The sequence below is a fragment of the Streptomyces sp. NPDC090499 genome, from assembly GCF_044769305.1.
In the GTDB taxonomy this organism is placed as follows: Bacteria; Actinomycetota; Actinomycetes; order Streptomycetales; family Streptomycetaceae; genus Streptomyces.
Genome location: NZ_JBIVXP010000028.1, coordinates 1 through 94,719, shown reverse-complemented (window position 1 = coordinate 94,719; position 94,719 = coordinate 1). Strand labels below are relative to the sequence as shown.

Below are 94,719 nucleotides of genomic sequence, written 5' to 3'. Positions count from 1 at the left end.
CTGAAGTTGGGAACAGATGTCCTCCGGAACCGCCATACCCAGACAACGAGCCCGCACCTGTAAAGCAGCACCTTGATTCTTTACGGCTTCACAAGGCCCGCAACGTCTCGAACGCCCTCCCGAAGTCCGCTCAGCCTGGCGCGACGAAGGCGATGCAGGAGATCTACAACGCCGAGGACCGGGCCCACGCCGAGAAAGCGATCGAGGCGTTCGTTCGCACCTACGGCGCCAAGTGGCCCAAGGCCGTCGCGAAGATCACTGACGACACAGAGGAACTGCTGGCGTTCTACGGCTTCCCCGCCGAACATTGGATCCACCTGCGGACCACGAATCCGATCGAGTCGACGTTCTCCACGGTCAAGCTCCGCACCAAGGTCACCCGCGGCGCCGGCAGCCCGGCCGCGGCCCTCGCGATGGTATTCAAGCTCGTCGAGTCCGCCCAGGCCCGCTGGCGCGCGATCACGGGCGCCCACCTCGTTCCACTGGTCCGTGCGGGTGCCCGGTTCAAGAACGGCGTCCTGGTCGACCGAGAGGGGGCAGCCGCGTGAGTGAGATCCCGAGCCCCGGCAGCTGTCGTGGCAGCGTCGAACTGCAGATCGTCCGGGTCATCGTCGCGTCCCTCGAACAGGCCACCGTCAATGTGCGCTGCCTGCGGGGACCGGTCCGCCGCGGTGCCCGCTTCAACCGCCTCAGCGATTCAGCACAAGCACTCGACCTGACACTGACGCAGGCCGTCGTCTACGGGCATCGAGTGGCACAGCTGGACACTGGCCTCACCGCCTTCGTGACGCTCCGAGGAGAAGGCGTCCAGCACCTCATGTCGGGCAGCCTGACCTCCGGATGGCAGGTCGTCCAAGGCGACAACCCTTTGCCTTAACCCAGCGGTCCACAAGAATTGACTATTGCTCGGGTCTGGCGCTTGGTGCTCGGGCTGCTGTCGGATCTGCCGCGCAAGAACTGCTGGACCATCGCCGAGTGGGCCGGGGAGATCACCCCGGACGGCATGCAGCACCTGCTGGGGCGGGCCAAGTGGGACGCCGAACGTACGGGTACCTCGCCCGCATGCTTGCGGACGTGCCCGGCTCCCGGCCACTCCTTTGGCTAAGGCTTGTCCGGCGGATCATGGGGTGAACTTCGGTATCCGTATGATCACTGCATGATTGAAGGCAAGCTCGTGCGACTGCGCGCGCCGCGTGCCGCGGACCTTGACGCCCATGTCCGCTGGCGCAATGACCCCGAGGTTACGCATTGGGCTACCGGGGGCGACCCGCATTTCGGGCCCATTACGCGGGAGACCATGGAGCGCTTCCACGAGTCAACTCTGCGTCAGGACCCCCGCATCGAGGCCACGTTCACTGTGGACGATCTGTCCGATGGCCGCACGATAGGTACTGCTGATTACCGCGACATGGACCCGTTCGCGGGGCGAGTGACCGTCGGCATCGTGATTGGTGAGCGCGACCGGTGGGGCGGCGGCTACGGCTCAGAAGCTCTACGGCTGCTGCTGGGACATTTGTTCGGCGCCTGCAGGGTGCGACGGGTCGAGCTGGATACGTGGAGCGGCAACGAACGAGCCATCCGCGCCTTTCACAGGATTGGCTTCGTCGAAGAAGGGCGTCGCCGTGCCAGCGTGAGGGTTGGTGAAGAGTGGTACGACAGAGTGATGTTCGGGCTGCTTCGCGAGGAGTGGGCGGAGCGTGGCGGCACACAGCAGCAGCCGGTTGGCGGAGCCATGCTTTAGGTCCTGTCTGAGACGTTATGCGCGAAGCCATAGCCGGATGGCAGCGAGGGTGACGGTGCCGTGGAAAACGTAGGCCCGTTTGTCGAAGCGGGTGGCTACCGCTCGGAAGGTCTTCAGCCGGTTGATGGTCCGCTCGACCTCGTTGCGGCGCTTGTACTTCTCCTTGTCGAACTTGGTGGGCCTGCCGCCGCGGCTGCCACGGCGTTGGCGGTTGGTCCGCTGGCCCCTGGGCTCGGGGATGGTGTGTTTGATAGAGCGCCTGCGCAGGTGGCAACGGTTCTTGCGGGATGAGTACGCTTTGTCCGCGCTCACATGCTCCGGCCTGGTCCGCGGGCGTCCCCCGCCCTGGTGGGCGACGCGAATGCGTGTGAGGACAGGGATCATCTGGGGTGCGTCGCCCCGCTGCCTCGGGGTGATGAGCAGGGCGAGGGGTCTGCATCCACCTTCGCAGGCGAGGTGGATCTTACTCGTCAGGCCGCCCCTGGACCTGCCGAGTCCCTCGTCGGGGCGGTGTCGCCGAGGCGTGGATCTCTTCTTCGGGACGCGCGGCGCTGCCTTTCGCGCACCGGCCGCGTGCTGGTGGGCGCGGCAGGACGTCGAGTCGACGCCCACCATGCTCCAGTCGATTTGGCCCACGCCGTCGGCATCCGCCTGGACGGCCTGCAGGATCCTGTCCCATGTACCGTCCGCGCTCCAGGTCTGTGCCGTTCGTAGACCGTTTTCCAGCAGCCGAACCGCTCCGGCAGGTCTCACCACGGGACCTCCGTCCGCTGCCGGAAGAGGATCCCGTCGATCACCCGCCGGTGACCGGCCCACCGCCCGCCACGCAGACCGCTCACTGGCGGATGCGGCTCCAACCGCCGCCACTCCTCGTTCATCAGATCACCACGACTTACATCCACTTCACGTCCCAGCGGACCCAAAACACTCGTGATCCGCCGGACACGCCTTAGACAGGGAACCGGTCTGCCGCCCGGACACCGCACTGCACATCGACTCAGCAGGCTCTGCGCGCATACCGGCGTGGACGGCCGTGCAGACGGCGGCTGTGCGTCGGCCCGCCCGAGGGGCCGGTTGCGATGTCGCGGTCACCGGTCGTGCGCTACGCGCACCGGGGGAGCGGGTGACGTCGTGCGTGGTCGCGGTCGGCCGGAGCGCCTCCCGCTGTACTGCCGGCGTCGTGACCGCGTTCGCGTCAGGCCGCGGCGAGTACGGCCGGCGGCGATGTGAGGCTCGCTTTCGGGGGCGGGGTCGTGGCCGGGGTTCGGCTGCGGTGGCCGGTGGCGAATATGTACAGGCGCAGGAAGAGGAAGCGGCCGAGGCCGGCGAGGGCGGAGGCGGCGAGATAGACGATCTGCTCTGTGAGCGTGCCGGGGGAGGTCTGGAAGAGGTGGAGCAGGAACATGGCGGCGCAGGTCACGGCGTAGGCGACGGCGGCGGAGCCGGCGGACTGCCAGTGCTCGTGCCAGCCGGCCCGCTTGCCGGTACCGAAGGTGAAGCGGGCGTGCAGTTCGGTGCAGAGGACGGTGGAGGCGATGGTGATCACGGCGTTGGCCAGCGTCCAGGGCATGGCCCCGGCCAGCAGGGTCACGGTGCTGCTGGAGAGGAGACCGGCCCCGCCGCCGAACAGTACGAACCGGGCGAAGGAGGCCAGCGGGCCGGGGGCGGCCGGGGTGGTGGCCCGGTGCTGTTTCTGGTTCTGCATGGTGAGGTGGCGGCTCAGGGCCGTTCCGTGCCCCTGGCCGGAGCGAAGAGCAGGGCCATGGCCTCCCAGAGGGGCATGACGTGGGCGGTCGTGGCCGGGCGGGCCGGGGCGGAGGTGCCCGGGGTGGCGCGGGCGGTGCGGGGCTTGCGGACCGTGGCGGTGTTGGTCTGCGGCATCGTGACGTCCTGTCCGTGCGGAGGGGTTGGCCTTGCGGGATCAACCCTCCCGCGGCCGGTGCGCCGCCAGGAGGGCCCGGCCACCCGGATCGGTGGTGGAGTTTGCTCCACCACCGGGGTGTCGTAGGCGTCGGGAGAAGAGCAGGCGCCAGGTCAGCGGGCCGGGGGCGCCGTCGGCGTCGCCGCGGAGCTTCTTGCGGGATTTGTGGAAGTCGCGGACGTTCAGCCGGTCGGAGTCGCCCCAGGTCCTGCCCGGCCGACCTTGTAGTGGTCGCCGAAGCCTTGCTTGACCGGGGGCTTGCCGAGCTGGAGGACGCAGTCGGCGGAGGTGCCGGGCACGCCGCTTCGAAGGCGGCCGGCTCGTCGAGCGCCCCCCGCACTGGGGACATGACCGGCTTCAGCCAAGCACCCAGAGAGGCATCTGCCATGTCCGACCTCGACAGCCAGGTTCCCTACTGGGACGCTGCCGCGGCCAGCAAGACATTCACCCACCCCCTCCATCTGCCCTGGCTCGACGGGATCAGCAGGCAAGCCGCGATCCTGGACCACGGATGCGGCTACGGCCGCGTCATGAAGGAGCTCGAACAGCACGGCTTCGGCGACCTCACGGGCGTCGACGCCTCACCGGCAATGATCAGCCGGGCACGCCGCCTGCACCCCACCATGCGCTTTGCCACCCTGGACGCACCACCGGCCTCACCCTGCCCGGACACAGGCTTCGACGCCGTGCTGCTCTTCGCCGTGCTGACCTGCATTCCCGGCGATCAAGCCCAGCACCGGCTGATCACCGAGCTGAACCGCGTCCTCAAGCCCGGCGGGACCCTCTACATCAGCGACCTTCTCCTGCAGGACGACGAACGCAACCGCAGCCGTTACAGCCGCCACGCCGATCACTACGGCAGCTACGGCGTCTTCGAAACCGGCGACGGTGCGGTCTGCCGCCACCACCCCCGCGAGCGGTTCTCCACCCTGCTCGCCGACTTCCAGACCATCGACACCCGGACCATCACGGTGCCCACCATGAACGGGCACCAGTCAACGGGGATCCAGATCCTCGCCCACAAGCCCACCTCGACATGAACGCCGCTCAGATCCACGTGCATTGACAATTACTCCTGGCGCCCCAACAGCGTCCTTCTCCTCCTCAGCGCCCTGGCCGGTCTCGGCGCCACTCGGGGGCAGCCATGGCAGCATGGCCGTCTTGATCACAGCCTCGTCGACGACGGGACGGACGCACGAGGCCGCGTTGGTGGGGGTGCCGGCACATCTCGCGTCCCGCCTGGCGGAACGGGACGATGCTGGCGGAACGGCCACCCTAGACTCGGCCCCGCCTGCGGCCCGAGACCAAGCGGGTGTCGCCATCAGGAAGGAACCAGTACGTTGAGCACAACGGCGCACAGTGACGCCCCGATCTACGAACGGCTCATACGCGAACGTGGCGATGTGGCCGCGGATGCGCGCAGGACGGCAGAATCGACCTGGCGAGAGGTCGGCCGGGCCATGGATTTCCGTCTCCCGCACACGATCGCGAGGCATGACGCCGGCCCCCGTTGACCGTCGTGCGATCCCGACGATCACCGGACTGCCCGCGACCGCTCCGGGTCCACGAGCCGCCGATGGTGGTGCTTGAGGAGCGGAAACTGCAGCCGAGTCAGCTGCAAGCCCTGTTTCAAGGGCGTCCCGGTATCTTCCACTCGCGTGCACCGGCTTGCCGCATCAGCGCCTCTGTGGCCTTGTCGGCCAGCAAGGGATGTACGAGCCGGACGTATCCGGCTTGCCCGAACAGGGATTTCCTGAGCTGGGTGAGGTTGCGGGCGCTGTAGGAGATTCGCCCGCGGGCCTCGATGGCCCCGGTGGCGAGCGCCAGTTGCTCGATCGGCAGGGAGAAGGCGACCGAATCCGCTTCGGTGCCGACGGTGCAGTCCACGGTGCCTTCTCTGACGTCGAGCTCGATGCTGTACTCGACGCCGCCGCCTGTGTACGTCGACACCGGTATGACGTTCTCGGTCTCGACCGGACCGGCCAGATACAGAGAGTCTGCCGTCGCTGCGTAAACCCTACGTACCTCCTCGAAGAAGATCTTCGGAGACGGAACCATGTGGTCCTCCTTTGCTTCTGTAGCCTTCCGCTGGTCCAGAGGCCCGCGCGCCGGCAGGGGCAGGTCGCCGTCGTATGTGTGCAGACCTGACCGAACGACGCGGAGGGGCAGGACGACGAGGCCGTGCACCGGCCCGGTGAGGTTCTTCAGGCTGTCGGGAAGCTTCGCCCTCGAGATCCAACATGATGACGTGCAGGAAGACCTCGTGGTGATCGCCCTCGGTAACGCCTCTACCGTCTGAGGGGCTACCGGCCGTGAGATCCGCCATCTCCGCACAAGGTCCTCACCTACAGGTTCGACCCCTTCGCCCGGTTCGGCGGCATGACTTCCTCCGGGGGTTCGTACCGCCTACGCCAGCAGCGGATCCAGACGGTTGTCCGCCAGATCGGCCGCACACCCGACAGCGCCGCCGCGCCCCCCGGCCGCACGAAAGTCCTCATGACCGGCCACCCCGAGTCCGCTCCACCGGCCGGCGTGTGCCTGCCTCCGAGGTCCGCCCTGACTCTCGTCCCGGGCCCTGATCCGGTCGTGCCTGTAACGGCCCATCCACTGCCTTGACTTTCCCGGAAAGCAGGTTCTCGCGTGTGGAGTTGCCGGCTGGTTACGTGACGTTGACGCCGTGGGCCCGGGCGAGTGCGTCGAGGCCGTCGGTCCAGCCTTGGCCGTTGGCGCGGAGTTTCCAGACCTGTTGGCCGTTGACGGTGTGTCGGTAGAGCTCGGCGATGGCCATGGCGCGGATGTCGGGGCCGGTGGGTGGCTGGAAGGTCCAGGCGGCTCCGGTGCCGCAGTCCATGTACAGACGTGCGTGAGTGAGGGCGCCGCAGCTCAGGCCGGCTTCGACGTCCATGTTGATGGCGACTGTGACGCGCTGGATTTGGGTGGGCAGGGCAGCAAGGTGAAGGGCTGCACGTTCTACGGTGTGCGGACCGTCGGGCTGTCTGCCCAGCAGCCGGGCAGCGCCGTGGGAGGCAGAGGGCTGGTTGTAGAAGACGAAGTCCTCATCGCAGGTGACCTGGCCGTTGGTGCCGGTCAGGAAGAGGGTCAGGTCGGCGTCGGCGCCGGCGAAGCTGAAGGCGATGAGAAGCCCTTGCCAGGCTTCCTCGGGCAGTGCCAGGTTCTGTCCCGGCGTGAGCACGGTCGCGGGGGCGCGGCCCGGTTGTGCAGGGGTGTGGGGCTGCCCGGCAGGAGCGGGCGGCGTCAGGGGAGAGCTCTGGGCTTTCCACTCGGCGAAGGGACGGATCCGGTATCGATCGGGCAGGGGAGCCGTGTGCGCGGCCGGGACGTTGGCCCGCAGGTCTCCATCGAGGTCGGCCAGGGTCGCCTCGTCGGATCCGGCGTCGTCCTGGGCGTGGTCGAGAAGGCCTTGCAGGCCGGGGAGCCGACTGGTGTCCAGGGGTTTGACGGCGCTGGACACGTTCCCGGAAGCGGTAGTGGTGACCGAGCAGGCGACGTCCTGGCCGATGTCGAGGAACCGCAGCGCATCGGTCGTCTCCAGCCACGGGCCCGCCTCGATGGCCTGGCGCGTCCAGTGGCCGTAGGCCACGAACCCCAGACGCTGAGTGTTCGGCAGGCGCGTCAGCACAGCCAGGTCAACGGCGGCGATCCCCGGCGCGACAGCAAACGCCTCTTTGAGTGTGGCAACGATGTTCGACCCCATCGAGGTGAGCCACCACAGAGTGCGGTCCCGCTTGCTCAGGTTCTTGAGGGTGGGGCGTCCGCTGGGGGTGACTCCTGGCACCTGATCGGGCAGCGAGTCGATGTCCTGCTGCCGCATCACCACGGACAGGACATCTCCGTCGACTCCCACCGCGCAACCCGCGGCAGCGTTGTCGGAGAAGGCGTAGTTGACCGCCTCGCACACGGTGTCCTCGTCGTTGGAGAGCAAGGCCTGCCACCACTGACCGGCCTCGGCGGTCAACTCGCCGTGGACGGCCTGCAGGCGCGCTTCCTCGGCGGCCAGATAAGCAGGGGCGTCTTCGGCGGCCCTGCGCCTGGCCGCGGCCCGCTCGGCGCGGGCGAAGAGGCCCAGACCCGCCAGGTGATGAGTCTGGGCCTGCGCCAAGGCCCAGGCCAGGCTCAACTGCTGAGGGCCGGGCACCACCGGCGGCCGGGTGGGCGGGAAGGACTGCAGATGGACACTGGTCGTCTGCCGCCGCAACTCCTCCAGCTGGGCAATCGCCGCATCCCGCTCCGCCTCCTGCTGGGCCCGCTCGGCCTGTCGGCGAGCACGCTCCAGTTGCGCTGCCGACGGGGCCACAGCCCGCGAGCGGGTCGTACCGGTGCGGCGACGCCCTCCGCCCAGGGAACTGGAGGCAGAGAACGGGCCCAGCCCCGAAGAGATCCGCGTGCCGCCGCTGCCCATGCTGATGCGCGCCGCGCGGGGCCCCACGGACGTGCGTACACCCCGCGTGGAGATCCGCACGCTCATCCCCGGCACACCCACACGAAAGCCGAAAGCCATGGTTCCTCTCCGTTCCTGCCTTCGTCACGCAAGGCGCGTTGCTCTCGCCGTGACCACTCCGACCGCCGGGCAGGACCAGGCTGCGCGGCGGTCGGCACCACCCATGAGGCCTGGCGGGTTGACGGGGCCGCCTCGCCCGACCGCAGCTGCGGCACGGCGGCTCAGCCGCCGCGCCGCGGTGCCTGCTACCTGTAGAAGACGGCGACACCGCCGTGATGGGAGCACGCTCCCTGGTGATGAGCGGCGTAGCTGTAGGTGCCGTCATTGCACAAGGCGGTAGCCCCTGACGAATCAGTCGTGCCGCCGGAACTCGACGAGCCACCCGATGTCGAACCACCGCTGCCGGTGCTCGAGGACCCGGAACTTGACTTGTGTGTGGCCACCGACGCCGGCTTGGCCGTCCTGGTCACGGTGACCGTAGGGGCCGGCGACGCTGACTTCGTCACGGTGACTGCCGGGGCAGGCGCTGCCGTCTTCAGGGTGGTGGCCGTGACGGTGACCGTCGGGCGCGGCGTGGGACTGGCCGCGCTGGAACTGCCACCACCGAACGCGGCCCCGACCGAGAGCAGCACGAAGCCACCGACCCACACCCGCTTGCGCTTGTGCAGCGGGCGAATATCAGGCATGCGGACGGGCTCAGGCGGACGAACGGCCCACGGCCCGGGCTGATTCTGGCTCACGCGACGATCCCCCCATGACGGACACCCGGACACACGCCACGGGGCAGTCGCATACTTTACAAAACATCCCCAGAAATTACGCAAGCCCTACATGCATCCTGAATGCTGGGCGACGACCGCGGTGATGCCGCACCGGCTGACCAAAGCCACCTCTGCGGCCTGGCGCAGCACCTGACCGGCCGGGGAGTCGACCTCGGGTCGGTGCTGGAATGACTGGTGGCGCGGAGACCGGAGATCACCGCGCAGGCCGGGACGACGAGGGAGCGGATCGCGCGGGGGGACGAACGCGGCCGTACCGCCGACTGGACACCCGCAGCGCGTTGCTCGGGCCGCCAGGCAGCAGCTGCCCACACCGCCGACACCCGAGCTGCCGGATCGCGGTGCTGCAGGCGCCGGCCCTCGCCGTAGTTGCTCCCGCGAGCCCGCCATGCTCCCTCTATCCGCTAACATAGAATTATTAGGTAGATAAATAAGCTACTGGTGGCGAGGGGTGGCCGTGGACTTCGGGCTGACTGACGAGCAGGACCTGTTGCGCGCGACGGCACGGCAGTTCGTCGCCGATGTGTGTCCCGCCGAGAAGGCCAAGCAGTGGGACGAGGAGGGCGTGGTACCGGCCGAGCTGTTCCGCGGCATGGCTGATCTGGGGTGGTTCTCCCTGCCGTTCAGCGAGGAGGAGGGCGGTGACGGCGGCGGGCCGCTCGAACTCATCCTGATCGCCGAAGAGCTGGGGCGGGCCAGTTTCGACGTCGCCATGTGCTACATCGGCGTGCTCATTCCGGGTATCACGGTGTTCCGGTGGGGCAGCGAGGCGCAGCGCGACTTCATCCGCGAGCAGATCATGACGGGACGCCACCGGCTCGCGGTCGGCCTCAGCGAGCCGGACAGCGGTTCGGACGCCGCCGCCCTGCGCACCACCGCAGAGGATCACGGCGACTGCTTTCTGGTCCGCGGGCAGAAGGCATGGTGCACCGGCGCCGGGCTCCCCGACACCACCATCGCGACCTATGTACGCACGGGGCCCCGCGAGCCCAAGCACGGCGGGATCAGCCTGCTGCTCGTCGACCCGGCGACGCAAGGTGTCGAGGTACGCCGGACCCCGACGCTCGCCCGGCACATCCTGGGGACCAACGAGGTCTTCTTCAACGACGTCCCCGTTCCCAAGGTGAACCTCGTCGGCCCGCGCGACGAGGGCTGGAAGGTCATGCTCTCCAACATCGAACTGGAGAAGGTGATCATCAGCGGCGGCTATCTGGGGGCGGCCCAGGCCACCCTGGACGAGATGCTGGAGTACGCCCGCACCCGGCAGGCCTTCGGCCGCCCGATCGGCAACTTCCAGGCGCTCGCCCATGCCATGGCCGACCTGCAGACCGAGATCGACTCCGCCCGGCTGCTCGCGTACCGGGCCGCCTGGCTGCTCGCCCAGGGCAGGCCGTGCACCCGCGAGGGCTCGATGGCGAAGCTGAAGGGGTCGGAGACCTATGTGGCGGCCGCCCGGCTTGGGATGCAGGTCTGCGCGGGCCACGGCTTCTCGACGGAGAGCGTGATGAGCTTCCGCTACCGGGAGTCGATCGTGGCCACCATCTCAGGGGGCACCAGTCAGATCCAGCGCAACGGGATAGCCCGCAGCATGGGACTGCGGTCCTACTGATCCCCGACGTCGCCGTTCTGCTCGGCCAGCCAGCGCTCGTGGCGTGCGAAGTGGCCCCGGTCCCGGGTCACCCAGATCCCGGAGGCCCGGGCCAGCACGGCTCGGGCCGGCAGCAGCACCATCTCGCCCGCGATGTACCAGCGCGAGCCCTCCCGGCGCTCCACCCAGGCGCGGACCTGGAGCGGGCGCTGCACCGGTACCGGCTTGACGAAGCTCACGGTCAGTTCCGCTGTCACACTCAACACCCGGTGCAGCAAAGGGAGATGGCCGAGGCAGTCGTCCAGCACGGCAGCCGTCCAGCCGCCGTGCGCCACATCTGGCCCGCCCTCCTGGTCCCGGGGGCAGGAGAGTTCGAACCACGCCACGCCGTTCGCGTCGAGCCGCTCACGCTCCACGCCGAGCCGGCAGGAACCGGCACCGCGGCACGCGCCGCACAACGCTACGCCGCCGGGTGTGCGGGGCGGTTCCTGGAAGTCCGCCCCCGCCCGGTCCGCCCCCGCCTGGTCCGCCCCCACCCCGTCCGTCCTCGCCGAGGACGCTCTCGCCGAGCCCGCCCCCGCGCGGTGCGCGGCCGCTGTCGCGTCCCCCGTGTCACCGGGGACGGAACCCGCTCGCGTGGACATACCGCAACTCCTCGCATCCGACGGCACTCCGGGTCAGGCGCCGGCAAGCAGCGGCTGCAGCTTGCCGGCGATGAGCTGGACCTGGCGGGCCACCAGCTCCTCGGGCATCCCGGCCAGCGAGGCCCACAGGAACACCCCCTCCACCGGCATCCCCGCCACGTACGCCTTGACGGCCGCGGCGATCTCCTGCGGGGTGCCGTAGAGGAACTGGCCGACGCCGGTCGCGCGCAACCCCGTCTCCCGCCACTTCTCGGGGTCGATGGGACGCGGGGCCGGCTGGTCAGTTCCCTCCACCATGTACCGGCGATAGCTGTCCCACTGGTACGCCAGATGCCTGCGCACCACCGGCCAGTCTCCCTCGGGGTCCTCGGTGACGAACGTGGTGAACGAGCCCTGCATCCGGGCCGCCGACACGTCGTGGCCGCTCTCGGCGAGCCCGTCCCGGTACGGCGTCAGCAGCGCCGGGTTGAGCGACAGCAACCCCGTGCCGAGGCGGCCGGCCCGGCGGGCGCCCTGCGGGCCCTGGTAGCCGAGCCAGATCGGCAGCGGATCCTGGACGGGGCCCGGAGTGACCAGGGACTCGGCCCACAGGCCCCGGATCTCCCGGACCCGTTGGTCGGTCGTGGTGTAGCGCTTCGCGAGGTCGGCACCGAACAGCCGGTACTCGGGCACCCGGTAGCCGGTGCCGAGGCCGAGGTCCAGGCGGCCGTTGCTGATGATGTCGACGATCGCCGCCTGTTCGGCCAGTTCGGGGGCGGCGTGCAACGGCGCGGGGATGACCGCGGTGCCCAGCCGCACCCGTCGCGTGCGGGCCGCGGCCGCGGCCGCCATGGTGAGCGGCTGGGGAAGGTACCCGTCCTCGAAGCCGTGGTGTTCGGAGAACCAGACCGAATCGACACCCAACCGGTCCGCCTCCTCGCACATCTCCAGGGCGAAGCCGTACACCCGCGACCAACTCTGCTGCCAGGGCGGCGGGTTGCGCAGGTCGAAGTAGATGCCCACCTTCATGCCGGAACGTCTCCTGTCGTGTCACCCGCGAGCCGGATCGTCGCGTGTGCGACGGCGACTCCTTCCCCGGGCGGCAGCAGCCGCACCGGGCGCAGTTCCAGCGCCTCGATCTCCGGGAAGTCCTCGACCATCGCCGAGATCCGCAGGACCGTCTCCTCGAGGGCCGCCAGATCGACACCCCGGCCACCCGCCCGGCCGTCCAGCAACGGGGCCGCGCGCAACGAGCGGACCATCTCGCGGGCGTCGCGGTCGCTGAGCGGGGTGACTCGGTGCGCGACGTCCGCCATGAGGTCGGCGTAGTCCCCGGTGAGGCCGAAGGAGACCACCGGGCCGAAGACCGGGTCCGCGCCGACGCAGAGGAACGCGTCCGGACCGGGGGCGGGTTCGGTGTCCCGTACGGCGATTCCGTACGTGTCCAGCAAGGCGACGGCGACCGCGGCCGGGACCGGGCCGGCGGCGCAGGCCGTGATCAGCGACCGGGCGCGCTCGGCGTCGACTCCGGCGAGATCCGGTACGACGCCCGCGGGGGTGCTGCGCCAGAGCTGGTAGGCCGCCGCGTGTCCGAGCGAGGTGGCCGCCGCTTCGGGGAACGTGTAGGTGGGGACGACGAGTTCGTCCCGGTGGAGCAGGTCGGCGACGCCCGCTCCGCCCAGGAAGCTCGTCACCACCGGCTTGTCGGGCCGGCGCGCGGCCGCGTCGAGGATCGCCGACGCCACCTCGTCCGGCTTGTCCGCCAGCGGCGGCATGAAGAGGACGACTGCCGCGTCGATGCCGTCGTCTGCCAGGACCGCGTCCAGAGCCGCCCGATAGTGCGCGGCGGTGGCCATGGGGGTCAGGTCGACCGGGTTGGAGACGTCCGCATGGGGCGCGAGGGCCGAGCGGAGCCCGAGCCTCGCGCGCTCACCGAGCGCGGGCACGAGCAGACCGTTCGCCGTGCACGCCCCGGCCGTCAGCGCCGCCGGGCCGCCCGCGTTGGTGATCACGGCGACCCGGTTGCCGGGCGGGGGCGGCTGGTGGGCCAGCAGCAGGGCGACGTCGAACAGTTCCTGAAGACTGCGGGTGCGGATCACGCCGGACTGGGCGAAGAGCGAAGCGACCGCCGAGTCCGCGGGACCCGGGTGGACCGCGACGATCGGCTTGCGCGGCGCGATCCGCCGGGCGATGCGGGCGAACCGGCGCGGATTGCCGAAGGTCTCGACGTGCAGCAGGATCACCGAGGTCGCCGGGTCCTCCTCCCACCACTGGAGGAGGTCGTTGGTGGACACGTCCACGGCATGGCCCACCGACACGAAGCCGGAGAAGCCGAGGCGCAGCCGCTTGGCGAAGTCGAGCACTGCGAGCCCCAGCGGCCCGGACTGGCTGGACATCGCCACCCGGCCCGGCGTCGGCAGGGAGGGCGAGAACGTCGCCGCCAGCCGGGCCGCGGGGGTCGTGTTGACCACGCCCATGCAGTTCGGGCCCACCAGCCGCATTCCGGAGGCGCGGGCGAAACGGGCCAGCTCCAGCTCGGCCGACCGGCCTTCGCCGCCGGTCTCTCCGAAGCCCGTCGAGACGACGACCACCGCCCTGGCCCCGGCCTCGGCGCACTCCCGTACGACCTCGGGCACCGCCTCGGCACGCACGGCGACCAGCGTAAGGTCCGGCGGCTCGGGAAGGTCACGGACGTGGGGATACGCCCGTACGCCGGCGATCTGGTCCGCCCGCGGGTTGACCGGGAAGACGCTGCCGCCGAAGCCGGCCCGCAGCAGGTTCGCCACGATCTCGTGGCCGATGGTCAGGGGACTGCGGTTGGCGCCGATCACGGCGACCGACCGCGGTTCGAGCAGGGGCCTGAGGGACCGCCGTACCGCCGTGTGCTCGCGGCGCTCCGCCCGGGCCAGGGCCTGGGCCTGTGGGTCGACGGCGATCTCGAAGTGGATGATCTGGCCGGGCGGCCCGGCCTCCACCCGGTAGCCGGAGCCGAGGAACACGTTGATCATCCGGGTGTTGTCGGCGAGGACGTCGGCCTCCAGCACCCTGATGCCACGGGTACGGGCGGCCGCCGCGATGTGCTCCAGGAGCAGTCTGCCGAACCCCTCGCTCTGGTGGTCGTCCCGGATGGTGAACGTGACCTCGGCGTGGTCCGGGTCTGCGGTGTCGCGGACGTAGCGGACGAGGCCCGCGATCTCGTCGCCGGCCAGTGCGACGAGGGCCAGCTCATCGAGGTAGTCCACGTGCGCACCGCGCCGGATGACGTCGTCGCGGACGCGGACCACCGGGCCGAGGGACCGGTAGGCGAGGGTGGCCCGGGAGAGGCTGCCGACGAAGGCGACCAGGCGGTCGCCGTCCTCGGGCCGGACCGGCCGGACGAAGGTCGACCGTCCGGTCCGGACCAGTCCGGGCCGCTCCAGGTCCTCGGGGTACGGGGGAGTGGTCACGGTGGTGGGCCGCCGCTCAGACGGCCGTCTCCTGCGGAGTCTGCTCGGGCAGGTCGAACAGTTCGTTGAAGGTGCCGCGCGTGACGCGTTCGCGGATGTCGACCGGCACGCCGTCGAAGAGGTCGTGGAGCGTGGCCTGGGTGTGGCCGTAGGTGCCTTCCAGGTGGGGGTAGTCGTCGCCCCACATCACGTTGCGGTAGCCCGTCGACTCGACGATCTCCACCGAGCTCTTGTCGTGCTGGAAGGATGCGTACACCTGCTGCCGGATGATCTCGCTGGGCAGCCGGCTCAGCTTGGGACGGACGAACATGCCGTGCTGGCGGTAGGCCTCGTCCATCCGGTCGCCGATGGCGGGCACCCAGCCCGCGCCGCCCTCCGCGATCAGGATCTTCAGGTCCGGGTGGCGGTCGAGGGCGCCGCCCGCGACCATGTGGGACACCACCCGCATGCCCGGATAGGTCGTCTCCATGTAGTTGACGACCGCGCCGCCCGGTCCACGGAAGACGACGTTCTGGGCGCCGGTGCCGATGTGGAAGCCGAGCACCATGCCCGCACGCTCGGCCGCGGTCCACAGCGGTTCCCAGCGGTCGAGGGCGTACTCCTCGCCCTGCCGTGTCGAGCACGGCAGGAAGATCGCCTTGAAGCCGAGCCCGGCCGCCCGCTCCAGTTCGGCCACCGCGTCGCCGATGTCGGCCGTCGATACGCAGGCAGTGGTGATCACGCGCTTGTTCCTGCTGAGGATCTCCTCGTGCGCCCAGTCGTTCCAGGCCCGTACGGTCTCCCGGGCGAGCTCCCGGTCGGTGATCGACACCAGCCAGAACCCCATGGAGGGGAAGGCCAGTTGGGACCACACGCCCTCCTGGTCGAGGTCCTTCAGGCGGACCTTCAGGTCCCAGGCCCCCGGGGGGCGCATGGCGTCCATGAAGTCGCCGAGCTGGCGGTCGATGCGCTCGCCGTCGATGTAGAGCATCTCGTACTTCTCACCACGCTCGCTGCGCGGAGCCCGGGCGCCGAGCCGTGCCGGCAGCCTCTCGGTCCACACGTCGGCGGGTTCCATCACGTGGGAGTCCCCCGAGTTGACCCAGATCTTCGACATGACGCTCCTTCGGGTCAATGGATGTAATCAGTTAGCGATTTTAGGTGCACGGTCACGGGAAGGGAAGAGCGTGGTGTAATTCGTCTAATTGGTTGACTGATTGCGCTGATAGCTGGAAGATCTGGGCACTGAGCCGCAAGGAGGCGCCATGGCCGGTGACAGGGACACCGCTGACAGGTACTTCGAGCCCCAGGTGGAGACCATGCCCCGCGAGGAACTGCGGGCACGGCAGGAGGAACAGGTCCTGGAGCTCGTCGAGTACGCCTACGCCAACTCGGCCTTCTACCGTGAGCTCTGGGACGAGCACGGAGTACATCCCCGTCACATCCGGTCCCTGGCGGACTTCCGCGCACGCGTGCCGTTCATCACCAAGGACATGGTGCGCGCCCGCCGCGCCCGCACGGGTGACCCCTTCGGCGGCCTGCTCTGTGTGCCGACCGAGGAGCTGACCTCCGTGTCGTCGAGCTCCGGCACCACCGGCGACCCGGAGTTCTTCGCCGAGATCTGGCAGGACGCCCCGCCCCTGGTCACCGCGCAGGTGCGCGACCTGTGGGAACTGGGCCTGCGGCCCGGCGACCGGGTGCTCAGTCCTCCCGGCACCTTCCGCAACCTCATGGACGGCGGCTACCAGGCGCTGGGCGCCGTGGTGATCGAGGTCGACACCTGGATCGGGAAGATGGACCAGGTGGTCGAGGCGCTGCGCACCTACCGGCCGGCCTACCTGCAGATGATGTATCCGCAGATGGTCGAGCTGGAGCACCTCGCGGAGAAGACGGACCTGAGGGAGGCGTTCTCCTCGCTCAAGGGAGCCTCGTGCGCCGGGCAGCCCCTCAGCCGGAAGATGCGCGAGCGGATCCGCGAGGACTGGGGAATCGACGTCTACGAGTACACCAGTGCCGCCGACACCGGCACGGCCTGGGAGTGCCGCGAGCACGACGGCTTCCACCTGTGGGAGGACACCGTCTTCGCGGAGTGCGTGGAGGTCGAGGGGGACGGCTGGCGTGACGTCTCCGAGGGCGACCTCGGCGAACTGGTCGCCACCGACCTGGACAACCGGGCGGCGCCACTGATCCGCTACCGCAGCGAGGACCTCGTCCGGCTGTCCGGCGACACCTGCGGCTGCGGCCGTACCCATGCCCGCATGTGGGTGGCGGGACGGCGCGGCGACGAGACGCTGGTGCAGGGGCGCTCCGTGGTGCTGCGGGATGTCTGGCAGGCCGTGGAGGAGCAGCCGGAGACGGTCGCCGGAGTCTTCCAGATCGTCCGGGACCGCCGCGAGGTGGACGAACTGCGGCTGCGCGTCGGCTACGACCCCGCTCTCACCGGAGACGTCGACGCCCTGGCCGGCCGGCTGGGCGAGGCCGTGCGCGAACGCACCGGGGTCAGGCCGGTGCTGGACATGCGCACCGAGGAGGACCTGTTGAAGACCATGACCAGCGTCGCCAAGTTCCCCCGGGTGGTGAAGAGCTGATGGCCCGCGCCGACACCCTGGCCCGGGCCGGTGAACTCGACCGCCCCGAACTTGCCTACCTCGTGCCCTTCCGCACCGCCGACGGCATGCGGGAGACCGGACTGACCTGGGCCGAACTCACCCGGGACACCGACTGGGTCACCGCACGGCTGCGGGAGCACGGCCTTGCCGCGGGGCAGCGGGCCCTGCTGACCGCCTCCGGCTTCGAGGGCTTCTGGGGACATGCGGTGATCCGGGCGCTGAAGGACCTGAGGGTGACGTACGGGATCGCCGAGGCGATGGGCTGGGACCACCGCCGCACCTCGGTCTTCCACCGTGAACTGCGGCCGCACGCGGTGATCGGACTGTCCGCCGAGACCCTGGAGGGACTGTCCGGGGCCGCCGACATCGGGGAGATGTTCCGGCCGACGCAGGTGGTCCTGGCCCGGCCCGCCGCAGTACCGATACTGCGTGCGGTGGGCGTGTCCGCCTGCCTGTTCTCCGCCCTCGGCCCGGCGCTTGCCCTGGAGTGTCCCGAGCGCGGCGGGGCGCACGTCAACGCCGCCGAATGGCGGGTCGGCGACCGCGGCGGGGAGCTGTCCATAGCGGCGGGCGAGCAGCGCACGTCACCCCTGCCCGAGAGCCCGCTCGGTATCCCCGGCCGGGTCGTCACCGGCCGGTGCGGCTGCGGCAGCGAGGATCCGCGCGTGCTGTTCGCCGATGCCGACCAAGCACTGTGATCGAGGAGTTGAGGATGTCCGAAGGAGTGGTCGACGGCCGGGTCGTGGTCGTCACCGGAGCAGGCAACGGCATCGGCCGGGCACACGCCCTGGCCTTCGCCGCGCACGGAGCGAAGGTCGTGGTCAACGACCTCGGCGGCGCGCGTGACGGTGGGGGCGCCTCGGCCGGGCCCGCCCAGGCCGTGGTGGACGAGATCGTCGCGGCCGGCGGCGAGGCCGTCGCCAACACCGACGACATCTCCGGCTGGGACGGCGCCGGCCGGCTCGTCCGGCAGGCCGTGGACACCTACGGCGGCCTGGACGTGCTGGTCAACAACGCCGGCATCCTGCGCGACCGGATGATCGTGTCGATGACCGAGCAGGACTGGGACAGCGTGCTCGCCGTCCACCTCAAGGGCAGCTTCGCCACCCTGCACCACGCGGCCGCGTACTGGCGGGAGCGCGCCAAGGCCGGTCACGCCAACGACGCCCGGGTGATCAACACGACCTCCCCGTCCGGCATCTTCGGAAACCCGGGCCAGTGCAACTACGGGTCGGCCAAGGCCGGCATCGCGAGCCTCACGGTCATCGCCGCCGCCGAACTCGCCCGCTACGGCGTGACGGTGAACGCCATCGCCCCCACCGCACTCACCCGGCTGACCGAGGACATCGAGATGATGAGGCAGGCCGCGCAGAGCCAGGACCTCACCCCGGAGGCCATCTCGCCGCTCGTGGTGTGGCTGGGCTCGGCGGCCTCGCGCGAGGTCACCGGGCGGGTCTTCGGCGTCGTCGGCAACCGGATCACCGTCCTGGAGGGCTGGGTCAACGGCCCCGGTGCCGGCGCCGAGACCCGGTGGACTCCTCAGGAGCTGTCCTCCGTCGTCCCGAACCTGGTCGCCAAGGCGGCACCGAACGCCGACGTCCTCGGCAACCGGAACGGGGCGTGACATGACGACGGCACAACGCCCGGTCGCCGACGGCCTGTTCACCTGGCCGTCCGGCGCCGAGAACCCGCTGCGCCTCATCGGCTCCGAGTGCGCCGCCTGCGGCCTGGTGAGCTTCCCGGCCGCCCCCGACTGCGTCCGGTGCGCGAGCACGGAGTCGAAGGAACGGCTGCTCGCCGACCGCGGGACGCTGTGGACGTACACCACCCAGGACTTCCGCCCGCCGTCCCCGCCGTACGACGGACCCGAGGCCTTCGAACCCTACGCGGTCGGCTACGTCGAGCTCCCCGGCGAACTGCTGGTCGAGGGCCGCCTCACCGAACCCGACCCGCGCAACCTGCGCATCGGCCAGACCATGCGGCTGACGCTCGTTCCGTACACCGTGCAGGACGACGGCACCGAAGTCCTCACGTTCGCTTTCACCCCGGACGAGGAGGCGACACCGTGACCGAGGCCGTCGTCATCGGCGTGGGGCTCCACCCCTTCGGGCGGTTCCCCGGGAAGCCGGCGCTGGACATGGGTGCGGACGCGGTGCGGCTCGCGCTCGCCGACGCGGGCGTGAGCTGGCCGCAGATCCAGGGCGGCTACATCGGCAGTTACGAGGTCGCCAACCCCGACGCCATCGTGGGACGGCTCGGCCTGACCGGAGTCCCCCTGCGCGGGGTGTTCAACGGCTGCGCCACGGCCGGCACGGCGATCGCGCTGGCCGCGCGTGCCATCGAGACCGGCGAGCACGACCTCACCATCGCGATCGGCCTGGACAAGCACCCGCGCGGAGCCTTCGCGGCCGATCCGTCCGTGGCCGGCATCCCCTCCTGGTACGGGCAGACCGGGCTCTTCCTCACCACGCACTTCTTCGGCATGAAGATCAACCGCTATATGCACGAGCACGGCATCTCCCACGAGACGCTCGCCCGGGTCGCGGCGAAGAACTTCTCCAACGCGGCCGGCAACGACAAGGCCTGGCGCCGCACCCCGCTCTCGGTGGCGGAGATCCTCGCCTCCCCGGTCCTCAACTACCCGCTGCGCCAGTACATGTACTGCGGCCCCGACGAGGGCGCGGCGGCGATCGTGCTGTGCCGTGCCGACCAGGCCCACAAGTACACCGGAAAGCCCGTACGAGTCCGCTCGACCGCCCTGCGCAGCCGCAGGCTCGGCGCCTTCGAGGTGCAGAGCCCGTCGTTCCCGGTCGGCGAGCCGGTCGCGAGCCCGACCGTGGACGCCTCACGCGCGGCGTACGAACTCGCGGGCATCGGCCCACAGGATGTCGACGTCGCACAGCTCCAGGACACCGACGCCGGGTCGGAGATCATCCACATGGCGGAGAACGGCCTCTGCAAGGACGGCGAACAGGAACGTCTCATCGCCGAGGGCGCCACCGAGATCGGCGGCCGGCTCCCGGTCAACACCGACGGCGGCCTGCTCGGCAACGGGGAACCCATCGGCGCGTCCGGACTCCGCCAGATCCACGAGATCGTCCTCCAACTGCGGGGGACCGCGGGGACCCGGCAGATCCCCGGCACCCCCCGCGTCGGCTACACCCACCTGTACGGCGCGCCGGGCGCGTCGGCGGTGACGATCCTCTCGACCTGAAAGCACAGGGGACTTCGCGATGGGCTCGCTGCACGAAACGCAGGACATGCAGGACTTCGCCGCCGAGGTGCGCCGCTTCCTCGACACGCACGCGGAGAAGGCCCCCGACCGTGCCGCCGTCCGCTGGGGCGAGGGCGACGACTCGATGGCGTACTTCAGCAGCCGACCGCCCGAAGAGGAGGCGGAGCAGGTACGGCGGGCGCGCGCCTGGCAGCGGATCCGCCACGAGAACGGCTTCGGCTGGATCACCGGCCCGCCCGAGTACGGGGGCCGGGCACTCACCGCCGTCCACGACCTGCTCTACGACGGCATCGAGGCCGAGTACGACGTCCCGGACACCGGCGTGCTCGGCGTGATCGGCCTCGGCATGATCGGGCCGACGATCCTCGCCCACGCCCAACCCCGCATCAGGGAACGCTGGTTGCCCGCGATGTACCGCGGGGACGCCATCGCCTGCCAGCTGTTCAGCGAACCCGGCGCCGGATCCGACCTGGCGAGTGTGGCGACCCGGGCCGTCCGCGAGGGTGCGGACTGGGTGCTGAACGGGCAGAAGGTGTGGACCTCCGTCGCCCAGCACAGCGAGATCGGCCTCGCGCTGACCCGGACCAACCCCGACGCGCCCAAACACCGCGGCATCACGGCCTTCCTCGTCCCCATGGACACCCCCGGCGTCGAGGTCCGCCCGCTGCGGCAGATGACCGGCGGCGCCGACTTCAACGAGGTCTTCCTCACCGACGTCCGCATCCCCGACTCCCACCGCCTCGGCGAGGTCGACGGCGGCTGGACGGTCGCCCTGACCACCCTGATGAACGAGCGCGACACCGTCGGCAGCGAGGGCGCCGGCCCGGTGGCCGCCGCCCTGTCCCCGGACCACCTCTCGGCGCTCATGCGCGCCACCTGGACCTGGGACGACCGCGCCCTGCGCGGACGCCTCGCCGAGATCCTCGTGGACGCGATGGCCACCGGCTGTCTCAACGACCGCGCGCAGCGCACCCTGCGGGCAGGGATCGCCCCCGGCCCCGAGAGGTCCGTCGCCAAGCTGATGTACGGTCAGAACCTCACCCGTGCCGCCCACTTCGTGTCCGAGTGCCTCGGCCCCCGCATCATCGCCGACACCGGCCGGTGGGGCACCTACTCCTGGTCCGAACTCCTGCTGGCCACACCGGCGTTGCGCATCCTCGGCGGCACCGAGGAGATCATGAAGAACATCCTCGCGGAACGCGTCCTCGGCCTGCCCAGGGAACCCGCGACCACCACGGCCAAGGAGGTGCGGTCGTGACCGCCGACGAGCGCGAACTGAAGGAACTCCGGACCTCCGTGCGGGAGTTCATGGAGGCCAAGTCACCCGAGGAAGCCGTGCGCAAGCTCATGGAGGGCGAACCGCACTTCGACCCCGAGGTCTGGGCACAGGCGGCCGACCAGCTGCGGCTGCCGGGTCTTGCCATCCCCGAGGAGTACGGCGGCGACGGCTTCGGTCTCGTCGAACTCGGCGTGGTCCTGGAGGAGATGGGCCGCGCCCTGTTCTGCGGGCCCTTCTTCGCCACCGTCCTGCTGGCCGCCCAGGCCCTGCTGGCCTCGGGCGACAAGGAGGCCTGCGCCCGCCACCTGCCCGGCATCGCCGCCGGACGGACCACGGCCACCCTCGCCGTCGCCGAGGACGACGGCTCCTGGGACCCCGCGCTGATCACCGTGCGCGCGGTGCCGGACGGCGAGGGCGGCTGGCGGCTGACCGGCCGCAAGTGCTTCGTCATCGACGGCGCGACGGCGGATCTGGTCCTGGTCGTCGCCCGTACCGTCGCCGGTCCGTCGCTGTTCGCCGTCGACCGGCCGGCGACCGGACTGTCGGCCGACCCGCTCGAAACCCTGGACGCCACGCGGGCCATGGCCCGGCTGGTGTTCGACTCCGTGCCCGCGACCCTCGTCGGCACGGACGGCGCGGGCGGCCGCATCATGGCCCGGGTCCTGGACGTGGCCTCGGTCGGACTGGCCGCCGAGCAGACCGGCGGGGCCCGCCGGTGCCTGGAGGCGAGCGCGGAGTACGCCCGCACCCGGCACCAGTTCGGCCGGCCGATCGGCAGCTTCCAGGCGGTCAAGCACAAGTGCGCCGACATGCTCGTCCAGGTCGAACTCGCCGAGGCCGCGTCACGGGAGGCGGCGCTGCTGGCTGCCGAGGACGCCACGGACTTCCCGGTCGCGGCAGCTGTGGCACACGCGTGCTGCTCACGGGCGTACATGTTCGCGGCCATGGAGAACATCCAGGTCCACGGCGGCATCGGATTCACCTGGGAGCACCCGGCCCATCTGTACTTCCGGCGCGCCAAGGCCTCGCAACTGCTGTTCGGCGGACCGGCCGTGTACCACGAGCGGTTGCTGGACCGGCTGGGCATCTGACGCCGGCTGCGACCGGACCGGCGTCAGGACCAGGCCCAGACGTGGTTTCTGCTGCCCGCGCACCCGAACCCCTGCACCCGCCGGCCGTCCCGGCCGGAGGCGGCCGTCTCCGCGTCCAGGCAGAAGCCGTCCGGGCCCGAGGCGCCGAGCGTCCACCGCTGTGCGGGCAGCCCGTCACAGCTCCGGCCGCGGATGTCCTGGCCGTTCTGGCCGGTGACGGCGCTGTCGGCGTCCAGGCAGAGATGGCTGCCCTGGTTGACGACGGTGTACTGGGCGCACTGCCCCGGCAACGGCTTGAGATCGCGGTGGACGATCCCCTGCCGCCACACCGCCTCGACCGGCCGGGCCAGATCCGCGACCAGCCGCCAGGCGGCGTCCGTGTCCAGCGGCCCGCGCTCGTCGACGGCCTCGGCGAGAGTGGGCCCGGGGATGTACTCCGCGGCCACCCACAGCAGCTCCCCGTCGCTGCCACTGCCCAGCAGCCGCGCGGTGTGTGCCCCCTGGGCCCGGCCCAGCGCGCCGACCTCCCGCTCGAAACGCTTACGGAAGAGGGGGTCCTCGGCGTACTCGGGCCGGACCACCTTGACGGCGGCCTGCGTTGCCCCGCCACCGGTGTTCCGGCCCGGATAGCCCCGGCCCATGCCGCCGCTGCCCAGTACCGACATCAGTACGTACGGGCCGACGCGGGCGGGGGCGTTGCTCCGCAACGGGACCGGAGGGGGTGGCTCCATCCCGGCCGCCGCGTAGGCCATCACCTCGGACCTGCTGGGTCCTGGTGAGGCATGGGAATCCCGGTGTCTCGCGTGCCGCATGAGGTCGCGAGAGTAGCGCAACAACCGTTCGGTAAAGGCGAGTTGCCCCCGTTACTGCCCTCATGGGCGGGCCCGGGGCCGCGGGGTTCTGCCCCGGCTCGGACCGCTCGGCTCAGGCTCAGCCGCGCGCGGCCCCGCCGAGCAGCGCCTTCGCGATGATGACCTGCTGGATCTGGCTGGTGCCCTCGTAGATGCGGAACAGCCGGGCGTCACGGTAGAAGCGTTCGACGGCGACCCCCCGCATGTAGCCCGCGCCGCCGTGGACCTGGACCGCGCGGTCGGCGACCCGGCACACCATCTCGCTCGCGAAGTACTTCGCACACGAGGGACCGGTCTTCGTGTCGGTGCCGGCGTCGAAGGCGCGGGCGGCCTCCAGGACGGTGGCGCGGCCGGCGTAGTAGTCGGTCTGCGAGTCGGCGATGAGGCCCTGGACGAGCTGGAAGGAGCCGATGAGCTTTCCGGACTGCCTGCGGGTGCTCGCGTACGTGACCGACTCGTCGACCAGACGCTCGGCCATGCCGACCATCAGGGCGGAGATGTGGACCCGTCCGTGTGCGATGCAGCCCATCGCGGTGGCGAAGCCGCGGTTCAGACCGTCCTCGCCGCCGACGAGGGCGTCGGCCGGGACCCGCACGTCGTCGAGGTACACGTCCGCGGTCCACGCGCCGAACTGGCCCATCTTGTGGTCACGGGGTGCCACGGTCAGACCCGGCGTGCCGGCCGGGACCAGGAAGGTCGAGATACCGCGGGTGCCCGGGGCGTCGGGGTCCGTGCGGGCGAAGACCATGAAGACGTCGGCGAGCGGCGCGTTGGTGATGTACCGTTTGGCGCCGTTGATCACCCACTCGTCCCCGTCCAGGTGGGCGCGTGTCGTCAGCGTGGAGGGGTCCGAACCGGCCTCGGGTTCGGTGAGCGCGAACGACGCCAGTACGTCCCCGGAGGCGATCCGCGGCAGCCACTCGGCCTTCTGCTCCGCCGTGCCGCCGACCATCAGGACGTGGCCGGCGATGCCGTTGTTCGTGCCGAACATCGACCGCAAGGACGGTGTCGTGTAACCGAGTTCGAACATCAGCCGGGCCTCTTCGTACATGGACAGACCCAGCCCGCCGTACTCCTCGGGCAGCGCGAAGCCGAACAGCCCCATCTTCCTGGCCGCCTCGCGGATGTCCGCGGGCATTTCGTCCTTCTCGTCTATCTCCGCCTCGAGCGGCATGACGCGCTCCCGGACGAAACGCCGGACCTCGGACAAGACCGCGCTGAAGTCAGCGGCGTCCATATCGACTCCCTTTCCTGGTGATGCCTAGTGATCCGCCTGTGTCCCGTCCGGCTCGCACGCCGGCCGGTAGCAGACGGCCAGCAGTGCCGCGGCGCTCGTCGTGCCGAGTGCCGCCGCCAGCAACGCGGCACCCGCCCCCGCGCGTTGCCGGCGCAGCAGCCCGTCCAGGGAGTACCTGCCGTTGCCCAGTCCCGCCAGGGCGACGGCGGCGCCGCCCACGACACCGACGTACTCCCAGCCGCCCTTGAAGACGAAGAAGCCCTTGCCGCGGTGGTCGGTGCGCGCCGCCACGGTCATCAGACCGACGGCGGCCGCCGCGGGGAGCGGATTGGCCAGGCCCAGGGCGATGCCGACGCCCGCCGCCAGCTCCGTTCCCGCCGCCATCCGGGCGTGCACCTCGGCCGGTCGCAGGCCGAGCGTCTCGAACCAGCCCGTGGTGCCCTTGAGCCCGCCCGGTCCGGCGACCTTGTTCCAGCCGTGGGCGAAGAGCATCGGGCCGAGCGTGGCCCGCAGCACGAGGGCGGCCACGTCGTGTCCCGCGGTCCTCACTGGCCTGCTCCGGTTGCCCGGCCGGCGGGCGCGACGCCGTACAACCGCGGTACGGCGTCCACGAGTTCGTCGTAGGTGAGGGCCTTCCCGGACTCGCCGGGGTGGACCGCGGCGACGGTCCAGCCCTGGAGCCGGTTGAGCCGGTTGCCCTCGATCCGCAGGACCTGGCCGGTCAGCCAGGCCGCGCTGTCGGAGGCGAGGTAGACGACGACGCCGGAGGCGTTGGCGGGGTCGCGCGGATCGAAGCCGTCGGCGGGCAGCAGGGACGTGCCGACGTCCAGTCCGTCCGTCATCCGGGTGGCGGCGATCGGCGAGACGGCGTTCGCGGTGACGCCGTAGCGGCGCATCTCCAGGGCGGTGAGGACGGTGAGCCCGGCTATCCCGGCCTTCGCGGCGCCGTAGTTGGACTGGCCCTGGTTGCCGAACAGGCCCGTGCCGGATGTCGTGTTGATGATCCGCCCGGCAACCCGCTCACCGTGCTTGGACGCCTCGCGCCAGTACGCGCAGGCGTGCCGGGTGAGGGCGAAGGTACCCTTCAGGTGCACGGCGATCACGGCGTCGAACTCCGCCTCGGTCATCGAGAACAGCATGCGGTCGCGGACGATCCCGGCGTTGTTGACGATGACGTCCAGCCGCCCGAACTCGGCGACGGTGTCCGCCACCATCGCCTCCGTGGCCGCCCAGTCGGTGACCGAGGAGTGGTTGGCGACCGCCCGGCCGCCCAGTTCGGTGATCTCCGCGACCACCTCGTCGGCGGGGGAGTCGCCGGTCCGCTCGCCGTGCACGCCCGAGCCGAGGTCGTTCACCACCACGGTCGCGCCGGCCTCGGCGAGCGCCAGACAGTGCGCCCGTCCCAGGCCTCTGCCGCCGCCGGTCACGATGGCGACCTTGTCGTCGAGAATGCCCACGTCCTGCCTCCTGAGCGGTCGAATCGGGTCAGTCGAGTTCACGGAGTACGTCGTCGGTGTGCTCGCCGAGGGTGGGCGCGCCGGAGCGCGGCTTGTCGTCCACGCCCCAGAAACTCACCGGGGTCGCCACCGTCCTGAGCGGTGGCGCGTCGCCCATACCGGGCTGCTCGACGAACGCCCCGACGGCGTCCGCCTGCGGGTCGACCGAGACCTCCGCCAGGGTCTGCACGGGCGCCCACCACACGCCTTCGGCGTCGAACCGGGCCGCCCACTCGGCCAGCGCCAGCTTCGCGAACTCCGCGTCGAACACGGCGATCAGCTCGCGCACATGGTCCCGGCGGGCCCTGCCGGTCGCGAACCGCTCGTCCGTCTCCAGGTCCGGGCGGCCGAGCGCGGTGACGACGCCGGGCCAGTGCCGGTTCCCCTCCAGGCCCACCAGCCAGAACCAGCGGTCGTCGGCGGCCCGGTAGCAGTTGTAGAGCGGGGACTCGTGCTCGGTGCGGGGACGGGTGCGGCCGCGTCTGCCGAAGAAGTTCTGCAGGGCGAGGTCGTTGCCGTTGGCGTATGTCCCGGAGCGCAGCAGCGACACGTCCACCACGCCGCCCTCGCCGGTGCGCGCCCGGCGCAGCAGCGCGGCCAGCACACCGGCCACCAGGTTGGCGGCGGCCGTGCGGTCGCCGAGGCCGGGCCGGATGCCGGGCGGCGGCTCGCCGGCCGGGTTGAGCATGGCGGCGATGCCGGGCCGGGCCCAGAAGGCGGAGACGTCGTATCCGGCCCGGTCGCGTTCGGCACCCGTCCAGCCGTAACCCGTCAGCGTGCCGACGACCAGCCGGGGATGGCGGACGCGCAGCTCGTCCGGGGCCAGGCCCAGCCGCTCCAGAGCGCCGGGGCGGAGGTTGGTGACGAAGACGTCGGCGCGTGCGAGCAGCCGTTCCAGCACGCCCTTGCCGTCCGGCGTGCGCAGGTCGAGGACGATTCCGCGCTTGCCGCGGTTGTCGGTCTCGAACGGGGGCGCGCTGTCGATGTCCTGGCCGACGTGCTTGAGCGTGTACCGGTTGGGGTCGCCGGTCGGCGCCTCCACCTTCACGACGTCGGCGCCCCAGTCCGCGAGCATGGTGGCCGCGGCCGGGGCGGCCACCCACATGCCCAGCTCGATGACGGAAATGCCTTCCAGGGGCCGCACGGCCCACCTCCAGATCTGTCGGGTCGGTCGGCTACACGCCGCGGAACTCGCCGGGGCGCCGCTCCCGGAAGGCCCTGAGCCCCTCGGCCCGGTCCTCGGTGCAGAACAGCACCGAGACGGTCTCCCGCTCGTACGCGATCGCCGTCTCCAGGTCCATGCCGGCCCCGCGGCCGACCAGCCGCTTGCCCGCGGCGAGGGCCAGGGGCGCCCCGGCCGTGAGCGTGCCGGCCAGTTTCTCGGCTGCGGCGAGCGCGCCACCGGGTTCGGCCAGTTCGTTGACGAGTCCCAGCTGCCAGGCACGCTCCGCGTCGATCGGTTCCCCGGTGAGGATCATCTGCCTGGCGACGGCGGGTGGCACCAGGCGCGGAAGCCGCTGGGTACCGCCCGCGCCGGGCAGGACGCCCAGCTTCATCTCGGGCAGGCCGAGCCTCGTGCCGCGCTCCGCCACCCGCAGGTCACAGGCGAGCGCCAGCTCCAGTCCGCCGCCGAACGCGAACCCGTGCACGGCCGCGACCGAAGGTTTGGGGAAGTCCTCAAGCAGTGCGTACGCCTCGGTCAGCCGCCCCACGAAGGCCCGGAACTGCCCGGGGGAGGTGAACGACTCGATCTCGCCCAGGTCGGCACCGGCCGAGAAGGCACGGCCCGCTCCGGCCACCACCAGCGCGCGGACGTCGTCGTTGTCGCGGACGTCGTCGAGGGCCCGGGTGAGCAGGTCCACGGTCTCCGAGCCGACGGCATTGAGCCGTTCCGGCCGGTCGAGGGTCAACACGGCGATCCGGTCCCGCAGTTCGACACGCAGCACGGTGCTCACCTCAGACCATCGTCAGGCCGCCGCTGACCGAGAGCGTCTGCCCGGTCAGGTAGGCGGCGTCGTCGGACACGAGGAAGGCCACCGCACCGGCGATCTCGGCGGGCTGCGCGACGCGACGCAGCGGGATCGCCCGGACGGTCGCGTCGTACATCTTCTGGCTGTACTCGGCGACCTGCCCGAGCAGCGCGGTGTCGGTCGGACCGGGGCAGACGCTGTTCACGGTGATGCCGTGCCGGGCCACCTCGCGGGCGAGGGCCTTGCCGAAGGCGATGACGCCGCCCTTCGTCGCGGAGTACACGACCTCGCCGGAGGAGCCGACCCGGCCGGCGTCCGAGGCGATGTGGACGATCCGGCCGCCGCCGCGTTCGATCATCGGGTCGAGCACGGCCCGGGTCATCGTGATCGTGCCGCGCAGGTTCACGGCGATGATCCGGTCCCAGGTCTCCTCGTCGCTGTCGACGAACCGGCCGACGACGTCGACGGCCGCGTTGTTGACCAGCACGTCCACCGGGCCGAGTGCGGCGGTCACCCGGGCCACGGCGGCGCGTACGGCCGCGCTGTCGGAGATGTCCGCGCCGACTCCCGTGGCGCGTACCCCGTACCGCTCGGTGAGCTGTGCCGCGACCTTGTCGGCCGCCGACGGGTCCAGGTCGCAGACGGCCACCGCGGCTCCCTGCGCGGCGAGCCGGTCGGCGATCGCCTCGCCGATGCCGCGTCCCGCCCCGGTGACGAGCGCCACCTTGTCCCGTACGCTCACGCGCCCTCCCTCGCCCAGTTCCAGAAACAGCGCTATCGTATAACTACTTCAGCTAAATAAGCGAGATGTCGAGCACGTGGGACGCAGGAGTGGAGTCGAGCATGCGCCGTACGATCTTCGCCGAGGAGCACGAACTGTTCCGGGACACCGCCCGCTCCTACTACCTGCGGGAATGCGCCCCGCACACCGAGGAGTGGGAGCGCGCCGGGCAGGTCGACCGTGCTGCCTGGGCGGCCGCGGGCAAGTCCGGGCTCATCGGCTGGCAGTTCCCCGAGGAGTACGGCGGGCAGGGGATCTGGGACTTCCGCTACAACGCGATCATGGCGGAGGAGATGGCGGCCACCGGCTCGGTCGGCATCGGGCTCGGTCTGCAGAACGACGTCATCCCGCCCTACCTGATGCACCTCACCACCCCGGAGCAGAAGGCCCGTTGGCTCCCCGGGGTGATCGCGGGCGAGACGATCTGCGCGCTCGCCCTGTCCGAACCCGCCGCCGGGTCCGACCTCAAGGGCATCCGCACCACCGCGCGCCGGGACGGCGACGAGTGGGTGATCGACGGCTCCAAGACCTTCATCACCAACGGCATCCTGGCCGACCTGGTCGTGGTCGCCTGCAAGACCGACCCGGACGCCGGGCACAAGGGCATCAGCCTGCTCGTCGTCGAGCGCGGCGCCGAGGGTTTCGAGCGCGGACGCAAGCTCGACAAGGTCGGGATGAAGGCCCAGGACACCGCCGAACTCTTCTTCCGCGACGTCCGCGTCCCCGCAGAGAACCTCATCGGGCAGGAGGGGCGCGGCTTCTACCACATGATGGGCAACCTCCCCACCGAGCGGCTCGCCATCGCCGTCGCGGCCCTCGCCTCCGCCGAGCGGGCGTTCGGGTGTGCCGTGGAGTACGCCAAGGACCGCACCGCCTTCGGTCGGCCCATCGGCCAGTTCCAGGCGAACAGGTTCGCGCTCGCCGACATCAAGGCCAGGCTGGGGGTGGCCCGGGTCTACCTGGACGGCTGCATCATGGCCCTGATCGAGGGCGGGTTGACGGCCGAGGAGGCCGCCGCGGCCAAGTACTGGACCACGGAGACCGGCTGGGAGGTCATCGACCGCTGCATGCAGCTCTTCGGCGGCTACGGCTACGTCAACGAGTACGAGATCGCCCGCATCTGGCGGGACAGCCGGGTGCAACGGGTCTTCGGTGGCACCTCGGAGATCATGCAGGAGATCATCGGGCGCTCGATGGGGCTGTGAGGTATGCCGGCGAGGGCGTGCAGAGCATTGATTGGTTCGGCTAAATAGGTTATCTATTTAAACTGTACCGAAGTCAGGGCGGCGGGCTCCAGGAGGCACCGTGGTCACGGTCGACGTGAAGCTGCACCAGGAACGGGCCGAGCGGGACCTGCCGCGCCCCCGGATCGTCATCGGCGGCAAGGATCTCCACGAGACGAGCGGGGGTTGGTACGAGCACATCAACCCGGCCACCGGCCTCGTCCAGGCCCGCGTCCCGCTCGCGGGACCCGCCGAGGTGGACCGGGCCGTGGCCGCCGCCCGGCAGGCCTTCGAGGTGTGGGGAACCATGCGGCCCGCCGGACGGCGCCGCCTGCTCACCCGCTTCGCACAGCTCGTCCGCGACCACATCGAGGACTTCGCGGCGATCTGCCCGCTGGAGAACGGCGTCTGCGTCGGCGGCTGGGCGGAGAACGTCGGACCTCACGTCGCCGAGTGGACCGAGTACTACGCCGGCTGGGCCGACAAGGTCGAGGGCATGGTCGGCGCCGCCTACAGCCCGTACGAGAACGTCGAGTACACCCTCGCCGAGCCCTACGGTGTCATCGGCCACATCATCACCTGGAACTCGCCGGCGCTCTCCCTGGCGATGAAGGTCCCGCCGTCGCTCGCCGCCGGGAACACCGTGGTGATCAAGCCGGCCGAGACCACACCGTTCTCCGCCCTGCTCTTCGCCGACCTGGCCCGCGAGGCGGGCATCCCCGACGGCGTGATCAACGTCGTCACCGGACTCGGCGAGGCCGGAGCCGCCCTCGTGACCCACCCCGGCGTGGACAAGATCTCCTTCACCGGCGGGCCCGCCACCGCGCGCCGCATCATGGCGGCCGCCGCCCGGAGCCTCAAACCCGTCCTGTTCGAGCTGGGCGGCAAGTCCGCCAACCTGCTCTTCGCCGACGCCGACCTGGACACCGTCGTGCCGTACTGCGCGGCCTTCGCCCTGAGCAACTCCGGCCAGGGCTGTGCGCTGCCCACCCGCCTGCTGGTCGAGCGCCCGGTCTACGACGAGGTCGTGGCGCGCGTCACCGGGGTCGTCGCCCACCTGCCCGTGGGCGACCCGCTCGACCCGGCGACCCACATCGGACCCCTGATCGACGACACCGCCCGCGCCCGTGTCCGGGGCGTGATCGACAAGGCGGTCGAGGAGAGGGCGGGACGCCTGGTGTTCGGCGGTGAACGCATCGAGTCCGACGGCTACTTCGTCTCCCCGACCGTGTTCGCCGACGTCGACAACCGCAGCGACCTCGCCCAGCGGGAGATCTTCGGCCCGGTCCTCGCCATCACCCCGTTCGACACCGAGGACGAGGCCGTCGCCCTCGCCAACGACACCGAGTACGGCCTGTCCGCCTACATCCAGTCCCGCGACATCGCCCGCGTCAACCGCCTGGTGCCCCGCCTGAAGGCCGGCACCGTCTACGTCAACCCCGGCCCGAACCCCATCACTTCTCCTGCCACGCCCTTCGGCGGCGTCGGCGTGAGCGGGTTCGGAAGGGAAGGCGGCAGGGCCGGACTGGAGGAGTTCATCCACGTGAAGGGCGTCGGCGTTGCCCGCGTCTGACGAGATCCCACAGGAGCGATCGACCGTGAATCCCGCCCGCAGCCTGACATTCGGCGACCTCATCCGTGAGCACCGCAGGTCCTACCCCGACAGCGTCGCCCTCGTCGACGGCGACATCCGGCTGACCTGGCCGCAGCTCGACGAGCGCACCGACCGACTCGCCCACGCCCTCACCGACGCCGGGGTCGGCCCAGGCGACCGCATCCTGTGGCTGGGCCAGAACTCCTTCCGCATCTGGGAGCTGCTCGGCGCCGCGGCCAAGACCGGCGCCATGGTCTGCCCGGGATACTGGCGCTGGGCGGCGCCCGAAATGGCCTTCGCCGTCGAGGACTTCGACCCGCGGGTCGTGGTCTGGCAGGACGAGGAGATCGGCGACACCGTCCGCAAGGCGCGGGCCGAACTCGGCGCCGACCACGGGGCGTTGTGGCTCCAGCACGACACCGAGGGCCCCGGCTCGTACGAGGCCTTCCTGGCCTCCGGCGCACCCGAGGCCCCCGCCGACCCCGTCGACCCCGACTCCGCACTCCTGGTCATCTACACCGCGGCGATCTCCGGACGGCAGTCCGGCTCGATGCTCTCGCACCGCAACCTCCTCGCCATGGGTGCGAGCGCCGCCTGGATGGGGGACATCGGCACGGAGACCGCCTTCCTCGGCGCCGGACCGATGTTCCACATCGGCAACTACCAGTTCTGGGGCATCCCCGCCTTCGTCCACGGCGGCAAGAACGTGATCGTGCGCCGCGTCGTCGCCGAGGAACTGCTGCCGCTCCTCGCGGCCGAACAGTGCACCCACGCCTACCTGATGCCGCCCACCATCGCCCAGCTCGTCGCGCTGAACCGAGAGGCCGGGCACGACCTCTCCCACCTGAGGGCGAGCGTCGCCGCCCCGCTGTGGCAGGGCACCGTGCCCACGGACACCAGCCGCTTCACCCGCAACGGCGGTGGCGAGGGCCGCGGGTACGGCCAGACCGAGGTGACCGGCTTCGCCGTGACCGGCGCCTACGGCGGCAGCGGCCTCGGCAACGCGGGCCGCCCCGGTCCCTTCACCGCCGTACGCATCCTCGACGGGCAGGGCGAGGAGCGCGAGGTCGGTGAGATCTGCGTGCGCGGCGACCTCGTGCACCTCGGCTACTGGAACCGCCCCGAGACCAACGAGGAGCGCTTCCGTTTCGGCTGGTGGCACACCACCGACCTCGGCCGGCGCGAGAGCGACGGCACGATCAGCTTCCTCGGCACGACGACCCGCATGCTCAAGTCGGCGGCCGAGAACATCTTCCCGGCCGAGGTCGAGAACTGCATCGAAGCACACCCCGCGGTGAAGGAGGCCGCCGTGATCGGCGTGCCCAACGAACGCTGGGCGCAGGACGTCAAGGCGGTCGTCGTACTGCATCAGGACTCCGGGCCGGTCACCGAGGCGGACATCGTGGCGCACTGCCGGGCGCGGATCGCCTCGTACAAGAAGCCGAAGACGGTGGAGTTCGTCGACGCCCTGCCGCGCACGAAGGAGCACGCGAAGGACTACGAGGCGCTCGACGAGCGCTTCGGCGGGGGCGGCTATCCCGGCGGCGACACGCTCGGCGCCGGACGATGAACCCCGGGGACCGCCGGCAGCCCGTCGTCGTCGGCGTGCACGCCACCGAGCAGGCACTGTCGCTTCCGCACCGCGACGCCATGGACCTGGCCCTGGAAGCGGTGCAGGGCGCGATCGCCGACGCCGGACTGACCCCGGCGGACGTCGACGGCACCCAGGTCGACTGGCCGGGACCGGGCGGCGTCCCCGGCGAGGGCAGCTCCTGGGCGCGCCTGCTCGGACGGGACCTGCGCTGGACGAGCGACTCGATGCTCGACAACGCCGGCTCACGGGGCCTGCTGAAAGCGGCGGCAGCGGTCCGGACCGGGTTCGCCGACACCGTCGTGGTCGGCGGCTGCAAGCTGGTCTCGCGCGGCGCGGGCCCCGTCGGCGCGGGCGTGCCGCTGGAGTTCGCCGACGTGTGGGGCAGCTACGTCGTCGCCCAGTTCGCGCTGGTGGCCGCCCGGCACATGCACGAGTACGGGACCACCTCCCGCCAGCTCGCGGAGGTCGCCGCCACCATCCGCAACAACGGCACCACCAACCCGGAGGCGATGATGTACGGGCGCGGTCCGTACACCGCCGAGGACGTGCTCGCCTCCCGCCTGGTGGCCACCCCGTTCCACCTGCTGGACTGCTGCATCGTCGGTGAGGGCGGCGCCGCGCTCGTGGTGACCACCGCCGAACGGGCCCGGGACCTGCCGCACCCGCCCGTCGCCGTACTCGGCGGCGCCATGGAGTACCACCAGGCCGCGTACGCCAACCCCGCGCTGTACCGGGAGGTCGGGCAGCTCGGCCGGGACGCCGCCGCACGCGCTTACGCGATGGCCGGCGTGGACCCGCACGACGTGGACGTCTTCTCCCTCTACGACCCCAACTCCTTCGAGATCATCCGGCAGTTGGAGATCCTGGGGCTGTGCGGGGAAGGGGAGGGCGGACCCCTGGCCGCCGACGGCGCCATCGCCGTGGGCGGCAAGCATCCCGTCAACCCGGACGGGGGCTGTCTGGCGTACGCGTGGAACGGAACCCAGCAGATGACGCTCAAAGTGGTCGAGGCGGTACGGCAGTTGCGCGGCACGGCCGTGCACCAGGTCGAGGGCGCGGAGCTGGCGGTCGTCGGCAACGCCGGCTCGGGAGCGCAGCACTACGAGATGAGCGTGCTGGGGAGGCAGCGATGAGCAGGCCCGTGCCCGTCCCCACCGAGCTGTCCCGGCCGTTCTGGGACGCGGCCCGGCGCGGTGACCTGGTCGTCCCGCACTGCCCGGCCTGCGGGCTGCGCTACTTCGTCCCCGAGCCGGCCTGTCCCGGCTGCCTGTCCCGGGACTGGCGGTACGCCCCGAGCGCCGGCCGGGGGACCGTCTACTCGGTGACCGTCGTGCACCGCGCACCCGGCCCCGGCTTCGACACCCCCTTCGCACTGGCCGTCGTCGACCTCGACGACGGGGGCACCCTGCTGACGCACGTCGACGCGGGCGACCCCGACCACGTCGTCATCGGTCTGCGGGTCCGGGTGGACTTCCGCGCCCTCACGGACGAGATCGCGCTGCCGTACTTCGTACCGGAGAACACTCACTGAGGGCGGAGGTGGGCGCCGTGGCGAACACGCCGGTACGCGTCCCCAAGATGGCCGAACTGGTGGCGGCACGGCTGCGCCGGATGATCGTGCGCGGCGAACTGGCCGAGGGGGACGCGCTGCCGTCCGAGACCGCGCTGATGGAGGAGTTCGCGGTCTCCCGGCCGACGCTGCGCGAGGCGTTCCGGGTACTGGAGTCCGAGTCCCTGATCAGCGTGCGCCGGGGCGCCCGGGGCGGGGCGCGGGTGCAGGTCCCGGAGGGCACGGTGGCCGCCCGCTACGCCGGCGTGGTGCTGGAGTACCGGGGGACGACCCTCAAGGACGTGTACGACGCCCGTACGGTGATCGAGGCGCCGTGCGCCGGCCTGCTGGCCGAGCGGCGCACGGACGAGGACCTCCGGCGGCTGCGGGCCGCCGTCGCCGGGGCCGAGCGGCTCATGGACGACCCGTCGGCCTTCATCCGCGCCCACATGGAGTTCCACGCCCTCGTCGTCGAACTGGCGGGCAACGAGACACTCGGCGTCCTCAACGGCATGGTCCGGAACATCATCGACCAGGCCAACTGGTCCCACGTCGACCTCGACGCCGGCAGCCCCGAGAACATCCGGGCCAACCGGCGGGGCTTCCGCGCCCACGGCGCGCTCGTCGACCTGGTCGCCGCGCGCAGCGCCGAGGCCGCCGAGCAGCTGTGGCGCCTGCACCTCCAGGAGGCCGAGGACTACCTGCTGCGGAGCAGGTCCATGACCACCGTCCTGGACCTGCTCGGCTGATCTGCCCGGCCGATCCGCACGGTCAGATCCCGCGCAGCTCGCGCACGACCGGCTCCCACACCTCGGCGTCGATCTCGTACGCCGTGTAGAAGGACACCCGGTCGACGAGCGGCCCGTACCGGCGCCGGATCTCGCCCGCCACCCGCTCCGGCTCCGCCACCACCGCGAAGGTGTTCAGGACCTCGTCGTCGACGAGCCGGCTCATCGCCTCCCACTTGTCCTCGCGGGCCGCCTTCGACAACGCGTGCAGCTCGTCGCCGAGTTCGCCCCAGCCGTGCAGTTCCAGCACGCCCCGGTAGGCGGGTGTGCTGCCGTAGAAGGCGATCTGCTGCCGGGTGCCGGCCACCGCACGGGCCATCTCCTCCTCGGTGCGGCCGGTCGCGGTCAGCAGCAGGTGGGAGACGGAGAAGTCCGCGCGGGTGCGGCCCGAGGACTTCAGCCCCGCCTCGACGGTCGGGAGGGTGACCTCGCGCAGATACCGCTCTGTGGTGAAGCCGTGCGTGAGCAGCCCGTCCGCCACCTCGCCCGCCACCCGCGTCATGGCCTCCCCGACGGCGGCCACGAAGACCTTCGGTGCCCCGCCGGTCGCGGGCGGCGGGGAGAAGAACGGGGACATCAGGGTGTGCGAGTAGAAGTCGCCGCGGAAGTCGAGCCGTTCGCCCTCGTTCCAGGCGGCCCAGATGGCGCGCAGCGCGCTGACGTACTCGCGCATCCGGGCCGCCGGCCGGCTCCAGGGCATGGCGAAGCGCCGCTCGATGTGCGGCTTGATCTGGCTGCCGAGGCCGAGTGTGAACCGTCCGCCGCTGTACGTCTGCAGGTCGTGTGCGGTGTACGCGAGGTGCATGGGGGAGCGGGCGAAGGCCACCGCGATGGCGGTGCCGACCTCCAGCCGGTCGGTGTGCTCGGCGGCCAGCAGCAGCGGCAGGAACGGGTCGTGTTTGGACTCCGAGGCCCACAGCCCGTCGTAGCCGGCCCTCTCGTGATGCCGGGCCTCCGCCACGACCTCCGCGGTGCTCCACACGTTGAGCTTGCCGTCGACCTTCATACCGCTCCCTCGACCGAGACCGTGTCGGTGTCCGTGTCCAGCCCGATGCGCCGCGCCAGCAGTTCGCGGTGGTATGCGGGATCGCCGAACAGCAGTTGTGATGTCTTGGCCCGTTTCAGATACAGGTGGGCCGGGTGCTCCCAGGTGAAGCCGATGCCGCCGTGGACCTGGATGTTCTCCGCCGCCGCCTGCAGACAGGCGTCGGAGCAGAACGCCTTGGCCAGGCTCGCCACGGCGGGCAGGTCCGGGGCCGCGCTCTCGGCGGCGAGCAGCGCGTAGTGCGCGGCGGCACGCGCCGACTCCACTTCGAGGAGGACGTCGGCCAGAAGGTGCTTGACGGCCTGGAAGGAGCCGATGGGCCGCCCGAACTGGTGGCGCACCTTCGCGTACTCCACCGCCATGTCGAGCGCCCTGGAGGCCACCCCGACCTGCTCGGCGGCCAGCGCGGCGGCAGCCCGGTCGAGGACCTGCGCGACCAGGTCCCAGCCGTCGCCACGGGTACGCAACCGGGTCGCCGGTACTTCGTGGTAGTCGAGGCGGGCCTGCCGGCGGGTGGGGTCCATCGTCGGCAGCGGCGCGCGGGTCAGCCCGGCTGCGTCGCCCTCGACCAGGAAGACGCCGATACCGTCGTCGGCGCGGGCCACGGTGAGGACCACGTCGGCGGCCGCGCCGTCGAGGACGAACATCTTGTGCCCGGTGAGCCACCACCTTCCGGCGGACTCACGAGCGGTGAGCCGCACTCCGGGCGCGTCCCAGCGGGCGGAGTCCTCGGTCAGGGCCAGCGTCGCGACGAGCTCGCCGGCGGCCAGGGCCGGCAGCAGCCGTTTGCGGGCCTCCTCGTCGGCGCAGCGCAGCAGCGCGGTCGTGGCCAGGACGGCCGAGGACAGGAAGGGCGCGCACAGCAGAGCGCGGCCCATCTCCTCCATGACCACGCCCACTTCGACCGGCCCGCACCCGGCGCCGCCGTACTCCTCGGGGACGGCCAGCCCCTGCAGGCCCAGCTCCGTGCCCATCCGCTGCCACAGCGCCCGGTCGAACCCCTCCGGGGTCTCCATCAGGCGCCGCACCTCGGTCTCGGGTGAGGTGGCCGCCAGGAACGCCCGTACCGTGCGCCCCAGTTCTTCCTGCTCCTCGCTGAACGCGAAGTCCATCCGGGTCTCCTCTCCGGCTCAGCGGCGCCCGCGCGACGCGGTGATCCGCTCGACCGCGGCGATGTGGTCCGGCGAGTGCATGGTGTCCCGTTCGGCGAGCAGGGCCGGTTCCATCACGGTGCCGAGGGTCTGCTCCAGGTGCCGGTTGACCGCGCGCTTGGTCTCGCGCAGAGCCTGCGCGGGCAGGGCCGCCAGCCGCCCGGCCAGGTCCATGGCCTCGTCCATGAGCTTCTCCCCGGGCACGGCGCGGTTGGCGATGCCCAGCCGGACCGCGTCCGCGGCACTCACCCGGTCGCCCAGGAACAGCAGTTCCTTCGCCCGGGTCAGGCCCACGAGCAGTGGCAGGACGTAGGCGCCGCCGTCGCCCGCGACGAGGCCGACCTGGACGTGCGGGTCGGCGACGTGGGCGTCGTCGGCGATCAGCACCAGGTCGCTCAGCAGGGCCAGGCTGCAACCGAGGCCGACGGCCGGGCCGTTGACCGCCGCGATCACCGGGAGCGGGCAGCGCACCAGACCCGTGATGATCCCGCGGGCCTCGTCGACCTGCCGTTGCCGGAAGGCGCTGTCCCGCTGGACCCGGGTCATGGTCTCGAGGTTGCCGCCGGCGCTGAACGCCCGGCCGCGCCCGGTGAGCACGATCACCCGTGCCTCCGGGTCCCGGGCGACCTCGTCCCACACCGACGCCAGGCCGGTGTGCAGCTCGTCGCTCATCGCGTTGCGCTGCTCCGGCCGGTTCAGCTCGACCAGCCGGACCGGCCCCACGGCCGTCACCACCAGATCCGCCATCTTCCCCGCCCGCGTTCAGGAACCAGTCAATGGAGTTGAATGCTATAACTAATTTAGCTTTCTGAGAACCGGTCCGTGAGCCGGTCCGTGAACGGTCCCTGGAGTGACGGAGGACGCGCATGCCGGAGCAGGAGTACGAGCCGGAGCGGGAGTACGAGACCGTGCGGGCCGAGGTGGCGGACCGGATCCTCACCGTCACCCTCGACCGGCCCGAGCGGCTGAACGCCTTCAACCCCCGGATGATGCAGGACCTGCTCGACGTCCTGGCCGTGGCCGACGCCGACGACGGGATACGGGTGATCGTGGTGACCGGAGCCGGGCGCGGCTTCTGTGCGGGCGCCGACGTCAGCTCCGGCGGCTCCTCCTTCGACCACCGCACAGCGGGCGCCTGGCACCGGGACACCGGCGGCCGGGTCGCCCTGCGGATCTTCTCCTGCACCAAGCCGGTCATCGCGGCGGTCAACGGCCCCGCGGCGGGCGTCGGGGCGAGCCTGACCCTGCCCATGGACATCAGGCTGGCCTCCACCTCGGCGAAGTTCGGCTTCGTCTTCGCGCGCCGCGGCATCGTGCCGGAGTCGGCGGCGAGCTGGTTCCTGCCGCGGGCGGTCGGCATGCAGCGTGCGATGGAATGGGTGGCCACGGGCCGCCTCGTCGGTCCCGACGAGGCGCTGCGGGCCGGACTGGTGCGCTCCGTCCATCCGCCCGAGGAACTGCTGCCCGCGGCGTACGAACTCGCCCGGGAGATCGCCGACAACACCTCGGCGGTCTCGGTCGCCCTCGCCCGCCAGATGATGTGGCGGATGCTCGGCGAGGCCCACCCGATGACCGCGCACCGGCTCGACTCACGGATCATGAGCCAGATCGGCGGCGGCCCGGACCCCGTCGAGGGCGTCGAGTCGTTCCTCGCCAAGCGGCCGCCCGCCTTCCCCGGCCGGGTCAGCAAGGACATGCCCCCCGTCTATCCCTGGTGGCAGGACGAGGAGTTCCGGCCCTTCGAGGAGCGGTCGCCCGGCAGCCGGCAGGTGTGATGCCGACGTCGGGCCACGCCGTCGCGGCGCCCGTTCCCCGGGACGGCCTGAGACGCCTTTAGGAGATCTGGCCGAAACATTGTCGTAGTTTGCTCGGAGTGTTAGCGTCCGGTCGGCGGGCATTCAGTTGAATGCGCTGAACCATTCACCGCCTGGACGGTAACCATGAGCGATGGTTTCCTGCGTCAATCCCTCCGCGACGTCGACTGGGGCGTCGCCACCGCGGACACCGTCGCGGCCGCCCCGCCGCCTCCACAGGAGCGCGGCGGACACTTCCGGCAGTGGACCGACGACATCCGGGACCTGCTCGGTGTCACCGCGGACACGCACCGGATGGTCGCCGGCTGGCCCGAGCTCCAGCCCGACGGCCCCGGCAGCTGGGACCTGAAGGCACTGGACCGCTGCGAGCGCACCCTCGACGCCCTGCTCGCACAGGGGACGCGGCCCGCACTCACCCTGTTCGACCGCACGCTGCCGCCCTGGCTGGACGCCGCCGGCGGCTGGCTCGCCCGCGACACCGCCGGGTACCTCGCCGAGTGCGCCGCCGAGCTGGGCCGCCGCTTCGGCGACCGGGTCGAACGCTGGATCACCTCCACCGACCTGGCCGGCCCCACGCTCGCGGACCACGTGGCCGGAATGTACTCACCGGGCCGGGGCGCGGGCCGCGCGGGACTGGCCGCGGTCCACCACATCCTGCTCGCCAACGGGCTCGCCACCCAGGCCCTCAGGGCCGCCGGCGTCACGGGCCGGATCGGGACGACGGTCACCCTCGTCGGCGGCTACGCGGCCACCTGCGACCCCTATGACAGGCTCGCCCTGGAGCGCCTGGAGAGCTGGACCAACCGGATCTTCCTGGACCCCCTGCTGCTCGGCGAGCACATGGTGACCGAGGACGACGTCGCCCCCGTCGCGGCCACCGGCTGCGTGCGCTCCGGCGACCTGGACACCATCGCCACCGCCCAGGACCTGCTCGCCGTGTCCTGGCACACGCCGTTCCGTGTCACCGCGCCGGAGAACCTGCCCCGGGTGCTGCCGGCCGCCCGGTGCCGCAGTGCCCTCAACGAGGTCAACCGCCTGCTCGTGGACCTCGGCTTCGCGATCGTCCCCTTCGACGACGTCGAGACGACCGCCTACGGCTGGCCGATCATCCCCGAAGGGCTGGCCGACGCCGTCTCCGGGCTGTGCGACCTGTACGGGGACCTGCTGCCCCCGCTGTCGGTCGTCGACAACGGCATGGGCGACCTGGACCTGGTCGACGACACGGGACACCGGGACGACACCCGGCGCCGGGCCCTGCTCGGAGCCCGGCTGTCCTGGCTGGCGAGGCTCGTAGCCGCCGGGGTCGACGTGTGCGGATACGAGTACTGGTCGGTACTCGACAACCTGGAGGCCAAGTTCCGCTACACCCGCCTGTACGCCATGGCCGTTCCGGACCACGAGCCCGCGCCGCGGCCCGTGATGCCATCCGACTGGGTGCACGCGGGAGCGTTCGCCGCCGCTCCCGCCGCCGGTCCGGAGACCGGACTGACCCTCGTGTCCGGGACTGGGACTCAGGGCCTCGGCGCCTCGTAGTCCCGGCCGCGGATCAGCCGCACCGGGCAGTAGACGAGCACGTCCTCGTGCCGCTGGTTGCGCACGGTGATCCGGCTGGTCACCACGCCCCGGCCGGGCTTGCTCGACGGGCGGCAGCCGGTGGTCTCCACGACCGCGTAGAGCGTGTCGCCGACGTACACCGGGCCCAGCACGTCCAGCTCCATGTGCAGGAAGGCGAGGCCGGTGCCGTGCAGGACGTTCGTCTGGAGGACCAGTCCCTCGGCGAGACAGTACGTCAGACCCCCCGGGACCAGCCGGCCCGTGTATCCGCCCTCCGCCGCGTGCGTGGCGTCCCAGAACAGCGGCTCGGTGAAGCCGCCCCAGGTGACGAAGTTGACCAGGTCGGTCTCCGTGACGGTCCGGCGGGCGGTCCGGAAGACCTGCCCGACCGGCATCTCCTCGTACGTCAGCCCCCGGACGAGCGGCTGGACTTCGGTCGTCGTGTGCTGCGCGGTCATCGTGCGGTCCTCTCGGTTCCGTCCATGGGTTCCGTCCATGGGGTTCACAGGTCGAGCGGGTGCTTGCCCGCCACACCCTCGAAGTCCGGGGCGCGCTTCTCGCGGCGGGCGGCGAGGCCCTCGACGACCTCGTGTCCCGCGAAGCCGAGGAACTCCAGGCCGAGCGAGGCCTCGAAGATCGGCTGGGCGGTGCGGTACCAGTGGTTGAGGGACCGCTTGGTCCAGCTGATCGCGCTGGCGGGACCGGCGGCCAGCACGCTCGCCACCCGCAGCGCCTCCGCGTGCACGTCCTCGTCGGCGACGCACTTCGACACCAGCCCGATCCGCTCGGCCTCCTCGCCGGTGAGCGCCTCGCAGGTCAGCAGGTAGTACTTGGCCTTGGCCATACCGCACAGCAGGGGCCAGCAGATGGCCGCGTGATCACCCGCCGCGACCCCGAGACGCGTGTGCCCGTCGACGATCTTCGCCGTGCGGGCGGCGATCGAGATGTCCGCCAGCATGCCGATGACCAGGCCCGCACCGACCGCCGGCCCGTGGATCGCGGAGACCACCGGCTTCGAGCAGTTGATCACCCCGTACACCATGTCCCGGGCCTCGCGCATCACCCGGGCCCGCACCGTGTACTCCTCGGTCATGGCGTCGATGGAGTCGAAGGTCCCGCCCGCCGAGAACGCCCGGCCCGCCCCCTGGACCAGCACCGCCCGGGTCTGCTCGTCCCGGTCGATCACCGGCCAGACGTCGGCCAGTTCGCCGTGCATCCGGGGATCGACCGCGTTGAGGTTGGGGGCGTCGAGCAGGATGCGCAGCACGCCGGGCGCGGGCCGTTCGAAGGTGAGGCTCGTGAACGGGGCGTAGAGGTCGGTCACGTCGCGCTCCTGGTGTATTCAGTGTGGATACTATAATTATCTAACTGTATCGAGTGGCGAGCGGCAAGCGCCCGGCAGGCGCGTCACACCGAGGACGGGAAGCTCGGCATGGACCTCACCTTCAGCCAGGAACAGGACGAACTGCGCAAGGTCGTACGGTCGTTCCTGGCCAAGCACTCCGACGAGGCGGCGGTGCGCCGCCTGGCCGCCGACCCTCGGGGCCACGACCCCGTCGTGTGGCGGCGGATGGCCGGCGAACTGGGCCTGCAGGGGCTCGCCGTGCCGGAGCAGTACGGCGGCTCCGGCTTCGGCTACGCAGACCTCGGCATCGTCTTCGAGGAGGCGGGCCGCGCGCTGCTGTGCGGCCCGTACTTCGCCACCGTCGCCCTGGCCGCCGAGACCCTCCTGCGCTGCGACGACGAGCAGGCCCGCCGCGACCTCCTGCCGGGGATCGCCACCGGCGACACGGTGGCCACGCTGGCGCTCACCGAGGACGACGGCCGGTGGGACGCCCCGGGCATCCGGCTCACCGCCCGCGACACCGCCGACGGCTGGCGGCTCACCGGCACGAAGACCTACGTCCCCGACGGCCACCTTGCCGACCTGCTCCTGATAGCAGCCCGCACCCCCGCCGGCATCAGCCTCTTCGCGGTCGACGCCGAGGCACCCGGCCTCACCCGCACGCCGCTCCCCACCCTCGACCAGACCCGCAAACAGGCCCGGCTGGAGTGGACCGACACCCCCGCACGCCTGCTGGGCACGGAGGGCACGGCCTGGCCCGCCCTCGAACGCACCCTCGCCACCGCCTCCGTCCTGCTCGCCGCGGAACAGGTCGGGGGAGCCGCCGCCGCGCTGGACGCCGCCGTGGACTACGCGCGGATCCGCGTCCAGTACGGGCGTCCGATCGGCTCCTTCCAGGGGATCAAGCACAAGTGCGCCGACATGCTGGTGGAGATCGAGTCCGCCCGCTCGGCCGCCTACGCCGGACTGTGGGCACTGGACGCCGGGGACGACACGGAGACCGCCGTCGCTGCCGCCCTGGCGCAGGCCTTCTGCTCGGAGGCCTTCACCCGGGTCGCCGGCGACAACATCCAGGTCCACGGCGGGATCGGCTTCACCTGGGAGCACCCCGCGCACCTGTACCTCAAGCGGGCCAAGAGCTCCGAGGTGTTGCTCGGCACACCGTCGTACCACCGGGAGCTGCTGGCCATCCGGCTCGGCATCTGAGAAGTCCCGGGGATCAGGGAGAGGCAGACATGGAGCTGGACTTCGGACCCGCCGTACGCGACTTCCGCGACGAGCTGCGGGACTGGCTGGCGGAGCATCTCGTCGGGGAGTTCGCGGCACACCGGGGCGTCGGCGGACCCACCGACGGCGCGGCCTGGGAGGTCCGCCTGGCCTGGGACCGCGAGCTCTCGACGGGCGGCTGGCTGGGCGTGGGCTGGCCACGGGAGTACGGGGGCAGGGGACTCGGACTCCTGGAGGAGATCGTCTTCGAATACGAGTACGCCCGCGCGAACGCCCCCTACCGGGCCACCGGCAACGCCCTCGACCTGCTCGGTCCCATGCTGCTCAGGATGGGCGCCGAGGAGCAGAAGAGGCGCTTCCTGCCGCCGATCCTCGCCGTCGGGGAACTGTGGGGGCAGGGCTTCAGCGAGCCCGGCGCCGGCTCCGACCTGGCGTCGGTGCGCACCCGCGCCGAACGCGACGGCGACCAGTGGGTGGTGAGCGGACAGAAGGTGTGGACGTCCTTCGGCATCCACGCCGACTGGCTCTACGTCCTCGCCCGCACCGACCCGGACTCCGTCCGGCACAAGGGTCTGACCATGCTGCTCCTGCCCACCGACCAGCCGGGCGTGGAGATCCGGCCCATCCGCAATCTCGCCGGCCAGGACGAGTTCGCCGAGGTGTTCCTCTCCGACGCCCGGACCGGCGCCGACATGGCCGTCGGCGAGGTCGGCCAGGGCTGGCGCACCGCGATGGCCACGCTCGGCATCGAACGCGGCACCACGCTCCTGCCCCAGCAGCTCACCTTCGAACGGGAGGCCGAGGCACTGATCGACCTTGCCCGGGAGCGGGGCGCGCTCGGCGATCCGATGGTGCGCCGCCGCATCGTCGACGCCTGGATCTCCGTACGCATCATGCGCACCACCAACCTGCGCACCCTCGCCGAACTGACCGCGGGCCGCACCCCGGGCGCCCAGGCCACCACGGCCAAGCTGTACGCCTCCACCCGGCATCAGCAACTGGGCCACCTGGCACAAGAGGTGGCAGGTCCCGCCGGGCAGATCGTCGGCGCGGACTACGGCCTGGACACCCGGCAGCGCTCCTTCCTGCTGTCCCTGGCGGAGACGATCTACGGCGGCTCCAGCGAGATCCAGCGCAACATCATCGGCGAGCAGCTCCTCGGCCTGCCCAAGGAGCCCCGGCCGTGACACCCCTGGAGGAACGCCTCGACCGCGTCGAATCGCACCTGGCCATCCAGCAGCTGCCCGTCCGCTACGCGCTCGCCGTGGACGCCCGCGACCTCGATTCCTGGGCGGGCTGCTTCCGGCCCGACGTGGACATGGGCCGCCGCGGTCGGGGCCGGGCGGCACTGCTGGCGTACATCGAGCCCCTGGTCCGGGGCTTCCACCGGTCGGTCCACCAGATCTGCGGCCACCGGATCGAGTTCACCGGCCGCGACACGGCCATCGGATCCGTGTACTGCCGTGCCGAGCACGAGGTGGGGGAGCGGTGGATCGTGATGGCGATCCGCTACCTCGACGACTACGCGCGCGTGGACGGCGAGTGGTACTTCTCCCGGCGCCGCGAACAGCACTGGTACGCGGCGGACGTGACCGAACGCCCTCAACGGGTGGACTTCGAAGGCTGGCAGGGCGCCGGAGAACCCGCGCTGCCGGACGCCTTCCCCACCTGGGGACCCTTCTGGAAGGAGACGTGATGCGTCGGTTGGCGGCGAAAACGGCACTGGTCACCGGCGGCGGGCAGGGCGTGGGCCGCGGAATCGCCCTCGCGCTGGCGGCGGAGGGAGCGGCGGTGGTGATCACGGGCCGCACCGAGGACAGGCTGAAGGAGACCGCGCAGGTGATCGCCGAGCGCGGCGCACGGGTGCACACCGTCGTCGGGGACGTGGGCGAGCGGGCCGACGTCGACCGCATGGTCACCGAGACGGTACGTGAGTTCGGCGGCCTGGACGTACTCGTCAACAACGCGCAGAGCTCCGTCCAGCGCCGCCTGGAGCAGACGTCGTACGACGACCTTGAACTCACCTATCGCAGCGGTCCGTTGGCCGCTTTCCACGCGATGCAGTCGGCCCTGCCCCACCTGAAGGCCGGCCGGGGCAGCGTCGTCAACCTCGGCTCGTCGGCCGCGGTGCTGGGCGAAGCGGGCTTCGCGGCCTACGCGATGGCCAAGGAGGCCATCCGGGGACTCACGCGCGTCGCCGCGCGGGAGTGGGGCGCCTACGGGATCCGGGTGAACGTAGTCTGCCCGGCCGCGCTGAGCCCGGCGGCGGAGGCGTACTTCGCCGCCCGTCCGGAGCGGGCCGACAGCGTGCTCGCCGACATCCCGCTGGGCCGGATGGGCGATCCGGAGACGGACATCGGGCGGGCGGTCGCCGCGCTGGTCAGCGACGACATGGCCTATCTGACGGGGGCGACGCTGATGCTGGAGGGCGGCCGGACTCTGATCGGCTAGCCGGTCACTGATCGCTCCCTGACCGGTCAGCAGGGGCGGCGGGGCGTCACACGACGCCCCGCGCCCGAAGTTCCTCGACCTGGGCTGCCGTCAACCCTGCGAGCCCGGTGAGGACTTCGGCGGTGTGCTCGCCCAGCGCGGGGGGCCGGGTGTAGCCCTCGACCGGCGTCGCCGTGAAGCGGATCGGGTTGGCGAGCAACGGCAGCCGCCCCGAGACCGGGTCCTCGACCTCGACCAGCATCCCCCGGTGCCGTATCTGCGGGTCGGCGAAGACCTCCGGCATCTCGTTGAACGGGCCTGCCGGGACGTCGTGTTCGTCGAGAACCGTCAGCCACTCGTCCCGGGTCCGGGTGCGCAGGATCGCCTCCAGCACCGGCAGGATGTCCGCGCGGTGCGCGATCCGCGCGGAGGTGGTGGCGAACCGGGGGTCCCGGAGGAGGTCGGTTCGGTCGGCGGCCGTGCAGAAGGCGGCGAACTGTCTGTCGTTGCCCGCGACGAGGAACAGCGGCTTGTCCTTGCACTGGAACGCCTGGGACGGGATCCCGCCGTATCCCCCGTTGCCCCGCCGCTCCGGCACCTCGCCGGAGACCAGGTAGTTCATCGCGAAGTGCGACAGCGAGGCCAGCCCGCAGTCCAGCAGGGACAGGTCGACGAACTGGCCCTCGCCGGTGGCGTCCCGGTGCCGCAGAGCCGCCAGCACGGCCGTCGCCGCGTACAGGCCGGTGAGGATGTCGACCATGCTGACCCCGACCTTCATCGGCTCCTCGGGGTGACCGGAGACGCTCATCATCCCGGACATGGCCTGGAAGATGCCGTCGTAGCCGGGCCGTCGGGCGTACGGCCCGGTCTGGCCGAAGCCCGTCACCGAGAGGTAGACGAGCCGCGGGTTGAGCTCTCGCAGGCTCTCGTGGTCCAGGCCGTACTTCGCCAGTGTCCCGGTGCGGAAGTTCTCGACCAGTACGTCCGACCGGGCGGCGAGGGCGCGGATCACCTCCTGCCCCTCGGCGGTGGCGTGGTCGACGGTCACCGATCGCTTGTTGCGGTTGCAGGAGAGGTAGAAGGCGGCGGTGTCCGTCCCTCGCGCGAAGGGCGGCCCGTAGGTACGGGAGTCGTCGCCCGTGCCGGGGCGTTCGACCTTGATCACGTCGGCGCCCAGGTCGGCGAGCATCTGGGTGGCCAGCGGTGCGGCGAGGATGCGGGACAGATCGAGGACGCGGATCCCGGCCAGGGCGGTCGACGGCATCGAGGTCTCCCTCTGTTCAGAGCAACCAATGAGTTATATAAATAATACATCTAGCATCGGGATCACACCCCGCTTGATTGCTCAACTATCCAATTCATGTAACTATATGGCTCGGTCGAGGGACCGAAATCGGAGGGCATGCGGATGACCGTCGCGGCGAGGACCCTCACCGACCAGGAGCAGCGTGAACGACGGGTCTGGTTCCGGGCCCGCTGGGAGCGCGGGGTCGCCTTCAACCGCCACTGCCGCATCCGCGTGACCCGCTGGGACCCGGACGCCGTGGAGATCGTGCTGCCCTACGCCCCGTCCCTCTCCGCCCACGAGGACGTCTTCCACGGCGGGGTGGTCTCGGCGCTCATCGACACCGCCGGCGCCGGAGCCGTGATCGCCGGGCACGACTTCGCCAAGGGCAGCCGGCTCAGCACCGTGTCGATGTCGGTGCAGTACCTGGCGCCCGCCCGCGGCCGCGAGGCCGTCGCCTACGCGCGCTGCGTCCGGCGGGGCCACCGGCTGCACTTCGCCGACGTCGACGTGATGACCGACGGGGTCGTGTGTGCCCGGGGGCAGGTCGTCGTGACCATCTCCGGGGAACGGCCCGGCGTCGGCGACCCCATCGACGCCATCGGCTCCATCGATGGCACCGATGCCATCGAGCCCCTCGGCTCCATCGACCCCGCCGACCCCATCGAACCCCTGACGGAGGAGTGACCGCGATGCCCGAGGAGCCCGCCCAGGACGACCTGGTGCTGTACGAGGTCGACGAGGACGGCGTCGCCACCGTCACCCTCAACCGGCCCGAGCGCAAGAACGCCTGGAGCATCCCCATGGAGCGCCGCTTCTTCGCGCTCCTCGACGAGGCCGCGCAGGACCCGGCCGTCCGCGTCGTGATCGTCACGGGCGCGGGCAGGGCCTTCTGTCCGGGCATGGACGTCCAGCGCCTGGAACAGAACGCTCAACCCGGCCAGTCCCTCAACCTCCAGGCCCGCGTCCCCATGTACAGCAGGCGCAACCTGCCGAAGCCGGTGATCGCCGCCGTCAACGGCGCCTGCGCGGGCATCGGCCTGGTCCAGGCACTGATCTGCGACATCCGCTTCGCCGCCCGCGGCGCCCGCTTCACCACCGCCTTCACCCGGCGCGGCCTGGCCGGCGAGTACAACCTGCCGTACGTGCTGCCGCGCGTCATCGGCCTGGAGAACGCACTCGACCTGCTGCTGTCGGGACGCGTCTTCGACGCCGACGAGGCCAGGGAGCTGGGCCTGGTCAGCCGCGTCGTCGAACCCGAGGACCTGCTGGACGCCGCCCGCGCCTACGCCCGGGACATCGCCCGCAACTGCTCCCCACGCGCCATGGCCGTCATACGCCACCAGGTGTACGGCGACCTGGACCGCCCCTTCACCGACGCCCTGGCCCGCTCCTACTCCGCCATGGAGTTCTTCGCGGGCTCACCGGACTTCCGCGAGGGCGTGGCGAGCTTCGTGGAGAAGCGGGAGCCGAGGTTCGAGGGTCTGCCGGCGGACTTCGACCCGGACGAGGCCACGCGCGACGCGTTCCTGCCGTACTGACCCGCAGGTCCGGCGCCGACCTGCCGTACGGACCTGCTGTACCGACCTGCTGTTTCGAGCGAGGAGCACGACGATGACAGGGCAGCCGTTTCCCGTCGAGGCCGGGCACATCATGATGTTCGCCCGCGCCATCGGCGACGAGCACCCCGCGTACCAGGGCGATTCGGCCGTCGCCCCGCCCACCTTCACCATGGCGAGCGCCCACTACGACCCCGACTACCACCTGCGGCCCAAGCCGGGCCAGGAGTGGTTCGGGTCCGGCGGTGACGCCGGGGTGATGGCCGAGGGCGGCGGCGGGCTGCACGCCGAGCAGCACTTCGAGTACCACCGCCCGGTGCGCGCCGGCGAGACGCTCTACGCCCACACCGCCCCCGGACGCAGCTGGGAGAAGCAGGGCCGCAACGGCCGCCTGCTGTTCAGCGAGCGCATCACCGAGTACCTGGACGCGGACGGCGAGTCCGTCGTCAGCGCCGTGACCGTGGCCGTCGTGCCCGAGGGCCCCGCGACCCCGAAGGACGCCCGATGAGCCTGAGCACCGCGGACATCAAGGTCGGCGAGACCCGTGAGCGTGTCCTCGTCGGCGACCTGAAGCGCACCCGGATCGTGCAGTACGCGGGCGCCTCCGGCGACTTCAACCCGCTGCACACCGACGAACGGTTCGCCGTCGAAGCCGCGGGATACCCCGGCGTCTTCGCCCACGGCATGCTCACGATGGGCATGACCGGCCGGATCCTGACCGACTGGGTCGGCCCCGAGTCGCTGCTGCGCTACGGTGTGCGCTTCAAGGCCCAGGTCTGGCCCGGCGACACCCTCACCGCCACGGCCACCGTCGAGTCGATCGACGACACGCCCGACGCCCCGGCCGCCCACTTCACGCTGCGCACCGTCAACCAGCACGGCGTCGAGGTGGTCACCGGAACCGCGGTGGCCCGCCTGGAGCCCTGAGCCGATGGCCGGCAGGCAGCGGACCGGACAGGCGGCCACCTGGACCGACATGGTGAGCGGCGCCTACGACCACCCCCGCCCCGCCGTCCGCTTCGGAGACCAGACCTGGACCGGCAGAGAACTCCTCGACCGGGCGGCCGGTGCGGCCGACTGGCTCGAGACGATCGGTCCGGAGCCGGGCATCCCGATCCCGGCCCTGGTCGCCACCTCCGCCGACGCCCTCGCGCTGGTGGTCGGCGGCGCCGGATCCGGCCACCCGCTCGCCCCGCTGGGCGTCCGCATGACCGCGCACGAGATCGCCGCGGTGGTCAAGGAGATGCCGGCCCAGGTCGTGCTGGCGCAGCCCGAGTTCGCCGGCCTCGCCGGACAGGTCGCCCGGCTCGCCGGCCGACGGGTCGCCGTAGTGCCGCCCGAACTGCCCTTCGGGTCAAGGGCGTTGACGGCGCTCCCTGACGAACTCGCCGCCGTGCTGCACACCTCCGGGACGACCGGCCTGCCCAAACCCGTCCCCATGACCCAGCGACGCCTCGCCGCACGGGCCCGCGTCAACGGGCACCTCTGCGGGCTCGGCCCCGACAGCTTCTACGGCGGCAGTGCCCCCTTCCACCACATCGCGGGTCTCGGCAACATCGCCGTCGCCCTGGCCGCCGGCGCGCTGATCACCGGCCTGCCCCGCTTCACCGTCGAGGGCTGGAAGCTGCTGCGCGATCTCGGCACCACGCACACCAGCATGGTTCCGGCCATGCTGGAGACCCTGCTGGCCGCGGGTGAGGCACGGCACGAGACCCTGCGGACCCTCCAGTACGGGGGCGCGCCCGTCCGACCCGGCACCCTGCGCCGGACGTACGAGGCGATGCCCGGCGTCCGCATGCTCAACATGTTCGGCCAGACCGAGGGCTCGCCGATCAGCGTGCTCACCCCCGAGGACCACCGCGAGGCGGTCGCGGGGCGCACCGAGCTGCTGCGCTCGGTGGGACGCCCCGCCCCCGGGGTCGAGGTCAGGGTCGAGGGCGCGGGGCCGGACGGCGTCGGGGAGATCCACGCCCGCGCCGACCATTTCTTCCGGATCGACGCCGAGGGCTGGCTGCACAGCGGCGACCTGGGCCGCATCGCGGAGGACGGTTACCTCTACCTCCTCGGCCGACGCACGGACATGATCATCCGCGGTGGTGAGAACGTCCATCCGCTGGAGGTCGAGACGGTCCTGGCCGCGCATCCCGGCGTGGCGGACGCGGCGGTGACCGGCGTGCCCGACGAGCGGCTCGGACAGACGGTCGTCGCCTTCGTCGTACCGGCCGACCCCGGCGCCCCGCCACCGCCGGCGGCCCTCAGGAGTCACACCCGCGCCAGGCTGTCCGGGTTCAAGGTCCCCGTCCGCTGGTGGTTCGTGGCCGACCTGCCGCGCAACGCCAACGGCAAGGTCGTACGGCGTCGCCTGCGGGAGCCGCACGAATCGCATGAGCCATGCGAGCCATACGAGCTGAACAGACCGAGTGAGCCGAACGAGCCGAACGAAGGAGGATCAAGTGCCTGAACCCGTCGACCCGGAGCGACTCGACACCCTTCTCCACCGCATCCGCCGTGAGGTCGAGCACGGACCGTTGCCGTCCGCGCAGGTGGCCGTCGCCCGCGACGGCCGGCTGGTGGCCTTCGAGACCTACGGCGACGCGCACGCCGGCACCCGGTACGTCCTCCAGTCGGTCGGACGGTCGATCGTGGCCGGCGTGGTGTGGAAGCTGATCGGGGAGGGACTCCTCGACGTGGGCGAGCGAGTGGCCGCGATCATCCCGGAGTTCGCGCCGAACGGGAAGGAGGTGGTGACGGTCGAGCAGGTGCTCACGCACACCGCCGGATTCCCCTTCGCCCCCCTCGGCCATCCCAAGACGCTCGACCGTGAGCAGCGGCTCGCCGCCTTCGGGCGCTGGCGGCTGGACTACCCGCCGGGCAGCCGCTTCCAGTTCCACCTCACGTCGGCCGCCTGGCTCATCGCCGAGATCGTCGAGCGGCGTACAGGCCTCGCCTTCGCGGACTACCTGCGCGAGCGGGTCGTACGGCCGCTCGGCCTGGCGTCGATCGAGCTCGGGGTGCCGGTGGACCGGCAGCAGGGCAGCGTCGCCCCGATGCTCGCCACCGACCGCACCGGCGACGACCAGGAGCCCGACCCGTGGGGACCGTGGTACCTGTCCGACCCGGAGGTCCTGGCGGCCGGTGAACCCAGCCACGCCCTGGTCGCCACCGCCGCCGATGTCGCCCTGTACTTCCAGGCGCTGGTGCACTCGGGCCTGTGGAAGCCGGAGGCGGTGGCGGAGGGGACCAGGGTCCGGCTGACGGACCATCCGTACGGGGAGCGGATCTACGGGGGCGGCGGCGGTCGCCGCACCAGCATGGGGCTGTTCGTGACCGTGGCGGGCCCCGACGCGGGGAGCAACCTGCCGGCGACCGGCTCGCAGGCGCTGTTCGGCAGCGCCGGCGCCGCGTACCAACTGGGCTTCATGGACCCGGTGTCCGGCCTGTCCTTCGCCTGCCTGAGCAACGGTTACCCGCTCGCCGGCTACGACCACTCGCCGCGCGGCACCGCCCTGCTCGCCGACGTCGCGAACCTGGCGGCGGGCCTGGCCTGACCGACCGGGCCCGCCGCCAGGCGGGTTCCTCGCCCGGCTCAGCGCGTGATCAGCTGCTGGGCGTTGTGGAACATGATGTCGTCCTGCGCGGGCTCGTCGAGCTCCGCGATGAGCTTGCGGAAGTCCGCCGGCTCGGCCAGGCCCTCCGCGTGCGGGAAGTCGGAGCCCATGACGATGGACTCGTGGTGGCCGAGCCGCCTGACGACGTCCACGATGTCGTCCTCGGGGTAGGGCACCACGCGGATGTGCTTGCGGAAGACCTGGCTGGGCCGCTCGTCCAACTGCCCGCCGATCCACGGGCCGTTGCGGCCCATGCCCCGGCTCTTGTCCATGTGGCGCACGAAGTGCGGCACCCACTCGGAGCCGAACTCGGAGACCAGGACGTTGATGTCGGGGAAACGCCCGAAGAGGTTGTCGAAGATCAGCGCGGACAGCGTCTCCTCGATGGGACGCTGGCCGTAGGTGTTCTGCCACTGCCAGGCCGACATCCGGAAGTGGATCGGGTGCGGGTCGAAGCCCCAGGAGGGGGCCACCTGCGAGTTGTAGTAGAACTCGCTGATGTGGTAGCAGACACTGGCCTTGGCCTCGTTGACCAGCTTCCAGAACGGGTCGAAGTACGGGTCGCCCGGCGAGCGGCCGTACACCGGTCCGGTGGGCAGCAGGAGGAAGCGGGCGCCCTGTTCCAGGACGTACTCCAACTCCTTGACCGCGCTGGGCAGATCACGCAGCGACAGCAGGGCGGGGGCGTAGATGCGGCTCTGGTGGTCGAAGCCCCACACCTCGTTCATGTACCGGTTGAACGAGTGGTAGTTGGCGTAGAGGGGCTCGACGCCCTTCACGTACTCCTCGGCGACCAGGGCCCAGCCGCCCGGGTACATGATGCTCTGGTCCAGGCCCTGCTCGTCCATGACCCGCAGCCGGGCCTCGCGGTTCTGGTACGACTCGTGCATCGGCTCGAACTGGTACGTCTCCTCCGGATTGCCCGAGGCCATCGCCTTGAGCATCTCCTTGAGCGAACCGGGACGGTAGACCTGCCCGAACTCGGGCTCCAGGCACACGACGATCCGGTCACCGGCGAGGATCACCTCACGCCCGTCCGGCAGTGTCACCGGTGCGACCGCCGCGCCGAGGAACTCCTTCGGGAGGTAGCGGGTGAAGGAGTCCCGTTCCTCGTACATGTGCTGGTCGCAGTCGAAGATTCGCTTGCGCTGTTCGGCCATGGCCGTCGCCTCCGGACCCCAGGAGCTATTCAGTACGCCTTCTATAATTATCTAACTGTTTCTCGGAGGCAAGGGGTCCGTGCGGAGTGGCCCCGCCGGATGTGTGTACGTCGAGGGGCCGGGCTGGGACTGCTGCGGTGGGTCAGTCGATGAGTTCGAGCACCGTCTTGGGGCCGGCGGAGTTCACCACGTCGTCGGCGCTGGAGATGTGCCGCTGCCAGAGCTTCTCGGCCTCGTCGGCCTTGCCGGACTCGATCAGGCCGACCAGCCGGACGTGCGCCCGGTGCCCCTTGAGGGCCTGCGCCTTCTGGGTCTCGGCGTCCGTGGCGGCCGCGGTGTACGAGGCGTTGGCGCGGTCGATGATGTTGCGCACCATGCCGCACAGCAGGATCAGGGTCTGGTTGCCGGTGAGCTCGACCAGCAGGGCGTGGAAGGTGTCCTGCGCCTCGACCAGGGCCAGGGGGTCCTCCAGGACGGCCTTCTCGGCGGCCACCGCCTCGCGCAGCCGCTTGATGTCGGCCGCGGTGTGCTTGGTCGCGAGCTGGCGGGCGCAGGGCGGCTCGATGAGGGCCGCCGCGCGGTAGAGGTCGCCCAGGGTGGCGCCCCGGTACTCGAGGATCAGGCCGGCGAAGCGGGCGGCGACGTCCGCGTCGGGCGCGCTCACCCGGGCACCGCCGTGCGCGCCGCGGCGCACCGTGATCAGGGACTCCGACTCCAGGACGCGGAAGGCCTCGCGCAGGGTCGGCCGGGAGATGCCGAACTGTTCCATCAGTCCCGACTCCGGCGGCAGCGCGTCGCCCGGCTTCAGCTCGCCCCGGACGATCTGGCGGCGCAGGTGGGCGGCGACCAGTTCGGCGGTCTTCGGTACCCGCACCTGGCGGCCGACGCGGCCGCGGGAAGGGGCGGGCACGATCGCCGTTTCGCTTGCGCGGGCTGCCTCGGCCACGGTGGGCTCCTCATATAGCAAAATGAATCGTCTTAGTGCATCGAGGGTACCAGGTCAAGAGGCGGTTGATCTTCTCTCGTCGGGATCCGGTCTGGCGTCCTGGCTGCGGTGGGTATATAGATGATTCATCTATCTATAAATCAGCCGACCGGCCCGCGGGAGTGACCTCGATGACCGAGAATTCGACCCCGGTGATCCTCACCGAGCTCACCGACGACGGTGTCATGCTCCTCACCCTGAACCGGCCGGAACGGCACAACGCCTGGACGCTGGAGATGGAGCTGCTCTACAACGAGCTGTTCGACCGGGCGGAGGCGGACCCACGGGTGCGGGCGATGGTGCTCACCGGCGCCGGGCGCAGCTTCTGCCCCGGGATGGACATGAGCGTCCTGGACGGGGCCTCGTCCGGCGCCCGGCCGTGGCCCACCGGCCAACTGCCCCCGCGCACCCGCCCCATGTCCTTTCCGAAGCCCGTCGTGGCGGCCGTCAACGGCGCCTGCGCGGGCATCGGGTTCAACCAGGCCCTGATGTGCGACGTCCGGTTCGCCGTGCCGCACGCCAGGTTCGCCGCCGCCTTCAGCGCGCGCGGGCTGGTGGCCGAGGACGGCGTGTCCTGGATCCTGCCCCGGCTGGTCGGCTACGGCAACGCCGCCGACCTGCTGTTGTCCTCGCGCCGCCTCACCGGGACGGAGGCCCTCTCGATGGGCCTCGTCAACCGCCTCGCCGAGCCGGACGACCTCCTCCCGCAGGCCCTCGCCTACGCGGGCGAACTGGCCCGCTCGGCCAGCCCGTACGCGATGTCCCTGATCAAGCGGCAGCTCGCCGACGACCAGGCGAGAACCTTCACCGAGAGCCGCGACCACGCCGCCGGCCTGCTGGCCACGGCGAAACGCGCCCCGGACTACCGCGAGGGCGTGCTCAGCTTCATCGAGCGCCGCCCGCCGGTCTTCCCGGCGCTGGGAGAGGGCGTTTCGGTGCCGGAGGGGGATCTGCCGGAGCTGGAGGAGACCTCGTCATGACACACGCCGAACTCCCGCTGCACCGTCGCACGATCACCGTGACCGCCTACCAGGAGGACGGCGGCGAGATCTCGGTCGAGGCGGAACTGCGTGACGAACGCCCCTGGGAGCAGCCGCCGGGCGGGGTCGTCCACCGCATGGTGCTGGCCGTGCGGGTGCGCCTCGCGGACATGGTGATCGTGGCGGCCGAGGCGGGCATGAAGGACTTTCCGCACGCAGAGTGCCCGCTGATCACGCCGGCCTTCGACCAGCTGGTGGGGCTCGGCGTCGCCGCCGGCTACAACCGGGCCGTCCAGGACCGGTTCCGGGGAGTGTCCGGGTGCACCCACCTGTACGAACTGTCCCGCGCGCTCGGCCCGGCCGTCGTCCAGTCGGCCATCTCGGCCCGCAACCGCGCGGCCGGCCCGGCGTCCCACGACCCGCGCGCCACCGCCCGGGTGCTGAACAGCTGCCACATCTGGGCGCCGGACGGCGTCGGCCTGCGCAAGCTCGACGCGGGCTGGGTCCCGGGCCCCGGCCCGCGCCCGGTCCCGGAACTCGGCCACTTCCAGGGGGCTACGGACGCGTGAGCCGGGGCTCGCGCGGCAGACCCAGCACCTTCTCCGCGAGGATGTTCCGCTGCACCTGGGACGTCCCCGCGTAGATCGTGCCGGAGCGGGCGATCAGGTACGTCGTCGACCAGGACCCCGAGGTGTTGGCGGCACCGGGGTCGTCCGTGCGGTAGGTGCGCAGCGGCGGTCGGCCGAGGGGTACCTGGCCGTGCAGGCCCATGATGTCCATCGCCAGGTCGGTGACCTCGGTGTGGTACTCGCTCCAGTACAGCTTGGCGATCGACGACTCGGGACCGGGCTCGGCGCCCTTGAGCCAGCCGGTGAGAATCCGGTAGCCGAGGCAGCGCATGATCTCCACCTTGGACCAGCACCAGGCGATCCGCTGCCGGACAACCGGATCCCGGTCCTTGCCGTACAGCCGCGCGAGCTCCACGAGGCGCTCCACCTCGGCCCGGAACAGGATCGGGTTGGTCGCCGCCTCCTCCCCGCGTTCCACGCCCAGCAGGCTCTGGGCGACCGCCCAGCCGTTGTCCACGCCGCCGACGACCAGATCGCCGCGGGTGCGGGCGCCGTCGAAGAAGACCTCGTTGAAGTGCAGCTGCCCGCTCATCATGCGGAACGGCCTCACCTCGACCCCGGGTTGGCCGAGCGGCACGAGGAGGAAGGAGATGCCGCGGTGCCTGGGGGCGTCCGGGTTCGTGCGGGCCAGGACGAAGATCCAGTCGCTGTGGTGGGCGCCGGAGGTCCACACCTTCTGGCCGTCGATCGCCCACTCCCCGCCGTCCCGCACCGCCCGGGTCTTCAGCGAGGCCAGGTCGGATCCCGCGTCCGGCTCCGAGTACCCCTGGCACCAGGTGTCCTCGCCGCTGAGGATGCGGGGGAGGAACCGGCTCTTCTGCTCCTCGGTGCCCCAGCGCAGCAGCGTGTTCGCCAGCATCTTCACGCCGAAGGTGTCCTGCGGCAGCCCGAACGGCACACCGGCCAGGGCGAGTTCCTCCATCAGCACGACCTGGTGGAGCTTGGACAGGCCCCGGCCGCCGTACCGCTCGGGCCAGGTGAGGGAGAGGTAGCCGCGCTCGACGAGCCGGCGGCGCCAGTCCCGTGCGAAGGCCCAGGCGGCCTCCTCGTCCAGGGCGCCGATGCCCTTCCAGCCCGGCGGCAGCGTCCCGGTGAGGAACGCCCTGACCTCGGCGCGAAACGTCTCGGTCTCGGGGGGATAGCTGATGTCCACCTGTGTTCCGCTCCTCGTCCGGTCCTGCCCGCACAGCTGATCGCTGTATTGATTGTTTCAGCATAATAGGTTATCTATTTAAGAGGAATGGTGTCGAGTGGTCGGAGGCGGGCGGACATGGGACTGCTGGACGGCCGGAACGCCGTGATCACCGGCGGCGCACAGGGCATCGGTTTCGAGATCGCCGGCGTCCTCGGTGCCGAAGGGGCGCGCGTCGTCCTCGGCGACATCGACGGGGCCGCCGCGGCCGAGGCCGCCGGCCGCCTCGCGAAGAACGGCGTGGCCGCCACCTCGGTGCGCTGCGACGTCACCGACGAGGACGAGGTCGCCGCCCTCGTGGCCCACTGCGCCGACACCTTCGGCCCGGTCGGCGTCATGGTCAACAACGCCGGGATCACCCGGGACGCCACCCTGCGCAAGATGTCCCTCACCGACTTCCGCGCCGTCGTCGACGTCCACCTCACCGGCGCATGGAACGGCACCCGGTACGCCGCCGAGGCGATGCGCGCGCACGGCCGGGGCGGCAGCATCGTCAACATCTCCTCCATCGCCGGCAAGGTCGGCAACTTCGGGCAGACCAACTACAGCGCCGCCAAGGCCGGACTGGTCGGCCTCACCAAGGCCTCCGCCAAGGAACTCGCGAAGGCGAGCATCCGGGTCAACGCCGTCCAGCCCGGCCTGATCCGCACCGCCATGACCGAGGCGATGCCCCCGGCCGCCTGGGACGCCAAGCTCGCCGAGATCCCGCTCGGCCGCGCGGGCGAACCCGCGGAGGTCGCCCAGGCCGTCCTCTTCCTCGCCTCCGACCTGGCGAGCTACGTCACCGGAGCCGTGGTCGAGGTGACCGGCGGCCGGTACATGTGAGCGGCCGTCCCCCCGTACCCGCTGATGAAAGGCATGACGGATGCGTGACGCGGTGATCTGCGAACCGGTACGAACCCCGGTCGGGGGCTACGGGGGAGTCTTCCGCGAGGTGACCGCGACCCACCTCGCGGCCACCGTCGTACGGGCCGTCCTGGAGCGCACCGGGATCCCGCCCACGGCAGTCGACGACGTGCTCCTCGGCCAGTGCTACCCCAACGGCGAGGCCCCCGCCATCGGCCGCGTCGCCGCCCTGGACGCCGGGCTCCCGGTCGAGGTACCGGGTTTGCAGATCGACCGCCGCTGCGGCTCCGGACTCCAGGCGGTCATTACCGCGGCGATGCAGGTGCAGACCGGCGCGAGCGACCTCGTCCTGGCCGGCGGCACCGAGTCGATGAGCCAGGCCGAGTTCTACACCACCGACGTGCGCTGGGGGGTCCGCGGCGCGGGCACCACGCTGCACGACCGGCTGGCCCGTGGCCGGGTCACGTCCGGCGGCGTCAACCACCCCGTGCCCGGCGGCATGCTGGAGACGGCGGAGAACCTGCGCCGCGCGTACGCCATCTCCCGCGAGGAACAGGACGAACTCGCCCTGCGCTCGCACGAGAAGGCCGTCGCCGCCCAGCGCGAGGGCCGGTTCGCCGACGAGATCGTGCCCGTCACCGTACGGACCAGGAAGGGCGAGAGCGTCGTCGACACCGACGAACACCCGCGCCCCGACTCCTCGTTGGAGAAGCTCGCCCGGCTGCGTCCGGTGCTCGGACGGCAGGATTCCGAGGCCACCGTCACGGCGGGCAACGCCAGCGGACAGAACGACGGTGCCGCCCTCTGCGTCGTGACCCACCCGGACCGCGCCGCCGAACTCGGGCTGCGCCCGCTGGCCCGCCTGGTCTCCTGGGCCGTCGTCGGCGTGCCGCCCCGGACGATGGGCATCGGGCCCGTGCCCGCCACGGCCAGGGCCCTGGACCGCGCGGGCCTGAAACTCGCCGACATCGACCTGATCGAACTCAACGAGGCCTTCGCCGCCCAGGTGCTGGCCTGCACCCGTGAATGGGCCCTGACCGAGGCCGACTTCGAGCGGTTCAACGTCAACGGCTCCGGCATCTCGCTCGGCCACCCGGTCGGAGCCACCGGCGGCCGCATCCTCGCCACCCTGCTGCGCGAACTGGACCGCCGTCAGGCCCGCTACGGCCTGGAGACCATGTGCCTCGGCGGCGGCCAGGGCCTCGCCGCGGTCTTCGAACACACAGCCCACGGAGGACGTTGACATGGCCGGACTGATCGCCTACGGCGCGCATGTGCCGTACCACCGCCTGGCCCGGACGGATGTCGCCGCCGCCCTCGGTACACCCGCCGCCAGGGGCACGCGCACCGTCGCGGGCTATGACGAGGACACCACGTCCATGGCCGTGGAGGCTGCCCGCACGGCCCTGGCCTGCGGCGATCTACGCCCCCGCATCAGCCAGCTCTTCCTGGCCACCGCCGCGCCGGCGTACCTCGACAAGTCGAACGCCACCGCCGTGCACGCGGCCCTCGGCCTGGACCCGCACGTCCTCGCCGCCGACATGGCCGGCTCCGTGCGCTCCGGGCTCGGCGCGCTGGTCACCGCCGCCCGCTCCCCGGTCCCCACCCTCGCCGTCCTCTCCGACCTGCGCACCGGCCTGCCCGGCGGCACGGACGAGAGCGCGGGCGGCGACGGGGCCGCGGCGTTCGTCTTCGGCGGGCACCGCAACGGCACCCCCGTGCTCGCCGAACTGCTCGCCCACGACACCGTCAGCGACGAGATCCTCGACCGCTGGCGGCTGCCCGGCGCCCCCGCCTCCCGGGTCTGGGAGGAGCGGTTCGCCGAGGAGATCTACGTGTCCCTCGCCGACAAGGCGCTGACCGCGGCCCTCGACCACGCCGGTCTGGACCGGGACGCGATCGACCACCTCGTCGTCAGCGGCCTGCACGCGCGCGCGTGCGCGACCGTCCGGCGCACGGCGGGTGTGCGGCCCGAGGCGGTCACCGCCGACCTCGCCGGCACGATCGGCAACGCCGGCACCGCCCAGCCCGGCCTCCTCCTCGCCGACGTCCTCGACCGGGCACGCCCCGGGGAGCTGATCGCCCTCGTCGTGCTCGGCGACGGTGCCGGCGTCCTCCTGCTGCGCACCACCGAGGCCCTTCCCGCGCACCGCAGTCCCCGCCCGGTCGCCGCCCAGATCGCCGCGGGCAGCCCACCGATTCCCTACGCCGCCTACCTCTCCTGGCGCGGTCTGCTCGACCGCGAGCCGCCCCGCAGGCCGGACCCGGAACCGCCCTACGCCCCGCCCGCGCACCGCCGCACCGGCTGGAAGTACGGCTTCGTCGCCGCCCGCTGCGAGAAGTGCGGCACCCGGCACCTGCCGCCCGACCGGGTGTGCCGCTCGTGCCACGCCGTCGACGCCATGACCGACGAGCCGATGGACGCCGTACGCGGCACGGTGGCGACGTTCACCGTGGACCGGCTGGCGTACACACCGAGCCCGCCGATGCTCGTCGTGGTCGTCGACTACGACGGCGGCGGCCGGTTCCGCTGCCAGCTGACCGACGCGACCGAGGCCGACGCCGTCATCGGCGCCCGGGTCGAGATGACCTTCCGGCGCACGGTCACCGCGTCCGGCATCCACAACTACTTCTGGAAGGCCCGGCCGGTGCGCACGGGCGAGACCGAGGAGACACAGGGATGAGCTCGCACGGAATCCGGGACCGGGTCGCGATCGTCGGCATGGGCTGCACGCCCTTCGGCGAGCACTGGACCCGCTCGGCGGACGATCTGCTGGTGGACGCCGTCGGCGAGGCGGTGACCTCGGCCGGCATCACGCTCGACGACATCGACGCGTTCTGGTTCGGCACCCAGGCCTCCGGCGTCTCCGGACTGACCCTGAGCCGCACGCTCCGCCTGCCCAACAAGCCGGTCACCCGCGTCGAGAACATGTGCGCGACCGGCTCCGAGGCCCTGCGCAACGCCTGTTACGCCGTCGCCTCGGGCGCCTACGACGTGGCGATGGCGGTCGGCGTGGAGAAGCTCAAGGACTCCGGCATGTCCGGGCTGTCCGGCACCGCCGTCCCCGGCGCGGGCGACGACAGCCGCGGCGAGATCACCGCTCCCGCCAACTTCTCCCTCCTCGCCCCCGCCTACGCCGCCAAGTACGGCCTCGCGGAAGCGGAGCTGAAGGACGTCATCACCCGCATCGCCTGGAAGAACCACGTCAACGGCGCCCGCAACCCCCGTGCCCAGTTCCGCAAGGAGGTGCCGCTGGCACGCATCCGGTCGGCCCCGATCGTCGCGGGCATGCTCGGCGTGTTCGACTGCTCGGGCGTCTCGGACGGTTCGGCGGCCGCGATCGTCGTACGCGCCGAGGACGCCCACCGGTACACGGACAGACCGATCTTCGTGAAGGCACTGTCCTTCGTCGCCGGCCCGGCGGACGGACTCCTCGACCCGGAGTACGACTTCACCACCTTCCCCGAGGTCGTCGCCTGCGCCGAGGAGGCCTACCGGCAGGCCGGCATCACCGACCCGCGCGCCGAACTCGCGCTCGCCGAGGTGCACGACTGCTTCACGCCCACGGAACTGGTGCTGATGGAGGACCTAGGCTTCTCCGAACGCGGCCAGGCCTGGAAGGACGTCACCAGCGGGTCGTTCGACCTGGACGGCCCGCTGCCGGTCAACCCGGACGGCGGCCTCAAGGCCTTCGGCCACCCCATCGGCGCCTCTGGCCTGCGCATGATGTTCGAGGCCTGGCTCCAACTGCGCGGCGAGGCACCGCCGGAGCGGACGGTGAAGTCCGTGGCCGAGGGACGCTCGCTCGCCCTCACCCACAACCTCGGCGGCGGCCCCGGCGAATGCGTCTCCTTCGTGTCCGTCGTCGGCAGCGAACTCACCGATTAGGAAAGGCGGTCGGGGCATGGGACGACTCGACGGCAAGATCGCCGTCGTGACCGGGGCGGCGTCGGGCATCGGCGCCGCCACGGCACGTCGGGTGGCGGCCGAGGGCGCGCACACGGTGGTCGCCGATCTGAACCTGGACGGCGCCAAGGCGGTGACGGAGGAGGTCCGCGCCAGCGGCGGCTCCGCGACGGCGGTCGCGGTCGACCTCGGTGACGTGGACAGCGTACGGGCCATGGTGGCCGCCGCGGTCGAGACGTACGGCGGGCTGGACGTCCTGCACAACAACGCGGCGGCCACCCACCTGGCCGCCCGCCGGGACCTGGCCGTCGTGGAGGCCGACCCGGCGGTCTGGGACGAGACGATGCGCGTCAACCTGCGCGGAACGATGGTCGCGATCCAGGCCGCCGTCCCGCACATGATCGCCCGCGGCGGCGGCTCCGTCATCAACACCTCGTCCGGCGCCGGCCTCGCGGGCGACCTCCGCAATCCCGCGTACGGCGCCTCGAAGGCCGCCATCGTCAACCTCACGCAGTACGTCGCCACCCAGTACGGCAAGCAGGGTGTGCGCTGCAACGCCATCGCGCCGGGGTTCATCGTCACTCCGGCGAGCGCCGGTTCGGCCCACGGCGCGATCCGGGAGGCGATGCTGCGCCATCACCTCACCCCGCGGCTCGGCCGGCCGGAGGACGTCGCCGCGGCCGTCGTCTTCCTCGCCAGTGACGAGTCCGTGTTCATCACCGGGCACACCCTGCGCGTGGACGGCGGACTGCTGTCCCACCAGCCGTACGTCGCCGATCTGCGAGAAGCCTGAAGCCGGGGCACGACGGGCAGCCGGAGGGGCCCCGCACGCGGGAGCGCCTCCGGCTGCCCGAGGGCATCCTCAGGCGAGCGCCTCCGGCTCCAGGTCGCCCAGATAGGCCGCCCGCACCGCCGGATCGCGGCGGACCTCCTCCGGCGTACCCGCGCAGATCCGGCGCCCGAAGTCCAGCACCACCACCTGGTCGCAGACGCTCATCACCATGTCGACGTCGTGCTCGACGAGCAGGACGCCCATGCCCCAGTCCTCGGCGAGCCGCTTCACCAGACGGGCCAGTTCCCGCGTCTCGTCCTCCGAGAGCCCGGCCGCCGGTTCGTCCAGGAGCAGCACGGACGGCGCTGCCGCCACCGCGCGCGCGATGGCGAGCAGCCGCCGTTCGCCGTACGACAGGTCGCCCACCGGACGGTCCAGACGGTCCTGGAGACCGAACTCCCGTACCGCGACGAGTACGTGCGCCGGCAGTGGGCGACTCCCGGGTCGGACGAGGTCGGTGAGGTATGCCCAGCGGCCGGGCCGGTCGCAGGCCGCGTACAGGTTGTCCAGCACCGTCATGTCCTCGAACAGCTCAAGCGACTGGAACGACCGGCTCAGTCCGGCCGAGGCCCGCCGGTGCACCGGCACCCGGGTCACGTCCCGCTCGCCGAGGCGCACACTGCCGCCGGCGGCCCGGGTGAAGCCCGTGACGGCGTCGATGGCGGAGGTCTTGCCGGCGCCGTTGGGCCCGATGAGACCCACGACCCGGCCCGGCTCGACGTCCAGCGAGAGCCCGTCGACGGCGACGACACCGCCGTAGCGGACGGTCAGGTCCCGGACGTGGAGGGGGAGCGGTGCGGCGCGGGGGACGTCAGGTACGTCTCCTTCCTCCGTCGCTCGCGACACCACGGCACCGTGTTCCGGGAACAGCCTGTCCCGGACGCCCGCCGCCTGCCTGCCGACCTCCTTGCCGATGCCGTCCTGGTTCCCGACCAGCGTCAGCACCAGGATCACCCCGCCGATCAGCGGCATCCACTCGCTCAGCCCCGGGAGCAGCCAGTCCCCGAACCGGGCCCCCACCGTGCCCGCGGCGAACGTGGCGCCGAACAGCGGCCCCACGAGGAAGCCGACACCGCCGATGACGGCGAGACCGAGCGCGGTGATCGAGTCGAAGCTGGCGAAGTCGGAGAAGACCACCGAGGTCGAGCGGAAGCCGGTGAGCACTCCGGCGAGTGCCGCGATGGCCGCGGACAGGCCGAAGGCGTAGAGCTTGACGGCACGGACGTCGATGCCGAGGGCGGCGGCGGCCCGCTCGTTCGCCCGTACGGCGACGAGCCGTCGGCCGGTTCTGCCGCGCCGCACGTTGGCGACGACGAGTGCGGCGGCGACGAACAGCACGAGCACCAGGGCGGCGTACCGCTGCGGGTGATCGACTCCGGAGATGCTGATGCCGAAGAGGCTCTGACTGCCCACCGCGATGCCGTCGCTGCCAGGGGTGGTCGACAGGTCCGTGTTCTGGAAGACCATCGCCTCCAGCGTGGTGCCGAGGCCGAGCGTGATGATCGCCAGGTTGACGCCCCGGGTGCGGACCGCCGGAAGCGCGAACAGCAGGCCGATCGGCACCGTTCCGAACACGCCTGCCAGCAGGGCGAGTTCGAAGGGCCAGCCCCAGTCGGCGGCTGCATGTCCGGCGATGAAGGCGCCGGTGCCGGCGAGGGCGTAGGCAGCGAGCGAGACCTGTCCCGCGTACCCCGTGACCACGATGACCGACAGCAGGATCAGCGAGAGCACCAGGGTGCTGGTGATCGCGTCGGCCCACAGCGGCGTGGACACGCCCACCAGCACCAGTGCGACCGCGACGGCGAGAGCCAGCGGTACGGGGCGAACCCGCCCGGTGCCCAGGGCCGGCAGCCGGTCCACGAACGTGCCGCGCAGCGGCAGCGCCCGTCCGCGTGCGACCAGCACCAGGGCGATGAAGAGGAAGGGCACCGAGGAGGCGAGCCCCGTCACGCCGGTGCCGAAGCGGGTGAGTTCGCACTGCACGACGCCGATGACCAGGCCGCCCGCCAGGGTGACCGGGAACGACGAGAACCTGCCGATCAGAGCGGCGGCCAGCGCGCTCAGCAGGAGCGTGGTCAGCCCGGTCACCGACAGCCCGATGACCGGGACGATCAGGATGCCCGTCAGCCCGGCGAGTGCCGAGCCCAGTGCCCAGTTGCCGGTGGCGATCAGGTCCGGGGACCAGCCGAGCGAGGCGGCGGCGTGCTCGTTCTCCGCGACCGCGGTGGTGCCCAGGCCGAACAGGGTGCGCCGGTAGAGGAGATGCAGGAGCCCGGTGACGGCGACCGCGATGCCGAGCAGCCAGACGCGGTCCTCGGAGACCGCGGCTCCGGCGACGGTCAGCAGCCGGGTGGGCAGCCTGCCGGGCACCAACTGCAGGCTGTCGCCGTAGCGCCTGACGGCGACAGCGGTGAGCACGATGAACACCGCGAGCGTGCCGACCAGCCGGGCCAGGGAGGACGCCCCGCGCAGCGGCCGCATCACCACCAGATGGGTGAGTACGCCCAGCACAGCGGAGGCGAGCACCCCGCACGCGGTCGCCGGCCAGTACGGCACGCCGTGGTTGGCGGCCAGCTCCCACTGCACGTACGCGCCGGCCATCCCCATCGCCCCGTGCGCGAGGTTCAGGACACCGGAGCCCCGGTAGACCAGCACGATGCCGTGCGCGGTGAGGGCGTAGAGCGCGCCGAGCCCCAGGCCGAGCAGGGCGAAACGCAGGATGTCGTCCATCGGGGGAACCTCCCAGAGGCCAGCCAGACAGCACATTTATTTAAATAATTGTGCCGAGAGTACTTCACTAACCCCAAAATGCACCCCATGCTGTTCGCCAACTCGACGACGAGCCCCGCGGAGGAACCATGAACGACTCACCCCGACGCAGACGGACCGCAGCGACCTGTCTCGCGGTCACCGCAACGCTGCTTGCCGCCGGTTGCGGGGGAGAGGAATCCGACAGCACGGCCGAGACCTCCTCGCTGAAGGGCACGCCGGTCAAGGTGATGGTCTGGGCGCCGGAGAACACCCAGGGCAGCGCACAGCCCGGGGTCCGGCTCACCGCCCAGGCGTACGAGAAGTGGGTCAACGCTCATGGCGGGATCAAGGGCGGCCCGCTGAAGGTGCTCACCTGCAACGAGAAGAACGACCCCGACGAGGCCGAGAAGTGCGCCCAGCAGGCCGTCGCCGACAAGGTGGTCGCGGTGGTGGGCTCCTACAGCCTCGCGGGCGACCGCTACATGCCCATCCTGCAGAAGGCCGGCATCCCCTACCTCGGCGGCACCGGAGTCTCGGCCGCGGAATTCTCCAACCCGCTGTCGTTCCCGGTCAACGGCGGCACCCCGGTCGTGTTCGCGGCACACGGGCGGCAGCTGGTGGAGCAGGGCTGCAAGAAGATCTCCGGAGTACGGTACGACCTCGCGGCCGCCGCCATCGTCTCGCAGTTCCTCACTCTCGGCGTCACCTCCGCCGGAGGGGCCGCGCCCAAGGACCTCAAGGTGCCGGTCACCGCCACCGACCTCGCCCCGCAGGTCGCCGCCGCAACCAAGGGCAGCGACTGCGTCAGCGTCATCCTGGGCACGCACTCGGACCTGTTCGTGACGTCGTACATGCAGTCGGGCGCGAAGACCAGGCTCGGCAGCGTCGTCGGCAACCTCACCCCGCAACTGGCCGCGAGCACCGGCGGAAGCAGCAGCCCGCTGGAGGGCGCCGCGATCACCGGCTACTTCCCGCCGGTCTCCGACAAGGCGTGGGAGGACTTCACCGAGGCCGCTGCAGGCAACAAGGACATCGACACCACCAACGGCGCCAACGAGACGACCTGGGTGGCGTTCAAGGTCTTCACCGAGGCCGTCAAGAAGCTGTCGGCGATCTCGGCGAAGGCCCTGGTGCAGGAGCTGAACACCACACAGGGCATCAGCACCGGCGGCCTGACCCCGCCTCTGACCTGGAAGGCGTCGACCGCCCTGCCGATCAAGGGCCTGAACCGCATCCACAACACCACCGCCACCGAACTGACCATCACCGACGGGAAGATCGAGTGGGCCAAGCCGGGATCGACCTTCGTCGACGTCCGCAAGGTACTGACGGCCACGACGGCCGGCTGACCCAGGGAGGACGTCCGTGCACGACACCGAGCCCCTGGTCGAAGCCCGTGCGCTGACCGCCGGATACGGCAGCCAACCCGTCGTACGCGACCTCGACATGGCGGTCCGCCCCGGCGAGGTCGTCGCCCTTCTCGGGCCCAACGGCGCGGGCAAGACCACCACACTCCGAGCGCTGTCCGGCGACCTGGCCCCGATGGGCGGCGAGGTGCGCTGGCTGGGCGGGCGCGGCCGCGCACCGCTGCACCGCCGAGCCCGCCAGGGCCTGGCGTACGTCGGTGAGCGGGCCGTCTTCACCCGCCTCGACACCACGGACAACCTACGGGTCGGCCGCGTGCCGACCGAGCAGGCCCTGGAACTCTTCCCCGAGCTGGAAAAGCGTCTGAGGACCGGCGCCGGCATGCTGTCGGGCGGTGAGCAGCAGATGCTGTCGCTGGCGCGCGCGTTGTGCCGAAGCCCCAGGCTGCTCCTCGCGGACGAACTGTCGCTCGGCCTCGCCCCGCTCGTCGTCGACCGCCTGCTGCGCGCGGTCCGTGAAGCCGCCGACCGGGGCCTGGGCGCGCTGCTGGTGGAACAGCACGTGCACAAGGTGCTGGACATCGCGGACCGCGTGTACGTGCTGCACCGCGGCCGCGTCACCCTGGCCGGCACCCCGAAGGACCTGCGGGCGAACCTGGACGCGATCGAGTCGTCGTATCTCGCCCAGAAGACCATTCATGCAACTGATTGAGGTGGCTGCTGTGGCAAGCGCACGCGAACAGATCCGGTCCCTGATTCTGTCCGGCGACACGTTCGAGCAACCCGCCCAGGACATCCGGGAGTTGCAGCTCGAAGCCGCACGGGAGGCCTTCGCCGCGCACCGCGAGCGCATCCCGCTGCTGCGCACCCGCGCGGAGGAGACCGGCGTCCGCGAGGTCACGGCCCTCGACGACCTCGTCCCCCTCCTCTTCTCGCACACCAGCTACAAGTCGTACCCCGTCTCCCTCATCACCGCCGGCCGATGGGACCGGCTGCTGCGCTGGTACACGACCGTGTCGGCTCTCGAACCGGCCGACGTCGACGTGGCCGGCGTGCGCGACATCGACGAGTGGACCGAACGCATCACGGCCGCCGGCCACCGCCCGTACATCACCAGTGGCACCTCGGGAAAGGTCTCCTTCCTCAACTGCTCCGCGAGCGACCTCGGTTTCCTGCACGACATTCTGGAGCACCTCACCTGCTGGCCCGACCCCCTGCCGCCGACACCCACCCGCCGCGGCTACCTCCTCGCACCGGCGAGCGGCCCGATGCGCTCCATCGACGGCTTCCGGTGGCACGCGGAGGTCTTCGCGCGCCCCGGACAGACACAGCTGCTCACCGAGGGTCCGCTGCGGGTGTCCGAACTGATGAGCAGCGCCCTGCTGCGCCGCCGGATGGCCGAAGGCACCGCCACCCCGCAGGAGATCAGCTCCTTCGAAACCGAGTCCGAGTCCCGCCAGAAGGAACTGGACACGGCCGTCACCCGGATCGTCGACGACATCGCCGCGCACCGGGACGAACCGCTGCTGATCGCCGGCATGAACAACCAGCAGTTCGCGCTGATCCAGGCACTGCGCGCCCGAGGCGTCCCGGACGGCAGCCTGCACCCGGACACCCTGGTGCTCAGCGGCGGCGGCAACAAGGGCCGCGCGCTGCCGGACGACTACCAGCAGCGGTTCACCGCCTTCTACGACGGCGTGCGGCGGGTGCGCAGCTACGGCATGACGGAGCTCCAGGGATCCTGCCTCGCCTGCGAGAAGGGCAACTACCACGTTCCGCCCTGGGTGATACCGCTTGTCCTCGACCAGGAGGGCGAAGAGCTGCTCAACCCCGAACACGGCGTCGTCGAGGGCCGGTTCGCCTTCCTGGACATCTCACTGGAAGGCCGGTGGGGCGGACTGATCAGCGGCGACCGGGTCTCCGTCGACTTCTCGCCCTGCGACTGCGGCAGGCCTGGCCCGGCCGTCCTGCCGGACATCCGGCGCTACGGCGACCTCGGCGGCGACGACAAGATCACCTGCGCGGCGACGCTCGACTCCTATGTGCGGGGGATGATCCACGCGTGACCGCCACGACACCGCACAGCGCACCCGAACCTGAGACGGACGCCCCGGCCGCCGTCGTGCACGTCGTCCGCGGCGAGGTCGACCACGGCCCGCACAACGCCCACGGCCGTCCCGGCGCCGCCTTCACCGCACCGGCGCTCGACCTGGACCGCCTCGTGTGGCCCCGCACCGAACCAGGACCGGCCTTCCACGTGCCCACAGCGGAGATCGTGGACCTGCTGGTGGCAACGGGCGAGGCCCTGAAGGCGGACCGCGACGGCCTCCTCGCCGAAGCCCTGGACCGCATGGTCCGGGTCAGCCCGCTCCCCGGCGAGGTGCTCGAACGCGCCTATGCCGCGCTCTGGCGCAGCTTCGGCCGGCCCGGCCTGTACGCCCAGATCGATCACGAACTCGGCGGAGCGGACGTACTCGACGGCTGGCGCGAGGTGCGGCTGCCGGGGGGCCGGGTCGCGGCGACGCGCGCGTTCCCGCCCCGTCTGGTGCACGTCATCGCCGGGAACGCCCCCGGCGTCGCGGCGATGTCCGTCGTCCGCGGCGCCCTCACCAAGGGCGTCAACCTGCTGAAGCTTCCCTCGAACGACCTCTTCACCGCGACCGCCATCCTGCGCACCATGGCCGGGGTGGCCCCCGGCCACCCCGTGGTCCGGTCGTTCTCCGCGGTCTACTGGCGCGGCGGCGACGACGCCGTGGAGAGCGTCCTGTTCCGCCCACAGTTCTTCGACAAGCTGGTCGCCTGGGGCGGCGAGGCGACGATCCGCGGGGCGCTTCGCTACGTCGGTCCCGGCTTCGAACTGGTCTCCTTCGATCCGAAGACCTCCATCTCACTGATCGGACAGGAGGCCTTCGCGTCCCCGCGGACGCTCGCCGAGGCCGCCGACGCGGGCGCCTCCGACGCCACGTTCTTCAACCAGCAGGCTTGCGTGGCCAGCCGCTTCCAGTTCGTCGAGGGCTCCGTGGACGACGCCGACCGGTACGCCGCCCTGCTCTGCGAACGCCTGGGCCTCGCCCGGGAGTTCAGCTCGGCGACCGGCCCGAGGGTCCCCACGGACCTGCGCGAGGAGATCGACGTCCTGCGCTCCCTCGCGCCCGAGTACCGGGTGTGGGGCGGGTACGACGGACGGGGCCTGGTCATCCGCTCCCCGGAACCGGTGGACTTCCACCCGGACGGAAAGATCGTCGACGTCGTCCCGGTCGCCCACCTGTCCGAAGCCGTCACCCACGCCGGAGTCGCCACCCAGACCGTCGGCGTCTACCCCGACACCCGCAAGCCGGAGCTGCGCGACGCCCTCGCCTGCGCCGGGGTGCAACGTGTGGTGTCCCTGGGCCAGGCGGGGGGCATGCCGCCCGGCTTGTCCCACGACGGCTTCTATCCGCTGCAACGGCTCATGCGCTGGGTCAACGACGAGTGATCGCTCGGCACGCCCGCCGACCAGGTACGGCTCCACGCCTGCCACGAGGCCGCCGGCATGGGTGGAGACGGCGGTCGCGTGGCCTGGTCACGGGTGTGTGCCCGCTGCGGCGGCCGAGCGGGGCGATGGCCGACACCGGGCCGCAGCGCCGGGCTGATCTCGCAGTCGAGGTGGTCACACCGTCGGCGCCGGAGCGGGCCGCAGTGCCGTCCGGATCGCGGTGGCCGTGACGTAGGCGCAACCGGCCAGGATGGCCGCGAGTTCGGCCCACTCGGCGCCGACCGGCTGCATCACCGGATCCAGCATCGCCCGGACCGCGGCGATCTGCACGAGGACCACCCACGCCATCAGCACCCGGACCCCGCGGCGCGGTGCACAATCGTAGCGGAACCAGAGCAGTGCGACGTGGAGGGTGAACGCGCCGAGCAGGAGCCACAAGCCAAGGTCCGCGCCGGCCGCGGTGCAGGACGGCTGCTCCTCCCAAGGGCGGGTGCAGCCAAGGACGTCGAAGGCCGCGGCGCCCGCGTTGACCAGGGTGCCTCCGAGCGTCTGGAGCGCCAGTGCGATCGATGCGGCACTCGGTCTGAGGAATCCCACGGCGGTATGACTATCACGTCAAAGTTCCCGTCGGCGCATGAGCCCGCTGGTCACGGCGGCGTGAGGGGTGGTCGGTCCGGCCCGTCACGAACGCATCGAAGCTCCGGTTGAGCCGGGTGACCTTCCCAAGTCGCCCTGAACCAGGGGAGCTTCGATGTACCCCCAGTCTGCCACCGTGTGACTGATCAAGTCGCCAGTTCTGGAGGGCGTGGCGGGGTTGTCGCTGGTGGAGCGGTTGCGGCTGTTGCCGGACCCGCGTCGGCGGCGGGGAGTGCGTCAGCCATTCGTGGCGGTATTGCTGGTCGCCGCCGCTGCGGCAGTCGCCGGCGCGCTCGTACGCGGCCATCGGCCAGTGGTCGGCGAACGCTCCGCAACGCGCTCTGGCCCGGCTGGGCGCGCGGGTCGTGGGCACACTGGGCGTGCGGGTCGCACCGAATGCCGCCACGTCGGGTCATCGGCCTGGTCTGCCGGGGCGGACTGGCCGATCTCACCTGCGCCGATCCCGCCGGATCGGACTCGATCGCCGTGGACGGCAAGGCGGCCCGCGGCTCCCGGCACGGCACCTCACCCGCCGCCCACCCGCTCGCCGCGATGACCGGTGACGGCCGGACCGTCACCCAACTGCGAGTACCCGGCAGGACCAACGAGATCACCTGCTTCGCCGCCCTGCTGGCGCCCTACGACCTGGCCGGGGTCACGGTCACGGCAGACGCCCTGCACACCCAGTGCGGCCACGTCCGCTTCCCGGGGGAGGAGAAGAAGGCCCACTACCTGCTACTCAAGGCCAACCATCTCGAACTGCACAGCAGGCTACGGGCATTGCCGTGGAAGGATGCCACTGCCCGCCGCTACGACCGCGAGATCGGCGCCGTCAGCCGCCAGACCCTCTACGCGATCACGGACCTGGCCTCGCAACAAACCTCACCCCAGCGGGTCGGCCGACTCGCCAGGTCACAGTGGACCATCGAGAACAGGCTCCGCTTCTTCCGCGACACGACATTCGCCGAGGACGCCTCGAAGATCCGCACCGGTCACGGCCCGGAGAACATGGCAACCCTGCGCAACCTGGCGATCAACGCTCTTCGCGCCGCCGGGTACCGCGACATCGCCGCGGGCCTCCGCCATGCGTCCTACGAGCCCTTCACCCGCCCGCTCGACCTCCTGGGCATCGCCTGATCAGCGCATCCGCGAAATCACAGGACTTTGCAACACCCCTGCGACCGGGCCAAACCCGACCCACCCGCTATCACGCACCAACTCGTCAGCGAGTTCGGCTTCCGCGGCCTCTGCCTGTCCACTTGCCTGTCTGATTCACGACGATCACCGTGAGGATGCCCGCTGCCACGCCGACGGCCGTGTCACCGAGGCGCAGCAGTGGCTGTTTCCAAGCCCCGTGCGGGTTGAGTCCATCGACGACCATGACGACGGTGGTAGTGATGGCTGCGGTCACCTCGTCGCCGGGCCGCCCGAGCAGCCCGGGAACCAAGACGCTCAATCCCGCCAGCAGGGCCAGCCCCCATGCGTGCAGGGGCAGGAACAACAGGTAGACAAGGCAGAGCGCGAAGCTGACCAGCGTCGCGGACATGCGGGCGACCGCAGCTTTCGCACTCTTCTTCTTGCATTCGCGGACCACGAAGATTGTTGAGATCGCTGCCCACATGCCGCCGAGTTGCCCTTCCTCGTACGGCTGGTGGGCGCTCGCCGAGATCACGGTGACCGCCCAATAGCTCAGCAAGCTGGCCAGCCGACCTCGATCGAGTACCTCAGCAATTTCCCGGTCCCTGCCGTTGGCGAACTCACCGACACCGCCATTCCGCGAACGCTGTTTCAGGGCTGTCCCCGTTATTGCCGGCCGGAGTCGTGGGCCGCGCTGAGGATGAGGTCCGTGACGGCTTGAGGGTGGGATACAAGGGAGACGTGCGAGGAGTCGATCTCGACCGTCTTGCGTGCGTGTGCTCGTTTGGCCTCGTATCTTTCGAGGCTGGGGTTGATGGCCCGGTCCTGCTTTCCGACGAGCACGTAGACGGGCTTGTCCCGCCAGGCCGCTGCGGTGAGCTTGTCGGTGAAGGCCGACTGCGCAATCGGGCGCTGTGTCGATGCCAAGACGGAGGCCTGCTGCTGGGAGAGGTCTTGGGCGAAGGTCGCGTGAAGCTTTTCGGGCCGGATGTAGACGTCCGTTCCCGTGGTGCCGTCGCCGTTGCGGAAAGGCACCTGCTTCAACGCCGAGGTGAGCGGCGCCGGAGGGAACTTGCCGGAGAGGCTGGAGAAGGACTCACCCTTGTCCGGCATGATCGCGTTGATGTAGACGAGCGCCTTGACGTTGTCGAGGCCAGCAGCCGCCTGTGAGATGACTTCGCCGGCGTAGGAGTGTCCGACGAGGACGATCGGCCCCTTGATGGTCTTCAGGAGGCTGTTGAGGTAGGTCGAGTCCTGGGGTATGCCGCGCAGCGTGTTGGGCGGCGCGATGACCTGGTAACCGTCGTGCTGCAGACGCTGTACCACCGCGTTCCAGCTCGACCCGTCGGCGAATGCCCCGTGAACGAGGACCACCGTCGGCTTCGGGCCCGACGGAGTCCTGCCCAGCTCGCCGGTGGCGGAAGACGGCGAAACGGCCAGCGCGGAGATGACCACCGCTCCGAGTGCAAGTGTCGCTCTTCTGGCTACAGGTCGTTTGGTGAAAGCCATGGGCTCACCACTTCCTCGGCGTACGAAGTGAACAACTCCTGTTCGGCGATCCAAAGCAGAGGGGCGCGTAAGCTGCCGTCTGTCTCGCCGCGGCTTCCTCCTGTCCGGTCGGCGACACGAACCGGAACGAGGAGGCTTTCGGCACGGATTGCAGAAGTCAAGGGCCCGCCGGATATCAGGTAAGCCTAGCCACGAAATCGGAGTGGTCAAGCCGAGAGGTCGTCCGTGGCCGGTTGAAAATACCCGTCTTCGCATAACGATTTCCCGTACCGAAAAGTTCGTACCCCTCCCCTTGTAGCAGTGTGCGAGGCTCCTTTGTCTGGAGACTCCCGTCGGCGCCCGGCGACGACCGGCAAGGCGGGGCGCGCCCGGCCGTTGGGTGAACTCGCAGTGCCCATAACGCCCGTCGTCGCACGTAGCCCGTGGTCGAATCGAGGAGCCGGGCTCGGCAGGCGGCGGGCGGTTGCGGAGCCTACGATGTCTGTTATGCGTGTTGTCATTGCCGGCGGTCACGGGCAGGTCGCCCTTCGGCTTGAGAGGTTGCTCGCCGCCCGAGGTGAGCAAGTCGCAGGGATCATCCGCAGGCCGGAGCAGGCGAGCGATCTGCAGGCGGCCGGCGCCGCGCCCGTCGTGTGCGACCTGGAATCGGCGACGGTCGGTGAGGTCGCGGGGCATCTGAAAGCCGCGAGCGCGGTCGTCTTCGCGGCCGGAGCCGGGGCAGGAAGCCAGTTCGCCCGCAAGGACACGGTCGACCGCGGAGCCGCCGTCATGTTCGCGGATGCGGCCGAGGCAGCAGGGGTGCGACGCTTCGTGATGGTGTCCGCCATGCGCGTAGACCAAGAACCATCGGAGGGTACCGACCCCGGATTTGCGGCCTATCTGAGAGCCAAGGGCGCCGCCGACGCTGACATCAGGGCGCGGTCCGGACTCGACTGGACCATCCTGCGGCCAGGCCGACTCACCAACGATCCAGGCACCGGCCTTGTGACGCTCGCTGAGTCCACCGGGCGCGCGGACGTCACGCGCGACGATGTAGCGGCCGTGCTTGTCGGCCTGCTCCACACGCCGGGTACGGCGCGACGGACGCTGGAACTCACAGGCGGGAGCACGCCGGTGAACGAGGCGGTTGCGCAAGCCGCGGGGTGAGCCTGGCCGCAGACCACGAGTTCACACGGAATTGGGGCGATGCCGTCGTCAGCCTCCGCCGCGGCGTCACGCTCTACGCGGAGTCACCACGCCACGGCGTGTGGGTGGTGCCGGCGCTTCTCGGCGTCGTACCGCTCTGCCACGGCGAGTTCGCTCCCTCCTTAAACCCGGTGCCTGGCCGAGTGCGTCAACAAGCACGAGGAGGATGCGACGGACCGACCGCAGCCCCGAACCGCCCCGCCAGGTAGTCGGTAGCGGTGCAGCGCGGCCCCGCGCTCCCTGTCCCACCGATCGCTGGGCCGCACCGCGCAGGAGCGGATGCCCGGTAGCAGATGCGAGCACGGTGCGTCGGGGCGAGACTGGAGGTCGGTGGATTCGTCAGGGGTGATCGGGAGATGAACATCGATCTCAGCGGACGTACCGCCCTGGTCACCGGGTCCACCGCGGGCATAGGGGAGGCGACCGCTGGGGCGCTCGCCGCGGCGGGTGCCGAGATCGTGGTCAACGGCCGGACAGTTGAGAGCGTCGCCGAGACCGCCGGGCGGCTGGGCGGGACCGGCGTCACGGCGGACGTGGGCACCGTGGCGGGGGCCGAGGCCGTGATCGAGCAGGTTGCCGACGTCGACGTCCTGGTCAACAACACCGGCATGTTCACCGTGCAGCCGGTGTTCGACATAACGGACGAGGAATGGCTGCGCTGCTTCCAGGTCAACGTGCTCTCAGGGGTCCGCCTGGCACGCCATTACGCGCCTCGGATGGCGCGTCGCGGCTGGGGCCGGGTGATCTTCGTCAGCAGCGAGGCCGGCATTCAGACGCCCACGAACATGGTCCACTATGGCATGACCAAGACGGCACAGCTTGCGGTGTCCCGGGGTATGGCCCAGGAGGTGGCCGGCAGCGGTGTGACCGTCAACTGCGTGCTGCCCGGGCCCACTCTGAGCGCGGGTGTGCTCACCATGTGGGACGACCTCTATCCCGGTCTCGACGCCGCCGAACAGGAACGCAGGTTCGTCGCCGACGGGCGGGCCGCGAACTCCCTGTTGGGACGTCTGATCCGCCCGGAGGAGGTGGCCGGCCTGATCACCTATCTCGCCTCGGACCAGGCGGCGGCGACCACGGGCGCGGCACTGAGCGTCGACGGAGGCCTGGTTCCCACCATCTATCCCTGAATTCACCGTCCGTCCCGGAAGAACGGGCGGCTGCATGGTCGACACCGCTGTGACGGATGACGCCGGACAGCCGGTCGGCGGACCAGTGCCCCTGGCGCAGGCGGAGCGAAGCCGACGAAACCACAGAGCGGGTGGAAAGGATCGGTTCCCCGGCCTCGGGCCCAGATGTGTCGCCGGCAGCGAAGACGGCGGCCCGTCCCTTCGACGGCCTGCACGTCCCGGAGCGCGGCCGACCCGTCTCTTCCCACCCGCGGATGGGAATGATCATGGACCTGAAGGCGATCCTGCCCGACCGTATCGGCTTCGGTACGGCCCCCCTGGGCAACATGTTCCGCGCCGTCCCGGAGGAGGAGGCAACGTCGACCCTGGACGCGGCATGGGACAAGGGCATCCGCTACTACGACACCGCGCCGCTGTACGGCGCCGGCCTCGCGGAGATCCGGCTGGGCGGATTGCTGTCCCGCAAGAACCGGGACGAGTTCGTGCTGTCCACCAAGGTGGGCCGGGTGATCCTCGACGAGGTCGAGTCCGGGAGCCGCGAACTGGGGGAGAAGGGAAGCCTGTTCGAGGCGGGACGGCCGAACAGGATCCTTCACGAGTGGACCGCCGACGCCACGGAACGCTCGATCGAGGGAAGTCTGCAGCGGCTGGGCGTGGACCGGCTCGACATCGTGTGGGTGCACGACGTGGCGCAGGACTTCCACGGCGACGACTGGCTCGGCAAACTCGAGGAGGCCAGGACCGGAGCGTTCCGGGTACTGACCAGGCTGCGGGACGAGGGGGTCGTCAAGGCCTGGGGCCTTGGCGTCAACCGGACGGAACCCATCGAACTGACCCTCGCTCTCGACGAGCCGAAACCCGACGGATTCCTGCTGGCCGGCCGGTACACCCTCCTCGACCATGAACACGCGATCCAGCGGCTGCTGCCCATGGCGCAGGACCAGGGAGTCGGCATGGTGGTCGGCGGCCCCTACAGCTCCGGGATCCTGGCCGGCGGAGCCCGCTTCGAATACGCGGACGCACCCCCGGAGATCATCGAGAAGGTGCAGCGGATCAAGGAGATCGCCGACCGCAACGGCGTCACCCTCAAAGCCGCCGCCCTGCAGTTCTCCCTGGCCCACCCGGTGACCGCCGCGGTCATTCCGGGGGCGACGAAACCCGGCCGTATCGCCGAGGACCTCGCGGCGCTGCACGAGAAGGTCCCGGACCAGTTCTGGCGTGAACTTCGCGAGGCCCGGCTGGTGAGCCCGCAGGCACCCCTGCCGGACGGCATCTGAGGCCGGTCCGATGCTCTGGGAAACGGCATTGCCCGGGAAAAGACATCTTCGACGCACTCGGAGGCAACGATGGCATCCGTATCGGTGAGCCGGACCATGCCCGCTCCCGCTGACCGCGTGTGGCGGTTGGTCGGGGGCTTCGGTTCGCTGCCCGACTGGCTTCCCAGCATCACCTCCAGCAACCTGGAGGACGGAGGCCGCCGCAGAACGCTCGGCAACCCGGAAGGGGAGACCATCGTCGAACGCCTGGTGGCCTTCAACGACGAGGAGCGTCAGTACAGTTACGCGATCGTCGAGGCGCCCTTCCCCGTCACCGACTACCTCTCCACTCTGCGCGTCCACACCGTCACCTCCGACCCTGCGGCCAGCGAGGTCCAGTGGTCGGGCCGGTTCGTCCCCACCGATGCCACGGAGGACGAGGTGGTCGCCCTCTTCTCCGGGATCTACGGCGACGGACTGGAAGCCCTGCGCACGGCCCTGACCTGACCGGCGGCGGCATTCGCCGGAAAGCGTGCAGATCCGCCACGGGAACGGAACGACCGTGGAATTCACGGGAGGAGAACGACCATGGAATACCGACAGCTGGGCGATTCGGGCCTGCTGGTCTCCACGATCGCCCTCGGGACGATGACCTTCGGCGGCAAGGACGTCTTCGGCCAGGTGGGCGACACCGACGTGGCAGGTGCCCGTCGCCAGGTCGACATGTGCCTCGACGCCGGCGTGAATCTGATCGACACCGCGAACATGTACTCCTCGGGAGCAGCCGAGGAGATCCTCGGGAAGGCCCTGAACGGCCGGCGGGACCGGGTCGTCCTGTCGTCCAAGGTCCGCCTTCCCATGGGGGACGGCCCCAATGACGAGGGTCTGTCGCGCCGGCACATCCTGAACCAGATCGAGGCCAGTCTGCGTCGCCTGGGCACCGACCACCTGGACATCTACCACGTGCACCAGTGGGACGGTCTGACTCCCCTCGAAGAGACCATGCAGACGCTCGACGGCCTGGTCGCCGCCGGAAAGGTCAGGTATCTGGGGGTCTCGAACTTCTCGGGCTGGCAGTTGATGAAAGCGCTCTGTGTCGCCGACGCGCACGGATACCAGCGGTTCGTCAGCAACCAGATCTACTACTCGCTGGAGTCCAGGGACGCCGAATACGAACTCGTTCCGCTCTCCGTGGACCAAGGGCTGGGGATCCTGGTGTGGAGCCCTCTCGCGGGCGGGCTGCTGAGCGGCAAGTACCGGCGCGACCGTCGGCCCGAGAACGGCAGGCATCTCACCGAGTGGTCCGAGCCCCCCGTCCGTGACGAGGACAAGCTCTACGACACCATCGACGTTCTCGTCGAGGTGGCCTCCGGCCACGGAGCCTCCCCGGCCCAGGCGGCGCTGGCATACCTGCTGACCAGACCCTCGGTCGCCGCCGTCATCGTCGGCGCCCGCAAGGACGAACAGCTGGCGGACAACCTCGGAGCGGCCGAGCTGAGCCTGACCCAGGAGGACGTGGACCGCCTCGACAGGGTGAGCGCGCCCGCCCTCATCTATCCGCACTGGCACCAGGCCAACCTCGTGTCCTCCCGGTTCGGCCAGGCCGACCTGGCACTGCACCGGCCGGCCCGGTGACCGACGACCGAGACCTCGCCCGCGGTGCGGGGCCGCAGTCTCCGGGGGAGGGGGAAGACCACGCCTATCCCCGCCTCTCCCCGGCGCAGGCCGACCGCATGGGCGGCTACGGATCGCGGGCGACCCTGTCGGAGGGACAGGTTCTCTACGCCAACGGCGACCGGGGGTTCGACTGCTACCTGATACTGGACGGGCACATCGACCTGTACGACGAATCCCACGACGACCCGATGCGGTACCGCCGCATAGTGACGTACGGACGCCACCAGTTCACGGGCGAACTGACCCTGCTCAACGGACAGAAGTCACTCGTGCGAGCGGTCGCGCGCGGCGGTACACGCGTCGTCCGGCTCACGCCCGTGCAACTCAGGATCCTGCTCGCGGAGGAACCCGAGATCGCCCGCACGGTACTGAAGGCCTTCATCCTGCGGCGGCGCAGCTACATCGAGCAGGGATTCGGGAACCTCGCCGTGGCCGGTGATCCGGGCGAGGGCCGGATGCTGGGCATCATCACCTTCCTGCGCCGCAACGGCCAGCCCTTCACCCTCATCGACACGAGGCGCCCGGAGGGACGCACGGAACTCGCCGCACGCGGGCTGGACGAGTCCGTCGCGCTGCCGGTCGTGCTCTACGGGCAGGGCGAGTTCGCGGAGACCCCTGACACCCGCCGACTGGCCGATCTGCTCGGGATCGTCGGCGCGCTGGACTTCGACGAGGTCTTCGACGTGGCTGTCGTGGGCGCGGGCCCCGCCGGACTGGCCACGGCCGTCTACGCGGCCTCCGAGGGCCTGCGCACCATCGTGATCGAGGCCGACGCGCCGGGGGGCCAGGCCGGGACATCTTCCATGATCGAGAACTATCTCGGCTTCCCGCTCGGTCTCAGCGGCCAGAGCCTCGCGTCGCGAGCCGAGGTACAGGCGCGGAAGTTCGGCGCCCGCATCGCGCTGCCCTGCACCGTGGAACGCCTGGAATGCAGCACCCGCCCGTTCACCCTTCGCATCGAGGGCGGCGGCTCGGTCCGCTCACGCACGGTCGTGGTCGCCACGGGGGCCAAGTACCGCAGGCTCGACCTGGCAGGACTGGACCGGTTCGAGGAGCACGGTGTGCACTACGCGGCGACGAGCCTGGAAGCGGCGCTCTGCGCGGGCGCCGACGTCGTCGTGGTCGGTGGCGCGAACTCCGCCGGCCAGGCCGCGGTCTTCCTGTCCCAGCACGCCCGGCACGTGCACATGCTGGTACGCCGCGACGAACTGGCCGCCTCCATGTCGCAGTACCTCCGCGAACGCATCCAGGCCACCGACCGCATCACGGTCCACACGCACACCGAACTGGCCGAGCTGGAGGGAACGCGCTGTCTCGAGCGGGTGCACTGGGTGGACCGCCGTACCGGCGAACGCACGGTCCGGCCCGCGACCGGTGTCTTTCTGATGCTCGGCGCAGTCCCCAACACGAGATGGCTACGCGGCTGCCTCGCCATGGACGTCCACGGCTTCGTGTGCGTCGGTGCCGGAGCGGCCCAGGCGGGCGGCAGACAGGACACACCGTGCTGGGCCGCGTTGCAGACGAGCGTGGCCGGGGTCTTCGCCGTCGGTGACGTTCGTGCCGGCTCGGTCAAACGCGTCGCGTCCGCCGTCGGCGAGGGCGCGATGGTCATGTCCGCCGTGCACGAGGCACTGGCGAAGGACGAAGGGTCTTGACTGTCTCCGTCCCTGCGCTCACGAATGGTGATGGTGCGGGTCAGGCGCCGGAGGCACCGTGGCCGACCATGGAAAGGGGGTCGACGACGGAGTCGAACGTCTTCTCGTCGACGTGACCGCTTGCCAGCGCTGCCTCCTTGAGCGTCTGGCCGTGGGCCAGCGCGGCCTCGGCGATGTGGGCTGCGTTCTGGTACCCGATGACGGGGCTCAGCGCCGTGACCAACATCAAGCTCTCGTCGACGTACTGTCCGATCCTCTCCCGGTTGAGCTGCGTGCCGATGACCGAGAAGGTGCGGAACTTCTCCATGCCGTCGGCGAGGATGCGCGAGGAATGGAGGAAGTTATTGATGATCACCGGGCGCATGGCGTTGAGCTCGAAGTTGCCCTGGCTGCCGGCGAAGGCGACTGCCGCGTCGTCGCCGAGCACCTGAATGGCGATCATGACGATGGCTTCGCACTGGGTCGGGTTGACCTTGCCGGGCATGATCGAGGAACCGGGCTCGTTCTGCGGGAGTTCCAGTTCCGCGAAGCCGGTACGCGGACCCGAGGCCAGCCACCGCATGTCGTTGGCGATCTTCATCAGGGCCACGGCCAACCCGCGCAGTGCGCCGTGCGCCCGCACCATCGGGTCCAGGGACCCTTGTGCCATGAACTTGTTCTCGGCCGTGACGAAGGGCCTGCCGGTCAACTCGGCGATCTTGCGGGCGACGTCGCGGCTGAAGCCTTCGGGTGCGTTCAGGCCCGTGCCGACCGCGGTACCTCCCAGCGCGAGTTCAAGCAGGCCGGCGCGGCTGTGCTCGATCTCCTCGATGCACGCGCGCAGCTGCGCCGCGTAGCCGGACCACTCCTGCCCGACGGTGAGCGGTACGGCATCCTCGAGATGGGTACGGCCGATCTTGACGACCTGGGCCCATTCCGAGGCTTTCGCCTCGATGGAATCGGCGAGTTCACGGGCCTGGGGTAGCAGGTGTTCGTCGATCTCCTGGACGGAGGCGATGTGCATCGCGGTCGGGAAGCTGTCGTTGCTGGACTGCCCCATGTTGACGTCGTCGTTCGGGGCGATGGGCTTCTGGGTCCCGAGCGTGCCGCCGAGCAGCTGTGACGCGCGGTTGGAGATGACTTCGTTGACGTTCATGTTGCTCTGGGTGCCCGAGCCCGTCTGCCAGACGTAGAGCGGAAAGTGGTCGTCGAGCCTGCCCGCGACGACCTCCTCTGCCGCCCGCGCGATGGCCTTCTCCTTCCAGCCGGGCAGTCGCCCGGCGGCGGCGTTGACGAGCGCTGCCGCCTTCTTCACGTAGCCGTAGGCGTGATAGACCTCCTTCGGCATCCGGTCGTCGCCGATGGCGAAATGGACGAGTGAGCGCTGTGTCTGCGCCCCCCAGTACCGGTCCGCCGGCACGTCGACCGTGCCCATGCTGTCGAATTCCTGCCGACTTCCGCCGGCGTGGATCCCGATCGGCAGGTCCTGCGTCTTTGGGGGAGACGGGTTGCCGCTCATTGCCCGTCCTCCAGGTCCTCCGGGCGATAGACCGGGTCCCACATGGCGTCCTGGACCGCCTGAATGAGGTTGTCGTAGGACTTCGTCGCGACACCGTCCGCTGCCGCGGCTTTGGCCACGGCGACCGCGACCGTCGCGGACGACGCCCTCAGGTTCGCGACCGGCGGCAGCAGCGACGCTCCGGGCGCCGACACATCGACCTGGCCTGCCACTGCCTCGGCGGCGGCAAGCAGCATGTTGTCCGTGATGCGGCCGGCCCCCGACACGATCGTGCCGAGACCGAGTCCCGGGTAGAGAAGGGCGTTGTTCGCCTGCCCGATCTCGTAGGAGACCCCGTTGTACTGCATCGGCTCGACGGGGATCCCGACAGCCATCAGGACCCTGCCCTCGGTCCAGGGCACCGCGTCCGACGGCATGACCTCGATGCGACTCGTCGGATTCGACAACGGCAGCAGGATCGGACGCTCGACACCTTCCGCCAGCGCCCTCACGACGTCCTCGGTGAACGCCCCGTGGGCCGTAGAGGTGCCGATGAGGATGGTGGGCTTGACGTGCCGGATCGTGGTGAGGAGATCGATCTCACCGTCGCCCCAGCCGCCGACTTCGGACTTCGACCGCGCATAGACCTGCTGGTAGTCGGGGAGGTCCGGCATGTCATCCGTCACCAGGCCGCGGACGTCGATCAGCCAGATGTTCTTCTTGGCCTCGTCAGGGGTCGCACCGTCCCTGAGCATCGCCGCGTGGATCTGGTCGGCCATGCCGGTTCCGGCGGTGCCCGCCCCGAAGACGACGAGCCGCTGCTCGGGCCAGCGTCCCCCGGTGACTTTCAAAGCCGAGAACACCGAAGCCATGACGATCGCCCCGGTACCCTGCATGTCGTCGTTGAAGATCCGGTACTTGTCGGCGTTCTCCACCAGGATCCGCCGGGCGTGCGACGGCCCGAAGTCCTCGAAATGCAGGAGCGCGTTCGGGAACAGCTCGGACGCGGTCTGCAGATACCGGGTGATGAAGTCGTCGTAACGACGGCCGTCCACGCGGGCATGCCGGTTACCCAGATAGGACGAATTGTTGAGCAGTTGCTCGTTGTCCGTCCCCACGTCGAGGTTCACGGCGATGACGCGGTCGGGGTCGATGCCGGCGGCGGCCGTGTAGACGGCGAGCTTCCCGATGGAGATGTCGGTCCCGTTGACGCCCCAGTCTCCGATGCCCAGGATCTCCTGGGCATCGGAGACGACGATCAGATCGACGTCGTCCGCACCGAGACCCAGCGACTGGAACGACGCCCTGATGTCGTCCGGGCGATCGATCGACAGGAACACCGCGCGCGAGTCCCGGTAGTCGACCGACCACTTCTCGATCGCCTCACCGACCGTGGGGTCGTAGACGACCGGGAGCAACTCCTCGAGGTGTTCGGCCAGCAGCTTGAAGTACAACACCTCGTTCCGGTCGTGGACCTCGTTGAGATAGATGTACTTGTGCAGGCTCGAAGGCTGCTGCAGCAGCTGTGCGTAGGCCCGTCGGGCCTGCTGCTCAAGGGTCTCGACCGCGGCCGGCAGCCGCCCCGTGATCCCCAGCCGCGCCCGTTCCTCCAGCGTGTACGCGGTACCGCGATTGCGATAGCGATCCTGCAGCACGGTCGGCTTGACACGCATTTTGGTGTACCTCCAGCTGTCGCGGGTGCTGCGCGCTCATGAGCGAACGCGTGTGCACGCGGCGGGAGCCGTCCCGGACTCCGGTCGGCTCCCGCCGGGCCCTTGCTGTGCGTCCACGGCCTGGCCGTGCCGCTGCTTTCAGCCCTCCAGGCCGCCGGCCCCTCAGACGGTCACGGGAGTCTCGGGCTGCATCTCGTAGGAGTGCTGGATGGCTGGATGCCGGGTCCCGAGACCATCCGTGACCTTGCGCTCCCATGGAACCGCCTGGAGCTGCTTGGTTTCCTCAAGCATCGACTTGGGCTCCAGGTTGCGGAAGCTGTCGACCTCCCCGGCGGCAACGGCCGTCAGCGTGGCGAACACCGCTTCGGGGTCGAACTGCGGGCGCGGGAAGGCGAGCTTGGAGTAGTCGAAGAGGCGTTGCGAGGGGTCGTCCTCCCAGCTTTCCCATGTCTGGAACATTCGGTCGTTGAAGCCGGTCAGGAACGGACCCGGGTTGACCGTGGCGACTTCGATGTTGTGTTCCTGCAGCTCGTAGGCCATGGTCTCGGCGATGGCCTCGATTGCGTGCTTCGAGGCGGAGTAGATGCCGGTGAAAGGATTGACGTTCAGGCCCTCCCGCGAGGACACCCAGACCACGCGGCCGGCCCCTCGCCTGACCATCTGCTTCACGATGCCCTGGGTGAGGAGCAGCGGACCCGTGACGTTGACCTCGAACTGGTGCCGGATGTTCTCCTCGGGAATGTCGACCGTGGAGCCGCCCTCACCGACGCCGGCGTTGTTCACCAGGATCTCCACACCCCAGTCGAGGGCCTTGTGGCGGTCTCCGTCGTTCGTGACGTCCAGCTTCACGACCTGAAGCTGGACTCCGCGTTCCGCCGCCTGCCACTTCAGCGTCTGCACCTGGGCGTAGATCTCCACCCCGGCGATCACGTCGAAGCCCTTCTCGGCAAGGCGCATGGCGGCCTCGAACCCGAAACCGGTGCCCGCTCCTGTGATCAGGACTTTCTTCAGGTCCTTCAATGCTGCATTCGCCATGTGGAGTCGTTCCCTTCAGGTCCTCGTTACTCCACGGCGCTGAATGGACCGACGCGTTGCAACAGGCACCCAACAGCACGCTCCTCGCGTGGTCTGGAGCGATGAGGGGAGCCTGGATCAGCCGACTGCGGTCAGTCTCGTAGTCGCATGTTCATACGCAGCGCCACCCGGATTCTCAGATCGGGCCTCGACGATCCCCACGCCGTACGTAATGTCCAGTTTGGGCCCCCGTGGGGCTCCTGGCAACCGACTGCCCGGACCGGTGCGGATCAAGCGCCCGCGGGGTGCCGTCACCGCCGAGGACCTGGTCGACCGGAGGTTCCATCGGCTGCGTCCCGACGAGCTGTGGGTCACCGACATCACGCAGCACCGCACCAGAGAAGGGTGGGTGTACTGCGCGGCGGTCCTGGACGCGCTCAGCCGCATGATCGTGGGCTGGCCGATCGACTCCGGACAGAACTCGACCCTCGTGGTCAACGCGTTGGACACGGCCGTCCACGATCGCCGCCCCGAACAGGCGGGACACTGGACGCCGATCACGGCACCCAGTTCACCTCGTGGGTCTTCGGTGACACGACCCGCTCCGCCGGACCGCTGCCCTCGTTCGGCACGGTCGGGGACGGCCTGAACAACGCGATGACGTGGTCGTTCTGGTCTCCGATGCAGATCGAGCTGTTGAACCGCAAACGGTGGAAGACCCGGGTCGAGTTGGCGAACGCGATCTTCGAGGACATCGAGATCTTCCACAACCGACAGCGGCGCCGCTCGGCACGGGGCTACCGCACCCCGATCGAGTACGAACTACTCTCCGAACAAGACACCATCCCCGCCGTCAGTCAGCCACCGCAGCTGGAACCCGAACCGTGGGGCGGGTCAGCCTGGAGCCCAAACGGTGGGGCAGGTCAACCAGTCACCCGAACCTGCATCAGACCCGTCGATCATTCTGAAACGATCAGTTAGTCGTCGACAACGCACTCCAGATGCATGGGCGCACGCAGCGTCCTCGGGTGGCTTTCACCTCGCCCGTGGGGGCATCCGGCAGCTCTGCCGGCGGGACGGAGCAGCTGAGCACTGATCCCGGCAGATGCCCCCTGGGCGCCGTCCTTGCCGCTGGGGTCCACCATCTGCCTCGCCCGGCCGCTCTGAGCTGAGGCATACAAGCGTCGCGCGAGGACGCCACCGGTAGGGGTCCCAAGCGTCGGAGCTCCCGGCGCCGAGCTCGCCGGCCACCGCGGCGACGCTTCCGTTTACGGGGTGCTGGGGTCCCCGGCGCACAATGCGTGGTCGATCAGGGCGCTGGCCGCGTTCTCCTGGGCCAGGATGTGCTCTGAGGTGTCGCCGCGTGCCTCGGACATGGAGACCACGACGCTTCGCCTGCCGTTGTCGGTGACGCCGTTGAGGGTGATGTAGCCGCCGTCCCCGCCCTCGTGGCTCCAGTAGGTTCCTCCGCAGCTCAAAGGGCGTTCGACCAGGCCGAGCCCGTATCGACCGCCAGGCCACAGCTGTTGGAGCTCCGTGCTCACGGGGACGGTCTGCTTCATCTCGGCCAGCTGACGGGCCGGCAGCAGGCGGCCCGCGAGCAGTGCGCGGAGGAAGTCGTTTTCGTCCCGCGTGGTCGTGACCCACGAAAGGTTCTCGTAGTCCACCGGTATCTGGTCGGTGACGTCCACCCGTGAACGGGGGCCAAAGAGCTGGTAGGCCTGGGCGTGGGGTCGGGGCAGGGCGGGTGAGGTGCCCATCCACCGGGTCTGGTCGAGGCCGAGCGCGCGCAGAATGCGGTCTTCGATCTCCTGATGGGCGGGTTGACCGGTGGCCTTCTGGATGATCATGTCGAGCAGGACATAGCCGGAGTTGGAATACGCCCAATCCTCGCCGGGCGGGAAGTCCGGCGCGTGAGCCATGGCGCGGGCGACCAGTTGCTCGGAGCCGTAGACGTCGTGACGCTGCTGGTAGTACTCCTCCGGTGTGGTGTATCCGGGCAGGTCGTCGTGGATGCCGCTGGTGTGCTGGAGCAGTTGGCGGATGGTGATCCGGCTGCCGTCGTTGCCGTTGCCCTGGACCACTCCTGGCAGCCACTGGTCAACCGTGTCGTCCAGGGACAGCTCGCCCTCGGCCTCCAGTTGGAGGACCACGGTGGCGACCAGCGTCTTGGACGTGCTGGCCATGCGGAAGTGGCCGTCGGAAGGGACCGGGCGGCCAGTGTTCAGGTCGGCGGTGCCGCTGGTGGCGACCGACTGCCGACCGTCGGACGCGATCACGCGGGCCTGCACACCGCTGACACCGAGGGCGTGGATCGCCGCGGTGTCCCGTCGTAACTGCTGCGCAGGTGAGGAACCGGTGGGCTGGGCGACGGCGGTGGCCACCTCGGCGGCGAGCAGCGTAGCGACACCGAGTGCCACGGCGAGGGGCTTACGCAGATTCGAAATCATGGCTGAAAGCTAGTTTCGCCCCCAACCGGGCGCGATCCGGCGCACCCCAAGATCGGAACGGGGGATAACCCCCGTACGACTACGCCCACCTGCGCCGGTGGCTGCACTCCCGGAACATCACCCCGCGCATCGCCCGCAAGGGCATCGACTCCTCCGAGCGCTTGGGCCGTCACCGATGGACCGTGGAACGCACGGTGGCCTGGCTTGCCGGGTGCCGCCGCCTGCACCGCCGCTACGAGCGATAGGCCGAACACTTCCTCGCCTTCGCCGGCATCGCCGCCGCGCTCATCTGCTATCGACGTCTGGCTGCGTGAGCCGTTCATGTCACTCCGAGGAACCCCGGGTCGGCGCCGTCGAACTGCAGGCACGAGTCGCGGCTCAGCCCCAGGAGTTCCGCCATGGGAACCGCACGGCGACTCGTCGCCCGCAGGTCCTGGCGGGCCTCGGCCGACCACAACGACGGAAAGAATGACAATCCCTGCCGGCCGGTCAACACGGACACCTCGCTGCGCCAGCCGTCCCACCGCAGGTCCCCATAGAACTCCTGCAGCCCTCCGGTGAGAATCCAGGACAGCCAGGCCGAGTGCCCGGCGCCCAGCGCCTCCCAGCCAAGGGAATCGGGGGCGAAGTAGATGATCTCGCCCGCCTCGCCGGGCCGACCAGCCTCACGGGGGTTTCCACCATTGAGGGCGAAGACGCCGCCCAGCACATCGTGTGCAACCACGAGTCCCGCCCCTGGCCGCCAGGCCGGATCGAACACCGAGGGCATCGCGTTGATCTCCCCCAGGCCCGGCAGCCTCTCAGCGTCGGCGCCACCCGGGCTTCCGAAGATCCGCAACCAGCCGCTGTCCACGAACAGACCGCCGCTGTTCATGACGATCCCGCCCAGATTCGACCGGGCCGAGGCCTGGAGCTGCAACAGCGAAGCACGGCCTATCTCGGCATTACCGGGCAGCACCTCAACTGGTACGTCAGTGCCGGACAGCTCCTGGAACAGGAGCGGCCAGGCTGGATCATCGACGTTGATCAGCTCATCTACCTCGCACATCCCCGCATCGTCGCACCAGCACTGAAGACGCAGTCCGTCGGGGCTTCTTCACTTCAATCCACCAAACGAGATGATGGGCAGGTCTCGGAGAGGATGGCCGAGCACTACACCCATCTCGCCAGCACCGACCCCCGCCTGGAGGACGCACTGAACGCCGTCTGGGTCGCCGGACCCGGATCGGCGGAGCCGGGGCTTCTCCTGTCAGACAGCGAGCCGATGACACGAGAACAAGCCGAAGCCCTCGCCGTCGATCTCACCCGCAGATCCACCCCGGCCGAAGGCGGCTTCTGCACCTTCCAGCCCGTCGTCGACGGCGATGCCTGCCCCTGGAACATGGACTGCCACAACTGCGACAAGTTCGTCCTGTCAGGCGCTGACCTCGTCTACTGGCACCGCAAACGGGAGCAGTGGCGGATGCTCGCGGAACGCGCTCCCACCAGCGCGACCGCCGACTACCTGCACCAGGTCTTCGAGCCCACGGCCCGCGCGATCAACGGTCTGGAGAGAGCCCTGGCCGCCGTCGGCCTCCTTGAAGAAGCCCTCACCCTCGACCTTCGCCGGCCGCAGGACTACTTCGGCCGCGTCTGGTCCACTACTTTCCGGGCACGAGAGCTCGCCCGCCACGGGGATACTGACCCCCTCCACGACGACGATGACGCGGAGACGAGGTGACCTCCGCCCCGGACCAGACCGCGGCGGCGGCGGCCGCCCGCCGCCGCCAGACCCAGGACAAACTCCACCGCGTCGAGAAAGCCATCGGCCAACTCCGCCGCGAACGCGGCCGCCTCACCGTCCGGGCGGTCGCCCAGCGCGCAGGCGTGTCCGCCACGTTCCTCTACGAGAACACCGACGCCCGCAGCCTCGTCCAGGCCGCCGTCACCAACAGCAAGAGCCGCCACGACCACGTTAGCCAGAACGAACACGATCGCATCGAAGCGTCGTGGCGGGAACGGGCCCTGAACGCTGAAGACCAGCTCACACGCACGCAGCACGAAATCCTCGCCCAACGACAGCGGATCGGAGAACTCATGGGCCAGCTCAGGGAGCTCGACCAGATGGTCCTGAGGTTCCCCCTGCCAGCCGGACAGCTTGATACTGGGACGGATGGTCCCGGAGGAAGCAGTCACAGGTAGTGAGTGGCAAGAGCAACATGAGTAAGCGGTACACGGCCGAGTTCAAGCGGGACGCGGTCGCCTTGGCGTTGTCCTCGGAGAAGACGGTCACCGAGGTCGCGAGAGATCTGGGCGTGAGTCCGGAAGGGCTGCGCGGGTGGGTGAAGCAGGCGAAGGTCGACCGCGGTGAGGGACCCGCCGGGGCTTTGACCACTGCGGAGCGTGAGGAGTTGGTCCGGCTGCGGCGGAAGGTCCGCGAGCAGGAGGCCACGATCGAGGTTCTGGGAAAAGCGACCGCCTTCTTCGCCCAGGACAAGATGAGGTAGACACCGCGGCACGGTGTCGTTTCATCGATGCGGAGAAGGCGTCGGCGGGTAATCCTGCAGGTCACAGCGTTGCGTTTCTGTGTCGTGTGCTGGGAGTGCCCCGTTCCACCTACTACGCGCACAGGGCGTCACGGCCTGCCCGGGCGGTGCGGGAGCGGGCCGAGGAGGTGCTGGTGGGCGAGATCCGGGTGCTTCACGCTGGATCTCGCGGTGCCTACGGGGCCCCGCGGATCCACGCCGCCCTGCGGCGGGCCGGGCGGGTGGTGAACTCCAAGAAGGTCGAGCGGCTGATGCGCAAGCACCGGATCGTCGGGATCACCCGCCGTCGGCGGCGGGGCCTGACCCGGCAGGCGAAGCGGGCGGTGTTCGCGCTCGACCTGATCGGACGGGACTTCACCGCGCCCCGGCCCGGGATGCGGCTCGTCGGCGACATGACTGAACTCAGCACGCTGGAAGGGAAATTGTATCTGGCGACCTGTATCGATCTCGCGACGCGGGAGGTGGTCGGCTGGGCGATGGCCGACCACCACCGCGCCGAGCTGCCGGTCGCAGCCTTGCGGATGGCGGCCGGGCGTGGCGGCCTGGAGCAGGGTTGCGTCATGCATACGGATCGCGGCAGCGAGTACACGAGTGACGAATTCCGCAGCGAAATACGCAAGTTGCGCATGAGGCAGTCGATGGGGCGCGTCGGCTCTTGTTACGATAATGCCGCCGCGGAAAGCTGGTTCGCCATCCTGAAAGCAGAGATCGGGACGACCATGTGGGAGACCCGCGAGGCCGCAAGGGCCGACGTTTTCCGCTACGTCGAAGTCGAGTACAACCGCAGCCGGCTCCGTCGGCACCCCGACTACGGGCACGTCACCCCGCTCGAAACGAGATCCTTGCTCAGGCAGAACCTCGTCCCGGCAGCGTAAACACCCGCTGTCCAGTTCGCGGGGGGAACTTCAGGCTCTACCTCGCCTGCTGGCTGGACCTGGCCACCCGCGAGGTCGTCGGCTATGCCATGGCCGACCACCACCGCGCCGAGCTCGTCGTCGATGCCCTCGACATGGCCCACGGCCGAGGGAACCTGGAGCCCGGCTGCGTGATCCACAGTGACCGCGGCAGCGAATACACCTCGGCCCAATTCCGCTCTCGAATATGGGAGTTGGGGCTGCAGGGCAGCTGCGGACGCACCGGGTCATGCTTCGACAACGTCGCCGCGGAGAGTTTCTGGGCCCTGCTCAAAGAAGAGATCGGCACCCGTATCTGGCCCGACCGGGCAACTGCCCGCGCCGAGGTCTTCACCTTCATCGAGACCTTCTACAACCGCCGCCGCCTGCGCAAACACAAGACCTTCGGCTACCTCACACCAGCCGAGACCAGGCAGCGGCACCAACACACCCTCGCGGCATAACCGACGAGTGTCCAAGATCACGGGGAAGCTCCAGCGGCCCTGACCATGTTCGGTGCGGGCTGCGGGGCGATGGCCGTTCGGGTGCCACTGCATGTCCTGGTGCGGCAAGGCGTGGTCGGGGTCTGGCTACATCGGCTCAGTACGGCCGATGATGGTCGGATGACGGTGCGGCGCGGGCTCCTTGTGGCAGCCTCAGCGATTCTCTCGGTGGCGATCGCGGTCGCTTCCAACCAGATTCTCAATGACGGTGTCTGGGCCTGGTGGTGGGTCCTTATCGCCATGGTCCTGGCCACCGCTGGCACCTTGGTGGCCTACTGGCTCACTATCCCCACACCGCCTGATCCGGCCCCGGCCCCTCCCGACCCAGGTTCGGCACCGACGCCGAGGACGTCCCAGACGGTACGCGGCTCCACCATCCATGGGAACGTTCACCAGATCGCGGATGTCACCGGCGACGTTCACCTCGGGACCACAGATGACGGAACCAGCTGAGTCCAGGCAGGCCGTGATTGATTCGGTGGTGCACAACCTTATCCAGGTCGACCGTGTCACCGGGAACGTCACCATCAACGTCCCCGAACCGCCCCCCGTCCAGGCCCAGTTGATCGAGGGTGACATCCCGCAGAAGCCGCGCGGGTTCCAGCCACGTGGAGATCTGCTGCAGCAACTGCACGAGCAGGTCTCCGACGACGGCACTGCGGTGGTGTCAGCGGTCACCGGCACGCTCGGGGTGGGGAAGACCTTGCTGGCCGCCTCCTATGTCTGGCTCAGCCAGAAGGCCGGGTATCCGGTGATCGCCTGGATCGCCGCAGAGACCCGCGACCAACTGATGGCCGGCATGGCCGCACTCGCCGACCGCCTGGGAGTGCGCGGTCCGGAGGACAACGCGGAGGCTGCCGCGCACAATGCCAGGAACTGGCTGTCCGGATCCAGCAGCCCCAGTCTCCTCGTGTTCGACAACGCAACCGATCTCGACCAGATTCGCCGGTGGGCTCCCGCCACCGGAAACGTCCGGGTCATCGTCACCTCCCGCAACCGCGCCTTCCACCGCCTGTTTGCACCGGTCGACGTAGCAGTCTTCACCGAGGCCGAAGCGGTCGCCTACCTGCACAGGCGGACCGGCCTTACCGACGACCAGGGAGCCGCCGAGCTGTCCGGCGTGCTCGGCGGCCTGCCGCTTGCGCTGGCCCAGGCCTCCGCACAGGTCAACCGACAGCGGATCGGCTACCAGGACTACCTGGTACTGCACCGCGAGTTTCCCCTGTCCGACCACCTGCCCAGCCTCAGCGGCGACGCCTATCCCTTCGGCACGGCCGAGGCGATCCTGCTGTCGGTGCTCGAGGCGGAAGCCTCCCATGTCGCCGCTCGGCACACACTGGAGCTCATGGCCGTCCTCGCCCCCTCCGGCGTCCCCCGTGAGCTGCTCGATGATGCGGCCCTCGCCGACCTGGCCGACACCTCCCTGATCAGTTTCAGCGACGACAATTCCACGGTTCACATGCACCGTTTGATCCAGCGGGTGCTACGCGAACGGGCCCAGCACGAAGGACGACTGGACGCCGCCATCGTCACAGCAACCGGCCTGCTGGAGACGTACCAGCACCGTCTCCCCGGCGGGACCGCGATCCTGGCCACCCGCGCCTCCCTCCGATCCCTGGTCGAACAGATCAAGTCGGTGCACGCGTTCAGCCCGTCCGAGCGCACCCTGGCGATGCTCGCCTCCAGCAGCCGCCGGCTGACCGAGCTCGCTGACCTCCCCTTCGCCACCGAACTGGCACACGAAGTACTGGCTACACGGGTGAACACCCTCGGTCCTCTCCACCGCGACACCCTCACCAGCCGGTACGACCTCGCCGTCCTGTACGCAGCCGCCCGACAGTTCGACGAGGCAATCCAGCTGCTCGAACACGTCAGAACCGAACAGGAAAAGATCCTCGGGACCAAGCACCGCGACACACTTGCTACCGGCCGCGCCCTCGGCCACTGCTACGCACACTCCACCGGACGCAGAGCCGAAGCCATTCCGCTCCTCGAACAGGTGACCGCCGCCTGCGAACAGGCCCTCGGCCCGGACGATCCCGGCACCCTCGCCAGCCGCGACAAACTCGCCTGGGCCTACGGGATCGACGGCCAGGGCACCCGCGCGTTGAGCCTGTACGAGAGCACGTACGACATCGCCCGGCGCAGCCTGGGCCCAGAGTACGAGGACACCCTGGAGTATCAGAACACCCTCGCGCACGCCTATGCCTTTGGCGGCGCACAGCCGGGAAAGGCGATCGAACTGTATGAGAACACACTGTCCGTACGGACCAGGACCCTGGGCCCCGACCACCCCCGCACCCTGGACGCACGCAATCGGCTCGGCCAAGCCCTCGCCAAAGCAGGCGACGCGGACCTGGCGATCGCCGAGTTCGAAGAGACGCTGACCGCCAGAACCCGGGTGCTGGGCCCCGACCACCCCGACACCGTCCGCTCCCAAAGCGATCTGGGTGCGGCCCTCGTGAACGCCTGGGCGCCTCAGGACGCCATCGAACAACTCCAGGCAGCACTGGCCACCGCCGAACGCGTACTAGAGCCGGACGACCCCGACACCCTGACCATCAGGAACAGGCTCGCCCTGGCTCACCACGCGGCCGGTCACGACAGCACGGCGATCGAACTCCTCCAGCGGAACCTGGAGGAGGCCCAGTGGATATTCGCCGACGACGGGGAGTACATCGAGCACTTCAGACACACCCTGCACCAGATCGACTACGAGAGCAGTGGCATCTACTCTGCCGCGATCGGCCCGTACGAACGCGCCCAGTGGCTCGAGAACCAGGCCCGACAAAGAGCCGAGCAACCACCAGCCCCCACCAAGCCTCCCGCACGATGGTGGCGCCGCAAACGGTAGGTAGGAGCCAACCGCCGTCACGCACCCGGTCCGAGCGAAACAGATCTCGGAACGGGCGAGGGCACCCCGCTGGTCTTTAGACGCTGTTGTCTTTCCGGACATGAGGGCGGTGTTTTCGCTGGTCAGGCATAGTGCGGGTGGTTCGGTGGGAGTGGTGGCGTGTCGTGTCGTCG

Annotated in this window: 89 protein-coding genes and 4 pseudogenes; 58 read left to right on the top strand and 35 right to left on the bottom strand. The window is 70.4% G+C overall.

Going from position 1 to position 94,719, the window contains the following annotated elements; genetic code table 11:
- The 4 genes and pseudogenes from ACIQVL_RS47875 to ACIQVL_RS47860 form a co-directional block, all read left to right on the top strand.
- Nucleotides 1-548: transposase (locus tag ACIQVL_RS47875; RefSeq protein ID WP_403478783.1), on the top strand; the 548-nt coding region annotated here is incomplete at its 5' end.
- Nucleotides 545-877 carry a hypothetical protein gene (locus ACIQVL_RS47870; RefSeq protein WP_403444092.1) on the top strand — a complete coding sequence of 111 codons (333 nt, stop codon included), beginning with the start codon at nt 545-547 and terminating at the stop codon, nt 875-877. The genes ACIQVL_RS47875 and ACIQVL_RS47870, both read left to right, overlap by 4 nt.
- Before the next feature lie 18 nt (nt 878-895).
- Nucleotides 896-1,045: pseudogene (locus ACIQVL_RS47865) on the top strand (IS701 family transposase); the annotation flags it as partial.
- 111 nt (nt 1,046-1,156) lie between these two features.
- Nucleotides 1,157-1,741, top strand: a complete 585-nt coding sequence (locus ACIQVL_RS47860) for a GNAT family N-acetyltransferase (RefSeq protein ID WP_403478782.1) — start codon at nt 1,157-1,159, stop codon at nt 1,739-1,741.
- Between the two features lie 15 nt (nt 1,742-1,756).
- Here the strand turns inward: ACIQVL_RS47860 and ACIQVL_RS47855 are convergent.
- The 3 genes and pseudogenes from ACIQVL_RS47855 to ACIQVL_RS47845 form a co-directional block, all read right to left on the bottom strand.
- Nucleotides 1,757-2,619, bottom strand: a pseudogene (locus tag ACIQVL_RS47855) (IS5 family transposase).
- A 317-nt stretch (nt 2,620-2,936) separates the two neighbouring features.
- On the bottom strand, nt 2,937-3,446 hold the full coding sequence (locus tag ACIQVL_RS47850) for a GtrA family protein (protein WP_403478781.1): 510 nt from the start codon (nt 3,444-3,446) through the stop codon (nt 2,937-2,939).
- Nucleotides 3,447-3,460: 14 nt separating this feature from the next.
- Nucleotides 3,461-3,622, bottom strand: coding sequence for a hypothetical protein (locus ACIQVL_RS47845; protein WP_403478780.1), 162 nt, complete (start codon nt 3,620-3,622; stop codon nt 3,461-3,463).
- Between the two features lie 426 nt (nt 3,623-4,048).
- Here ACIQVL_RS47845 and ACIQVL_RS47840 point away from each other — a divergent pair, with 426 nt between their 5' ends.
- A complete protein-coding gene (locus tag ACIQVL_RS47840; protein WP_403478779.1) occupies nt 4,049-4,702 on the top strand; it encodes a class I SAM-dependent methyltransferase in 654 nt (217 codons plus the stop codon).
- 589 nt (nt 4,703-5,291) lie between these two features.
- Here ACIQVL_RS47840 and ACIQVL_RS47835 read toward each other — a convergent pair.
- From ACIQVL_RS47835 to ACIQVL_RS47825, 3 genes are all read right to left on the bottom strand, one after another.
- Nucleotides 5,292-5,720 (bottom strand): hypothetical protein, encoded by a 429-nt coding sequence (locus ACIQVL_RS47835; RefSeq protein ID WP_403478778.1) that lies wholly within the window; start codon nt 5,718-5,720, stop codon nt 5,292-5,294.
- A gap of 601 nt (nt 5,721-6,321) precedes the next feature.
- Nucleotides 6,322-8,181 carry a TerD family protein gene (locus ACIQVL_RS47830; RefSeq protein ID WP_403478777.1) on the bottom strand — a complete coding sequence of 620 codons (1,860 nt, stop codon included), beginning with the start codon at nt 8,179-8,181 and terminating at the stop codon, nt 6,322-6,324.
- A 185-nt stretch (nt 8,182-8,366) separates the two neighbouring features.
- Nucleotides 8,367-8,564 carry a DUF3761 domain-containing protein gene (locus ACIQVL_RS47825; protein ID WP_403478776.1) on the bottom strand — a complete coding sequence of 66 codons (198 nt, stop codon included), beginning with the start codon at nt 8,562-8,564 and terminating at the stop codon, nt 8,367-8,369.
- Between ACIQVL_RS47825 and ACIQVL_RS47820 the strand changes: the two genes are divergently transcribed.
- Together ACIQVL_RS47820 and ACIQVL_RS47815 are read left to right on the top strand one after the other, a co-directional pair.
- Entirely contained in the window at nt 8,479-8,850 is a 372-nt protein-coding gene (locus ACIQVL_RS47820) for a hypothetical protein (protein WP_403478775.1), read from the top strand. The genes ACIQVL_RS47825 and ACIQVL_RS47820 overlap by 86 nt on opposite strands.
- A gap of 507 nt (nt 8,851-9,357) precedes the next feature.
- Entirely contained in the window at nt 9,358-10,509 is a 1,152-nt protein-coding gene (locus tag ACIQVL_RS47815) for an acyl-CoA dehydrogenase family protein (RefSeq protein WP_403444105.1), read from the top strand.
- On the opposite strand, the gene ACIQVL_RS47810 is transcribed toward ACIQVL_RS47815, so the two are convergent.
- The 4 genes from ACIQVL_RS47810 to ACIQVL_RS47795 are packed head-to-tail and all read right to left on the bottom strand — an operon-like array spanning nt 10,503 to nt 15,653.
- Complete coding sequence (locus tag ACIQVL_RS47810; RefSeq protein WP_403444108.1) at nt 10,503-11,132, bottom strand: PaaI family thioesterase; 630 nt, start codon at nt 11,130-11,132, stop codon at nt 10,503-10,505. The two genes, ACIQVL_RS47815 and ACIQVL_RS47810, sit on opposite strands and share 7 nt — an antisense overlap.
- 33 nt (nt 11,133-11,165) lie before the next feature.
- Entirely contained in the window at nt 11,166-12,140 is a 975-nt protein-coding gene (locus ACIQVL_RS47805) for an LLM class flavin-dependent oxidoreductase (RefSeq protein WP_403478774.1), read from the bottom strand.
- Nucleotides 12,137-14,557, bottom strand: coding sequence for a GNAT family N-acetyltransferase (locus ACIQVL_RS47800; RefSeq protein WP_403478773.1), 2,421 nt, complete (start codon nt 14,555-14,557; stop codon nt 12,137-12,139). The genes ACIQVL_RS47805 and ACIQVL_RS47800 overlap by 4 nt, the downstream gene beginning before the upstream one ends.
- Before the next feature lie 16 nt (nt 14,558-14,573).
- On the bottom strand, nt 14,574-15,653 hold the full coding sequence (locus ACIQVL_RS47795) for an amidohydrolase family protein (RefSeq protein WP_403478772.1): 1,080 nt from the start codon (nt 15,651-15,653) through the stop codon (nt 14,574-14,576).
- Between the two features lie 148 nt (nt 15,654-15,801).
- On the opposite strand from ACIQVL_RS47795, the gene ACIQVL_RS47790 reads away from it, so the two are divergent.
- The 7 genes from ACIQVL_RS47790 to ACIQVL_RS47760 are packed head-to-tail and all read left to right on the top strand — an operon-like array spanning nt 15,802 to nt 22,750.
- Nucleotides 15,802-17,124, top strand: a complete 1,323-nt coding sequence (locus tag ACIQVL_RS47790; protein WP_403478771.1) for a phenylacetate--CoA ligase family protein — start codon at nt 15,802-15,804, stop codon at nt 17,122-17,124.
- Entirely contained in the window at nt 17,124-17,843 is a 720-nt protein-coding gene (locus ACIQVL_RS47785; protein WP_403478770.1) for a hypothetical protein, read from the top strand. The genes ACIQVL_RS47790 and ACIQVL_RS47785 overlap by 1 nt, the downstream gene beginning before the upstream one ends.
- A gap of 14 nt (nt 17,844-17,857) precedes the next feature.
- A complete protein-coding gene (locus tag ACIQVL_RS47780; RefSeq protein WP_403478769.1) occupies nt 17,858-18,769 on the top strand; it encodes an SDR family oxidoreductase in 912 nt (303 codons plus the stop codon).
- Nucleotide 18,770: 1 nt separating this feature from the next.
- Nucleotides 18,771-19,214, top strand: a complete 444-nt coding sequence (locus ACIQVL_RS47775) for a Zn-ribbon domain-containing OB-fold protein (protein WP_403478768.1) — start codon at nt 18,771-18,773, stop codon at nt 19,212-19,214.
- Complete coding sequence (locus ACIQVL_RS47770) at nt 19,211-20,359, top strand: thiolase family protein (protein WP_403478767.1); 1,149 nt, start codon at nt 19,211-19,213, stop codon at nt 20,357-20,359. Before ACIQVL_RS47775 ends, ACIQVL_RS47770 begins: the two co-directional genes overlap by 4 nt.
- Before the next feature lie 19 nt (nt 20,360-20,378).
- Nucleotides 20,379-21,638: an acyl-CoA dehydrogenase family protein gene (locus ACIQVL_RS47765; protein ID WP_403478766.1), complete on the top strand. Its 1,260-nt coding sequence runs from the start codon at nt 20,379-20,381 to the stop codon at nt 21,636-21,638.
- Entirely contained in the window at nt 21,635-22,750 is a 1,116-nt protein-coding gene (locus tag ACIQVL_RS47760) for an acyl-CoA dehydrogenase family protein (RefSeq protein WP_403444135.1), read from the top strand. The genes ACIQVL_RS47765 and ACIQVL_RS47760 overlap by 4 nt, the downstream gene beginning before the upstream one ends.
- A gap of 23 nt (nt 22,751-22,773) precedes the next feature.
- On the opposite strand, the gene ACIQVL_RS47755 is transcribed toward ACIQVL_RS47760, so the two are convergent.
- From ACIQVL_RS47755 to ACIQVL_RS47725, 7 genes are all read right to left on the bottom strand, one after another.
- Complete coding sequence (locus ACIQVL_RS47755; protein ID WP_403478765.1) at nt 22,774-23,502, bottom strand: protein kinase; 729 nt, start codon at nt 23,500-23,502, stop codon at nt 22,774-22,776.
- A gap of 178 nt (nt 23,503-23,680) precedes the next feature.
- Nucleotides 23,681-24,838 (bottom strand): acyl-CoA dehydrogenase family protein, encoded by a 1,158-nt coding sequence (locus ACIQVL_RS47750; protein WP_403478764.1) that lies wholly within the window; start codon nt 24,836-24,838, stop codon nt 23,681-23,683.
- 24 nt (nt 24,839-24,862) lie between these two features.
- The gene (locus tag ACIQVL_RS47745; protein WP_403478763.1) at nt 24,863-25,387 is read right to left on the bottom strand and encodes a DoxX family protein; all 525 of its coding nucleotides are present in this window, start codon (nt 25,385-25,387) and stop codon (nt 24,863-24,865) included.
- Complete coding sequence (locus ACIQVL_RS47740) at nt 25,384-26,295, bottom strand: SDR family NAD(P)-dependent oxidoreductase (protein WP_403478762.1); 912 nt, start codon at nt 26,293-26,295, stop codon at nt 25,384-25,386. The genes ACIQVL_RS47745 and ACIQVL_RS47740 overlap by 4 nt, the downstream gene beginning before the upstream one ends.
- A 28-nt stretch (nt 26,296-26,323) precedes the next feature.
- Nucleotides 26,324-27,478 carry a CaiB/BaiF CoA transferase family protein gene (locus tag ACIQVL_RS47735; protein WP_403478761.1) on the bottom strand — a complete coding sequence of 385 codons (1,155 nt, stop codon included), beginning with the start codon at nt 27,476-27,478 and terminating at the stop codon, nt 26,324-26,326.
- 31 nt (nt 27,479-27,509) lie between these two features.
- A complete protein-coding gene (locus ACIQVL_RS47730) occupies nt 27,510-28,289 on the bottom strand; it encodes an enoyl-CoA hydratase/isomerase family protein (protein WP_403478760.1) in 780 nt (259 codons plus the stop codon).
- Between the two features lies 1 nt (nt 28,290).
- A complete protein-coding gene (locus ACIQVL_RS47725) occupies nt 28,291-29,046 on the bottom strand; it encodes an SDR family NAD(P)-dependent oxidoreductase (protein ID WP_403478759.1) in 756 nt (251 codons plus the stop codon).
- Between the two features lie 101 nt (nt 29,047-29,147).
- On the opposite strand from ACIQVL_RS47725, the gene ACIQVL_RS47720 reads away from it, so the two are divergent.
- From ACIQVL_RS47720 to ACIQVL_RS47695, 6 genes are all read left to right on the top strand, one after another.
- The gene (locus ACIQVL_RS47720) at nt 29,148-30,290 is read left to right on the top strand and encodes an acyl-CoA dehydrogenase family protein (RefSeq protein WP_403478758.1); all 1,143 of its coding nucleotides are present in this window, start codon (nt 29,148-29,150) and stop codon (nt 30,288-30,290) included.
- A 100-nt stretch (nt 30,291-30,390) separates the two neighbouring features.
- A complete protein-coding gene (locus tag ACIQVL_RS47715) occupies nt 30,391-31,881 on the top strand; it encodes an aldehyde dehydrogenase family protein (RefSeq protein ID WP_403478757.1) in 1,491 nt (496 codons plus the stop codon).
- Between the two features lie 25 nt (nt 31,882-31,906).
- Complete coding sequence (locus ACIQVL_RS47710) at nt 31,907-33,472, top strand: AMP-binding protein (RefSeq protein ID WP_403478756.1); 1,566 nt, start codon at nt 31,907-31,909, stop codon at nt 33,470-33,472.
- On the top strand, nt 33,469-34,629 hold the full coding sequence (locus tag ACIQVL_RS47705) for a thiolase family protein (RefSeq protein WP_403478755.1): 1,161 nt from the start codon (nt 33,469-33,471) through the stop codon (nt 34,627-34,629). The genes ACIQVL_RS47710 and ACIQVL_RS47705 overlap by 4 nt, the downstream gene beginning before the upstream one ends.
- The gene (locus tag ACIQVL_RS47700) at nt 34,626-35,027 is read left to right on the top strand and encodes a Zn-ribbon domain-containing OB-fold protein (RefSeq protein WP_403478754.1); all 402 of its coding nucleotides are present in this window, start codon (nt 34,626-34,628) and stop codon (nt 35,025-35,027) included. The genes ACIQVL_RS47705 and ACIQVL_RS47700 overlap by 4 nt, the downstream gene beginning before the upstream one ends.
- Nucleotides 35,028-35,044: 17 nt before the next feature.
- Complete coding sequence (locus tag ACIQVL_RS47695; RefSeq protein ID WP_403444171.1) at nt 35,045-35,794, top strand: FadR/GntR family transcriptional regulator; 750 nt, start codon at nt 35,045-35,047, stop codon at nt 35,792-35,794.
- Between the two features lie 22 nt (nt 35,795-35,816).
- Here the strand turns inward: ACIQVL_RS47695 and ACIQVL_RS47690 are convergent, their stop codons facing one another.
- Genes ACIQVL_RS47690 through ACIQVL_RS47680 form a run of 3 tightly spaced genes read right to left on the bottom strand, consistent with a single transcriptional unit; the run spans nt 35,817 to nt 38,776 of the window.
- Nucleotides 35,817-36,839, bottom strand: a complete 1,023-nt coding sequence (locus tag ACIQVL_RS47690; protein ID WP_403478753.1) for an LLM class F420-dependent oxidoreductase — start codon at nt 36,837-36,839, stop codon at nt 35,817-35,819.
- The gene (locus ACIQVL_RS47685; RefSeq protein ID WP_403444177.1) at nt 36,836-37,990 is read right to left on the bottom strand and encodes an acyl-CoA dehydrogenase family protein; all 1,155 of its coding nucleotides are present in this window, start codon (nt 37,988-37,990) and stop codon (nt 36,836-36,838) included. Before ACIQVL_RS47685 ends, ACIQVL_RS47690 begins: the two co-directional genes overlap by 4 nt.
- A gap of 18 nt (nt 37,991-38,008) precedes the next feature.
- Nucleotides 38,009-38,776 carry an enoyl-CoA hydratase/isomerase family protein gene (locus ACIQVL_RS47680; RefSeq protein ID WP_403444180.1) on the bottom strand — a complete coding sequence of 256 codons (768 nt, stop codon included), beginning with the start codon at nt 38,774-38,776 and terminating at the stop codon, nt 38,009-38,011.
- A gap of 119 nt (nt 38,777-38,895) precedes the next feature.
- Between ACIQVL_RS47680 and ACIQVL_RS47675 the strand changes: the two genes are divergently transcribed.
- Both ACIQVL_RS47675 and ACIQVL_RS47670 read left to right on the top strand, forming a co-directional pair.
- Nucleotides 38,896-39,804 carry a crotonase/enoyl-CoA hydratase family protein gene (locus tag ACIQVL_RS47675; protein ID WP_403478752.1) on the top strand — a complete coding sequence of 303 codons (909 nt, stop codon included), beginning with the start codon at nt 38,896-38,898 and terminating at the stop codon, nt 39,802-39,804.
- A 165-nt stretch (nt 39,805-39,969) separates the two neighbouring features.
- Complete coding sequence (locus tag ACIQVL_RS47670; RefSeq protein WP_403478751.1) at nt 39,970-41,376, top strand: glycoside hydrolase family 1 protein; 1,407 nt, start codon at nt 39,970-39,972, stop codon at nt 41,374-41,376.
- On the opposite strand, the gene ACIQVL_RS47665 is transcribed toward ACIQVL_RS47670, so the two are convergent.
- Nucleotides 41,355-41,855 carry a MaoC family dehydratase gene (locus tag ACIQVL_RS47665; protein WP_403444187.1) on the bottom strand — a complete coding sequence of 167 codons (501 nt, stop codon included), beginning with the start codon at nt 41,853-41,855 and terminating at the stop codon, nt 41,355-41,357. The genes ACIQVL_RS47670 and ACIQVL_RS47665 overlap by 22 nt on opposite strands.
- A gap of 44 nt (nt 41,856-41,899) precedes the next feature.
- Nucleotides 41,900-42,721 (bottom strand): enoyl-CoA hydratase/isomerase family protein, encoded by an 822-nt coding sequence (locus tag ACIQVL_RS47660; RefSeq protein WP_403444190.1) that lies wholly within the window; start codon nt 42,719-42,721, stop codon nt 41,900-41,902.
- Nucleotides 42,722-42,829: 108 nt separating this feature from the next.
- On the opposite strand from ACIQVL_RS47660, the gene ACIQVL_RS47655 reads away from it, so the two are divergent.
- The 4 genes from ACIQVL_RS47655 to ACIQVL_RS47640 are packed head-to-tail and all read left to right on the top strand — an operon-like array spanning nt 42,830 to nt 46,420.
- On the top strand, nt 42,830-43,948 hold the full coding sequence (locus ACIQVL_RS47655) for an acyl-CoA dehydrogenase family protein (protein ID WP_403478750.1): 1,119 nt from the start codon (nt 42,830-42,832) through the stop codon (nt 43,946-43,948).
- A gap of 29 nt (nt 43,949-43,977) precedes the next feature.
- The gene (locus ACIQVL_RS47650; protein ID WP_403478749.1) at nt 43,978-45,156 is read left to right on the top strand and encodes an acyl-CoA dehydrogenase family protein; all 1,179 of its coding nucleotides are present in this window, start codon (nt 43,978-43,980) and stop codon (nt 45,154-45,156) included.
- Nucleotides 45,153-45,665 carry a nuclear transport factor 2 family protein gene (locus ACIQVL_RS47645; RefSeq protein WP_403478748.1) on the top strand — a complete coding sequence of 171 codons (513 nt, stop codon included), beginning with the start codon at nt 45,153-45,155 and terminating at the stop codon, nt 45,663-45,665. The genes ACIQVL_RS47650 and ACIQVL_RS47645 overlap by 4 nt, the downstream gene beginning before the upstream one ends.
- Nucleotides 45,665-46,420 carry an SDR family NAD(P)-dependent oxidoreductase gene (locus ACIQVL_RS47640; RefSeq protein WP_403478747.1) on the top strand — a complete coding sequence of 252 codons (756 nt, stop codon included), beginning with the start codon at nt 45,665-45,667 and terminating at the stop codon, nt 46,418-46,420. Before ACIQVL_RS47645 ends, ACIQVL_RS47640 begins: the two co-directional genes overlap by 1 nt.
- A 46-nt stretch (nt 46,421-46,466) precedes the next feature.
- Here the strand turns inward: ACIQVL_RS47640 and ACIQVL_RS47635 are convergent, their stop codons facing one another.
- Nucleotides 46,467-47,663, bottom strand: coding sequence for a CaiB/BaiF CoA transferase family protein (locus tag ACIQVL_RS47635; protein ID WP_403478746.1), 1,197 nt, complete (start codon nt 47,661-47,663; stop codon nt 46,467-46,469).
- Between the two features lie 138 nt (nt 47,664-47,801).
- Between ACIQVL_RS47635 and ACIQVL_RS47630 the strand changes: the two genes are divergently transcribed.
- The 6 genes from ACIQVL_RS47630 (at nt 47,802) to ACIQVL_RS47605 (ending at nt 52,791) form a co-directional block, all read left to right on the top strand.
- A complete protein-coding gene (locus ACIQVL_RS47630) occupies nt 47,802-48,371 on the top strand; it encodes a PaaI family thioesterase (protein WP_403444205.1) in 570 nt (189 codons plus the stop codon).
- A gap of 5 nt (nt 48,372-48,376) precedes the next feature.
- Nucleotides 48,377-49,225: an enoyl-CoA hydratase-related protein gene (locus tag ACIQVL_RS47625; RefSeq protein WP_403444207.1), complete on the top strand. Its 849-nt coding sequence runs from the start codon at nt 48,377-48,379 to the stop codon at nt 49,223-49,225.
- A 73-nt stretch (nt 49,226-49,298) separates the two neighbouring features.
- On the top strand, nt 49,299-49,751 hold the full coding sequence (locus tag ACIQVL_RS47620; protein ID WP_403444209.1) for a MaoC family dehydratase N-terminal domain-containing protein: 453 nt from the start codon (nt 49,299-49,301) through the stop codon (nt 49,749-49,751).
- Nucleotides 49,748-50,170 (top strand): MaoC/PaaZ C-terminal domain-containing protein, encoded by a 423-nt coding sequence (locus ACIQVL_RS47615; RefSeq protein ID WP_403478745.1) that lies wholly within the window; start codon nt 49,748-49,750, stop codon nt 50,168-50,170. The genes ACIQVL_RS47620 and ACIQVL_RS47615 overlap by 4 nt, the downstream gene beginning before the upstream one ends.
- Nucleotides 50,171-50,174: 4 nt before the next feature.
- Nucleotides 50,175-51,704: a class I adenylate-forming enzyme family protein gene (locus ACIQVL_RS47610; protein WP_403478744.1), complete on the top strand. Its 1,530-nt coding sequence runs from the start codon at nt 50,175-50,177 to the stop codon at nt 51,702-51,704.
- Nucleotides 51,697-52,791, top strand: a complete 1,095-nt coding sequence (locus ACIQVL_RS47605) for a serine hydrolase domain-containing protein (RefSeq protein WP_403478743.1) — start codon at nt 51,697-51,699, stop codon at nt 52,789-52,791. The genes ACIQVL_RS47610 and ACIQVL_RS47605 overlap by 8 nt, the downstream gene beginning before the upstream one ends.
- A gap of 38 nt (nt 52,792-52,829) precedes the next feature.
- On the opposite strand, the gene ACIQVL_RS47600 is transcribed toward ACIQVL_RS47605, so the two are convergent.
- Entirely contained in the window at nt 52,830-54,011 is a 1,182-nt protein-coding gene (locus ACIQVL_RS47600; protein ID WP_403478742.1) for an amidohydrolase family protein, read from the bottom strand.
- A 142-nt stretch (nt 54,012-54,153) separates the two neighbouring features.
- A complete protein-coding gene (locus ACIQVL_RS47595) occupies nt 54,154-54,957 on the bottom strand; it encodes a FadR/GntR family transcriptional regulator (protein ID WP_403444222.1) in 804 nt (267 codons plus the stop codon).
- A 170-nt stretch (nt 54,958-55,127) separates the two neighbouring features.
- On the opposite strand from ACIQVL_RS47595, the gene ACIQVL_RS47590 reads away from it, so the two are divergent.
- On the top strand, nt 55,128-55,976 hold the full coding sequence (locus ACIQVL_RS47590; RefSeq protein WP_403444225.1) for an enoyl-CoA hydratase-related protein: 849 nt from the start codon (nt 55,128-55,130) through the stop codon (nt 55,974-55,976).
- On the top strand, nt 55,973-56,545 hold the full coding sequence (locus ACIQVL_RS47585; RefSeq protein ID WP_403478741.1) for a DUF2889 domain-containing protein: 573 nt from the start codon (nt 55,973-55,975) through the stop codon (nt 56,543-56,545). Before ACIQVL_RS47590 ends, ACIQVL_RS47585 begins: the two co-directional genes overlap by 4 nt.
- On the opposite strand, the gene ACIQVL_RS47580 is transcribed toward ACIQVL_RS47585, so the two are convergent.
- On the bottom strand, nt 56,532-57,758 hold the full coding sequence (locus ACIQVL_RS47580) for an acyl-CoA dehydrogenase family protein (RefSeq protein WP_403478740.1): 1,227 nt from the start codon (nt 57,756-57,758) through the stop codon (nt 56,532-56,534). The genes ACIQVL_RS47585 and ACIQVL_RS47580 overlap by 14 nt on opposite strands.
- A gap of 117 nt (nt 57,759-57,875) precedes the next feature.
- Between ACIQVL_RS47580 and fabG the strand changes: the two genes are divergently transcribed.
- Genes fabG through ACIQVL_RS47555 form a run of 5 tightly spaced genes read left to right on the top strand, consistent with a single transcriptional unit; the run spans nt 57,876 to nt 63,343 of the window.
- Nucleotides 57,876-58,622, top strand: a complete 747-nt coding sequence (gene fabG, locus ACIQVL_RS47575; protein WP_403478739.1) for a 3-oxoacyl-ACP reductase FabG — start codon at nt 57,876-57,878, stop codon at nt 58,620-58,622.
- A gap of 40 nt (nt 58,623-58,662) precedes the next feature.
- Nucleotides 58,663-59,886 carry an acetyl-CoA C-acetyltransferase gene (locus tag ACIQVL_RS47570; RefSeq protein WP_403478738.1) on the top strand — a complete coding sequence of 408 codons (1,224 nt, stop codon included), beginning with the start codon at nt 58,663-58,665 and terminating at the stop codon, nt 59,884-59,886.
- Nucleotide 59,887: 1 nt separating this feature from the next.
- On the top strand, nt 59,888-61,327 hold the full coding sequence (locus ACIQVL_RS47565) for an OB-fold domain-containing protein (protein ID WP_403478737.1): 1,440 nt from the start codon (nt 59,888-59,890) through the stop codon (nt 61,325-61,327).
- Nucleotides 61,324-62,532 (top strand): acetyl-CoA acetyltransferase, encoded by a 1,209-nt coding sequence (locus ACIQVL_RS47560; protein ID WP_403478736.1) that lies wholly within the window; start codon nt 61,324-61,326, stop codon nt 62,530-62,532. Before ACIQVL_RS47565 ends, ACIQVL_RS47560 begins: the two co-directional genes overlap by 4 nt.
- A gap of 16 nt (nt 62,533-62,548) precedes the next feature.
- Complete coding sequence (locus ACIQVL_RS47555) at nt 62,549-63,343, top strand: SDR family NAD(P)-dependent oxidoreductase (RefSeq protein WP_403478735.1); 795 nt, start codon at nt 62,549-62,551, stop codon at nt 63,341-63,343.
- 69 nt (nt 63,344-63,412) lie between these two features.
- Here ACIQVL_RS47555 and ACIQVL_RS47550 read toward each other — a convergent pair whose 3' ends face one another.
- Nucleotides 63,413-66,112 (bottom strand): ATP-binding cassette domain-containing protein, encoded by a 2,700-nt coding sequence (locus ACIQVL_RS47550; protein ID WP_403478734.1) that lies wholly within the window; start codon nt 66,110-66,112, stop codon nt 63,413-63,415.
- A 128-nt stretch (nt 66,113-66,240) separates the two neighbouring features.
- Here ACIQVL_RS47550 and ACIQVL_RS47545 point away from each other — a divergent pair, with 128 nt between their 5' ends.
- The 4 genes from ACIQVL_RS47545 to ACIQVL_RS47530 are packed head-to-tail and all read left to right on the top strand — an operon-like array spanning nt 66,241 to nt 70,972.
- On the top strand, nt 66,241-67,482 hold the full coding sequence (locus ACIQVL_RS47545) for an ABC transporter substrate-binding protein (protein ID WP_403444248.1): 1,242 nt from the start codon (nt 66,241-66,243) through the stop codon (nt 67,480-67,482).
- A gap of 16 nt (nt 67,483-67,498) precedes the next feature.
- On the top strand, nt 67,499-68,209 hold the full coding sequence (locus ACIQVL_RS47540; RefSeq protein ID WP_403478733.1) for an ABC transporter ATP-binding protein: 711 nt from the start codon (nt 67,499-67,501) through the stop codon (nt 68,207-68,209).
- A gap of 10 nt (nt 68,210-68,219) precedes the next feature.
- Nucleotides 68,220-69,563, top strand: coding sequence for a hypothetical protein (locus ACIQVL_RS47535; RefSeq protein ID WP_403444252.1), 1,344 nt, complete (start codon nt 68,220-68,222; stop codon nt 69,561-69,563).
- Entirely contained in the window at nt 69,560-70,972 is a 1,413-nt protein-coding gene (locus ACIQVL_RS47530; RefSeq protein WP_403478732.1) for an acyl-CoA reductase, read from the top strand. The genes ACIQVL_RS47535 and ACIQVL_RS47530 overlap by 4 nt, the downstream gene beginning before the upstream one ends.
- 174 nt (nt 70,973-71,146) lie before the next feature.
- On the opposite strand, the gene ACIQVL_RS47525 is transcribed toward ACIQVL_RS47530, so the two are convergent.
- Nucleotides 71,147-71,569, bottom strand: a complete 423-nt coding sequence (locus ACIQVL_RS47525) for a hypothetical protein (RefSeq protein ID WP_403478731.1) — start codon at nt 71,567-71,569, stop codon at nt 71,147-71,149.
- Nucleotides 71,570-72,004: 435 nt separating this feature from the next.
- On the opposite strand from ACIQVL_RS47525, the gene ACIQVL_RS47520 reads away from it, so the two are divergent.
- Nucleotides 72,005-72,745, top strand: a complete 741-nt coding sequence (locus ACIQVL_RS47520; protein ID WP_403478730.1) for a transposase — start codon at nt 72,005-72,007, stop codon at nt 72,743-72,745.
- Between the two features lie 85 nt (nt 72,746-72,830).
- Here ACIQVL_RS47520 and ACIQVL_RS47515 read toward each other — a convergent pair whose 3' ends face one another.
- Both ACIQVL_RS47515 and ACIQVL_RS47510 read right to left on the bottom strand, forming a co-directional pair.
- Nucleotides 72,831-73,304, bottom strand: a complete 474-nt coding sequence (locus ACIQVL_RS47515) for an FUSC family protein (RefSeq protein ID WP_403478729.1) — start codon at nt 73,302-73,304, stop codon at nt 72,831-72,833.
- A gap of 107 nt (nt 73,305-73,411) precedes the next feature.
- Nucleotides 73,412-74,254, bottom strand: coding sequence for an alpha/beta fold hydrolase (locus tag ACIQVL_RS47510; protein WP_403478728.1), 843 nt, complete (start codon nt 74,252-74,254; stop codon nt 73,412-73,414).
- Nucleotides 74,255-74,740: 486 nt separating this feature from the next.
- On the opposite strand from ACIQVL_RS47510, the gene ACIQVL_RS47505 reads away from it, so the two are divergent.
- The 6 genes from ACIQVL_RS47505 (at nt 74,741) to ACIQVL_RS47480 (ending at nt 81,157) form a co-directional block, all read left to right on the top strand.
- Nucleotides 74,741-75,400, top strand: a complete 660-nt coding sequence (locus ACIQVL_RS47505) for an SDR family oxidoreductase (protein WP_403478727.1) — start codon at nt 74,741-74,743, stop codon at nt 75,398-75,400.
- Nucleotides 75,401-75,795: 395 nt separating this feature from the next.
- Entirely contained in the window at nt 75,796-76,569 is a 774-nt protein-coding gene (locus ACIQVL_RS47500) for an SDR family NAD(P)-dependent oxidoreductase (RefSeq protein ID WP_403478726.1), read from the top strand.
- Nucleotides 76,570-76,835: 266 nt separating this feature from the next.
- Entirely contained in the window at nt 76,836-77,846 is a 1,011-nt protein-coding gene (locus ACIQVL_RS47495; RefSeq protein WP_403478725.1) for an aldo/keto reductase, read from the top strand.
- A gap of 69 nt (nt 77,847-77,915) precedes the next feature.
- Nucleotides 77,916-78,332: an SRPBCC family protein gene (locus tag ACIQVL_RS47490; protein ID WP_403478724.1), complete on the top strand. Its 417-nt coding sequence runs from the start codon at nt 77,916-77,918 to the stop codon at nt 78,330-78,332.
- An 81-nt stretch (nt 78,333-78,413) separates the two neighbouring features.
- Entirely contained in the window at nt 78,414-79,460 is a 1,047-nt protein-coding gene (locus tag ACIQVL_RS47485) for an aldo/keto reductase (RefSeq protein WP_403444275.1), read from the top strand.
- Entirely contained in the window at nt 79,457-81,157 is a 1,701-nt protein-coding gene (locus ACIQVL_RS47480) for an FAD-dependent oxidoreductase (protein WP_403478723.1), read from the top strand. The genes ACIQVL_RS47485 and ACIQVL_RS47480 overlap by 4 nt, the downstream gene beginning before the upstream one ends.
- 40 nt (nt 81,158-81,197) lie before the next feature.
- On the opposite strand, the gene fumC is transcribed toward ACIQVL_RS47480, so the two are convergent.
- From fumC to ACIQVL_RS47465, 3 genes are all read right to left on the bottom strand, one after another.
- On the bottom strand, nt 81,198-82,655 hold the full coding sequence (gene fumC / locus ACIQVL_RS47475) for a class II fumarate hydratase (RefSeq protein ID WP_403478722.1): 1,458 nt from the start codon (nt 82,653-82,655) through the stop codon (nt 81,198-81,200).
- Complete coding sequence (locus tag ACIQVL_RS47470; RefSeq protein ID WP_403478721.1) at nt 82,652-84,307, bottom strand: NAD-dependent malic enzyme; 1,656 nt, start codon at nt 84,305-84,307, stop codon at nt 82,652-82,654. The genes fumC and ACIQVL_RS47470 overlap by 4 nt, the downstream gene beginning before the upstream one ends.
- 162 nt (nt 84,308-84,469) lie before the next feature.
- The gene (locus tag ACIQVL_RS47465; RefSeq protein WP_403478720.1) at nt 84,470-85,342 is read right to left on the bottom strand and encodes an SDR family oxidoreductase; all 873 of its coding nucleotides are present in this window, start codon (nt 85,340-85,342) and stop codon (nt 84,470-84,472) included.
- 250 nt (nt 85,343-85,592) lie between these two features.
- Between ACIQVL_RS47465 and ACIQVL_RS47460 the strand changes: the two are divergent.
- Nucleotides 85,593-86,146 (top strand): annotated as a pseudogene (locus ACIQVL_RS47460) (DDE-type integrase/transposase/recombinase); the annotation flags it as partial.
- Between the two features lie 443 nt (nt 86,147-86,589).
- Here the strand turns inward: ACIQVL_RS47460 and ACIQVL_RS47455 are convergent.
- Nucleotides 86,590-87,771 (bottom strand): serine hydrolase domain-containing protein, encoded by a 1,182-nt coding sequence (locus ACIQVL_RS47455; protein WP_403478719.1) that lies wholly within the window; start codon nt 87,769-87,771, stop codon nt 86,590-86,592.
- A gap of 74 nt (nt 87,772-87,845) precedes the next feature.
- Between ACIQVL_RS47455 and ACIQVL_RS47450 the strand changes: the two are divergent.
- Nucleotides 87,846-88,085: pseudogene (locus ACIQVL_RS47450) on the top strand (transposase); the annotation flags it as partial.
- Between the two features lie 5 nt (nt 88,086-88,090).
- On the opposite strand, the gene ACIQVL_RS47445 reads toward ACIQVL_RS47450, so the two are convergent.
- A complete protein-coding gene (locus ACIQVL_RS47445) occupies nt 88,091-88,819 on the bottom strand; it encodes a DUF2625 family protein (RefSeq protein ID WP_403478718.1) in 729 nt (242 codons plus the stop codon).
- A 93-nt stretch (nt 88,820-88,912) separates the two neighbouring features.
- Here ACIQVL_RS47445 and ACIQVL_RS47440 point away from each other — a divergent pair, with 93 nt between their 5' ends.
- The 6 genes from ACIQVL_RS47440 (at nt 88,913) to fxsT (ending at nt 94,546) form a co-directional block, all read left to right on the top strand.
- A complete protein-coding gene (locus tag ACIQVL_RS47440) occupies nt 88,913-89,491 on the top strand; it encodes a hypothetical protein (protein ID WP_403478717.1) in 579 nt (192 codons plus the stop codon).
- Nucleotides 89,488-89,952, top strand: a complete 465-nt coding sequence (locus ACIQVL_RS47435; protein ID WP_403478716.1) for a DUF6262 family protein — start codon at nt 89,488-89,490, stop codon at nt 89,950-89,952. The genes ACIQVL_RS47440 and ACIQVL_RS47435 overlap by 4 nt, the downstream gene beginning before the upstream one ends.
- 17 nt (nt 89,953-89,969) lie before the next feature.
- Nucleotides 89,970-90,257, top strand: a complete 288-nt coding sequence (locus ACIQVL_RS47430; protein ID WP_060902739.1) for a transposase — start codon at nt 89,970-89,972, stop codon at nt 90,255-90,257.
- A gap of 23 nt (nt 90,258-90,280) precedes the next feature.
- Nucleotides 90,281-91,171 carry an IS3 family transposase gene (locus ACIQVL_RS47425; RefSeq protein ID WP_403478785.1) on the top strand — a complete coding sequence of 297 codons (891 nt, stop codon included), beginning with the start codon at nt 90,281-90,283 and terminating at the stop codon, nt 91,169-91,171.
- Nucleotides 91,135-91,653 carry a transposase gene (locus ACIQVL_RS47420; protein WP_403478784.1) on the top strand — a complete coding sequence of 173 codons (519 nt, stop codon included), beginning with the start codon at nt 91,135-91,137 and terminating at the stop codon, nt 91,651-91,653. Before ACIQVL_RS47425 ends, ACIQVL_RS47420 begins: the two co-directional genes overlap by 37 nt.
- 517 nt (nt 91,654-92,170) lie before the next feature.
- Nucleotides 92,171-94,546 (top strand): FxSxx-COOH system tetratricopeptide repeat protein, encoded by a 2,376-nt coding sequence (gene fxsT, locus ACIQVL_RS47415; RefSeq protein ID WP_403478715.1) that lies wholly within the window; start codon nt 92,171-92,173, stop codon nt 94,544-94,546.
- Nucleotides 94,547-94,719: the final 173 nt, after the last annotated feature.

Coding starts and splice junctions, on each gene's coding strand:
- ACIQVL_RS47750 (WP_403478764.1), bottom strand. CDS start 24,838: ATGGACGCCGCTGACTTCAGCGCGGTCTTGTCCGAGGTCCGGCGTTTC.
- ACIQVL_RS47505 (WP_403478727.1), top strand. CDS start 74,741: ATGCGTGTTGTCATTGCCGGCGGTCACGGGCAGGTCGCCCTTCGGCTT.
- fumC (WP_403478722.1), bottom strand. CDS start 82,655: ATGAGCGGCAACCCGTCTCCCCCAAAGACGCAGGACCTGCCGATCGGG.
- ACIQVL_RS47835 (WP_403478778.1), bottom strand. CDS start 5,720: ATGGTTCCGTCTCCGAAGATCTTCTTCGAGGAGGTACGTAGGGTTTAC.
- ACIQVL_RS47485 (WP_403444275.1), top strand. CDS start 78,414: ATGGAATACCGACAGCTGGGCGATTCGGGCCTGCTGGTCTCCACGATC.
- ACIQVL_RS47495 (WP_403478725.1), top strand. CDS start 76,836: ATGGACCTGAAGGCGATCCTGCCCGACCGTATCGGCTTCGGTACGGCC.
- ACIQVL_RS47655 (WP_403478750.1), top strand. CDS start 42,830: ATGGACCTCACCTTCAGCCAGGAACAGGACGAACTGCGCAAGGTCGTA.
- ACIQVL_RS47630 (WP_403444205.1), top strand. CDS start 47,802: ATGCGGATGACCGTCGCGGCGAGGACCCTCACCGACCAGGAGCAGCGT.
- ACIQVL_RS47790 (WP_403478771.1), top strand. CDS start 15,802: ATGGCCGGTGACAGGGACACCGCTGACAGGTACTTCGAGCCCCAGGTG.
- ACIQVL_RS47810 (WP_403444108.1), bottom strand. CDS start 11,132: ATGTCCACGCGAGCGGGTTCCGTCCCCGGTGACACGGGGGACGCGACA.
- ACIQVL_RS47430 (WP_060902739.1), top strand. CDS start 89,970: ATGAGTAAGCGGTACACGGCCGAGTTCAAGCGGGACGCGGTCGCCTTG.
- ACIQVL_RS47610 (WP_403478744.1), top strand. CDS start 50,175: ATGGCCGGCAGGCAGCGGACCGGACAGGCGGCCACCTGGACCGACATG.
- ACIQVL_RS47775 (WP_403478768.1), top strand. CDS start 18,771: ATGACGACGGCACAACGCCCGGTCGCCGACGGCCTGTTCACCTGGCCG.
- ACIQVL_RS47635 (WP_403478746.1), bottom strand. CDS start 47,663: ATGCCGTCGACCGCCCTGGCCGGGATCCGCGTCCTCGATCTGTCCCGC.
- ACIQVL_RS47470 (WP_403478721.1), bottom strand. CDS start 84,307: ATGCGTGTCAAGCCGACCGTGCTGCAGGATCGCTATCGCAATCGCGGT.
- ACIQVL_RS47600 (WP_403478742.1), bottom strand. CDS start 54,011: ATGGCCGAACAGCGCAAGCGAATCTTCGACTGCGACCAGCACATGTAC.
- ACIQVL_RS47860 (WP_403478782.1), top strand. CDS start 1,157: ATGATTGAAGGCAAGCTCGTGCGACTGCGCGCGCCGCGTGCCGCGGAC.
- ACIQVL_RS47720 (WP_403478758.1), top strand. CDS start 29,148: ATGCGCCGTACGATCTTCGCCGAGGAGCACGAACTGTTCCGGGACACC.
- ACIQVL_RS47690 (WP_403478753.1), bottom strand. CDS start 36,839: ATGAAGGTCGACGGCAAGCTCAACGTGTGGAGCACCGCGGAGGTCGTG.
- ACIQVL_RS47700 (WP_403478754.1), top strand. CDS start 34,626: ATGAGCAGGCCCGTGCCCGTCCCCACCGAGCTGTCCCGGCCGTTCTGG.
- ACIQVL_RS47670 (WP_403478751.1), top strand. CDS start 39,970: ATGAGCGATGGTTTCCTGCGTCAATCCCTCCGCGACGTCGACTGGGGC.
- ACIQVL_RS47590 (WP_403444225.1), top strand. CDS start 55,128: ATGACCGAGAATTCGACCCCGGTGATCCTCACCGAGCTCACCGACGAC.
- ACIQVL_RS47830 (WP_403478777.1), bottom strand. CDS start 8,181: ATGGCTTTCGGCTTTCGTGTGGGTGTGCCGGGGATGAGCGTGCGGATC.
- ACIQVL_RS47550 (WP_403478734.1), bottom strand. CDS start 66,112: ATGGACGACATCCTGCGTTTCGCCCTGCTCGGCCTGGGGCTCGGCGCG.
- ACIQVL_RS47625 (WP_403444207.1), top strand. CDS start 48,377: ATGCCCGAGGAGCCCGCCCAGGACGACCTGGTGCTGTACGAGGTCGAC.
- ACIQVL_RS47840 (WP_403478779.1), top strand. CDS start 4,049: ATGTCCGACCTCGACAGCCAGGTTCCCTACTGGGACGCTGCCGCGGCC.
- ACIQVL_RS47685 (WP_403444177.1), bottom strand. CDS start 37,990: ATGGACTTCGCGTTCAGCGAGGAGCAGGAAGAACTGGGGCGCACGGTA.
- ACIQVL_RS47440 (WP_403478717.1), top strand. CDS start 88,913: ATGGCCGAGCACTACACCCATCTCGCCAGCACCGACCCCCGCCTGGAG.
- ACIQVL_RS47640 (WP_403478747.1), top strand. CDS start 45,665: ATGCGTCGGTTGGCGGCGAAAACGGCACTGGTCACCGGCGGCGGGCAG.
- ACIQVL_RS47465 (WP_403478720.1), bottom strand. CDS start 85,342: ATGGCGAATGCAGCATTGAAGGACCTGAAGAAAGTCCTGATCACAGGA.
- ACIQVL_RS47455 (WP_403478719.1), bottom strand. CDS start 87,771: ATGATTTCGAATCTGCGTAAGCCCCTCGCCGTGGCACTCGGTGTCGCT.
- ACIQVL_RS47570 (WP_403478738.1), top strand. CDS start 58,663: ATGCGTGACGCGGTGATCTGCGAACCGGTACGAACCCCGGTCGGGGGC.
- ACIQVL_RS47500 (WP_403478726.1), top strand. CDS start 75,796: ATGAACATCGATCTCAGCGGACGTACCGCCCTGGTCACCGGGTCCACC.
- ACIQVL_RS47650 (WP_403478749.1), top strand. CDS start 43,978: ATGGAGCTGGACTTCGGACCCGCCGTACGCGACTTCCGCGACGAGCTG.
- ACIQVL_RS47705 (WP_403478755.1), top strand. CDS start 33,469: ATGAACCCCGGGGACCGCCGGCAGCCCGTCGTCGTCGGCGTGCACGCC.
- ACIQVL_RS47615 (WP_403478745.1), top strand. CDS start 49,748: ATGAGCCTGAGCACCGCGGACATCAAGGTCGGCGAGACCCGTGAGCGT.
- ACIQVL_RS47755 (WP_403478765.1), bottom strand. CDS start 23,502: ATGGCCTACGCGGCGGCCGGGATGGAGCCACCCCCTCCGGTCCCGTTG.
- ACIQVL_RS47560 (WP_403478736.1), top strand. CDS start 61,324: ATGAGCTCGCACGGAATCCGGGACCGGGTCGCGATCGTCGGCATGGGC.
- ACIQVL_RS47510 (WP_403478728.1), bottom strand. CDS start 74,254: ATGGCTTTCACCAAACGACCTGTAGCCAGAAGAGCGACACTTGCACTC.
- ACIQVL_RS47675 (WP_403478752.1), top strand. CDS start 38,896: ATGCCGGAGCAGGAGTACGAGCCGGAGCGGGAGTACGAGACCGTGCGG.
- ACIQVL_RS47520 (WP_403478730.1), top strand. CDS start 72,005: ATGCCGCCACGTCGGGTCATCGGCCTGGTCTGCCGGGGCGGACTGGCC.
- ACIQVL_RS47780 (WP_403478769.1), top strand. CDS start 17,858: ATGTCCGAAGGAGTGGTCGACGGCCGGGTCGTGGTCGTCACCGGAGCA.
- ACIQVL_RS47620 (WP_403444209.1), top strand. CDS start 49,299: ATGACAGGGCAGCCGTTTCCCGTCGAGGCCGGGCACATCATGATGTTC.
- ACIQVL_RS47795 (WP_403478772.1), bottom strand. CDS start 15,653: ATGTCGAAGATCTGGGTCAACTCGGGGGACTCCCACGTGATGGAACCC.
- fabG (WP_403478739.1), top strand. CDS start 57,876: ATGGGACTGCTGGACGGCCGGAACGCCGTGATCACCGGCGGCGCACAG.
- ACIQVL_RS47585 (WP_403478741.1), top strand. CDS start 55,973: ATGACACACGCCGAACTCCCGCTGCACCGTCGCACGATCACCGTGACC.
- ACIQVL_RS47785 (WP_403478770.1), top strand. CDS start 17,124: ATGGCCCGCGCCGACACCCTGGCCCGGGCCGGTGAACTCGACCGCCCC.
- ACIQVL_RS47565 (WP_403478737.1), top strand. CDS start 59,888: ATGGCCGGACTGATCGCCTACGGCGCGCATGTGCCGTACCACCGCCTG.
- ACIQVL_RS47845 (WP_403478780.1), bottom strand. CDS start 3,622: ATGCCGCAGACCAACACCGCCACGGTCCGCAAGCCCCGCACCGCCCGC.
- ACIQVL_RS47850 (WP_403478781.1), bottom strand. CDS start 3,446: ATGCAGAACCAGAAACAGCACCGGGCCACCACCCCGGCCGCCCCCGGC.
- ACIQVL_RS47490 (WP_403478724.1), top strand. CDS start 77,916: ATGGCATCCGTATCGGTGAGCCGGACCATGCCCGCTCCCGCTGACCGC.
- ACIQVL_RS47680 (WP_403444180.1), bottom strand. CDS start 38,776: ATGGCGGATCTGGTGGTGACGGCCGTGGGGCCGGTCCGGCTGGTCGAG.
- ACIQVL_RS47665 (WP_403444187.1), bottom strand. CDS start 41,855: ATGACCGCGCAGCACACGACGACCGAAGTCCAGCCGCTCGTCCGGGGG.
- ACIQVL_RS47555 (WP_403478735.1), top strand. CDS start 62,549: ATGGGACGACTCGACGGCAAGATCGCCGTCGTGACCGGGGCGGCGTCG.
- ACIQVL_RS47765 (WP_403478766.1), top strand. CDS start 20,379: ATGGGCTCGCTGCACGAAACGCAGGACATGCAGGACTTCGCCGCCGAG.
- ACIQVL_RS47805 (WP_403478774.1), bottom strand. CDS start 12,140: ATGAAGGTGGGCATCTACTTCGACCTGCGCAACCCGCCGCCCTGGCAG.
- ACIQVL_RS47445 (WP_403478718.1), bottom strand. CDS start 88,819: ATGTGCGAGGTAGATGAGCTGATCAACGTCGATGATCCAGCCTGGCCG.
- ACIQVL_RS47545 (WP_403444248.1), top strand. CDS start 66,241: ATGAACGACTCACCCCGACGCAGACGGACCGCAGCGACCTGTCTCGCG.